Here is a 115,343-nt window from a genome sequence, read left to right as displayed (position 1 = left end):
TGGTTCAACAGAGGTTGTTGCTGGCAAGATCAGAGAGGAGATCCAGTCCAAGGTTGAAGGTGCTGGTATCGAGATCGTTGACGCAAGGATCACATATCTAGCTTATGCTCCTGAGATCGCAGCAGCAATGCTTCAGAGGCAGCAGGCTTCAGCAGTAGTAGATGCAAGAAAGCTCATCGTTGATGGTGCTGTTGGAATGGTTGAGATGGCACTTGAGAGACTTAATGAAAAAGAAATTGTTCAGCTGGACGAGGAACGCAAGGCAGCGATGGTTTCAAACCTCCTCGTAGTTCTGTGTGGCAATCACGACGCACAGCCAATAGTTAACTCAGGAAGCCTCTACTGATATGGCAGATAAAAAACAGGTTCCGCTTCGATTAAACGCGAAGTTATACGATGCAATTGCTGCCTGGGCTGAGGATGACTTCAGATCGATAAACGGACAGATAGAATATCTTTTAACTGAATGTGTCAAGCAGCGCAAGAAGGACGGCAAATATGTCTCAAAGAACCTTGACGAGCCGCCAGAGCTTGATATCAAATGACAAAAACAGCCGGGTGAGAGATCGCCCGGCTGAACTTATATTCAAAGAAAATATCAGGATTTTGGAGACAGAATATTGGCTCTTGCAATACCCAGCATTCCCGTAGCTATGCTGTAATCTATTCCCTTACAGGAAGATGGTGACTGGTGGAAGTGTCTCTTAAAGGCCTTGGAAAAAGTAAATGTATCAGTGTAGCCCACAGCTTCTGCAATCTCGGCTACACTGAGTTTGTTTTCTGACAAAAGCTTTATTGCCATCTTCATCCTGTAGGTAAGAAGATATTCCTGAAGAGAGTATCCGGTGGCCTCTTTAAAGAGCCTTGTCAGGTAGCTTCTGTTAAGCCCCAGGGAAATGGCGATATTTTCAATCTTAACGTGCTCGGAGTACTTGAGCTGAATGTATGAGATCACGTTCTTAACGTACAGCAGGGAACTATCGTAGTCATCTTCCTGCTTCGCTTTAGAATTCTCGATCATGTAATCGCATATTTTATAAAGGGTTCCAACGCAGTAGTACTGGCGGGTGTAGTTATCCAGAATATCCTTAGCCAGGGCCTCGATCTTGTCTGCGCATGCCACGGGAGTATATACGGGATGAGATGGGGTAAGGCCTGCCTCCTTCAGGATAAGAGGGATCTTGGGGCCTCCTATGTGGAACCAGATATATTCCCATGGCTCCTCAGCATCTGCCTGGTAGAAGGTTCTGGTATCCTGAGGGATCAGGAATATCTGGTGAGGACCTACGTCATACTGCTTGCCATTTAACCGCAGTATCCCCTTTCCGTTTAAGACAAAGTGGATGATGATACGATTTTTAACAAGATGTTCGTATGAATACAATGGCTCGCACTTATTGGTGCCCATTTCATATAGGTAAAAATCGTCAGAATCCTCATAATTAACGAATTTACAAAAATCACATCCAAGAAGTTCCTGAGGCATAGAATTCCCTCCCATGTCAAAATGTTACTTTAGATTATAATGCAAATGTCAAATTTTGACATCAAAAAATCAAAAAAAGCCATTATTTTTGTAATGGGTGGGAGATAAACTTAAAATGTCTTTATCTGATTGCGAACAGAAACTATTAACTACTGATGAAAGGGTATACAAATGAATATAATTTGGAATAAAACATCCAGGCAGTTTCATTTGTATAACGACCAGATCAGCTATATCATTGCGGTTGCCCCATCCGGGGAGCTTAGCAATATCTATTTTGGCAAGCGCATCAGGGAGAGGGATGATTTCTCCTATGTGATCTTCAGAAACGGAATGCCAAACATAGCGGTAGATGCTGATACTGAGAGTTATTCAATGGAACTCAACCGTCAGGAATACCCTTCCTTCGGAACGACGGATTTTGGGGCATCTGCCTTCGAGGTGGAGCAGTCAAACGGATCCAGGGTTAGCTCTTTTGTATATAAGAGCCACAGCATATTCCCTGGGAAAAGAGCTATCACAGGCCTTCCAGCTACTTATGCAGCTGAAGATGAGGCCAAAACCTTAGAGGTTGAGCTTGTAGATGAACAGGCCCAGATGACTCTTTTGCTGTCCTACACCATTTTTGAAAAATACCCGGTAGTCGCAAGACACGCGGAGTTTAAGAACACTGGAAGCACAAAGGTTAAGCTCACAAAAGCGCTTTCCTGCTGCATAGATCTCCCGGATCAGGACTATGAGATGGTTCAGTTTGCAGGAGCATGGGCAAGGGAGAGGATCCCTGAAGTCAGAAAGCTCACAGGCGGAACCACATCCATAGAGTCAAAGCGCGGTGTTTCCAGTGCTAACTTCAATCCGTTCATGATCATCAAGAGACCAAACACTGATGATTTTGCTGGAGATGCCTTTGGATTCTCCTTTGTGTACAGTGGTAATTTCCTTGCTGCTGCTGAGGGCAATACCTACGGAAGGCTCAGGATCCTGATGGGTATCAATCCTGAGAGGTTCACCTGGGTATTAAAGGAAGGAGAGACCTTTGAAACACCAGAGGTTGTCATAGCCTACACAAGTACAGGCCTTAACAGCCTTAGCCAGACTTACCACAGGCTCTACAATAACAACCTGGTAAGAGGCAAATGGAAGAACAAGCCAAGGCCAATCCTTAACAACAACTGGGAAGCAACCTTTATGGACTTCACCGAGGACAGTATCCTTAAGATCGCTGCCAAGGCCAAGGAAGCAGGCGTTGAGCTCTTCGTTCTTGATGACGGATGGTTTGGCGAAAGAAATGATGACTTTGCAGGCCTGGGTGACTGGGTAGAGAACCCAGCCAAGCTCCCGCAGGGAATGGCTGGACTTGCCAGAAAGATCGAAGCCATGGGCCTTAAGTTTGGTTTCTGGATCGAGCCTGAAATGGTGAACCCAAACAGCAACCTCTTTAGAAGGCATCCTGAGTGGGTGCTGGCTGTTCCAGGAAGGAAATCTTCACTTGGAAGACATCAGCTGGTGCTTGATTTCTCCAGGGAAGAGGTAGTCGATTATATTTACAACATGCTTTATAAAGTAATAAATGGCGCATCCATCAGCTATATCAAGTGGGACATGAATCGTCCGCTTACTGAAGTTTTCAGTAATGGATGCCCGGCGCAGGAGCAGGGAATGGTATACCACAAGTACATACTTGGTGTGTACAGCCTCTACTCAAGGCTTATCGAAGCCTTTCCGGATATCCTGTTTGAATCCTGTTCATCAGGAGGAAACAGGTTTGATGCAGGAATGCTCTACTACGCGCCACAGGCATGGTGCTCAGATAACACTGACGCCATTGACAGACTGAGGATCCAGTATGGCTCATCCTACGGATATCCAATAGTATCCATCGGATCCCATGTATCTGCGGTACCAAACCAGCAGACAGGAAGGACCACTTCCATAGCGACAAGGGCCAATGTGGCATACTTTGGAACCTTTGGCTACGAGCTTGACCTCAACGAGATATCTGATAAGGAGTTCGATGAGGTTAAGAGCCAGATCGAGTTCATGAAGGAGCACAGAGAGCTTATCCAGTATGGCGATTTCTACAGGCTCAGATCCCCGTTTGAGACTGATCAGACCGCATGGATGGTGGTTTCAGAGGACAGGAAAAGAGCTATCGTTGGATTTTACTGCATGAGATCAAATGTCAATACGTTACCTGGATTTTTAAAACTTGCAGGTCTTGACCCGGATACCCTTTACCGGATGGAAGGCAAAGAGTATTATGGCGATGAGCTCATGAATATGGGCATTACGCTATCAGAGTTCTATAAAAAAGGATTCACAATTTCGGAAGATTTCGCATCATTTGTAACAGTTATTGACGCAATTTAATCTATGTCATATCACAAAATGACATCAAAACGACACAAACTAACATACACATTACATGCCTGATTGTTTATGATTAAACTGCAATCAGGGGAAGGCTATCAAAATAACGTATAGTCAGAGAACAGTATTGTATCAGGAGGGAAAAAGATGAAAAAGAAAGTACTTGCGATCTTATTAAGCGCACTTACCGCAGCTTCAGTTATTGGTTGTGGCGGATCAGCTCCTGCAGAGACACCTGCAGCTGAGACTCCAGCAGCCGAGGCTCCAGCAGCAGAAGCTCCAGCAGCAGAGGAAGCTGCACCAGAGAGCATCGGAAGCAGTGTTGAGGGTGAACTTTCAGTAACAATATGGGATGAGGGCCAGAGACCCGGACTTCAGCAGATAGTTGACGAGTGGAGCGCACAGTCAGGCGTTAAGGCTACTATTCAGGTAGTAGACTGGAACAACTACTGGACACTTCTTGAAGCAGGCGCAACAGGCGGCGAGCTTCCAGACGTATTCTGGATGCACTCAAACGTTGCACAGAAGTACATGGAGAACGATCAGCTCCTTGATCTTACAGACCTTATCGCAGCAAGCGACAAGATCGATCTTAATAACTACTACGAAGGCATCGTTAAGCTTTACCAGTCAAATGGCAAGCAGTACGCAGTACCAAAGGATATCGATACAATCGCTCTTTGGTACAACAAGACCATCTTCGATGAGATGGGCGTAGCTTACCCAGATGACACATGGACATGGAAAGACTTCGCAGAAAATGCTAAGAAGCTTACAAATGCTGATCACTGGGGATATGCAATTGCTCCAGGTAACAACCAGGAAGGTTACTACAACACAATCTATTCTTACGGCGGATACGTAATCAGCGACGACAAGAAGACATCTGGTATGGATGATCCTAAGACCATCGAAGCAGTTAAGCTCTTCACAGATATGATCGCTGAGGGTTCCTGCCCAGATCTTGCAACTGTTTCTGAGACAGCTCCTAACGAGCTCCTTCAGGCAGGCAAGGTTGCTATGTCAATCAACGGTTCATGGATGCTCGCTGGTTATCGTGACAACGAGTACACAGCAGCAAACTGTGACGTAGCAGTTCTTCCATACACAAATGATCCTTCAGACCGTGTATCTATCTACAACGGACTTGGATGGGCAGCAGCAGCTAACACCAAGAACCCAGAAGCAGCATGGTCACTTATCGAGTACCTTACATCCAAGGAAGGCCAGCTTAAGCAGGCAGAGCTTGGTGTAACAATGTCAGCTTACATGGGAACATCAGATGCATGGGTTAACTCAGTTCCTGCATTCGACCTCAATGGTCACATGAAGATGCTTGATGCTAAGCTCGTATTCAGACCTTACTCAAGAGACACAACAGTTTGGGAAGACATGATGATCGAGAAGCTTCAGGATGCTTGGACAGGTGAGAAGCCTGTAGACGAAGTCTGCAAGGATATTGCAGCAGAGATGAACGCAGATCTTGCTGAAGAGTAATGATGAGTCCTACTACTTAAAATGGTAGAATAGAAGGGGTGCGCTCAGGGAAATGCTCCCTGGGCGCATTTTTAAAGTAACAGATTACAAACTTTTTAAGGAGATACCCGTGAATAAGAAGTTAACATCAAGACAGAAAAGTGAATTTATCTGGGGATGGCTGTTCATTCTTCCAACAATGCTCGGACTATTTGTGCTTAATATCTATCCGATGATCGATACGATCAAACAGAGCTTCTATAAGACGGGAGATTTTGGCAAGGGCAATAAATTCGTTGGTCTTGCAAATTACCAGAAGGTCCTTGGAGATGGTGAGATCTGGCAGACACTTTGGAACACAGCCAAGTATGCCATTGTTGAGGTTCCACTTTCGATTGTGATAGCTCTTTTGCTGGCAGTCCTGCTCAACAAAAAGCTCAAAGGAAGAGACGTTTTCAGAACCATCTTCTTCCTGCCAATGGTAGTTGCACCTGCAGCTATAGCCATGGTTTGGAAGTGGCTGTACAACTCAAATTTTGGTCTTATCAACAACGTGTTCCACATCAAGGTCAACTGGATATCTGATCCAAAGATAGCCATCTATTCCATAGCTGCCATCGGTATCTGGTCAGTTATTGGTTACAACATGGTTCTGTTCCTTGCGGGCCTTCAGGAGGTTCCCGGAGACTACTACGAGGCAGCCTCACTTGACGGCGCCAACGGATGGCATCAGCTGATAAACATAACCATTCCACTTATATCACCTACTATCTTCTTTGTGCTTGTCACAAGGATCATCGGAGCCATGCAGGTATTCGACCTTATCTACATGATGATCGACCTTAACAATCCCGCATGGAAAAAGACACAGTCCCTGGTATTTCTGTTCTACAAGTATTCCTTTGAACAGAGTAAGAAGGGATACGGTGCAACTGTTGTTGTAGTTCTTTTGGCTGTTATATTGCTGCTTACAATTGTGCAGCTCATAGGTCAGAAGAAATGGGTTCATTACGAGTAAGAAAGGAGGCAGTCATGAAAAGATCAGTAGCAAATATTTGCATCTATGTAGTTCTGATACTTGTATCTATCACAATGCTGGTACCTTTCCTATGGATGTTCCTTACGGCCTTTAAGACCACTGCAGAGACAATGCAGGTTGATCCATTCGTAATCGTGCCAAGAGTGTGGCAGACCCAGAATTTTGGAAATGTAGTCAAGGCCATGGATTTCGTAAGGCTTTATATAAACACACTTTTAATGGTGGCCCTCAGGATCCTCTTTGCGGTTCTTACCGCCACCCTCAGCGGATATGCATTTGCAAGACTTCAGTTTAATGGAAAGAACCTTATGTTTGCTGTAGTTCTTTTGCAGATGATGATCCCTGTTCAGATCTTCATCATTCCTCAGTACGTTATGGTCAGCAAGCTCCATCTCACAAACACTGTTTGGGGCCTTGTTTTCCCGGGTATCGTTTCAGCCTTTGGAACATTCCTTCTTCGTCAGGCTTATATGCAGCTTCCAAAGGACCTTGAGGAGGCAGCAAGACTGGATGGCTGCAACATTCCACAGACCTTTGTGTATATCATGTCACCCTTAACCAAGTCATCAATGGTGGCCCTTGGTATCTTCACAGCAGTGTTCGCATACAAGGATCTGATGTGGCCAATGATCGTCTGCCCTGACAACAGAGCAACTACACTGGCCAGTGCTCTTGCCAAGATGAACGGTCAGTACCAGCAAAAATACCCAGAGCTTATGATGGCAGCGCTTATTTCCTGCGTGCCAATGATCATTATCTACATCTTCTTCCAGAAGCAGTTCATCGAAGGCATCGCAACCTCTGGAGGAAAACTGTAATACATTTTTCGGGGAGCTTAGTAAATGAGTGACAAACAGGTGAAGATCATATCTCTTGGGGATATGAATGCGATATACGTAATATCTCCGGAGGGACTGGTTTCTTTTTCCATGGTTCCAGGAAATGCTGACGGGGCCAGGTGGGAAAAAGGAAGACCGGATCCCATGGTTCAGATATCCTGCCTTGGAGATTCTTCCTGCATTGGCTTCGCTGCAGGAATGACCAGGCACAACAGCGGTATGACCATGTCCTTTACCTATGTCTCTCAGGACGTTACTGAGACAGATCAGAGAAAAGAGATTACGACCACCCTTAAGTCTCCTGATGGAATGAGACTGGAGCACGTTGTCATCTACAAAAAAGGTTCCAGAGCTCTCCGTATTTTTACAAAAGTTTATAACGATTCAGATACAGATATCACTATTGAAGCCCTTTCTTCCATGAGCCTTTCTGGCATCACGCCCTTTGCCGGGGACGAAGCCACTGGAAGGCTCGTGCTTCACAGATTCAGAAGTCGCTGGAGCGCAGAGGGAAGGCATGCTCAGGACTCCATAGAAGACCTGATGCTTGAGCCCTCCTGGGCAAGATTTGGTGTTCGCTGCGAGAAGTTTGGAACTACAGGTTCTATGCCTATCCGCGGATACTTCCCATTTGCAGCAGTGGAAGATAAAGAGGCTGGTGTTATCTGGGCTATGACTTTGGCAGCATCCTCCTCATGGCAGATAGAGGCTGTCCGCATGGATGAGAATCTTTCAATCACCTGCGGAATAGCGGACTATGAGTTTGGTCACTGGAGAAAGGTTATCGAAGCCGGCAGTTCTTTTGCCACTCCGGAATGCTATGTGACAGTGGCAGCAGAGGACTTTGAGATGGTATGCGACAGACTCCTTGATGTTCAGAAAGATAAGCTTCTGGATAACCAGAGGGTAAAAGATCTTCCGCTTTTCTTTAACGAATACTGCACCACCTGGGGCGAACCCAGTGAGGAGAACATAGATAAGATCCTTGCTGTGATCAAGGGCAGGGGATACGACTACTTTGTCATTGATGCTGGCTGGTACGCTGATTCCGTCAAGGGCTGGCAGGACAACATGGGCGACTGGAGAGTTGCTTCTGACCTGTTCCCAAATGGATTAAAGAGCGTAGTTAAGAAGATAAACGACGCCGGCATGAAGGCGGGTATCTGGTTTGAGCTCGAAGTTGTGGGCAAGGATGCAGATGCAGTTACAGATACACCGCACCTTCTTACAAGGGATGGCAAGGTCATCATCTCAGGAACCAGAAGATTCTGGGACATGAGACAGAAGTGGGTTGAAGACTACCTTACTAAGAAGGTTATAGATTTCCTCAACGACAACGGATTTAAGTACATCAAGATAGATTACAACGACACCATTGGAATTGGATGTGACGGGGCTGAGAGCTACGGCGAAGGACTTCGCCAGTGTGTGGAAGCCACCAGGAAGTTCTATGAAAAGATAAGGCGAGAGGTTCCAGGAATTGCCATCGAAGTCTGCTCTTCAGGCGGACACAGGCTTGAACCAGGGTTCATGGAGCTGGCAGACTTCCTGTCATTTTCAGATGCCCACGAGGAAAAAGAGATCCCGGTTATCGCAGCAGATCTCCAGAGCTTGATTCTTCCGCAAAAGAGTCAGATCTGGTCAGTGCTTAGGGCATCAGACCCTCTAAAGAGGATTGCCTATTCCATAAGCGCCGGAATGTACGGAGCGCTGTGTATTTCTGGAGATGTGTTCGATCTTTCCAAGGAGCAGTGGGAAGTTACCGATGAGGGAACAGCGTTCTACAAGAAGGTATCTCCCATCATCGCAAATGGCGTGACCAGAATGTATGGACCATTCCAGACATCAAACAGAGCCCTTAAGGATTATCAGGCGTCCGTAAGATACGGAGATAATGGCAAGGCCCTTGCTATAGTTCATACCTTTGAGCATGAAGGTCCTCAGGAAATAGAGATACCTCTTGAAGAGGGATATGTGGTTGAAGACGTCTTCGAGGCGGAAGGGCACGATATCAGGATATCTGATTCCTGTTTGAAAATAGGATTTGACCAGGCTTTTGATGCTGTGGCAGTATTGTTAAGTAGATAGAAATTTGAGAGGAATACTTAGATGCCAGCCACAATTATTGATATCAAAGAGCGAACAGGATTATCCCTTGCTACTATTTCCAAGTACCTTAACGGCGGAAATGTTCTACCGGAAAACAGAGTAAAGATAGAAGCTGCCATAAAGGAGTTAAACTACGAGGTCAACGAGATCGCAAGAGGTCTTGTTACCAAAAAGACCAGGACCATTGGGATCATGGTTCACAGTGTGGACAGTCCATTCTGCGGACAGCTCCTGCATTTCCTTAGTGAGATTTTAAGGCGCCATGGATATGGGATACTTATCTGCGATTCCAACAACGACGAGGAGCAGGAGGAGCAGAATGTTAAACACCTTCTTGGCAGAAAGGTAGATGGCATCATCGTAATTCCTGTTTCAGAAACTGCTGCTTTTCTTGACTGTACCAGAAAGCGAAACGTTCCGGTCGTGCTTCTGGACAGAGCTCTCACCGATGGCTCTTTTGACTGCGTAAAGATCGATAACCGCGCGGCAGTGATAAATGCCATGGATGTCCTTCTTAGGAACAACCACAAAAAGATCGCCATAATAGCCTCCAAGAAGGAATACACAGGAAGAGAGCGCTACGAGGGATTTAAGCAGGCTATGAAGAAGGCCGGGGTCAAGGTAAATAAACAGTACGTTTGCCTTGGAAGTCATTCCCTTGCCTGGGGATACGAGAACATGAAAAAGCTTCTGGCACTTAGGGAGCGCCCAACAGCGGTGTTTACAGACAACTACGAGATAACCCTCGGAGCCATGATGGCAGTTAATGAATCAGGACTTAAGTGTCCTGAGGATATATCGATTCTGGGCTTTGATGACCAGATAATTTTCCACCTCATTAATCCACCGGTTTACATGGTGGAACAGCCACTTCAGGAGATGAGCGAAAAGGCAGTTGAAATGCTGCTTGGCCGCATAGACAGCGGGTCTTTAGATCAGCCAAAAGAGATATCTCTTGATACCAGGCTTATAGAGGGCAGCTCAGTTAAGAGCCTGCCCTGAGCATTAGCTCATATTTTTTTAGGGGAGAGCGAAACGTTTCGCTCTATCAAAAAAGTGAATTGGTGACTGGATTTCTTTTCCCGCCACAGAAAGGAGAAAGCAGATGTTAAAAGGAATTCCACCTATCCTGTCTCCGCAGCTTCTTAAGGTTTTGTGCGAGATGGGACACACAGATGAGATCACAATCGCAGACGGAAATTTCCCGGGACACTCCTTTGGAAAGCCGGTGATAAGGCTTGACGGACACGGAGTGCCGGAGATCCTGGATGCAATATTACAGGTATTTCCGCTGGATACGTACCCTGACAGAAACGAAGAGATGCATGCGCCCTGCGTACTTATGAGCCTTGAGCCAGGAGACGTAGGTAAGCTCGATACCCCCATCTGGGATGAGTACAAAAAAATAGTTGCAAAGTATGACGAGCGCGGAGCGGGAGCTTTTGAAGAGATCAACAAATGGAAGTTCTATGACCAGACCAGGGAGAAATCCTGCTGCGTCATCATGACCTCTGAAAAAGCACTGTACGCCAACATCATCCTGCGCAAGGGAGTTGTTTAAGAAGGAAACTGAAAAAGTATTGTAGGAAGGAGCAAAATTATGGCAGTAAAAATGAGAATGAAGGGAGCCATCCTGCCAGGTAATTCAACAGTAGAACTGAAGGAGTTTGAGGTTCCAACACCTGGATATGGACAGGTAGTAATTAAGACAAAGGCAACAACCATCTGCGGAAGTGACATCCGCTGTATTTACAGAGAGCACACAGGAAAAGGTGCAGAGGGCTACATTCCTGGAATGATCGCAGGTCACGAGCCCTGCGGACTTATCGTCGAGGAAGGCGAGGGCCTTAAGCGATTTAAGAAGGGTGACAGAGTCATCGTCTATCACATCTCCGGATGCGGCGTTTGTAATGACTGCCGCAGGGGCTACTATATTTCCTGCACCAGCAAGTTCCGCGCAGCTTACGGTTGGCAGAGAAACGGCGGTATGGGTGAGTACATCCTTGCTGATGAAAAAGACCTTATCGCACTTCCAGATGAGCTTACATACAAGGATGGAGCTCAGGTAGCATGCGGATTTGGAACTGTTTATGAAGCAATTGAAAAGATCGGTATCAGCGGAAATGACGCTGTTCTCGTTACAGGCCTTGGCCCTGTTGGTCTGGCTACACTTATGCTGTGCAAGGCTCTTGGTGCCAACCAGTTAATCGGCGTTGAGATGAACGACTACCGTATCGAGCTTGCCAAAAAGCTTGGCCTTGTGGACAACGTATTTAAGCCAGGAGATGACACCTTGGATAAGATCATGGAAGCAACCAAGGGAAGAGGAGTAGAAAAAGCTATCGACTGCTCAGCTTCAGACCCTGGAAGGCAGCTTGCAATAAGGGCTACACATTCCTATGGAAAGATCGCATTTGTAGGTGAAGGCGGAACCTGCAACTTTAACCCAAGTCCTGATATCATCCACGGCCAGAAGACCATCTATGGCTCATGGGTAACATCACTGTGGAGAATGGAAGAGCTGGTTGACAGACTGGTTCGCTGGGGCATTCATCCAGATGAGCTTATCACCCACGAGTTCTCAATCGATGAGGCAGGAGAAGCATACGCACTTATGGCTTCGGGCCAGTGCGGAAAGGTTGCAGTTGTATTTGGCGACCAGGAGGAAAAGTGAGATGAGTGAAACTATAGATATAACAAAAGTTCCGGTTCGGAAGCTCCACACCGGCGCTGTGATGCCTGCCATGGGACTTGGAACCTTCGGGTCTGACAAGTACTCCCCTGACCAGATATCAGAGGCAGTTTATGGCGCTGTAAAATCCGGCTACCGCATGCTGGACTGTGCATCAGTATATCAGAACGAGCACCAGATTGGAGAGGTGCTGGGACGCCTCTTTTCTGAGAATGTGGTATCAAGGGAAGAGCTCTTTATCACCTCCAAGGTATGGAACGACCAGCACCGCGAGGTTAGGAAGGCCTGCGAAAAGAGCCTTTCAGATCTTGGACTTTCCTACATAGACCTGTACTTTGTACACTGGCCTTTCCCAAATTACCACGCACCAGGCTGTGACGGCGATTCAAGAAATCCTGACTCAAAGCCCTTCTCAGTGGATGAGTTCATGGACACCTGGAAGCAGTGCGAGGAGCTTGTGGATGCAGGCCTTGTAAAGGCAATTGGAATGTCCAACATGACGATCTCAAAGCTTGAAGCTGTCCTTCCTCTTTGCAGGATTAAACCCGCTGCTCTTGAGATGGAGTGTCATCCCTCATTCCAGCAGCAGGACCTTTTCGACTACGCAGTAGCCCACGATATCGTTCCTATAGGCTTTTGCCCAATCGGCTCTCCGAGCCGCCCTGAGCGAGACAGAACCGCGGAGGATGTGGCAGATACAGAGCTTCCAGAGGTTGTGACCGTTGCCAAGAACCATGGCATCCACCCTGCAGTTGTATGCCTTAAGTGGGCAGTACAAAGGGGCATGTGTCCAATTCCATTTTCGGTGAAGGAGCCTCAGTACATCTCAAATCTTAAGTGCACCACTGTGGATCCTCTCACTGATGATGAGATGGAGCTCCTTAAAAAGGCAGAGAGAAACTGCCGCCTTGTTAAGGGCCAGGTATTCTTGTGGCCAGGAGCAGAGGACTGGCAGGAGCTGTGGCAGTGATAAAAGGGAATAATTAGCCGAAATTTGCTATACTTATCATGTTAAATAGTGGTAAGTATAGCATTCTTTTTTGTGGGAGATAAGGTGCAGAATGGGTAAGGTATTAGTAATTCCGGATGTACATTTAAAGCCCTGGATATTTGAACAGGCCGATGAAATAATGGTCAACACTGATTGCGAGAGGGCAGTATGCGTTGGTGATCTTGTGGATGACTGGAAGTGCCAGGGGGATGTGGATCTTTATGAGGAAACATTAGAGAGCGCCATTCGCTTTGCTAAAAAATATCCATCGACACTCTGGTGCTATGGAAACCATGACCTGGCTTATTTGTGGGATCAGTACGATCACCCTGGATATTCAATCATGGCGGCGGATATGGTCTGTGATATGTTCGAGGAACTGCGAGATTCTTTGGAATCTCCGGATAACCTTGCTATCATCCATAAACTTGATAATACGTTGTTCAGCCATGCAGGTCTTTCTTACGAGTTTGTGGAGAACCAGCTATACAATGAAATGGATGATCTTGAGGAAGTAATTGAGAGCGTTAATGGATATGGCGTCGATGTTCTGTGGGAGGTAAATTCACCAATTTGGGTAAGACCACAGTATGGAAATCTTGCAAAAGGAATGTATCCAAAGGATCTGTTTCAGGTGGTTGGTCATACTCCTGTAAGCGAGGTGCTTGAACAGGATAATATAATCACAGTGGATACATTTTCTACGTCTTCAGACGGCAGATATATTGGAAACAGAGAGTTCTGCTGGGTAGATACCGTGACAAAGGAATGGGGATACATATAATTTGAGAAGATATATTTGGGGTAAATAAATATACATTTTTATAAAAAGAAAATCTTTGACCATGTTGTGTTGTGCCTCATTAGTATAGTAAAATGAGGATTGGAGCACTGTTTTTAGTGCACAACTTCACAATTATTCATTCAAAGGAGGTTCGCTCATGTTTTTCAAGAAGGAAACAAGTAATGCTTCCCTGCTGGCCGCTATCGAAGGTGGCGACTTAGAAAACGTCCTTAAGGGCGGGAACCTGATAAGTGATGTGGAAGCTGTTTCAGAAAGCGAAAAAGAAGTGATCGATCTTATCAATGCTAAGGCTGCCCAGATAATGGAATATGCCAAAGGCGAGACCGACAAGCTTAACATGGTCAACGAAATAATCTGTTCCGGTATGTGGGAGATGTATTTCGACTCATCAAGCGGCGAGATCAACAAGGTTGTTTGGAGCGACGAATTCCGTAGAATGATTGGATACAGGGACAAGTCAGATTTCCCTAATACATTGGAAGCTTGGACTGACAAGCTGCATCCCGATGATAAAGAGATGGTTCTGTCAGAGTTTGGTGCAACTCTGCAGGACAGGACCAATACCAAGAAGTACGATGTCAATTACAGATTAAAGACAAGGTCTGGAGCGTACAGATGGTATCGCGCGGCTGGTAATCTTTCCAGAGATAAAAAGGGTGTTCCTGTGATCTTCATAGGAATCTTCATTGATATTACTGAGCAGATGGAGCAGGCGAGAAAGCTTGAGATCGAGACTCAGCGTCACGATGCTATTGATGGCACACTGTCAGAAGGTAGCTGGAGCATGAACGTTGTTGGAAGAGATCCTTCCAATCCAAATAATGCTTTCTGGTGGAGTCAGCAGTTTAGACGTCTCCTTGGATACAGGGATGAGAGCGACTTCCCTAACGTGCTCAATTCATGGAGTGACAGCCTCCATCCTGAAGACAAGCAGGCAGCTCTTGATGCTTTCAATAAGCATGTTAACGATTATTCTGGTCAGACACCATTTGATCTGGAATACAGGCTCAGACGAAAAGACGGAACTTACAGATGGTTTAGGGCCAATGGCGATACTGTAAGAGAGAGTGATGGAACACCTATAGTTGTTGCCGGATCCATTCTGGACATTACAGATGCCAAGAAGAATCAGGCAATTGAGAGCGAGATGAGGACCAGTGTAAACAACCTCACACAGGCTCTGTCAGAGATGACCAAGACCGTTGATCAGGCTACAAAAGACATGACTGAAGTAGCAAGTAAGCAGGCTGAGATCGTTCAGTCAACTGAGATAATCAATCAGTCTGTAGAAGCTTCTCTTAAGATCATCGACATCATCCAGGACATCGCTTCCCAGACAAACCTCCTGTCCCTGAATGCTTCTATTGAGGCTGCAAGAGCAGGTGACGCAGGTAAGGGATTTGCAGTTGTTGCTGAAGAAGTTGGAAGACTTGCACTTACCTCAACTAACACCAGTGAGGAGATCGCTACAACCCTTAACCACATGTCAGAGACTATAGGAATCATGGTTGAGAAGACAGTTGGTATCAACGAGAACATCACCTCACAGGGCGCAGCTATGGAAGAGATCAACGCTAACATCGAGGAACTCAGTGCTATGTCTGAGACCATCAACCAGATTTCTCAGGGAATTATTTCTGAGGAATAAATAGCCAAATATGTGGCCAAAATAGAACAATTGTTCGAAAAATGATATACTTTTTTAAATGAATCTGCTATACTTATCACGTTAACTAGTGGTAAGTATAGCTTTTTTATTTTGGAAAAGAGATATGGATAAATTTATACTTCACTCAGAATATAAGCCAACCGGCGATCAGCCACAGGCCATAGAAGCTCTGGTCAAGGGCTTTAAAGAGGGCAACCAGTTTGAGACCCTGCTTGGCGTAACAGGTTCTGGTAAGACATTCACCATGGCGAATGTCATAGCAGCTCTTAATAAGCCAACCCTGATCATCTCCCATAACAAGACGCTGGCAGGACAGCTCTATGGAGAGATGAAGGAGTTCTTCCCGGAGAACGCGGTTGAATATTTCGTATCATACTACGATTATTACCAGCCTGAGGCCTATGTGCCACAGACTGATACTTATATTGCCAAGGATTCATCTATCAACGATGAGATCGACAAGCTCAGACTCTCAGCTACTGCATCTCTTGCTGAGAGAAACGATGTCATCGTTGTAGCAAGTGTATCCTGCATTTATGGACTTGGTAGCCCTGAGGAGTTCAAGGGAATGTCTATCTCCCTTCGCCCGGGTATGCAAAAGGACAGAGATGAACTCATTAAGGACCTTATCGCAATTCAGTACGACCGCAATGACATGGAGCTTGGAAGATGTAACTTCAGAGTCCGTGGTGATACTGTAGAGATCTTCCCTGCAAACTGGGACGATTTCCTTATAAGGGTAGAGTTCTTTGGAGACGAGATCGACAGGATCACTCAAATCGAGCCTGTTACTGCAAGGATCCACTCTGAGCTTTCCCACGTCATGATCTATCCTGCATCCCACTACGTTGTTCCTCAGGACAAGATCAACAAGGCCTGTGACAACATTGAAAAAGAGCTGGAGGAACAGGTTAAGTTTTTCAAAGGAGAGGACAGGCTTATCGAGGCCCAGAGGATCTCTGAGAGAACCAACTTCGATGTTGAGATGATGAGGGAGACAGGCTTTTGCTCAGGTATCGAGAACTACTCAAGGCATCTTAACTTTGCAGCCCCGGGAGAGCCACCACTTACTCTCCTTGACTTCTTTGACAGAGATTTCCTCATCATTGTTGATGAGTCACATATGACAATACCTCAGGTTGGAGCTATGTATCACGGCGACAGGAGCAGGAAGCTTACCCTTGTGGACTACGGCTTCAGACTTCCATCAGCCTTGGATAACAGACCTCTTAACTTTGAGGAGTTTGAGGGACACATCGACCAGATGCTGTTCTGCTCTGCAACCCCTGGTAAATACGAGGAAGAACACGAACTGCTTCGTGCAGAGCAGGTAATAAGACCTACAGGACTTCTTGACCCTGAGGTTGACGTAAGGCCTGTTGAGGGTCAGATTGATGACCTCATTTCAGAAATCAGGAAGGTAGTGGATTCAGGCAACAAGGTTCTTGTCACAACCCTTACCAAGAGAATGGCGGAGGATCTAACCCAGTATCTGGCAGAGTCAGGCATCAGGGTCAAGTACCTTCACTCAGATATAGATACCCTTGAGAGATCAGAGATCATCAGGGATATGAGACTTGATGTCTTTGATGTACTGGTTGGAATCAACCTCCTTAGAGAGGGTCTGGACATTCCGGAGATATCCCTGGTTGCCATCATCGACGCTGATAAAGAGGGATTTCTTCGTTCAGAGACCTCCCTTATTCAGACCATCGGACGAGCTGCCCGTAACTCTGAGGGCCATGTTATAATGTACGCCGACAACATGACAGACTCCATGACTAAGGCCATCGAGGAGACCAAGCGCAGACGTGCCATCCAGCAGAAATATAACGATGAACATGGCATTACTCCTCAGACCATCAAGAAGGCAGTACGTGACCTTATCGCAGTAACTAAGGCCGTTGCCAAGGAAGAAGTCAAGTTCGAAAAGGATCCTGAATCCATGAGTGCAGATGAACTTGAGAAGCTCATCGGACAGGTTCAGAAGAAGATGAAGAGAGCAGCGACAGAGCTGGATTTCGAGAACGCTGCTATGCTTAGAGATCAGCTTATTGAACTTAAGAAGATATACAATGACTTAACGTCAGGAAAGTGAAATTATGACAGAAAACAGAAACATGACCAAGAAGAACACCACCACCAAGAGGATATTACCCTCTGATATTCATGACTATATCAGGGTTCGTGGTGCCAGCGAGCATAATTTAAAGCACGTAAACGTCAAGATTCCAAGGGGCACCCTTACAGTATTTACTGGAGTTTCAGGTTCTGGTAAGTCCTCCCTTGCTTTCGAGACCATTTTTGCAGAGGGACAGCGCAGATACATGGAGTCCCTTTCATCCTATGCCAGGATGTTCCTTGGTCAGATGGACAAGCCAAACGTAGAGGCTATAGAGGGACTGTCACCAACTATCTCAATCGATCAGAAGTCAACCAACAAGAACCCAAGATCAACCGTAGGAACAGTGACTGAGATCTACGACCACTTCAGACTTCTCTATGCCAGGATCGGTGTTCCCCACTGCCCTAACTGTGGCAGAGAGATTCGCAGACAGACTGTGGATGAGATGTGCGACCAGATCATGGCTCTCGGAGATGGAACCAAGCTTCAGATCCTTGCTCCAGTAGTTCGTGGCAAGAAGGGTGAACACCAGAAGACCCTGGACCGCGCCAAGAGAGCGGGATACGTCCGCGCAAGGATTGATGGAAGCCAGTACGAGATCACAGAGGAAGAGATCAAGCTGGACAAGAATATCAAGCACAGCATTGAGATCATTGTGGACAGAATCGTGGTCCGTGACGACAACGAGAACCTGAGAAGACGACTTACAGACTCTGTAGAGAGCGCACTGCAGCTTGCAGATGGCCTCCTTTTAGTAGATGTAATAGATGGAAAAGAGCTGAGCTTCTCCCAGAACTTTGCGTGCCCTGATTGTGGTATCAGCATCCCTGAGATCGAGCCAAGAAGCTTTTCCTTCAACAACCCATTTGGTGCCTGTCCGGATTGCCTTGGACTTGGCTACAAGATGGAGTTTGATGAGGACCTCATGATCCCTGATAAGAGCCTTTCCATCAACGACGGATGTATTGTTGTTATGGGTTGGCAGTCAGCCAACAAGGACTCAAGCTTTAGTAATGCGACACTGAAGGCCCTTGCCAAGGCTTACAAGTTCAGCCTTGATACACCATTCCAGGATCTTCCTGACAAGGCAAAAGAGGTACTGATCCACGGAGCTGACAAGACAGTAAATGTACATTACAAAGGCCAGCGCGGAGAGGGTGACTATCCTATCCTCTTTGATGGTCTTATTAAGAACGTAGAACAGAGATACAGAGAGACCTTCTCAGAGGCCATGAAGGCTGAGTATGAGGAGTACATGAGGATCACTCCATGTGCTCTCTGCGGCGGACAGAGACTTAAGAAGGAGTCTCTTGCTGTGACCATAGATGACAAGAATATCTACGAGATCACTTCCATGTCCATAGATGAGCTCAAGAACTATCTGGACAACATGAAGCTCACATCACAGCAGGAGATGATCGGTGCCCAGGTACTTAAAGAGATCAAAAACCGCGTAGGATTCCTTGTGGACGTAGGTCTTGATTACCTGTCTCTTTCAAGAGCAACAGGAACATTATCCGGAGGTGAGGCACAGCGTATAAGGCTTGCTACCCAGATCGGATCAGGACTTTGCGGAGTGTGCTACATCCTTGATGAGCCAAGTATCGGTCTTCATCAGAGGGACAATGACAAGCTCCTTAACACCCTTAAGAACCTCCGTGACCTTGGCAACACCCTCATAGTAGTTGAGCACGACGAAGATACCATGAGAGCAGCTGACTATATTGTTGACGTTGGTCCTGGAGCTGGTTCCCATGGTGGTAAGATCGTAGCCTGCGGAACTGCGGATGAGATCATGCAGGTAAAAGAGTCTGTCACAGGCCAGTACCTTGCGGGCAAACTCAAGATCCCGGTACCTGAGACAAGACGCGAGCCCAGAGGCTGGCTTAAGATAGTTGGTGCTCAGGAGAATAACTTAAAGAATATCGACATAGAAGTTCCGGTTGGAGTAATGACCATTGTTACCGGAGTATCAGGCTCTGGCAAGAGCTCTTTTGTCAACGAGATCCTGTACAAGCACCTTGCAAGAGACTTAAACCGCGCAAGATGTATCCCTGGTAAGCACAAAGCTTTAGAGGGTATCGAGCAGGTGGACAAGGTCATCGCCATCGACCAGTCACCTATTGGACGTACACCTCGTTCAAACCCTGCTACCTACACTGGAGTATTTGATCTTATAAGAGATCTGTTTGCAGGAACCCCGGATGCCAAGGCAAGAGGCTACAAGAAGGGACGTTTCTCCTTCAATGTCAAGGGCGGAAGATGTGAAGCCTGCGGAGGTGACGGAATCATCAAGATAGAGATGCACTTCCTTCCAGACGTATACGTTCCATGTGAAGTCTGCGGTGGTAAGCGTTACAACCACGAGACACTGGAAGTTAAGTACAAGGGTAAGAATATATACGATGTCCTTGATATGACAGTTGAGGAGGCTCTTAAGTTCTTTGAGAACGTTAAGACCATCAAGCGCAAGATTCAGACTCTTTACGATGTAGGTCTTGGATACGTTAAACTTGGTCAGCCAAGTACTGAGCTCTCAGGTGGTGAGGCTCAGAGGATCAAGCTTGCAACTGAGCTCTCTAAGGTTGGAACGGGTAAGACAGTTTACATCCTTGATGAGCCCACAACAGGTCTTCACTTTGCAGATGTACAAAAGCTCGTTAAGATCATGCAGCAGCTGGTTGATCAGGGCAACACCGTGGTTGTCATCGAGCACAATCTGGATGTCATCAAGACCGGTGATTACATCATCGATATGGGACCAGAGGGCGGTTCAAAGGGCGGAACAGTAGTTGTTTCCGGAACCCCAGAAGAGGTTGCCAAGTGCAAGAAGTCCTATACGGGAGCATATATCAAAAAGATGCTGTGATATAATGGTCAGAGAATACTAAATCATTGGGGGAGGGTACCATGCCCGAACAAAACAAATACAACAGAAGCTTAGACCTTAAGAGGTTCTGGCGTCAGTTTAAAAAGAGATTCTGGATGGTCATTGCTGCAACAGTCATTGGGGCAATAGTAGGACTGGTAGTTTATATCATCTACAGCAATGTTGTTGGCGGCGACACTGTATACCGCGTCAGGAATGACTATTTTGTAACCTTCGATTATGATGAGTTTCCTAATGGTCCGGACTATTTTAACGCCTATACCTGGGATGGGATCTTAAGAGATAATCCGGTAGTTGATAAGGCGCTTGAAGTGGCTCCCGATGTGACCAAACAGGATGTCCTTGACGCTGTAACCGGAGAGATCCTTGGAGATTACAGGGTTCTTACAGTCATAGTTACAGGCACTGATAAAGAGCTGGTAAAGAAGATCTCAGATGCTTACATGACAGCGCTTCCTGCCTTTGCAGATTCTCTTGAACAGATCGAAGCTATTGACTGCTGGACTGACGCAGAGATAGAGATATATGACGAGTATACAAGAGAGCCCAACGCCGCATTCCTTGGCGGTCTCATTGGACTTCTTGTAAGCATTTTTGCTGTACTTTTATATGGCATTTTCGACGACGGAATTTACTCAGAGAGAGACTGGGCTATGAATTACCCTGATATTCCTTATCTTGGCAAAAGAGATACTGACGAATACAGGGCAAACAGGTCCCATCTTCTTAGATATGACGGCAATTATATAGAGCTTTCATCTGATCAGATGAGATATGACCTTGATGAGTTTGACAGAATGAGAGCAGCTGACGGCGTTATCATCCTGCTTAGAGCAGGCAAGGATACAGCTGACAAGATGGACAAGGTTGTCTATACACTTAAGAAACAGAATGTAAATGTTGTGGGAGTGATGGAGTAAATGATCCTTTATTCGCTGATCGCTGTCATAACTATTCTTATGGCATGCCAGTACAGGACAACTGAAGATCTGGACAGAGTGGTTTACCCAGCAGGTAAGTACTCCCCAAGGGGAAATGTGGGTTATACCACAAGAGGTAAGGCTCTTAACACCCTTATGATGGTGTCCATTTTTGTGGTGCTCACACTTCTTGCAGCTCTGCGCCTTGAGGTTGGCAATGACTACGGAACCTATGTGGTTACCTGTCACGAGATATTCCAGAAGGGCTATGTTGTTACAGAGCCAGGCTATAACTTCGTTGTAAGAGTTCTCTACACCTTATCTGGAAAAGAAGATTATCTTCTTATGTTTGGTGTATTTGCTGCAGCGATTGTGGCGGTGTTTTTGAAAGTCCTTAAGGAACAGGCAGACAGCTTCTCATGGGCATTTTTCATGTTTATGACCATGGGGCTTTATTACAAGAGTTTTAATACTGTAAGATATTATTTCGCTCTTGCTGTTGTCACCTTTGCTATCAGATATCTGGTGGATATAAACAGGGAGAATCTGTTTAAATTCTTTGCTTTGATCTTCTTTGCAGCACTGTTCCACAAGAGCGTGCTTATTGTTATACCAATGTATTTCATCGCCAGGATCCCATGGAAGAGATGGGCACTTATAGTTCTGGCAGCGTTCGGACTTGTGGCAGCTCTTTTACATGAGCAGATAATGGCAATAGCTTTAAAGCTTTATCCATCTTACAAAAACACGATCTACATTGAAGAGAGTCACACCTTACTTGAGAATGCTGCTCCAATCATGGGCTGTATCTTCATGATAGTGATCTGCATCATATGTTATAAAGAGGCGATTGGGAACAGAAATGATAACCGCATGTATTTCAACATGAATATCATGGCAGTTGCACTGTATCTGTCATGCTTCTGGATCCCGCTGGTAACGAGATTTGCTTACTATCTGACTACAGTGCAGATACTGCTTATCCCCAATGTTATCTGCAGCATCAAAAATCCCAGGAAAAAGAAATGGGTGTCCATTGCTGTTATCGCATTCTGTATCCTGTACTTCCTGTACTTCTTAAGACAGGCTGATCAGGAGGGATTTAAGGTGCTTCCTTATAAGAGCTGGCTCTTCTATGAAACCAGGTTCCTCGATCAGACAGATCTTGCCAGATAAAAAATAATCCCCTTGAGGCAGTGCCTCAAGGGGTATTTAATTGATCATATTTACAGGCTATAAACATAGATAGTATATGGACTTGATGGATCGCTGTAACTTCCTACAAGCTTAAGTCCGATCTCTGAAGCATTTGATATCTCAAATCTTGCAAAGATATACTTGCAGTCGAGGTTCTTTAGCTCATCCATGTCGCATACAAGTCTCTTATCTGCTGGATCCATAACTCGCAGCGGTGCATAGGTGTTCTCGTCATCAGCGGAGATAAGATTAACTCTTGCGCCCCATCCAACGAAGTAATCAGCAAGGGAAGGAGATCTTTCAAAGGCAGGTTCTATAACCTTCTGCCACGTATCCTTATAGTCCTGAGCGTACATTCCAAGATATCCGTCTACAGAAGAAATTCCGTTGTAGTTAAGGATCGCAGGATGCATTCCAAATGTTGCGGACCACTCCCCATTATAATCTATTTCATCTTTTATCTTCTCAAATAACTTCTCTGAATAGAATTCGTTGTAATTAACTGTGCTGGTCTCTTTGTGCTTGAGAATCTTGAAAGCCTGATTGTAGCAGGTGTAGTAGAAATCGTTGTAGACCTGCGGAACAAACATCACCACAAGAACAGAAAGGGTTGCGATAACATTTGCAAGGAGCTTTAAGTTCTTTTTACTGTAATCGTACATTCTCATGCACACAAGCAGAAGCTCTGCGTACCAAAGGAATGTGTTGAAGTAAGCGGTTCTTGCAAACTCAAAACCTGTAAGCTTTGGAACGATCACCTCAAGGAGATGTCTGAATGGTGCGAACTGATAAAGACCAAAGATAAGGACGTTGAAGATGATCCATATCATCAGGAGATTTACAGGATCCTTACAGATCTCTTTTGCCCTGCCAGCTCTTATGTATCCGGCATTGATAAGGACTATTGCCACAAGAACTACTCCAAGAACAATGTAGGTGTGGGAATCCTCAGAATGGAATGAGGCATTAACGAACTCGTCAAAGGCTGTCTTCATGGCCTGACCAAAGGTGAGATCTCCGTGGTCCATAGTGGTTCTGATAGTCACGGTGTCAGTTCCAAGCATGGCGCCAAAGAGTCTGTACTCAAACAGGATGTAGCCAATGGACAGAATAACTATCGACAGGAAGGTGCTAAGCGGAAAGCGCCTGTCCCTGATCCACAGGATTATAACTGCCACAACCATGTAGCACAGGATGAAGAATCCGTGGTAGGAGAAGTAAGAAATAAATGGATAGCAGAATACTAAAGCGTACCAGGGAAGCCTCTCCTTAAGAGACTCTGAGCGGTATATCTTAATCAGAAACAAAACGATAAATGGAACTGATGTAAAGGCTATTCCATAGGTTGGGAAAACCGGGATCATTCCAAAAGCAGCAGCGATGACAACAACCAGTGGTTTGTAAGATTCGTAGCGGTCTGCCAGTAGCTCTTTTGCCAGAAGGATAAAAGAGATGATTCCGATGGCGATCTTGGCTGCGTAGCCTGCAATGTAAGCCCAGTACCCGGGAAAAAGGATGTAGAACAGGTTGTAGAGATTAAACTCGCTTCCAAAAAGGTCTCTTGAAACCCCATGAAGGATAGGAGCATTGACACCATGGGCAAACCAGAGTCCTCCCTTTTTGAGCATCTCATAGTGAGCCATGAACAGATCTAAGTTGTCATGGATCTGAAAGTAACTTTCTCCACGAAATACAAGGAACACTGCCGCTTGTATAAGAAGCAGTGTTCCTGTCAGGTACATATACCATTTCTTTTTGATGTTATGATTCATAGTCCTCACCAACAGTAAATTTTGGTACCCACTTGCCATCTTTCTTTTCGAAGAGGTCTTTGTTTACGTAGCGGTCAACTACCTCCCAGAACTCTTCCTTGGTGATGGAGAGGTACTTGCAAGCCTTCTCGATGTATTGCTCGCCGCACTTGCCGTCGTACTCGTTAACATACCACTTGCCGTTTTCACGGTCGAATCTGCTTTCTCTTATGTCGTAGCAGATTTCGTCTGTAGCGTAGCCAAAGCCGAACTTGAGGTACTTGATCATCTGGTTAGGGATCTGAAGATCTGAGTCGAGGGCTGTGTATCTTCTGTATCTTCCAAGGTCGTAGAGGCTGTCACTTCTGCCTGTGAGGCCTCTTGCAACAGCGAAGTCAGCGTTGTGAACCTGTGACCACTCCTTGGTGTAGTACTGAAGGAAGATAGCCTTGATGCCCTTAGCCTGCATCTCCTCAACAGTAGGTATCTTATACAGGAAAAGATCTTTTTCCGTAATGTTATTTGAAAGATCAACGAAGCTCTCTACGCTGGCGCCACGGATAGTCTCAAGCTGCATAACTGAAAAAGCATTGCCGGTAGCTTCCTGGTTCTTGGCAGCTCCAAGTGTAAGAGCAGCGTTCTCACCCTGGATGATAAGTGGGATGTTGAACTTAACAGCCATGATGTATGAAGATGCCCACAGGCAATACTCTGAAGCGGCGATGATGTTGCCTCTCTCAAAGAATGATTTCCTTGCAAGCTTCTTGGCTACGATAGGGTTTGGACGGATAGAGATGATATCAAAGCCCAGGTTGTTGAGGTTGTCGATATTCTTCTGACCGATCTCAGTGATCTCATCTGGCATGCAGTTTATGAGAAGTGGATTAAGTCCAAGCTTCTCCTTGGCATAAACTGCCTGAAAAGTAGAATCCTTACCGCCGGATACACCGATAATGCAGTCGTAGGTGTTACCTCTCTTTTTAGCCTCTGCCTTGGCTTCCTCGGCGAAGGCATGAAGCTCAGCTTCTCTAGCAGCCCAATCAATTGTTGCCTTGGACTCTTCGTATCTGCAGGCAAAGCATACCTGCTCATCATCAAAGACGATACCTGGCCTTGTGTCTGGCTGAAGGCATCTCTTGCAATATTTCATTTTCATGAAAAAATTCCTCCGGAAATTTCTTATATATATATACTCGACTAAAAGTATACTACCTATGGCAAAATGGGGGCAAGAAATTTCGCTATAGTTTGCCCTTTTGGGACAGCCATCATATAATTAAAGGCATGAAGAGGGATATGAAAAAAGACAGAGTTTACATATGTCACACTTACTATCACGCGTACATTGCAGTGGTCAAGGAGCTTGTAGCAAGGCAGGAAGGAAAGGGGAGCGCAGACATCATCCTCAGCACCATGTCCAACAACTTTGAACAGCTCCCGGAGAGACTTCGTAGGGCAGGCGTCTTTGACAACGTATTTATGTACGACGAAAAAGAGGATGTTACCTCCGAAGAAGTAATGAGCTATCACCAGGATAAGGGAAACATTGTTGCGAACCTTATCCAGAGGATCACATACACAAGGCTTCTTGGAAAACTCCAGGAAGACTACATTCCAACTGACCTTGCGGCCTACAGGGATGTATACGTGTTCTGCGATTCAGATCCGATCGGATACTATCTCAATTATAAAAAGATATACTACCACGCTGTGGAGGATGGCCTTAATTCAGGTAAGCTCGATGATCAGGCAAGGAACTCCAACCGCGGTGCGTGGCCTCTTAAGAAGTTCATGGCATCCCTTGGACTTATCTTTATTGAGAGCGGCTATAGCAAGTACTGCATTGATTTTGAAGTCAATGATATAAGCGTCAATCACAAGCCTCCCAAGAACATCGTGGAGGTTTCAAGAGAAGAGCTAAGGAGTAAACTGACTTCAGATGACCACAGGCTTCTGGTGGACATCTTCCTGCCAAATAAGGAGAAGGTTGTAAGCCAGCTCCTTGGAACAGGTGAATATGCTGAGGCAGAAAAAAGGCCACAGGTCATGATCCTTACTGAGCCCCTTTGCGAGCTGGATGTAAGGGAAAAGATATTTGGAGACATCGTAAAAGATTACATAGATACAAACAGAGTGATCATCAAGCCTCACCCAAGGGATCTTCTGGATTACGAGAAGGCTTTCCCGGGAGTGGTTGTAGTAAGGGACAGATTCCCCATGGAGGTTCTTGGGGACATCGAGGGCTTTGCTGTAGATAAGGTAATATCAGTCATCACCCAGATGGACAATGTTTATTTTGCAAAAGAGATCGTCTATCTTGGCCTGGATTTTCTTGATAAGTACGAGGATCCCAGTATCCACAGGATGAATGAGAGTCTGGACTAATAAGATTTGGCAGATGTTTTTTCATGGAGGCAGATTTGGAAGAAAAGAAGGAAAACAGAATATTCTTAAGAAGAGCCACCATGGAGGATGCTGAAGATCTTTTGCGGTGGAGAAATGATGAGACCACAAGAGCCAACTCTTTTACCAAGGACGTTATTGACCTTGATTCCCACAAGAAGTGGCTTTCAAAGAAGCTGTCGCAATCTGACTGCCATCTGTTTGTCATGATGGATGGGGATGAAAAGGTTGGAAACATAAGGGTCGACGTTGAAGGTGACGTTGGCGAGATCAGCTACATGATAGCTCCCAAGAAGCGTGGCAGGGGCTACGGAAAAAAGATAATCGCCCTGGTGGAAAAAGAGATGCCGGCGGAAGTTAAGACACTGATCGGACTTACCCTTAAGGACAACAAGGTCTCAGGAAGATGTTTTCTTGCTAACGGATATACAGCTTCAGATGCAGAAGACGCCCTGTGCTATTCAAAGGGTATAAATTAAGATTTAGGAGCAGATATGTTTAATAAGAGTTTTAAGATTGGAAACAGAATGGTTGGAGAGGATCAGCCCTGCATGATAGTTGCTGAGATCTCAGGTAATCACAACGGCGATTACAACAGAGCTGTTGAGATAATCCACGCAGCCCACGAGGCGGGAGCAGACGCGATCAAGCTTCAGACCTACACTGCAGACACCATAACAATAGACTGTGATAAGCCATGGTTCATGACTCCGGGGGATGGACTCTGGGCAGGAAGGACTCTTCATAACCTGTATGAGGAGGCCTACACTCCATGGGAGTGGCACGAGGGTCTAATGAATGAAGCGAGAAACCTTGGTATGGAGGCTTTTTCTTCTCCTTTTGATCCAACTTCTGTGGACTATTTAGAGAACCTGAATGTACCAGCTTACAAGATAGCAAGCTTTGAGATAAACGACATTCCTCTTATCAGGAAGATCGCGGCGCTTCACAAGCCCATTATCTTTGCTACAGGAATCGCCTACGAGGAGGACATTAAGCTTGCTCTTGATACCTGCAGACAGGAAGGCAATAACGACGTTATCCTTCTTAAGTGCGTAAGCGCATATCCTACGCCTTATAACCTTGTGAACCTCAGGATGATACCTACTCTTGCAAAAGAGTATGACTGTCTTGTGGGACTTTCAGATCACACTCCGGGAAGCGTCATTCCTACAGGAAGCGTTCCCTTTGGCGTTAAGATGATCGAGAAGCACCTGACTCTGGACCGTTCTGCAGGCGGTGTTGACGATGCCTTTTCAATGGAGCCATCAGAGTTTGCTGAGATGGTCAAGAACGTAAGGATTATGGAAGAGGCTCTTGGAGACTCAGAATACAAGCTCACTGACAAGCAGGTTAAAGAGCGGAGCCTTTCAAGATCTCTTTTCATCGTCAAGGATGTTAAGGCAGGAGAAGAGCTGACTCCTGATAATGTCAGATCCATCAGGCCTGGAATTGGCATGCACACCAAACACTACGAAGAGGTTCTTGGCCGCAAAGCCAAGACTGACCTTGAAAAAGGAACCCCACTTAGCTGGGACATCATTGAATAAACCGTAAGGAATTTAGGCATTATGATAGGAATCAGAGCAGATGCCAACAAAATAATTGCGACAGGCCACGTGATGCGTTGCATAACCATCGCCAGAGAGATCATTGCCCTTGGTGAAGCTGTGACATTTTTCGTGGCGGACGAGGAGTCCAGAGACCTTATCGCTGGCTACGCTGGCGACCTGGAAGCCTGTGAGGTTGTTGTTCTTGGAAGCAGCTACGACCACATGGAAGATGAACTTCCTGCTTTGGGAAAAGAGCTAATGGCCAGAAACGTAGATGTTCTCCTTGTGGATTCCTATTTTGTTACACACAGATATTTCGAAGAGATAGGTAAGATCTGCCAGGTAGTCTACATGGACGACCTGGGAAAAGAGCCTTATCCGGTTGATATACTTATCAACTACAGCGGCTACTACAAAGCCTTGGGATATGAAGCGCTATATCAGGACATGAAGGGACATAAAGGCTCTCCAACGAGACTCCTTCTTGGCCTTGAGTATGCGCCTCTTAGAAGACAGTTCTATGAAAGTACTGCAAAGGGCGAAGCTTCAGAAGCTGATGACAGGCTCCATGTTCTTCTAACAGCTGGAGGTGCTGATATGCATGGGATGCTCCTTGCTACTTTGAAGGCTGCAGAAAACGCTGGGTTATTAGCTGCCCAATTCACATGGGAAGTTGTAGTTGGAAGTCTGGTTGGCGACGCTGATGCCATTGACGCTTTAGCAGGAAACTACAGCAACATCCGCATCCACCGCTCTGTCACCAATATGGCAGATCTTATGCGAAGCTGTGATATAGCCATCGCGGCAGCAGGTACCATGCTCACCGAGTGCGCTGCAATTCATCTCCCAGCGATCTTTTATCAGGTCGCTGACAATCAGAAATTCAACGTGGAATTCTGGCAGACCAATGGCGGAATGATCTTTGCGGGGGATGTGACTTCTGCAAACCAGGACGGATCAGGCAAAGAGACCACACTAGAGAATATCTGTGCATTTTTGAATGACATAAAAGTCAATATATCCAGGCTCGATGATATGAAATCCGCCCTGTCAGGTTTAACCGATGGCCGCGGTGCTATAAAAATCGCCAAGGAACTTATTTCTATGGAGGAAGAGGCAAAATGAAAACTCTTGCCATGATAACTGCCAGAGGAGGCAGTAAGAGAATACCAAGGAAGAATATAAAAGACTTTAATGGAAAGCCTATCATGGCTTACTCTATTGAGGCTGCGCTTAAGTCTGGTGTGTTCGATGAAGTTATGGTCTCAACAGATGACCAGGAGATTGCAGATATCGCAAGGAAGTACGGTGCAGTAGTACCTTTCTTTAGAAGTGAGGAGACCTCCAACGATTATGCAACAACGGTGGATGTTATTGATGAAGTTATCAGGGAATACCACGATCGTGGGAAGGACTTTGATGTGTTTGCCTGCATTTATCCAACAGCTCCTTTTATCACAGCAGATAAGCTCAAGGAAGCAGTTGAGAAGCTGTCAGCATCAGATGCTGACTCTCTTATCCCGGTGGTGAGATTTTCCTATCCGCCTCAGAGAGCAATGGAGATTCACGATGGTTCTCTGGTATTCAGACATCCTGAACACTTAAGAACAAGATCCCAGGACCTTGAGCCGCATTACCACGACGCAGGTCAGTTCTATGTTGCAAAGACCGAGAGCTTTCTGAAAAACAAGGGAATCATGGTGGGTAAGATCCTTCCTATTGAGCTTTCAGAGCTTGAGGTTCAGGATATCGACAGCGAAGTTGACTGGAAGCTTGCAGAGATGAAATATAAACTCTTGCAGAATGAGGGTTAACATTTAGTAAGGTCCTGCCGATATACTATAGTAGTGAATAGCCTCTTTTAAATCTCCTTTCTTTGAGGTATAATGTGGAATGAAATCTTAGACTTAATTGTTAATATCCGCATCTATGCGGTTTTGCATATGCTTTGAAAGGGGTAATCACAAATTATGCAGTACGCAGATATTGGAATCGATTTAGGAACAGCATCTGTCCTTGTTTACATTAAGGGCAAGGGCGTTGTATTAAAAGAGCCATCAGTTGTGGCTTATGACAGAGATACAGAAGAGATCAAGGCTATTGGAGAGGATGCAAGACTTATGCTTGGTCGTACACCAGGCAACATCGTTGCAGTAAGACCTCTTCGTCAGGGCGTTATCTCTAACTACAAGATCACAGAGCAGATGATGAGATACTTCATCAAGAAGGCCATCGGACGCAGGATCCACAGGAAGCCATTCATCGCAGTATGTGTTCCTTCAGGAGCTACAGAAGTTGAGAAGAAGGCTGTAGAGGATGCAACAAGACTCTGTGGTGCAAGAGATGTTAAGACAATCGAGGAGCCTATTGCAGCAGCTATCGGCGCTGGTATCGATATTACCAAGCCATGCGGCAATATGATCGTTGATATAGGCGGTGGTACATCAGATATCGCAGTTATCTCACTTGGCGGTACAGTTGTCAGCACATCAGTTAAGGTTGCCGGTGATGACTTTGATGAGGCCATTGTCCGTTACATGCGTAAGAAGCACAATCTTCTTATCGGTGACAGAACAGCTGAGGATATCAAGATCAAGATCGGATCTGCTTATCCAAGAGCTGAGAATGACTTTATGGATGTTAGAGGCAGAAACCTTGTAACTGGTCTTCCTAAGACAGTCAAGGTATCTTCCGAGGAGACAGAAGAGGCTCTCAGAGAGACCACTTCACAGATCATCGACGCTATCCACAGCGTCCTTGAGAATACACCACCTGAGCTTGCAGCTGATATTGCTGACAGAGGAATCGTCCTTACTGGTGGCGGTGCTCTTCTTAGAGGCCTCGAGGATCTTATTTATTCAAAAACAGGAATCAACACCATGACAGCTGAGGATCCAATGACAGCAGTAGCTATTGGAACAGGCCGTTATGTTGAATTTATCGCTGGTTACCGCGAAGACTAAAATTGCTCTGCTTATGGATTAAGCGGAAGTAGAGCCAGGAGGGCAAAGGGTTTTTGTATGGTTAAGGGTCTTTATACTGCTTACACAGGAATGATCAACGAGCAGCACAGAATGGATGTGCTCACCAACAATCTTGCCAATGCCAATACCAACGGTTACAAAAAAGAAGGCGCAACTGCACAGTCTTTTTCTGATCAGCTTGCGCTCAAAATCAAGGACTATACTGATGCCCCGTTCACTGCCCGTGGACTGGGCATTATTAATCCCGGTGTCAAGATTGGTGAGGGCTATGTAGACTGGACAGAAGGTCCAATGAGAGAAACGGGCAACACCTTTGACATGGCTATCGGAGGCTATGGTTTCTTTGGAATTGAATATGCGATAAAGCTTCCTGAAGAAACTGAAGAGGCCGGCGAAGGCGGCACAATTACTGAGACCTACATGGAGAAGTACTTAAGGCTCCAGAGACAGAAGAGAGAACTTGCAGCATATCAGGCAGGCAAGCTTTCACTGGATGAGATGCTTGACGATGGATTCCAGCAGGAGATCATGTACACCAGAGATGGTAACTTCACACTCACTTCTGAGGGTGTTCTCGTTACACAGGATGGAGACTTTGTTCTTAATGCTGAGGGCGGACATATCCAGCTTGACCCCAATCTTCCTGTACAGATCAGCATGACAGGTGAGATCATGCAGGACGGAGAGGTTGTAGCCAATATCGGAGTGTTTGATTTTGAGAAACAGATATATCCGGATGGCAGATACAGCTATGATACCTTGGAGCATTACGGCGAAAATGCCTACAGAGCAACAGCTGATGCAGTAGCTATCAACGGAACTGGCTCTGTATATGCAGGATTCCTTGAGCAGTCCAATGTGTCTGTTGTAGATGAGATGGTTCAGATGATCGCAGTTCAGAGAAACTACGACACCAACCAGAAGATGATCACTACAATTGATGATACTTTAGACCTGGCAGTTAACCAGGTAGGACGTCTCTCTTAAAAAGTTTATAAAATTTTAATAATTTCAATGGCACTAATAGACGATAAATAAACAGAGAACTATATTGAAGTCACGGATGACGAATTATTCATTAGGAGCCATGGATGGTAAAAGCTTCTGATGGGTTGGAGGGTGACTAAATATGGTAAGAAGTTTATGGACAGCAGCAACAGGAATGAACGCGCAGCAGGTTAATGTGGATACTATTTCCAACAACCTTGCCAACGTTAATACAACAGGATATAAGGCACAGGGTGCGCAGTTCAAATCTCTTTTATATCAGGAGTTACAGACAGTAACTACCACCGCAAATGGTGCTCCTAAGCCAACCAATTCGCAGGTTGGTCTTGGTGTGCGCACATCAACTATCAATCAGTTCTTTTCCCAGGGATCATTTCAGGATAGTGACAACCCAGCGGCACTTGCTATAAGTGGCGATGGTTTCTTTAGTTATCTTGCAGCAGATGGTGAGACACAGCTCTACACCAGAAACGGTAACTTCACCTGGGCTCTTGCAGAAGTAGATGGAACAGATCTTGTTCTTACAACAGCTGAAGGAAACAAAGTTCTTGATATAAATGGTGAAGAGATCGTAGTTGATGGTAACAGGATTGCAAGCCGTATCACAATCGGCGGCGATGGCAAGATTTATTATCCTGACGATCAGGGTGTTCCTCAGCAGATCAATGGTCTTCAGATCGGACTGTGGCAGTTCCCTAACAGAGAAGGTCTTGAGAGAGTAGGAAGCGTAGCATGGCAGCAGACAGCAGCCAGCGGCGAACCTATCAACGAGAATGAAGCTAACGGCGAGATCAAGAAGAGTGAGATCGTTCAGGGTTACCTTGAGGGATCAAACGTAAATGTAGCAACAGAGATGGTTAACCTGATTGTTGCACAGCGTGCATACGAGATGAACTCAACAGCTATTCAGACAACAGACCAGATGATGCAGACAGCTAACCAGCTGAAGAGATAATTTAGAGGTGTATAATGGCAGGCCTTGATATCAAAGGAATCAACGCTTCGGCGATAACTGAATATGCCATGCAGGAGAGCAAAAATGCCAGCACCATCGCTCTTCAGAAAAAGCTTGAGAACACTGCAAGGTCTCAGCATGCTTCTGATGATGAGCTTTGGCAGGCCTGCAAGAGCTTTGAGTCTTATTTCCTTGAGCAGGTATTCAAGGAGATGCAGAAGTCTGTAGATGCTCTTAAATCCGATGAGGGAGATAAGTCTACACAGACTCTTGTGGACTACTTCAAGGATCAGACTCTTCAGGAGATATGTTCAACTTCTGTTGATACACAGAGTAATGGATTCGCCCAGATGCTCTATGAGAACCTCAGAAGAACCTACAACATCCCTGAGGCTCCAGTGGAAGAGGCAGCTGCTTCAGAGGGTCCGGCACAGGTTTAATTCTTAATAAATCTTAATAATTTAGCCGTCTTAATCTTAAGAATATCTTAAAGATTAGACGGCTTTTATTATGCTATACTGATACCTATGGAAAAAATCAAAGGTTATATTGAACACTTCATATATAGAAACACAGAAAATGGCTACGGGGTTCTGAACCTGGTGGCTTCTGATGATGAGATCATCTGTACCGGCGTGTTTCGTGATGTTGATATAGGAGACACCATAGAGGCTGAGGGTGAGTACATAAGTCACCCTGTCTACGGTGATCAGTTTAAGGTGGCTGGCTACGAGGTTTCTGTTCCTGACGATGCTGCATCTATGCAGAGGTACCTTGGCTCCGGCGCCATCAGGGGCATAGGAGAAGCCTTAGCCAAGAGGATTGTAAGCACCTTTAAGGATGACACCTTCAGGATCATCGAGGAAGAGCCTGAGAGACTGGCTGAGATCAAGGGTATCAGCGAGAAAAAAGCTATGGACATCGCCATGCAGATGGCTGAAAAGAGAGAGATGAGAAATGCCATGATCTTTCTTCAGCAGTATGGCATCTCGGACAATCTTGCGGTCAAGATCTACAACACTTACGGCGAGCGAATTTACAAGGTCATTAAGGAAAACCCATACCAGCTTTCAGATGACATCGCAGGTGTGGGATTTAAGACCGCTGATGAGATCGCTGGTAAAGTAGGCATTCAGATAGATTCTGACTACAGGATAAAGAGTGGAATTCTCTATGCTCTGCTTCAGGCTTCTCTTGATGGCAATACCTATCTTCCAATGGATGAGCTCACAAGGCGTACCATCGACGTTCTTTCCACAAGACCGGACTACGACATAGATGAGCAGACAGTAAGGACACAGATAGCTAACCTCACAGTAGACAAAAAGCTCATCATTAAAAATGACAGCGATGTTTATGCTGCCACTTACTACTACGAGGAGCAGGGCTGCGCAGCCATGCTCTACAACCTCAATATTACTGAGAGAGTATCTGAGGCTGACAGGGAACATTACAGACAGCAGATAATAGATATGGAGGCCGCAAGGAACATAGAGCTTGACGACCTTCAGCTGGATGCTGTCGTTCAGAGTATCACTAATGGAATCGTGATAATTACTGGTGGTCCTGGAACAGGTAAGACCACCACTATCAATACCATTATCAATTACTACGCCAGGATGGGGCTTGATATCATGCTGGCTGCACCAACAGGCCGCGCAGCCAAGAGGATGACTGAGGCGACGGGGTATGAGGCCAAGACCATCCACAGGCTTCTTGAAGTTTCAGGACAGGTGGATGATGACGAGAAGGGGAGATCTTCCGGAGTACATTTTGAGAGAAACCGTGATAACCCTCTTGAGACAGACGCAATAATCATCGACGAGATGTCCATGGTGGATATTCATCTCTTTTACGCCCTGCTAAAGGCCCTTATTCCAGGAGTTCACCTGATCCTTGTGGGAGACAGCTCACAGCTTCCAAGTGTAGGACCTGGACAGGTTCTTAAGGACCTTATCGACAGCGGAAGGTTCTCAACGATATTCCTAAAAAAGATATTCCGCCAGGCTGAAGAGAGCGACATTGTCATGAATGCCCACAGGATCCACGATGGTCAGGCTCCGGTACTGGATAACAAGAGCAAGGATTTCTTTTTCCTTGAAAGAAATGACCCTAACGTCATCTACAAGCACATGGTGCAGCTAATAAGGGACAAACTGCCATCCTATGTGGATGCAGGCCCCTTTGATATTCAGGTTCTTACACCTATGAAAAAGGGAGCTCTTGGCGCACAGCAGCTTAACCTCATTCTCCAGGAGTACTTAAATCCTCCTGAGGATGGTAAAAAAGAGCACGCCTACGGGGACCATGTATTTCGCGAAGGCGACAAGGTCATGCAGATAAGGAACAACTATCAGGCCACCTGGGAGATCGTGGGCAAATACAACATTGCTATAGATTCCGGAATGGGAGTATTTAACGGCGACATGGGCGTGATCAGGGAGATCAACGAGTACTCTCAGGACATGATCGTAGAGTTCGATGAGAAAAAGAGAGTTCGTTACCCCTTTGCTGACCTGGATGAGCTGGAGCTTTCCTACGCTATCACTATTCATAAGTCCCAGGGAAGTGAGTATCCTGCAGTTATCATGCCACTTCTTGGAGGACCTAAGATGCTGCTTAACAGGAATCTTCTGTACACAGCTGTCACCAGGGCAAAGAGTACGGTCTGCATCCTTGGCAGTAGCCAGACGGTTATGACCATGGTGTCTAACGAACAGCAGCTTAAGAGATACACAGGATTAGAGGACAGGATAAAAGAGATATTTGAAGAATAGACAGTTTGAAAGGGCATTGGATATTATCTATCCAAGGCGCTGCGCCATCTGTGATGAGGTGGTTCCCGCCTTCACCTTTAAGAATGGGAGGATAAATAGAGGCGAAGTAGTACACAGAGAGTGCCTTAAGAAAATAGAATTTGTCGGAGGTAATACCTGTTTTAAGTGCGGGAAGCCTCTAGGCATGGACTCTGATGAAGAATACTGCCAGGACTGCAGGGAGAGGAGACATCTCTTTTCCCGTGGATACTCAGTGTTTGCATACAGGAGCATTTCCGGGTCCATCTACAAGTTCAAGTATATGGGAAGACAGGAATACGCCAGGTTTTATGGCATTGCAACCAGAAAACGTCTTGGAAAGACCTTGCAGAGTCTTGGCATAGATGCCATAGTACCGGTTCCGATGTATGGGCCCAAGCAGCAAAAACGAGGCTACAATCAGGCGGAAAGGTATGCCAGAGCAGTTTCCGAGGAACTTTCGATACCTATTTACACTGACGTCATAAAGAGGGTCAGAAATACGCTCCCAATGAAGGAACTGGACGCTTTGGGGCGGCGCAATAATTTGAAAAAAGCTTTTATTATAGCGAAAAATGATGTAAAATTTAAGTGCGTACTTATAATCGATGACATCTACACAACTGGAAGTACTATTGATGAGATCGCCCATGAGTTTCAGATGGCGGGCGTTAAAAAGATATACTTTTTGACTCTTGCTATCGGGCAAACTACTTAAATATATGGAGGTCAGCTTATGAACTTACGGAACTGTTCAAGATGCGGCAAGATGTTTAACTACGTAGCAGGTCCAACAATCTGTGAACCTTGTAAGAAGGCAGCAGAGGAGGATTTTCAAAAGGTCAAGCAGTACATTGCAGAGAATCCACATGCGAGCCTGAAACAAATTTCTGAAGACAACGAGGTCACAACCAAGCAGATTCAGCAGTGGATCCGTGAAGAGAGACTGATGTTCTCCAAAGATTCACCTATACAGCTCCTTTGCGAGAACTGTGGTGAGCCTATTACAACAGGAAGATTTTGTGCTAAATGTAAGACCAATATGGCCAACACACTTAATAACTCTTTCGCAAGGCCTCAGCAGGCACTGCAGAAGCCTGAAAAGAAAGAGCCAAAGGCAGGTATGCGCTTCCTGGATACTTAAGGAGCAGCGATGGTAAACGAAGAAAAAGTCATTTTGATGACCAAAATGGCTGCGTTCATAGACCGCGAGGGAAAAAAGAACGACGCTATCAACTCATATTTCAAAAGTGATTATGTGGGATTTAATGTTATTAAATCAGTGATCAGCGCCACCATAGTCTTTGCAATCCTTATTGCGACCTATGTACTTTGTAATTTCGAGAAGGTTTTATCTGATCTATACAACACTAATAATTTACTGGCTATTGGCAGGAGGTATCTGGTATTTTACCTCCTGCTTGTTGGCGTGTATTCTCTTGTATCATATGTCGTTTATTCCTTAAGGTACACCAAGATGCGTAAGAGTATGAAGGCATATTATGGGGATTTAAAAAAGCTGGCTAGAATTTACGAAAAGGAACAATGATATGACTTCATTATTGGAATTCAAACAGTATGTAAAGAGGTTTTACATCAAATTCGAGACTTATATCACTTACGTGTGGAAATTCATCCTCGCGTTTATTTCAATCTCACTTATTAACAGTAAGCTTGGATACATGGATGCCCTTACCAATATCGCTATTGTGATGATGGCATCTCTTCTTTGCGCGATCCTTCCACCAAACTTTATTGTATTTATTTCTGCGATATTTATTGTGGGACATCTCTATTCTCTGGCAATTGAGTGCGCTCTTATTACAGCAATTGTCTTTCTTTTGATGTTCCTGTTATACTTCAGGTTTTCACCCAAGGATACTCTGGCAGTACTTTTGACACCGGTGTTCTTCTTTATGCATATCCCATACGTGATGCCACTGGCAATGGGACTTTTAGGAGCACCTACTTCAGTTGTTTCAGTATCTTTTGGACTTATTATTTCCTATATGCTCTCCTATTTCTCAACCAACGCAGCAAGCTTTGGTAGTGACGGAGTAGAAGAGGCAGCCAATGAGTTTTCAAATATCATTGCCGGAATGCTTGGCAATAAGGCAATGGTTGTAATGATAGTTGCATTTGCGGTGTCTCTGGTTCTGGTTTATATCATCAGAAGGACATCTTTGGATCACTCTTGGAAGATAGCCATTGCAGTTGGCGCTGTCAGCCTTATCATATGCATACTTGTAGGAGATATGATGAATGACACTCAGCTTTCAATCGGCGGAGTTATCTTCGGAACTATCGTATCAGCAGCACTTATGCTGGTATTGGAATTCTTTGCATTTAATCTGGACTACTCAAGAACAGAGAAGGTTCAGTTTGAAGATGATGAATACTACTATTATGTAAAGGCAGTGCCAAAGGTTACAGTGTCAACTCCTGAGAGAAAGGTTAAAAAGATCAACCGTGCAAGGGAGCAGCACTGAAACTAAGGGAAGGTCATGGATCAGATAGATTTTATTTTTGACTTCAACAGAACAAGCCTGCATATGCCAACGATAAGGTTCTCTGATATTCTGGAGATCTTTATCATCGCATTTCTGGTCTACCATATTCTGGTATGGGCTAGGAATACAAGGTTATGGTCACTCCTTAAGGGTGTAATCGTTATCCTTGTATTTATTTTGGTGTGCGCACTTTTCAACATGTCCACCATTTTGTGGATTGTTGAGAGAGTGTTTAGTATTGCCATCATTGCTATCGTGGTCATTTTGCAGCCAGAGCTCCGAAAAGCCCTGGAAGAACTGGGCAGGAAGAATTTCTTTTCCAATGTTCTGGCCCTTGGTGACAACAAGTCTGAAGGAAGATTTTCAGATAAGACTTTAAATGAGATCGTAAGAGCCTGTGTTGAGATGTCCAAGGTAAGGACTGGAGCTCTTATTGTTATTGAGCAGAATCATCCTCTTACAGAGTATGAGAGAACAGGAATTGATGTGGACGCCATTGTTACCAGTCAGCTCCTTATCAATATTTTTGAGCACAATACTCCTCTCCATGACGGTGCAGTTATCGTCAGGGGCGACAGAGTTACTTCCGCTACATGTTATCTTCCGCTTTCCGACAATATGGGAATTGGAAAAGAGCTTGGAACAAGACACCGCGCTGGTATCGGTGCATCAGAGGCAACAGATGCCTTTGTTATCATTGTTTCAGAGGAGACAGGTAAGATAAGCGTAGCCTACGAGGGCGAGCTTGAAAGAGCTCTCGACAGCGACAGATTAAGAGAGAGGCTTCGCGTACTTCAGGACAAGCACGAGGAGGAAGCACCTATCAGGTACTTCGCCAGAAAGGCCAAGGTGAAGAAATGAAGAGACTGACGGCCAACTGGGGACTTAAACTTGCTTCCCTCATATTTGCGATTGTAGTCTGGTTTCTTATTACCAACATCAATGACCCGATTACATCAGTAAGGTACACCAACGTACCGGTAACACTCAAGAATACAAACCTTATCACCGACCAGGGTCAGGTTTACACAATACTTGATAACACTGATACTATCAGTTCAGTTACACTCTATGCTCCAAGATCCATCATCGATTCTCTTAGCCAGAACAACCTGGTAGCTACTGCGGATATCCAGGCTCTTTCAAGCCTTAACACAGTCAGCATCGATGTTGTGACCAACAAGTATTACGACAAGATAGAGAAGATTGTAACCAGCTCGGATGTGGTCAAGCTGAACGTAGAGAGAAAGGCATCCAAATCCCTTGCTCTTAACGCTACAACATCAGGTTCTCTTGCGGACGGTTATGTGATCGGCGATGTTACCACAGAGCAGAACATGGTCAGAATAAGTGGTCCGGAATCTGTAGTATCAAGGATCACTTCTGCGGCAGTTGACGTAGACGTTACAGGATTTACGTCCAATATCGGAACCGATGCGGATATCGTTCTTCTTGATTCCGAAGGTGAAGTAGTGGATTCCTCTCAGGTTACAATGAATATCAAGACCGTGAGAGTTAATGTAGTGATATTTGAGACCAAGTACGTGCCTATTACTTACGTTGTAAGTGGCGAGCCTGCCAGTGGATATATGTGGACTGGTCAGATTGAGTCAACACCTGACAGCGTTCTCATAGCAGGCAGGAGCAGTGCGATCTCATCTATCTCCGAGATCAAGGTAGAGGATGAGAACATTGATCTTACAGGCATGACAGGAAACCTTAATTACACCTTTGATCTTAGGGAATTCCTTCCATCTGGAATTACCTTTGGTGACAAGGACTTTAACGGAACGGTTTCTGTTGTTGTAGATGTAGACAGCGTTTCTACTGAGACCTTTGACGTGGATGTTTCCAATATCACTGTAGAGGGTCTTGCAGAAGGCTATAAGGTCTTTGTTGATGACAGTGAATACAAGACAGTTTCTGTAACACTTCAGGGACTGGCAAGTGCCATCAGACAGATTTCTGAGAATGATATTACCGGAACGGTTAAGGTTCAGGATATTATTGATGGCAATAATCTTCAGGAGCTTGCTCCAGGAACATACAGTGCAGATGTAGACTTTAACCTTCCAGATCTTGTTAAGGTCAAGGGAACAGTCAGCGTATATGTTACCGTTGAAGAAGACAATTAAAGTGGTTTAGTTATGGAGGTTATACATAAATCATGGTAACAAAGAAAGTAGTAATAACAAATCCTACGGGACTTCATTTGCGCCCTGCAGGAAACCTTTGCAAGGTGGCCATGAATTACAAATCTCACATCACATTTAATTATGGCGACAATACAGCCAACGCCAAGAGTGTACTTAGTGTTCTTGGTGCATGTATAAAATGTGGTGATGAGCTTGAGTTTAAATGTGACGGACCAGATGAAGAAGAGGCCCTAACGGCCATAGTTTCAGCCATCGAATCCGGACTTGGCGAGTGAGAAATCTTGTGTTAAAATCACATGAGTTAAAAAATCTAGAGAGGAAGTTAAGAAATGAGAAAGTTTAAAGCTGCATTAGTTGCAACTTTAGTTGCGACAATGCTTTTTGGCTGCGGAAAAGCAAGTGACGAAGCTGTTGTGGGAATCAGCGTTGAGAAACTTGAGGATGTTCCTGAAGTTACACCAGCTGCTACTGAAGAAGTATCTGAGGAAGAAGTAGTTGACGAAGACGCTCCTCCAGCAGAAGGAATGGTTAGAAGTTACTTTACTAATAAATGGGTAGACGAAGAAGTTAACAAGAACAGACCTCTTGCAGTTATGTATCCTATCAACAAGGAAGCACAGCCACAGTACGGACTTAGCAATGTTGCAGTATTCTATGAGATCATGGAAGAGGGTAGCATGAGCCGTCAGATGGGTATCCTTGAGGACTGGGCAGACCTTGAGAGAATCGGTAACATTCGTAGTATCCGTGACTACTTTGTATATGCAGCTCTTGAGTACGATCCAATCATCGTTCACTTCGGTGGCCCAGAGCTTTATGTTAGCAAGATTCTTACTCGTGATGATGTAGATAACTTAAACGGTGTTGGCGGATCAGCCATGGGACCATCTTATGATGCATTCTTCAGAGTTCCTGAAGGAAGTACATCAGAGCACACAGCTTTCACAGATGGCAAGCATGTTACATCTGCTATTGATAAGGCTAAGTTCTCACTTGAGCACAGGGACAAGTTCGAGGGAGATTCACACTTTACGTTCACAGGTTACAGCAACCCTAACACTCTTGAGGATTATTCAGACGCTGTAGAGGCAACTGAGATCGATATGGCTGGATGCTATCCTGTTACCAAGTCAGCTCTTAAGTATGACGAGGAGAAGGGTGAGTACCTTAAGACTCTTTATGGATCACCACAGAAGGATGCTCTTACAGGTGAGCAGCTTTCATTTGCAAACATTGTTATCCAGAGAACATACCATGAGACAAGAGATGACAATGGATACCTCGCATACCAGATGCATGATACAACCAATGATGGTTACTTCATCACTAAGGGTAAGATGATTCCTATTACATGGGAAAAGACAGAGGACTACGGCCCTACAACTTACTACGATGAGAATGGTGACGAGGTTGTATTCAATACAGGTAGAACAATGATCTTTGTTGTTCAGCTCAAGGGCAAGTCATTCTCAACATTCAAGGTTAATGGCACAGAGTACGCAGACTGATCTTTGCTTTTGATACAGAATTAAAATATAAGCGGACGGCAGTAATTGTCGTCCGCTAAGTGTTTCGTTAGAAGAAATCACACATAGGAGCAGACATGGAAAAAATAATTGTTACTGGATGTAATGGTCAGCTGGGAAGAGCGATCAATAAAGAGCTTGCTGGTTGCGGCTTTGAACTCATCAATACCGATGTATTTCAGGGAGAAGGCATTACTCCTCTTGATATTACTAACGTAGATGCAGTTGTAGATCTTGCAAGAACTACCAAGGCTTCAGCAATTATCAACTGCGCTGCCTACACAGCAGTAGACAAGCAGGAGAGCGATGTTGATCTTTCCTACAAGATAAACGCAATTGGACCAAGAAACCTTGCTATTGCAGCAACTGAGGTTGGCGCCAAGCTTGTTCATGTATCTACAGACTATGTGTTTGATGGCAATGGAACAAAACCATATATCGAGTTTGATAAGACAGGCCCTGTAAGCGTATATGGTAAGACCAAGCTTGCTGGTGAAGAGATGGTAAAACAGTTCGCTAAGGACTTTTTCATCGTAAGAACAGCATGGCTTTATGGCGATGGTAAGAACTTCGTAAAGACAATGCTCAGTCTCTCAGAGACTCATGACGAATTAAACGTTGTTGATGATCAGCTTGGAACACCAACCAGCACAAAAGAGCTGGCTAAGGCAATCCACTTCCTTCTTGGAACTGAGAACTATGGTACCTTCCACGGAACCTGCGAGGGAGATACAAACTGGGCAAGCTTTACTGAGGAGATATTCAGGATCGCTGGTAAGAACACCAAGGTCAACCATGTTACAACAGCCCAGTATCAGGCCATGAACCCACAGGCTGCACCAAGACCAGCTTACAGTATCTTAGAGAACTACATGTTTAAGCTCACTTCTGACTTTATGTTTGCTGACTGGCATTATGCCATCGAGGAGTATTTAAAGGAGCTCATTTAATGAATTTTATTACAGGTGTATTACATAATGATATTCTTCTTGCTGCGTTCTGGGCATGGCTTATTGCGCAGATCTTAAAGACTATCATTTACGTTATCATGAATAAGGACTTTAACCCCGAGAGACTTGTTGGGGATGGCGGTATGCCAAGTTCCCATTCTGCAACCGTTATGGCCCTGGTTACAGCTACAGCATATTATTTTGGTGCTGATACCTTTCAGTTTGCTATAGCTGCGGTTCTGGCCCTTATCACAATGCATGACGCCATGGGTGTCAGAAGAGAAACTGGCAAGCAGGCCAAGGTCATCAACAACATGATGGACTGGCTCTCTGAGTTTTCCAGCGATATTCCTCCAGAGGAGAAGCTCAAGGAATTCGTAGGACATTCACCTACACAGGTATTTTTTGGCGCACTTCTTGGCATTATAGTGGGAATTGTTGTCTGCAATATGTAAAAATCGAGGCTTAAATATACTATGCTTACTGTTGTGCTGATTTGGACATATGTACTTATTACTACGTATCTTGTGGGATACGGTTTTTTGATGTCTCTCGTTAGCCTTCCTGGGATGGAAGGGGCAAGGCACAGCAGGACAGGTAAGGGTAAAAGAAAATATGACTTTAAGTTCAAAGAGTCATTTATCATCACAGGAGTGGTGCTTCTTACAGTTTATGCCCAGATAATCAGTTTATTTTCCAAGGTGGGACTTGGTGCCAACATAGGCATCATTATCATCTCACTTCTAATTGCGGTCTATTACAGAGAAGATATCTATTATGACGCTTGTAACAGACTCAGTACTCTAAAGGTCAGAGGAGATATTTTTGTATATCTCTTCGTCTTTCTTTTGATGGCGTATGGAACGTCTCACGGAATCATGCACTATGATTCTGATCTATACCACGCCCAGGCAATCAGATGGATAGAAGAATATGGAATAGTAAAGGGGCTTGGCAATCTTCATTTAAGACTTGCCTACAACAGTGCTGCTTTTCCGCTGTCTGCTCTTTTTAGCATGAGCTTTATAAATGGCCAGTCATATCATGTAATGGCAGGCTTTTTTGCGCTGCTTCTTGCATGGCAGTGTGTGGACATCATGAATGTACCCAGAAGAGGGCATCTCATTATTTCGGATTTTGCCAGGTTTGCAGCAATTTACTATCTGAGCACGATCTTTGACGAGATGATGGCTCCGGCTTCTGACTATTTCCTGTCGACGCTGGTATTCTATATCATAATCCATCTTCTTGATATGTACGTTAAGCACGAGAGATCCTATGTGCCTTACATTCTTCTTGCGCTTGTTGGAGTATTTGCCATAACGGTAAAGTTATCAGCTGCGCCAATGGTCCTTTTGTGTGTTATTCCTTTGGTTAAGCTACTAAGACACAGGACAAAAGAGAAGATGAACGCCCTGTGGATTTCAGTGGGGCTGGTACTTGTTATCACCTTGCCATTTCTTATCAGGAACGTTATTATTTCCGGCTGGCTCCTTTATCCTGTATCATTTCTTGATCTCTTTGGATTTTCCTGGAAGATTCCAAAGGGAACAGCGGCTTTTGATGCTCTGGAGATCAAGACCTTCGGAAGGGGCTACAATGATGTTGCAGCCTATGGCAATGTAACCTTTGGTGAGTGGGTACCTCACTGGTTTGAAAGTATTACCGGCCTTAACAAGATAATGCTCATACTGGCAATAGCATCAGTAATAGTGTATCTGTTTTACCTTTTATACTTCGTAGTTGCATTTGCCGGTAAGGACAGCGATAAGATCAGGGGCTTTGGAAAGGGCAAGGTCTTTGACCTTAGTAAGAGGAGTATGATGGATACCGCAGACTTCCTCACCATTGGAGCGACCCTCATTGGCTGTCTTTTCTTCTGGTTTATCAGTGCGCCTCTCATAAGATACGGCGTAGTATATGTATGGCTTACACCTCTTGTGATACTTGGAAGATTGTTTATAATTGTCCAGAATCGCATAGGAAAAGACCTGAAAACCTTAATCGTTAAAGTGATCTCAGTGGTATTTATACTATGGATAGCATATAAGGGAGTAAACCTGGTTTTGGAGGATATTCCAAGGTTTAACCCTGCATATCTTGTGAATCAGCAGGACTACGGAACTTACGATGCCAGAACTTTCGAGCTTGGCGGTACAACGTTCTATTACCCGGCGGAAGGAGATCAGATAGGATATTATCCATTCCCGTCTGCCACCCATGACATCTCAGGAGAGATCCAGCTCATGGGAGATACAATAGATAGTGGTTTTATCAGCATCAATTAATATATTTTGTGTTTCTGAATAATCTAAAGGATGAATAAACTCTAAAACGTTATAGTTAAAGTATTCTGAACAATAGTGACCATGGTCTTAACTTATACTGAAATGTCAATAAAACCAGTACAAGTTGGGGCTATCAGAGCCGAAATAAGAGTATCTTTGATAAGGAGATACTATTATGAAAAGAGCTTTGATCACACTGATCGTTATGATGATGGTTTTTACTATGGTTCATCCAATAAAGTCATATGCGGCTACAGAAGATGAGATCGTGGCCCAGATGAATGTTGCAAGAACAAATGCGGGACTTGGAACTGTGACACTGGATTCAAATCTATCAGCTGCGGCTCAGACGAGAGCTTTGGAGTGCGCAGAATATTTCTCCCACACCCGCCCGGATGGACAGGCCTGGAGCACGGTATCCTGCCTGACAAACGGTGAAAACCTTGCAAGAGCCAGAAATGCCAATCAGTCCAATCCTGAAAATGTTGTTTTAGCATGGCTCCTTAGCCCATCCCATAAGCGAAATGTTATGAGACAGACCTGCACCAGCGTTGGAGTTGGATATTACAAAGCAGACAATGGTATTACCTATATCGTATGTGAATTTAATTAAATACAATAAAAATGGCGGGCCTTTTCTGGTGAAAAGGCTCGCCTTTATTATGTCTGTATTATCTTTCTGCACGCATTGGATTGTTGAGGAAATCCTCGTATGCAAGTCTGATTCCGTCATCAAGCTCTGTAGTGTATGTCCAGCCAAGACCCTTTGCTTTGGATACATCGAGGAGCTTACGTGGTGTTCCGTTTGGCTTACTTGGATCCCATCTGATCTCTCCTGTGTAACCAACAACCTTGGCTACCTTTTCAGTCAGTTCCTTGATAGTCAGCTCTTTTCCGGTACCAGCATTGACTGTCTCATTGCCGCTGTAGTTGTTCATAAGGAATACGCACAGGTTGGCAAGATCATCAACATAGAGGAACTCTCTAAGTGGGCTTCCATCTCCCCAGCATGTAACGTATGGAAGATTCTGCTCCTTGGCTTCATGGAAGCGTCTGATAAGGGCAGGAAGTACATGTGAGTGTGTTGGATGATAGTTGTCGTTTGGTCCGTAAAGGTTAGTAGGCATTACGGAAATATAATCTGTGCCGTACTGCTTGTTGAGATACTCGCAGTACTTAAGGCCTGAAATCTTGGCAAGAGCGTATGCCTCGTTGGTCTTCTCAAGCTCTGAAGTAAGGAGGCATGTCTCCTTCATTGGCTGTGGAGCCATTCTTGGGTAGATGCAGGATGAACCAAGGAATTCAAGCTTCTTACAGCCGTTCTTCCATGCTGAATTGATAACGTTCATCTCCAGGATCATATTCTCATACATGAAATCTGCAAGGGCCTCAGAATTACCCATGATACCGCCAACCTTGGCAGCAGCAAGGAATACATATTCTGGTCTCTGCTCAGCAAAGAAGTTCTCAACCTGATCCTGTCTTGTGAGGTCAAGCTCCTTGTGAGTTCTTGTGATAATGTTGTTGTAGCCCTGCTTGTTGAGCTCTCTTACGATGGCTGAACCAACCATTCCCCTGTGGCCAGCTACATAAATTTTTGCGTTTTTTTCCATCATGATCTTATACCTTCGTAATTATTTATCGATGCCCTTCTCAAGGAACTCTGCGAGGTTAAACTCTACGTGTTCGTTGGCTCTTTCTACTGCTACCTTGGCCATGTCGTGCTCAACCATGATCCTTACAAGATCCTCAAAGGATGTTGTCTGTGGATTCCAGTGGAGCTTCTCTTTTGCCTTGGTAGGATCGCCCCAAAGGTTAACAACGTCTGTAGGTCTGTAGAAGTCAGGTGAAACCTCAACAAGAACCTTGCCTGTTGCCTTGTCATATCCCTTCTCATCGGCGCCTTCGCCCTTAAACTCAAGCTCGATGCCTGCATAGTGGAATGCAAGCTGAGCGAACTCTCTAACTGAGTGCTGAACACCTGTAGCGATTACGAAATCCTCAGGCTTGTCGTTCTGAAGGATGAGCCACATGCACTCTACATAATCCTTGGCGTAGCCCCAGTCACGCAGACTAGAGAGGTTACCAAGATAGAGTTTATCCTGCTTGCCCTGAGCAATTCTTGATGCTGCAAGAGTGATCTTACGTGTAACAAAGGTCTCTCCACGTCTCTCTGACTCGTGGTTGAAAAGAATACCTGAGCAGCAGAACATGTTGTAAGCTTCTCTGTACTCTTTCACGATCCAGTAACCATAGAGCTTGGCTACAGCGTATGGGCTGTATGGGTGGAAAGGAGTCTTCTCGTTCTGAGGAACTTCCTCAACCTTACCATAGAGCTCAGATGTAGAAGCCTGGTAGATTCGGCATGTATCAGTAAGTCCGCACTGACGAACTGCCTCAAGAACTCTAAGAACGCCAGTTGCATCAACGTCAGCTGTAAACTCAGGTGAATCGAAAGAAACCTGAACGTGTGACTGAGCAGCCAGGTTGTAGATCTCATCAGGGCGAACCTTGGAAACAACTCCGAGGATACTCATTGAATCACCAAGATCACCGTAGTGAAGGTGGAAATTGGGCTTACCTTCAAGGTGAGCGATTCTCTCTCTGTAGTCGACGGAGGATCTTCTGATGATTCCGTGGACATCATATCCCTTTTCTAAAAGGAACTCAGCAAGATATGATCCATCCTGTCCTGTAATTCCAGTAATAAGCGCTTTTTTAGCCATTTGTATCTCCTTATATGTAAATGTAATATATGCTCTTTTAGCAAGTTTTCATTCTATCATACTTTACTATATATTCATATATTAATGCAATTTTTTTGTTCGTTGAAAGACTTGGGCATTAAGTGTAAAATATTGAGTAGGAATGCGCATTTTTAGGAGTATGCCAAGGCGCATAATACTTGATTAGGGGATTCCTTTTATGGGACTTTTAAGTGTGATCGTTCCCTGCCTCAATGAGCAGGAGAATATCTTTGACTTTTATAATGAGCTTATGAAGAACGAACCATTCTTTAAGGGACAGGGCGTGGACTTTGAGCTTATTTTTGTAGATGATGGCTCAACTGACGATACTGCAGCCAGGGTAAAAGAGCTAAAGCAGAAAGATTCACGGGTTCGCCTGGTGAGCTTTTCAAGAAACTTTGGAAAAGAGGCAGCTATGTTTGCGGGCCTTCAGAGCTCCAAGGGCGACTATGTGGCTATCATGGACTGTGATCTTCAGGATCCACCTGCTCTTCTTCCAGAGATGTATAAGGCTATCACAGAGGAGGGGTATGACTCTGTTGCTACCAGAAGGGTAAACAGAAAGGGTGAGCCTCCTATCAGATCTTTCTTTGCAAGGAAGTTCTACAAACTCATCAATAAGATGACCAAGACAGAGATCGTGGACGGAGCAAGAGACTACAGACTCATGAACAGAAAGTTTGTGGACGCAATCCTGGCCATGGAGGAGTACAACAGATTCTCCAAGGGTATCTTTGGATGGGTTGGATTTAAGAATAAGTGGCTTGAATTTGAGAATATCGAGAGAAAGAAGGGAGAGACCAAGTGGTCCTTCTGGAAGCTCTTTGCATACGCTATTGATGGCATTCTTGCCTTTTCAACAGCGCCTCTTGCCATGGCATCATTCCTTGGAGTATTCTTTTGTCTCGTGGCTTTTATCTTCATAATAGCTATTATCATCAGACAGTGGACAGTGGGAGACCCTCATGGAGCAGTGGGCTGGGCTTCCATGGCATGTATTATTCTGTTTGTGAGCGGCGTTCAGCTTCTTTGCGTCGGTGTAGTAGGGCAGTACCTCTCCAAGACTTATCTTGAGGTCAAGAAACGCCCTCTGTACATTGTGAAAGAGGAATTGTGATGGTAAGTATTATTGTCCCTGTGTACAATGCTGCCAACTACATAGAGAACGCCATAAATATGGTCTGTGCCCAGACCTACAAGGACTGGGAGCTCATTTTGGTAGATGATGCCTCCACCGACAACAGCGTTCAGATAATAGAGGATGTCATTAAGAGCCAGAAAAAGAGAATCAGGCTCATCAAAAAAGATGTTAACGCCGGAGCTGCAGCTGCAAGAAATACTGGTATCGATGCTTCATCCGGAAGATTTATAGCTTTCCTTGATGCAGATGATGTATGGAAAGAGGACAAGCTTGAGAAACAGGTGGCATTCATGGAGAAAAATGGAGCAGCATTCTGTTTCCACTCCTATGAATTTGGCGATGAAAAGGCCAATCCTACAGGCAAGATCGTCCATGTGCCTAAGCAGCTTAAGTACAGGCAGGCCCTGTCAAGAACTATAATATTCACAACCACTGTGATGTTTGACACCAATATTATTGATATGGAGATCATCCATATGCCCCAGGTTCCCAGTGAGGATACAGCAACCTGGTGGCGCATTTTAAAGAGCGGATACGTGGCATATGGCCTTGATGAGAATCTGGCCATTTACAGACGTCCTGCCAAGTCTCTTTCTTCCAACAAGCTGGAGGCTGTTTACAGGATATGGTTCCTCTACAGGAACATTGCAGGGCTATCCGTTCTGGAATCACTATTTTATTTTGGAGGATGGGCAGTGAGAGCTACTCTTCGAAGGCTCTGATTACCCAAGGGAGTGTATGAAAAAAAGAGAATCAAAAAAGAGGGTGCTTGTACTGCTACTTGGCTTTATTGGGCTTTGTATGCAGACAGCAGTATACGCCTGGTTTTGGTTTAATGTATATTATCCGGTGGTTTCCAGCCCCCGTGTAAGTCAGGATGGATATGCGCTTGGTAACGGACTTAAGCTTTATTTCCGTGGACATTTGCTTATCCTGGCTATCTATTTCATTCTTTTGATGTTCTTTTCTAACACCTATGGCGGTCTGAAAATTGGATACTTAAGGCCAATGGATGTGTTCTTTTCGCAGATCTTTGCTCTTTTCCTGGCCAATTTTATCAGCTATTTTCAGATAGCTCTTTTAAATAACTGGCTGGTTCCTGTTCCACCAATGATCATGATCTTTGTGCTCCAGCTGGCAATAGCCTTTGTTTGGGCATACATAACAAATGGTATTTATATGAAGATCTTCCCGCCAAGGGAACTTCTTCTCATCAGCGGTAAATATCCTGTTGATGATATTGAGCGCAAGTTCAACACCAGAAAAGACAAGTACCACATCGCCAAAAAGATGAATATCACTGAAGGCATAGATGCCATATATCAGGAGTGCCTTGGCAAGTACGACGGTGTTGTTGTGTGGGATGTTCCAAGTGAGTTCAGGAACGGACTTGTTAAGTACTGTTATGGTCACAACATAAGAGTTTATGTTATGCCAAAGATAACGGATGTTTTGTTAAAGGGCTCTACACAGCTTCATCTTTTTGATACTCCTGTACTTCTTCTTAGAGGATACTCAATTAAGATCGAGGAGAGAGCCATCAAGAGACTTTTGGATATTGTGTTATCTCTTTTGCTCATAATACTCACTTCACCTATCATGCTGATAACTGCCATTGCCATCAAGACCTATGACGGAGGATCGATCCTCTACAAGCAGGTCAGATGCACCAGAGACAGGAAGCAGTTCAAGATAATGAAGTTCAGGAGCATGAGGGAAGACGCTGAGAAGGACGGAGTTGCGAGGCTTGCGTCCAAGAACGATGACAGGATCACTCCAATTGGTAAGTTCATCAGATCATGCAGGATCGACGAGCTTCCTCAGCTCTTTAATATCCTGGCAGGGGACATGTCCTTTATCGGACCAAGACCCGAGAGACCGGAGATCATCGAGCAGTACCTTCAGGAGATGCCAGAGTTTGCTTTCAGAATGAGGGTTAAGGCGGGACTTGCAGGTTACGCTCAGGTTTACGGCAAATACAACACAACTCCTTACGACAAGCTCAAGCTGGATCTTACATATATTGAGAACTATTCTTTCTGGCTTGATATCAAGCTGATGCTGCTTACAGTCAAGATTCTTTTCACCCCTGACAGCACAGAGGGTGTTGAGGAGAACCAGATCACAGCACAGAAGAAGGTAGATGAGAAGATCGATGGAGCAAAAGAGACTACAGATACTGATATCAGCGGTAAATAAGGATCCTGAAGAACTTATAGGCAATATGAATCTTGACTGCGACGCTGTCATAGTCAACCAGCTTATTGGTGATTATGAGGACAAGGTTGTAGAAGAGGGAAAGTACGACTATATCCAGGCCTTTAAGGACTATGAAGCCAGGATAATCCACAGGAAAGAGAAGGGTGTTGGGCTTTCCAGGAACACTGCCCTTGAGAACTCAGATCACGAGCTGATTCAGTTTGGCGATGATGATATTGTATATGACGATGGGTATGTTTCTAAGGTTTTAGCTGAGTTTGATGCCCATCCTGAAGCAGACATGCTTCTTTTTAACGTCAAGGCCCAGGAGGGAAGAGAAACCTACTGGAATGAGAACTTTGACAAGATCACCTGGCGTAACTACGGCAGATATCCAGCCTATGCTATCTGCGCAAGACGGGATAAGCTCATAGACAGCGGCGTTAAGTACTCCCTTTTATTTGGCGGGGGTGCGCCCTACATGAACGGAGAGGATTCACTCTTTTTACATGACTGCTTAAAGGCAGGGCTTAACATATTCAGAACCCCTGTAGCCATCGGCATGGAGAAAAAAGGAGAGTCCACCTGGTTTAAGGGATATACCGAGAAGTTCTTCTTTGACAGGGGAGTTTTGTATCATTTCCTGTATGGCAGGATGGCAGTGATACTGGGGCTTAGGTTTCTGTTAAAAAACAGGAATACCATGTGCATGGAAATGGGAGTAATGAAGTGCTGGAAGTTCCTGAGAGATGGAGTAAGGCACGGGAGTACTATTTCATGAAGAGACCATTTTTTACAATCATAGTAGTTTCATATAACGCAGGGGACAAGCTTCTTAAGACCGTGGAGAGCATAACCAGGCAGACCTTTACTGATTACCGCGTCCTTGTTAAGGATGGAATGTCTACCGACGGCTCCATTGAGAAACTAAAAAGAGCTTTCGATGTAGGAAGTGTGGACGCAGAGGCTGAAAGCAGGATCACGCTGCTTGAGAGCTGTGACAATGGTATCTACCACGCCATGAACATTGCAGCGTCTCATCTTGAGGGCAAGGTTAAGGCAGGAGAGTCTCCATCCTACGTGTTCTTCCTTAACTGCGGCGATTATTTTATGAATGAGAATGTGCTAAGAGATGTCCACAAGATCATTATTGACAGGAATCTCAAGGAAGGGACCACTCTTCCGGCAATTTTCTACGGAGATATATTTGACAGATCAGCAGGTGCCAAGGTGGCATCCAATCCCAAGATAGATGATCATGCCTGCTACAGGAACGTACCTTCTCATCAGGCGTGTTTTTATGACGAGAGGCTGATCTACAAAAATCCATTTGATCTAAGATACAAGGTCAGAGCGGACTACGAGCAGTTCCTTCGTTGCTTTTACAGGGAGAAGGCAGATACGGTGTATATGCCAGTTGTAATTGCAGACTACGAGGGCGGCGGATATTCTGCACAGAACCTTAAGATATCAGAGGAAGAGCGAAGAGACATCATCAAGATGTATCTTACAGGAGCCCAGATCAGGAAATACGATATTTTAAGGGTAGTAACACTCTCCGGAGTGAGGACAGCTCTTTCTTCTAACAAGTTTACAGCGGGACTTTATAATTCGGTAAAAGAGGCCATCTATTCAGCAAAAAGAGGCCGCTAACATGAGGGGTAACTGATATTGAGAGTTCTTTGGGTATGTAACATCATGCTTCCAGATTATGCTAAGGCCCACAACCTGGAATATTCCAGCAGGGAGGGATGGCTGTCTGGGACTTTGAGCAGAATAACAGAAGGCAAAAAAGATGATGAGACCTTCGAGCTTGGAATATGCTTTCCGGCAGATGGTGCTATCGCTACTTCCAGTGAAGTGATCGATGGGATCACATTTTATGGCTTCAGAGAGGATCTTGATCACCCTGAAGTCTATGACGGAACCATCGAGAACAGATTCCATGTGATCTTAGATGATTTTAAGCCTGATATTGTACATGTTTTTGGCACGGAATTTCCTCATACACTGGCTGTTATCAGGGCTTTTGGAAGACCTGAGAGAGTTCTTCTTGGAATTCAGGGTGTCTGCAGTTGTATAGCAAGGGAGTATATGGCTGGACTTCCTGAGGAGGTTCAGGCTCAGGTCACCTTCAGGGACAGATTGAAAGAGGATTCCTTAAGGCAGCAGCAGGAGAAGTTCAAGGTGAGATCTGAGTATGAGCGTGAGTCCATAATGCTGACCGGTAATATCACCGGAAGGACAGCTTTTGACAAGGAAGAGACCGCGGCCATCAATCCGGAAGCCAAGTATTTTGCCATGAACGAGACCATGCGCCAGAGCTTTTACATGGGCAAGTGGAGCGAGAAAAAGGCAGATCCTCACAGTATCTTTTTATCCCAGGGGGATTACCCTTTAAAGGGATTTCACTTTGTGCTTCAGGCAATGCCAAAGCTTTTGGAAAAATATCCCGATGCGCACCTGTATGTAGCTGGCAATAACATAATAGGTAAGGGCAAGAGCAAATACCCATATTTCCTTCGCGCCAGTGCCTATGGCAAGTATATAAAGAGCCTTATTGGCAAAAACAGGCTCAAGAAAAAGGTCACCATGGTGGGAATTCTTGATGAACAGGCCATGAAGGAGCAGTTCTTAAAGAGCAGTGTCTTTGTGTGCCCGTCTGTCGTAGAGAATTCACCAAACTCCCTTGGAGAGGCAATGCTTCTAGGAGTTCCTGTTGTGGCATCAAGGACTGGCGGAATCCCAAGTATGCTCACTGAGAATAAGGACGGACTTCTCTTTGAAACAGGAAATGTTGATGATCTTGTGAGCAAGATCCTTCAGATATGGGATGAACCTGTGATCGCAGCAGTTTACGGCGATAATTCAAGCAGTCACGCCAGGATCACCCACAATCCGGATACCAACTACAATCGGCTTTTGGAGATCTATAACACCATAATCAAGCAGTAAAGGGGCATAGACGTGCAGATTACCTTTGTGTCCAATTACATAAATCACCATCAGCTTCCCTTCTGTAGGGCCATGTGCCAGATGGGGGGAGATGTGGACTTTCACTTCGTCCAGACCATGCCCATGGAAGAAAAAAGAGTTAACATGGGATGGGCAGTGGATGAGAAGGCTCTTGATTTCCTTGTTTTGTACTATGAGGACAGGGAGAGAGCTGAAAAACTCATCCTGGACAGTGACGTAGTGCTCTTTGGATGGACAGAGGGCGAGATATCTCATCTTGAGGAAAAGAGATTATCCTCCGGAAGGCTATCCTTCAGAGTCAGCGAGAGGATCTACCGTGAGGGACAGTGGAAGTTTATTAGCCCCAAAGGACTTATAAACAAATACCACGAGCACTTTGTATATCGCAATAAGCCCGTATATCTTCTTTGCACCGGGGCCTATGTGGCTTCAGACTTTGAGCTTATTAAGAGCTATCCTGGCAAGAAGCTTAAATGGGGATACTTTCCTGATGTTGAGTGCGCTTCCAAGGTAAAAGAGATTACAGAGGAAGATAGCATTAAGATCCTGTGGGCAGGAAGACTTATAAATCTAAAACACCCGGAATATGCTCTTGAATTAGCCAGGAGCCTTAAGGCTAAGGGGATAAACTTTAATCTAGATATAATAGGCGATGGCCCCATGAAAAAAGAACTTGAGGATAAGGTGACAGCGCTTGGACTTACAGACTGTGTAACTCTCCTTGGAGGGAAGAAGCCTGCTGAAGTTCATGAAGCCATGGCGGGAGCTGATATCTTCTTATTCACCAGCAACTATCTTGAGGGCTGGGGAGCGGTTGTCAACGAGGCTATGCAGTGCGGATGCGCTGTTGTGGCATCATTGGAAGCAGGAGCGGTACCGTTCCTTATAGAGGATGGAGTAAATGGTCTTACCTACAAGGATGGAGACCTTGAAGAGTTTAAGAAAAAGGTAGCTGACCTTGCAGCTGATAAGGCAAAGGTTACACGTCTTGGAAGAGCTGCCCAGGAAACAATAAATAACAAATGGAATGCTAAAAACGCAGCGTCTGAGCTGATCAGATTCTGCAAAGAATACTATGAGAATGGAAATCCATCTCCTTCTTTGGAGGGACCAATGAGCATTGCCAGGGTCATAAAAGCCCCTGGCTTTTCAAGGACCCTTAAGGAGAAGAATCATCTGGAGTAAGATGCGCACTATTGATGATTTTTTTGACACTAAAATAACCATATTTGGAGTGAGCTTTCGAATGCTGGACCTGTTCTTTGGCATCGTGATGCTGGGACTGGGGATAGCAGTGAGATATTCTCTTTACGATTTTGAATCAGGAGATTACTCCTTTTTTCTTTCCACCTGGATGCAGGAGTGCCATGAGGCTGGGGGATTACCTTACCTTGGAATAACTCCCGGACTTTCAGATGCCAGCACCATTAACTATGGCTGCATGTACCAGTACGTAATAGTGATCCTTCACTATATTGGCGGTAATGACCTTCATCTTCTTAAATCTGTTTCAGTTATCTTCGACATGATCTGCGCTGCCACCATCTTTAGAATCACTTACCTCGTCACTGATGGAAGTGTTAAAAAGTCTCTGATGGCATTTGGTGCAGTGATGTTTCTTCCGACCTGTGTGCTTAACAGTGGAGCCTGGGCTCAGTGCGACTCTCTTTACACGGCGTTTGCGCTTCTTGCAATTTACCACCTGATGAAAGGAAATAACGCCAGGTTTTTTATTTATCTGGCGCTGTCATACAGCTTTAAACAACAGGCGATATTTATAATTCCTTTTGCGATAATATTATGGCTTAAGGGCAAAGTTAAGTTACGATATATTTTCTTGAGCCCGATAGTTTTCTTTATAACTCTTATCCCTGCCCTTATTATGGGAAGGGAACTTAATGAGCTTCTTAGCGTATATACAAAACAGGTTGTAAAATATTCAAGGCTTAGTATGAACTATCCGAATATCTACAGCTTTGTGGGGGAGGGTCTTTCCAAAGACTCAAGACTTCAGATCATCTCCTGCGGAACTGTGTGCTGCATCCTGCTTCTTGGAATGGTGGCATACTACATAAGAGACCAGAAATTTGAGCTTACAAATATCTACATGGTTACTCTTGCCATATTTACAGTGCTGCTGTGTCTTTATGCTCTGCCGGTAATGCACGAGAGATATGGCTTTATTGCTGAAATGCTGCTGGTTGTCTATGGCATCACATCCTACAGGAGGATGGGGATATGCGCTGTGGTTCAGGCGGTTTCAGTTATTACATACTCGAGATTTTTGTATGGTTCTACCGTGACTGTGTTATGGCCTCTGGCCCTGATAAACCTTGCTATCCTTCTGATGGTTGGATATGACCTGTTCTTACAAATGAAGAGAGTGGAGGCGGAAAATGGCTGATCAGATAAGATCGATCTCGGTTGTCATACCTGCTTACAACATAGAGGATCTTTTGGAAAAGTGCGTGGACTCTGTAGCAGCCCAGGACTATCCAAAAGCTCTTTTGCAGATAATAGTTGTTGATGACGGTTCAACTGATGGAACTGGTGCTAAGGCTGATGCCTTGGCGGAAAAATATGAGAATGTCCAGGTGATCCACAAGGAAAATGGTGGAAGCAGCAGCGCAAGAAATGCGGGAATCGCTGTGGCTACTGGGGATTACCTTGGGTTTGTGGACAGCGACGATTTTATTTCTCCTGACATGTACTCGAAGCTCATGGATGCAGCGCTTCGAAACGACGCTGACATGGTTCAGATATCAAGAGACGAGATCTCAGAGGATGGTTCAAGGCTTCCGGACGTTGTCATTCCTCCGGAAAAAGAGCTTTTGGTGACACCTTCAGAGCACCTTAGGACTCTGCTAATGCACACGGGAGATGCTTCCTTTTGCACGAAGCTTACCAAGAGGAGTCTCTTTACTGATGATATGAAGTTTCCGGAAGGGGAGCTCAACGAGGACTTCTACCTGATGATCCATATACTGGAGAAGGTCAATAAGCTGGTGATCCTTCCAGATCAGGGCTATCATGTTTTTTACAGAACTGGAAGTAACTCCAGGAAAAAGAAAGAGGACAAAGACTACTTCCCATCAGTGTTTACGGACATTGTAAGGAATTCAGATGTGGCCCTTGAGCTTGTTAATAAGAACCACCCGGAGCTTACGGAAGTGGCTGAGAGATTTGGCTTTGTTCAGAGGCTGGACTATCTCCTTCACATTCCAACATCAAAGATGAAAAGCGACAATCTCTTTTACATGGAGGTTGTAAGAAATATCAGAAAGAACCGGAGTAAGATCAGAAAAAATCAGTATCTTACAGGCAAACAGAAGAGCTATCTTATGATCTTGTCTGTAGCACCGGCTCTCGTCAGGAAGTGTCATGCCAAAGTTAAAGGATTATAATTCGATCAAAAAGTACATATTTTGCCTGATCTTTGCGCTGGCAATGGGACTGAGTATTTACTATGGATTTCAGAAGCAGGGCTTTCATGAGGATGAGTACTACACCTACTTTTCCAGTAACAGGAGCCTTGGCCTCTATCAGCCAGACAGGCAGTGGCAGGACAGACAGACCATCCTGGATGAATTTGCTGTAAAAAAGGGAGAGGGTTTTAACTACGGCCTTGTTAAGCTGGTTCAGTCCTGGGACGTACATCCGCCCTTTTACTATTTTATCTTCCACACACTGTGTTCCCTGGTTCCCGGGGTATTCACCAAGTGGACAGGCATAATTACAAATCTTATTGCCTTTGCCATCAGCTTTTTATTCCTGGCACTTATTATGGACAGACTCAGGGTTTCGCCGGCAGTAGAGGTTCTGACCCTTGTTTTTTGGAGCCTTAACCCACAGACAGTGTCAGCCAATATCTTTGTCAGAATGTATGCCTGGCTTGGAGCGCTGATCCTTGCCTGCGCCTACTTCCACATAAGGTTTATACAGGATTATGAAAAAGAGAAATCGGATCTAAAGGGCCTGTTTCTAAAGCTCCTTTTGCCAATAATGGTTACTTCATACATTGGCTTTCTGATTCAATATTTTTACATTTTCTTTTTTGTATTTATTGGCATTGCTACTGCAGCTATTATTGCTTTTGTAAAAAAGGATATTAAAAATGCTGCTATTTATGTAGGGTGCTGCGCAGTGTCCCTGATGCTGGCAGTTATCACTTATCCCGCGTGCCTTAGCCATCTCTTTGGGGGCTACAGAGGAAGCGGAGCAACCGGTAGCTTTTTTGACCTGGGAAACACAGGTATGAGGTTTGCGTTCTTTACAGGACTCCTCAATGACTTTGTGTTCGCCGGGGGACTTATCATCATCCTCATAGTGATCCTGATTGGCAGCATGCTCAAGATCGCATCCAGAAGTAAGAGGCAGTTTGTAGCAATTCCGGTAAAGAAAGAGACCAGGAAAGCAGCAGATACAAGGCTTGAGATAATAGCTCTTTTTGTAGCATCAATCGGATATTTCCTCATGGCGTCCAAGACAGCTCTCCTTGTGGGAAGCGCTTCAAACCGCTATGAAATGCCAATTTACTCACTTCTTATTCTGCTGATATTTATGGATGTTTTCTATGTCCTGGACAGTTTTGAAAACAGAGTCCTTATGGAAGTGTTTGCGGCAGTGATGCTGGCTCTTCTCATAAAGGGACATGTATCGGATGGGAAAGTCCTTTTCCTCTATCCGGAGGATACTGCTAAGATAGAGTATGCAAGGGATAATTCCAGCGAAGTAGCTGTAGTTATGTTTAATCCTGTAACAGCCCACAACGTGTGGCGCCTTACAGATGAAATATTGGAATATCCGGAAGTTTACTACATGGATGAGACCAATCTTGATAAGGTTACAGATGAAAGGGTAGTAAATGCTTCCAGGATCATCCTCTATGTGGCGGATGAGGACTGTCAAAGCAAAGCTATCGACAACCTGCTTGATAGCTGTGATAACCTTTCAGAGATAACCTGGATAAGTCTTGAGGATATGTGGACAACCTTTGAGATAGATTAATGAGAGATCTTTAGGAGTAGCTATGGATAACAATAGTGATAAGAATGTCGGACAAAAGATATACGAGCTCTGCGACAGCATTTTTCCAATATGCAGGAGTCTGACCGGAGAGGGTGTCAGAAAAACCATAAGTATCCTTAACCAGTACATTGAGGATACCGGAGTTCAGTTTGATGTTCATGAAGTGCCAAGTGGAACACAGGCTTTTGACTGGACTGTTCCCGATGAGTGGGTGATCAGAGACGCCTACATCGAGGATGAGAGTGGTAACAGGATCATAGATTTTCGCAAGAACAACCTCCACGTGATGGGATATTCTACAGCTGTCGATACCTGGTGCGACCTTGATGAGCTGCTGACTCACATATATACAGAGCCTGATCAGCCAGAGGTTATTCCATACGTTACATCCTACTACTCAGAACGCTACGGATTTTGCATGTCAGAGAATATGAAGAATTCTCTTACTTCCGGGCGATACCATATGTATATTGACAGCGAGCACAAGAAGGGAAGCTTAACCTATGCAGATCTTGTGATCAAGGGAGAAGAGGAAAAAGAGATCCTGATAACCTCTTATGTGTGTCACCCTTCCATGGCTGACAATGAGTGCTCTGGCCCTTCACTTCTTGCAGAGCTGGTAAGATATGTTATCTCCATGAAAAAGAGAAGATACTCTTACAGGTTTGTGCTTGAGCCCGAGAGCTTAGGGGCAATCACATACATTTCACAGCACCTTGAGGTGCTTAAGGCCAACGTGTTTGCTGCCTTTAACCTTACCTGTGTAGGAGATAACTACGCATACTCAGTAGTTGAGACCCCTGATGCTGACAGCATATCTGACAGGGTTATTAAGAATGCCCTCATAGGAAGGGAAAATACTAAATTCTATTCATTTCTTGTCAGAGGCTCCGATGAGAGACAGTACAATGCACCTGGCGTAGATATCCCAATGATATCCTTCTGCAGGTCTAAGTTTGGAACATTCCCGGAGTATCACACATCGGATGACAATATGAGCTTTGTTTCTCCTGAAGGCTTTATGGGAAGCTATGAAGTCATGACTAAGACCATCCTGGCCCTTGAGAATAACTACAGATTCAGGACCACAGTTCTGTGTGAACCACAGTTGTCTAAGCGAGGCCTCAGCAAAGCCATAAGCCAGAAGAGCAATTATGGCAATGAGATGTACTTCAGGCATTTCCTTGCTTTCAGCAATGGAAAGAACGACCTTATTGATATTGGCAATAAGATAAATGTACCTGCTGCTGATCTCCTGCCTTACGCAGAACGCCTGGCAGAAGAGGGACTGGTGGAAAGGATTTAAAACTTCAAATGTATAAAGAAATAGTTGATCAGTTTAATTTACAGGCTGGAGATATTATCTGGCTATCCTCAGACATTACGAGGACAGCGTTTTTCATAAGGAGCATGTTAAAAGAGAAGTTTGACCCGGTCAGGCTCATTTCTCAGTTTCAGGAAGCTGTGGGCGAAGCTGGAACTATCATGCTGCCTACTTTTAACTATGACTTTAGCAACAATGGTGTTTATGACTATGTCAATTCTAAGGGAATAACAGGAGCTCTTGGAAATATTGCTCTTGAGCAGTGTGGATTTAAGAGAACAACTCATCCACTCCACTCATTTGCTGTATGGGGCAAGGATGCGGATCTCCTTGTGGGGATGAATAACTGCCATTCATTTGGCAAGGATTCTCCCTTTGGATACTGCGATGAAAAGAACGTCACCCAGGTTATGCTTGGAACAGACTGGAGATCCATGACCTTTGTGCACTACGCAGAGACTATTTGCGAAGTGCCTTATCGTTTTCCTAAGACATTTACCGGAACATATATTGATGAAAATGGTAACCGGGAGCAGCGAAGCTACGACTATGCTGCAAGAGACCTGAATGTTGGAACTACTGAACGATTTGAGAGAATATGGGAGATCCTCAGAGACAAGGGTGTTGCAAAAGATTATATGTTCATGGACAAGATTGAAAGCCATGTGGTAAAACTGGGAGACAGTCTTCCAATTATCTGTGATGATATTTTGCATAACAAATGCAGGAATATCTATGATTTTAATGTGGATAGAGATTCTCTTTTTGAGAATTATGGAGAGAATAAATGATCACTACAGTACTTGATTATCTTGATGATATCAGCAGGCGTTTTCCGGATAAGGTGGCCTATGAGGATACAGCGGTTTCCTTTACCTTTAAAGCTCTCACGGAAAGAGCCAGGAAGATAGGAAGCGAAATAGCGCGCCAGTTACCACCCCAGAGTCCTGTAGTGGTATACATGAAAAAAGGCGCCCACAATATTCCGGCTTTCTTTGGAGCTGCCTACGCTGGATGCTTCTACGTTCCGATAGATAAGGATATGCCTGATGAGCGCATTAAGCTCATAGTTGATGTTTTAAAGCCTGGGGCAGTGGTGTGTGACAGCACTACGAAAGATCTGGTAAACAGTAATATTCCAGGGATCCCAGTGATATATGACGATGAAGCTGATTCTTTTGAAATAGATGAAGACAGACTTTGCAAGATCAGAAGCGAAGTTAAGACCACGGATCTTTTGTATGTTCTGTTTACAAGCGGATCCACAGGAGTTCCAAAGGGTGTTACCATCTCACATGCTGCTGTAATAGATTTTATGGAGTGGATATGCGATAAGTACAATCTTTCTGAGAGCACATCCCTTTGTAATCAGGCTCCTTTTTATTTTGATGCATCAGTTCCTGATCTTTATATTCCTCTTAAGACAGGAGCTTCTGTATATATTCCGCCAAAATCCTATTACACATTCCCAAAGAAGATTCTTGGCTTTATTAAGGAGAAGGGGATCAATACTCTGATATGGGTGCCTTCAGCTCTTTGCAACGTGGTAAACGCAAGAGCCTTTGAGGTGTGTGTTCCGGATACGGTCAGGCTTGTGATATTCTGCGGAGAGGTTATGCCCTGCAGACATTTAAATGTATGGAAAAAGTACATTCCGGACGCTTTATATGTTAATATGTATGGACCTACGGAAGCTACTTACGCCTGTATGTATTATGATATTACAAGGGATTTCGCTGATGATGAAGTTCTGCCCCTTGGAAAAGCCTGCGAAAACTCCAGTATCTACCTGATAACAGATGAAAACAAAGAGGCAGGTCCCGGAGAGCAGGGAGAGATCTGCATTGCAGGTATCTGCCTTTCTAACGGTTATTTCAACAACAAGGAAAAGTCTGATGCAGTCTTTACTCAGCATCCTTTAAATGAGAGATGGTTTGAGAGGGTGTATCATACAGGAGACCTGGCCATGCGCTGTGACAATGGAGACATTGTCTTTTGCGGCAGAAAAGATTTCCAGATCAAAAAGCTTGGTCACAGAATTGAGCTTGGAGAGATAGAAAATGCCATCTGCTCATTGGAGCAGATAAAAAATGCCTGCTGTATCTATGATGAAGAGTCAACTAATATAGTTGCTGTATTCTCAGGAGATATGGACAGTGATGAGTTATCAAAATGCCTGACAGCAAGGCTGATGCCATATATGATGCCATCTGTTTATGTTAAGATGAGCGCGATACCCATGAACCTGAATGGCAAGATCGACAGGCCCAGGATTAAGAAAATGTATCTTGAAGGAGAGTTATCATGAGAGAAGAAATACTTGGCTTTTTAAAAGAGCTGAATCCCAACGCAGATTTTGCTGGCAGCAGCAATTATGTGGAGGAAGGTCTTTTGGATTCGCTTCAGGTGCTGGAGCTTATCGACTTTTTGTGCGACAAGTGCGGAGTAACTATTGAACCTGAGGACATTGATCCCGACAATTTTGCAACTATCGATGCCATTATGGATTTTATTGGTAAAAAGAGCTGAACTATAGGGGGACTTTGTCGTGAAACTAAGCGTTGTAGTGCCGGTTTACAATATGGCAGATGGAGGAAGGCTGGAGTATTGTCTCGACAGCCTTGTTTCACAGAGCCTTGAACCAGGCTCCTACGAGATAATTGCAGTAGATGATTGTTCCACAGACAACTCCTACGAAATACTACAAAAATATCAGGAAAAATATCCCGACAGATTTATCGCACTTCATTCAAGCATCAATCTCCATCAGGGAGGAGCCAAGAATATTGGCCTTGCAATTGCAAAGGGCGAGTGGATTGGCTTTATAGATGCAGATGACTGGGTGGTTCCAGACTACTACGAGAAGCTCTTAAAGAAGGCAGCGGAAACCGGAGCAGACATGGTTGGATGCGACTACAACCTCACCTACGAGCACAGCTTTAAAGTGGGGGAAGTGGTACACAACAACAACTTTGAACAGACTGGGGTAATGGACAAGGACAAGTACAAAAAGCTCCTTATTGAAACCGGAAGCCTTGTGGTCAAGGTCTATAAGAGAGAGCTGATCCTTGGAGACTACCAGCCAGGTACCAAAGATAAGCTGTCAGTTTTCCCTGAGAACATTTTCTACGAAGATAACGCAGTAAGTAATACCTGGATGATCAGATCCAAACACTTTGAATACATTCAGGAACCTATGTACTATTACTATCAGCATAATGCCTCCACAGTCCACAGCATTTCCAAAAAGAATCTTGAGGACAGAATGGTAGCTGGCAGGATGATAGTAAGTGAGGCAAAAGAAAATGGCTACTACGAGGACTATCTTCCAGAGATAGAATTTAAATACACTGTGTTATTTTATATCAACACATTGTTCTCAGCCATGCCGAAAAGATTCAAAGTTAAAGATTGTTATAATTTTTCAAAAGCCCTTGGAAAAGAAATGAAAAACACTTTTCCAGATTTCCAGAGCAACCCATACTATATAGAGAAGATTCATCCTGAAGAAAAAAAGCTCATAGGTTTCCAGATGAAATCACACCTGTTTTTTTATGTTTACTACAGGCTCCTCTGGTTCTACAGGGATCTTCGCAGCGGAAAGAAGAGCTGAGAGATGCGCTTTTTGACCTTTAATGCGTCTTATTATATAATTGGTTAGTTAAAGACCTAGCGTAAGCGAATAATTAGATGGAGATATAAAATGGAAAAATCAATGCTAGACAACAAAACGATTCTCGTGACAGGAGGAACAGGCTCTTTTGGACACAGCTTTACCAAGTATGTTCTTGAGCACTACAATCCTAAGAAGCTTATCATCTATTCAAGAGATGAGTACAAGCAGTTCACCATGTCCAACGAGAAGATTTATAGAGATAATGCTGAGAAGATGCGTTTCTTTATCGGTGATGTAAGGGACGGCGCAAGACTTGAGAGAGCCTGTGAGAACGTTGATTATATCGTTCATGCTGCAGCTCTTAAGCAGGTTCCAGCCTGTGAATACAACCCTGATGAGGCCATCAAGACCAACATCACTGGTGCTCAGAGTGTTATCAATGCAGCCCTCAACACAGGAGTTAAGAGAGTAGTTGCTCTTTCAACTGATAAGGCTGTTAATCCGGTTAACCTTTACGGCGCAACCAAGATGGTTTCAGATAAGCTCTTTATTGCAGCTAATGCCTATGCTGGTTCCAAGGACATCAACTTCTCAATTGTACGTTATGGTAATGTTGCAGGCAGCCGCGGTTCTATCATTCCTTTCTTTAGAAGTCTTATTGAGAAGGGTGAAAAAGAGCTTCCTATTACCGATTATCGTATGACAAGATTCTGGATCTCTCTTCCAGAGGGAGTTGAGCTCGTGCTTAAGGCTCTCAGAGAGGCCAATGGTGGTGAAACCTTTATCAGCAAGATCCCTTCTTTCAATGTCAAGGATCTGGCAGAGGCTATGTGCCCTGGCATCAAGACTGTAGAAGTTGGAATCAGACCTGGTGAGAAGCTTGATGAGATCATGGTAACCACAGAGGATGCTCCTTTTACATATGAGTTCGACAAGCACTTTATCGTATATCCTCAGGTAATATTCAATGAGCGTCAGGCTCCAGACCCAGCTGGTAAGAAGGTTGCTGATGGATTCTACTACAGCTCAGGCAACAATACTGAGTGGATGAGCGTAGAGGAGATCAGAAACAGGCTTTCAGAAGCTGATATTCACTAAATACTGCTTGAAACAGGACAGAACAGAAGCATGGCTTTAGTGGCTGATGCTTCTTTTGTTATAAAGCGGAAGGAAAGAACTAATTAATGCGTAAGATTTACAGCAAGATAAAAGTGCTTCTGGACAGAAAACAGAAGACACAGATGGTTGGCATTGTAATATTGATGCTTATTGGAGGCGTGCTTGAGTCCCTCGGAATTGCAATGATAGCACCTGTTATGCAAGTCGTTGTCGATCCGGAGAAGGTACAGGAGAGCAAGATCCTTTCCGGGATCTACAATTTCTTTAACCTTAGCAGCACGACACAACTGGCAGCTCTCATTATGGTGTCCATTATCCTTGTGTTTATTATCAAAAATATATTCCTGTACTTCATGAATGTGGTTCAGCTGAGATTTGTTTATACCAATCAGTTTGCCACCTCCCGTCGCATGATGATCAACTTCATGCAAAGGCCTTATGAGTACTATTTAAATGCAGATACCACAGTTATTCAGAGAAATATCACCTCAGATGTAAATAACCTCTATGCACTTATCCTCAGCTGTCTGCAGCTTATCAGTGAGATCATTGTATTTGTGTGCCTTGTTGGAATCCTTCTTAGCCAGGATGCCAGGATGACACTCACCATTGCAACTCTTCTTGTTATAGTGCTTCTGGTTATCAAGTTTGTGATCAAGCCCGTAATGGTCAAGGCTGGTAAGGACAATCAGGATTACTACAGCGGACTTTACAAGTGGATCTACGAGTCTGTAACAGGTATTAAAGAGATCAAGGTTGCAGCAAAAGAGAACTACTTTATTAACGGATATGCTGACTGCGGAGCAGGTTATGTAAATGCGGTGCAGAAGTATAACCTGTATAACTCAACACCAAGACTTCTTATAGAGACAATTGCCATTGCTGGCATGATCGGATATATGCTCTTTGTTATGGCCCAGGGAACCAGCCTTACATCACTGCTTCCACAGCTCACTGTACTTGCAGCTGCAGCAGCAAGACTTCTTCCAAGTGCCAACAGGATCAACAACTACCTGACATCCATCGCTTACTTTGAACCATTCCTTGATAATGTCAGCGAGAATCTTCAGGATGAGATCCACGATAAGTCCATTTCTTACAACAGCGAAGACTATCGTGCAAAGAATGAAATTGAAAAGCTCCCGGTTAGCAACTCCATCAGGATGGAAGATATAACCTACAAGTATCCCAATACAGACAAGTACATTCTGGATTCTGCAGACATGGAGATCCCTGTAGGAAAGAGTGTTGGTATCGTAGGAACATCAGGCGCAGGCAAGACTACAATTGTTGACGTGCTTCTTGGCCTTCTTGAACCTGAAAAAGGAAGGATCCTGGCCGACGGAGTAGACGTTAAGACCAACTACAAGGGATGGCTTAAGAATATAGGATATATTCCACAGACCATCTTTATGACAGATTCAACCATTAGGAAGAATGTAGCCTTTGGAGTTCCAGAGGACGAGATAGACGATAATAAGGTATGGCAGGCTCTGTCTGAGGCTGCTCTTGATGAGTTTGTAAAAGAGCTGCCAGAGGGACTTGATACTGAGATTGGAGAGAGAGGTATCAGACTTTCAGGCGGACAGAGACAGAGAATCGGTATTGCGAGAGCTCTTTTTGAGGATCCTGAGGTACTGGTTCTGGATGAGGCCACATCTGCCCTGGATAACGACACAGAGGCAGCTATCATGGATTCAATTAACAGACTCCATGGCAAGAAGACCCTGGTGATCATTGCTCACAGACTTCAGACAATTGAAAAGTGCGACATGATCTACAGGATTGGAGATGGAAAAGCAGTCAGAGACAGGTAACTTTTAGCTGGAGGGTTTATGTCTGTTGGGGAAGGTTTAACAAAAAAGAGGGATGCGAATTTTGAACTGTTAAGGATCGTGGCAATGCTCATGATCCTGGTTTTGCATTACAATTCGTACACAGATTCTCTGCTTAAGCTGGGAGAACCAGCAACTAAGGTCCAGGTATTTGCAACTCTTCTTGAGAGCTTTGCTATAACTGGCGTTAATACCTATGTCCTGATAAGTGGCTACTTTATGTCCACATCTAAGACCAAAGTCAGCAGGATGTTAAGCCTGATCGCACAGGTGTATTTCTACACTATAATCATTTCCCTGGCCATGATCGTGGTAGGTTCTTTTGTGGTACACTCTGGCAATTCTGTGTTTAAGACTGTACAGTATCTGTTCCCGATTTCTTCTGAACACTACTGGTTTGTAACTGCCTATGTCATCATGTATGTCTTTTCTCCAATCATGAATGCGGCGGTTAACACTCTTTCAAGGAAACAGCTTAAATACTCGATCTTCGGACTTTTAATATGGTTCTGCTTCATTAAGAGTATTGTTCCGGTAATGTTTTCTACAGACCACTATGGATATGATTATGGCTGGTTTATCTGCCTGTACCTGATAGCAGCTTATATTAGAAAATACGACGTTACTCTGTTTTATAATGCCAGAAGAAGCGCACTGGTTTTTGTTGGATCTTCTCTTATGATCTTCGCAATTAGTCTTGCCACACATTTCTTTAATCTGCAAACTGGCAGGCTCAACTACTACGCAGGAGTTCCGACAGATTATAATTTCATTTTTACACTCACAGGATCCTTAGGGCTCTTCTCATGCTTTAGATTCCTTAAGATGAAAGAGGGTACAGGAGCAGATGTGGTGAGATTTGTTGCTCCTTTGACCTTTGGTGTTTACCTTGCACATATGCATCTTGAGGTAAGGGACAGATGGGTAGAGTGGATGGAGTCACTTATGGGTCCGGTTCCTACAGACAGCATCCTTTTGTTTGTATGGTATCTTCTAAGGTGCGTCGTAATATTGTTTTTTGCCGGAGTATTTGTGGACTGGATCAGGAAGACTATTTTTGATTTCCTGGGAAGAGTCCTTCATGAATCATGGCTGTTTAAGAAGATCAGACAGTGGGATGACAACTTATGTTAAAGACTATTAGAAGCTATTTTTACAACTTCAAAAAATACCAGGCCCCGCTGGAAAAGTATCTTTTCCCACTGATATTGCTGCTCTATCCACTTGTGGCTGTAAATCAGGGTCTGGATATCACTGATACGACTTATGGTCTGTCCAATTATGAGTATCTTCCACTTATTGATCCCATGTGGGGATTGTCAACGTTTTTGGCTAACGTGGTTGGAAGAGCCATAATGAAGCTTCCTTTTGCAGGAACTATGCTGGGTATGAATATCTACTGCAGCTTTATCATAAGCATAGCTGCGCTGGTAGCTTACTATGCCCTTCAGAGATGGATGCCAGGCTGGATGATCTTTATAGGAGAGTTCATCTGCGAGAGCCTTTGCTGGTGTCCAAGAGTTATTCTTTACAACAACCTGACTTACCTGTTTTTCACTCTTGCTCTTGTCTGCCTTTTGATAGGAATGTTTGAGTGGGAGATGCAGAATCTTTTCCTTATATTGGCGGGAGTATGTCTTGGACTCAATGTCATGGTGAGATTTCCAAATATTGTTGAGACCGGGCTGATACTGGTTTTGTGGTTTTATCAGGCCATAACCGGGGATAAGTTTATTGATACGGTGAAAAAGAGCCTTTCCTGTATTGCAGGTTTCCTTCTTGGAATCATTCTTCCTCTTTTAGCGATAATTGGAATGTATGGCCCATCTGCATATTTTGGAATGATATCGTCTCTTTTTGGTGCTACTGAAGGAGCTCAGGATTATACAGCCCTTGGCATGATAAGCTCAATTCTTTCAGCTTATGGAACTACTCTGAAGGAAATGCTGATGATGCTCCCCTGCGTGGCTGCTGGAATAATCATGTTCAACCTCCTGCCAAAGAGATATGTCCTTATTAAGAAGATACTCTATATTGCAGGACTTCTGGTTTTGGTAAAGTACTATTTTTCCAAAGGAATATTTACAAGGAACTATCAGTACTACGACTCCATGTTCCAGGTTGCAATGATGTTCATAATAATCGCCATTGTTCTTGCTGTTATTGGTTCCACTGGTGTTCTTAATGGAAGCAAACAGGAACAGACACTGGCATTTGCTTCACTGATGGTTATTCTGATAACACCCATTGGGACCAATAACTATACATTCCCGGTGGTGAATAACCTGTTCTTTGTTGCCCCAGTAACGCTCTGGCTTATGAGAAGACTTATGTTCAGGCTTGGAGATGCGGATTATCACTTCCCATGGCAGGCTATGGTTACCATGGTGATAGTAGTTCTGGTGATCCAGGGAGCTCTTTTCCATGCAAAGTTTGCATTTGCAGATGGAGATGATGGACAGATAAGGGACAGCCGCGTTCAGATCCCAAAGGCTGCAGCTATGGTCACAACTTCCTATAACGCTGATTCTCTTTCGGAGCTTTATCAGAAGTTAAGCGACGAGGACCTTCTTGATAAAAAAGCGATTTTCTACGGCGGAGTACCGGGGCTGGCATATTTGTTCGATATTGAGCCTGCCATCAATACTGTGTGGCCAGAGCTTGATACTTACAGTGTTTCCAAGTTCAGGGAGCAGCTTAATGCACTTCCTCTTTCGGAATCTGATTATCCTACAGTGATAATGGGCCCAAATGTCAATCAGTACGCCACTTTGGGAGAGAAGAATGATATTTTGATGGACTATCTGACTTCTAATGATTATAATAAGGTCTTTGAGAGTGAGCGCTTTGTGGTGTATACCCACGCTCAGTGAAAGTGAGGACTAAACATGGACAACTTCAATAACTCAGCCATAATGAAGTGGCTTGAGAAGCATAAGCTCTTATATCAGATTTTTAAATTTGGTGTTGTGGGCTTTGTGTGCTTTTTCATAGACTATATTGTCGGCCTTGTTGCCATGAACATAATCGTGGCTATCTTTGGCAAGGAGAGCTTTGAGGTCGCATCAGTAATCGGATCAGTTTGCGGCTTTATCGTATCTGTAGTTGCCAACTACATTCTTAGCTTTAAGTTTGTATTTGAGAGAAAAGAGGATCTTAACAGAAAGGCAGAGTTTGTTGCCTTTGTAATCCTTTCAATCATTGGTATGGGCATTAACAGTGCTATCATATGGCTTGGCGTCAGCTATTTCTACAAGAATATCGCATGGCTCCACGCAAATGTTGGAAACAGTCTGATGTATACCATTGCCAAAATAGTTGCTACAGCAGTAGTTATGGTTTATAACTTTGTTACAAGAAAGATTTTCCTGGAGAAAAAAGACTGAAAAGTAAGGAGTGATGAATATGCGTATAAATTTCAATGTTCCACCTTATACAGGTAAAGAGTTTGAATATATCAAAGAGTGTGTTGAGGCCCAGAAGATCTGTGGCGATGGTAAGTACACTGCATTAGACAATGAGTGGATCGAGAAAAAGACAGGATGCAGCAAGGCACTTCTTACAACATCCTGCACACATGCCACTGAGATGTCTGCTATTCTTGCAGGTATCAAGGAAGGGGATGAGGTTATCATGCCTTCCTATACATTCGTTTCAACTGCCAATGCTTTCGTTCTTCGCGGAGCTAAGGTCGTATTTGTAGATATCAGACCTGATACCATGAATATTGATGAAAACCTCATCGAGCAGGCTATCACACCTAAGACAAAGGCTATCGTTCCTGTTCACTACGCTGGCGTTGCATGTGAGATGGACACCATCATGGATATAGCCAAGAGACATAATCTCTTAGTTATAGAGGATGCAGCTCAGGGTGTTATGTCAACTTACAAGGGCAAAGCACTTGGCTCCATCGGCGATTTTGGTAACTACAGCTTCCACGAGACCAAGAACTACAGCATGGGTGAGGGCGGAGCACTTCTTCTTCGCGATGAGACCTATGTTGATGAGGCTATTATCATCAGAGAAAAGGGTACAAACAGAACCCTTTACAAGCTTGGCAAGGTTGATAAGTACAGCTGGATCCTTCCTGGTTCATCATATCTTCCAAGTGATATGAACGCAGCTTATCTCTATGCTCAGCTTCAGATGGCAGATGAGATCAACAAGGACAGAATGGATCACTACAACCGCTATATGGAGGCACTTAAGCCTCTTGAGGAGAAGGGACTCATTGAACTTCCTGTTGTTCCTAAGGAATGTGTTCATAATGCCCACATGTTCTACATTAAGTGTAAAGACCTCGAGGAGAGACAGGGACTTATCAAGTACCTTACAAGCAATGATATCCTTCCTGCTTCTCACTATGTACCTCTTCATTCATCAAAGGCTGGACTTAAGTACAGTGAGTTCAGAGGAGAGGACAGATATACCACAAAGGAGAGCGAGAGACTTCTTCGTCTTCCTATGTACTATAAGCTTACTAACGAAGACCTTGATGAGGTCGTTATGAGAGTTAAGGAGTACTACAAATTTAACTGATTCGGAGCCCTATAATGGAGAAAAAAACTAAAGCATTGAACTTCATAGCTTCAGCTGTTTTGACGCTGCTGGTTCTGGCTTTGGTGGCTTTCTTTGGGGACTTCTATTTTGACCTTAATGATGACGTACTTATGAAGGATATTCTCTCCGGAGCCTACACAGGAGTTCCGGAGGGACATAACATACAGATGCTGTACCCAATAAGTGCCTTTATTGCTCTATTTTACAGAGTATACAGGGGCCTTGACTGGTATGGCATTTTTTTGTGCCTCTGCCAGTTTGGCTGCGTGTTTATCATGCTCCAAAGGGTGCTTACAAGATGTGAGGATAAGATCGTAAGGATCGCAGGCGCTGCAGCAGTTTTTCTGTTTATGCTGGGTGGTATCCTGTCCCATTTTGCTTTTGTGCAGTACACCTTTACCTGTGGCTTTTTATCTGCTACTGCAGCATTTCTTATCATGACCCATGAGGGAGATGAAAAGGGTGACCATATCCTGGCCATCCTCCTTATTGTCATTGCTTATCTCCTAAGGTCAGAGATGCTTCTTTTAACTCTTCCAATTGTTGGGGTTGGCATACTTATCAGATTCTGTCTTTCAAGAATACCTTTAAGTAACTATTACAGCGATGGAATTCAGGTATCCAGATACGGGGAAAAGAAAAGTCTCTTTAAGAAATATGTGATCCTGTGCCTGGGAATTGTTCTGGGACTTGTAGTATCGACAGTTGCTCATAATATTGCCTACAGCCCTGCTGGCTGGAAGGAGTTCAATGCCCTGTTTGATGCAAGAACTGAGCTTTATGATTTCCAGTACATCCCTGACTACGATGAGAACGCAGAGTTTTATGAGACTATAGCGCTCTCTAAGCCAGAGCAGCAGCTTTTGATAAACTACAACTATGGAATTGATGATGAGGTCAATACCAGTATCTTAAGGCAGGTGGCCAGCTATGCTGATAAGCTCAAAACTGATGAGGTGCCTCTGCCAACAAGGCTTATCCAGAGCATTCCATTTTATCTTTACAGGTTAAGGCATATAGCTTATCAAAAGAGCTATGAATATCCCATGACTGATGCTCCTCTTAATCTGATAGCAGGGATTCTTTATTTGGGAACAGCTGTTATTTTTCTTTTTTCAAAGGATAAAAAAAAGAGACTTCCAGCCATTCTGCTTATTGCGCTGTTATTTGCCTGCAGGTCAAGCCTGTGGCTTTATATCATTGTAAGGGGCAGGGATCCAATCAGAATAACTCACCCTCTCTACATAATGGAGAGCGTGGTTTTACTGGGAATGATCCTTACTGAATATAAAAATAACAAGCGGTTTGCTATAGCGACGTTAATAGCCAGCGCCATAGCTGCAGCTGCTTTTGTTCCTAATCAGATAAATGTCATCACTGGTGAGATGGCAGAGCGCGATAAGATGAGAGCCCACTACGATGCTCTCTATGAATATTTTGATGAACATCCGGAATCTTTCTATTTTGTTGATGTCTATACCGGAGTATCTGCCACAGATGGAGATGAGAAGTCTTTCTCTGAGAAGATGTTTGTGAACGTGGACAATTCTTTATCCAATCATGATCTTATGGGAGGATGGGCATGCAAGAGCCCGCTCTACTACAAAAAGATCGCTGGGGCAGGATTTACATCAATGCATGATGCCATTATCCATGGGGATAATGTTTATGTGGTATCCAAGACGGTTAATGAGGTAAACTGGCTTAAGGACTATTATCTTGATAAGGGCCAGGAAGTTGAAATAGAAAAAACAGACCTTGTCAGTGATGTTTTTGTGATCTACAGGGTAAGACCCGTTTCGTAAGTTGGAGAGGATATGGAAAACAAAGCGTTTATGATCGAGGGAGAGAGGGTGTCTCTCAGGTTAATTGAAGAGAGCGATTTTCCCCTTATCGTGAAATGGCGCAACAACGACCGCGTCAAACAAAACTTCATATACAGAGAAAACTTCAGCCTTGAAGGCCAGAAAAAGTGGAAAGAAACCATGATTGACACTGGAAGGGTTATTCAGTTTATCATCTGTGAAAAGAGCAGGGACAACAGACCTGTAGGAAGTGTCTATCTAAGGGATATCAATAAAGACAACCTTTCTGCTGAATACGGCGTTTTTATTGGTGAAGACGATGCCAGTGGTAAGGGCTATGGCAACGAAGCTGCGCTTCTTATGACAGAATATGCAGGTAAAGAGCTTAAGCTTAAGGAACTGATCCTTAGAGTGTTTGTTTACAACATCAGTGCCATCAAGAGTTATGAGAATGCTGGATTTGAAAAAACAGAATATCTCCCGGATGTAGTGTGCAGCGATGGGCACAAAGGTGATATGATAATGATGAAAAAGACATTTAGCTAGAGAGGAGCAAAATGGCTAATAAACTCATAAGTTTTGTAATTCCCTGCTACAGATCAGAAATGACTATTGAAGCGGTTGTTGATGAGATTCAGGAGACAATGTCAGGGGTAAATGAATATGATCATGAGATAATCCTTGTCAATGATGGATCTCCCGATAATACCTGGGGAGCCATCAGAGAGGTTGCAGCTAAGCATGCTGAAACTGTTACAGGGATCAATCTTGCCAGAAATTTCGGACAGCACAGTGCTCTTATGGCGGGACTTAATGCCAGTAAGGGAGATATTGTGATCTGCCTTGATGATGATGGACAGACTCCAGCCAATGAGTCAGTGAAACTCGTTGCAGCTATAGAGAACGGAGCAGATGTGGCATATGCAAGGTACAGCCACAAACAGCATAATATCTTCAGGAACTTTGGCACAGCCATGAATGAGTGGATGGCCAGTGTGATGATCGGTAAGCCAAGAGATCTTTATGTATCCAGCTACTTTGCTGCAAGACGCTTTGTTGTGGATGAAATGGTCAAGTATGATGGTTCATATCCTTACATCATAGGCCTTGTTCTTCGTACTACCAGAAATATAGTAAATGTCGACGTAGACCACAGAAAAAGAGAAGTGGGACAGAGCGGATACAACATCAGTAAGCTTTTTGGCCTTTGGTTAAATGGCTTTACAGCTTTTAGTATCAAGCCTCTTAGAATTGCCACTGTTTCAGGAATGACCTTCGCCGTTATAGGCTTTATCTATGGGATTTATACCATAATCAAGAAGTTTGTTAATCCAATTGTACCTGTTGGCTTTTCTGCCCTTATGAGCGCTTTAATGTTCATAGGCGGAATGCTGATGCTCATGCTTGGTATGATCGGAGAGTATCTTGGAAGGCTTTATATTTCGCAAAACAGGAATCCTCAGTACGTGATCCGGGAGACAACACGTGATGAAATCAAATAAAGAAAATCAACTGGCCTGGCTTATGTCAGGCTTGTTTGGCATTTTAGCTGGAGTTTTCTTAACCTTTGGATACCAGCTGGAAACCTATGATCATATCGATATTTTTGACAAGAACGCAATGATGGTGATGCTGGCTCTTATGATCATCATTACCGTTGACACCAGGTATGTCTGGAGGAACTACGACCTGGCAAGCACAGGGGAGAAGAAGCTTTTTGGTATCATCAGGCTCCCCAAAAAAGAGGATGAAAAAGAGTTTTCAAAGAGGGACTATCTGATAAACTTTGTGTCTTTGACAGTTCTTTGTATCCCTGTTTTTCTTGCAGAATTCCCAGGCTTTTTCGTATATGACGCTCAGGAGGAGCTCAATGAGGTCCTTACCAGATCTTTTTCAACCCATCATCCGCTTCTCCATGTGCTTCTTCTTGGGGGAACCATAGCTCTTTTCCATAAGCTTAGTGGTTCCTGGAACCTGGGTATAGCAGCTTATATGATACTGCAGATGCTGGTGATATCAGCTGTTTACGCTTATGTTGTGTCCTTCCTTCAAAAGAAGGGAATAGGAAAAAAGGCCAGAGTATTTTGGCTTGCTTTCTATGGCCTGTTTCCAACAATAGTGATGTACACGCTCTGTTCCTGCAAGGACGGGCTGTTTACAGCATTCCTTTTGATTATTACAGTGCTTCTTCTGCAACTGTTTGAGAATCCGGATGAATTTCTTAAGGATAAAAAGAAAGTGGCGCTCTTTATGGTATCTGCCGTTCTTATGCCACTTTTCAGGCACAATGGCTTTTATGCATACCTTGTGTTTATCCCGTTTGCCCTTATCTATTTCAGGAAAAAGCTAAAGCCATTTCTGGTAACAGTCTTAGTTGCTCCTGTGGTTTTATATCTGATCGTGTCAAATGTCCTCGCACTGGCCTGTGGAACAGAAGGAACACATCACCAGGAGATGCTGACAGTACCCATCATGCAGCTTGCAAGGGTTTATTCCTACGAGGGAGATACGCTTTCCAAAGAGGATAAAGAGGTTATAGAGAGCTACATTACAAAGCAGGGGCTTGATAAGTACACACCAAGAGTGTCTGACCTTGTAAAGGTAGATTTTAACAACGAGCTCTATGAAAAGAACAGCGGTGATTTCTGGAATGCCTGGTTTAAGGTATTTAAAGAGCATCCCATTGCTTATGTAAATGCATGGATGCTTACAAGCTATGGATATTACTATCCGCCTGCAGTGATAAATGTGTACAAGGGAAATACTGTATATACCTTTACTTACGATGAGAGCTCATATTTTGGATACGAGGTTGAGCCTCCGGGAGAGAGAAAGAGCCTTATCCCTGCCATAGACAGTCTCTATAAGTATATTTCAATTGGCAGTTTCCAGAAGGACGCTACGATCCTGCACCTTTTTTTTTCACCTGGACTATACCTGTTTATATACATGTTTGTTTTTGCATACAGGTTGTCCAAAAAGAGGGCGAGGGGGATTCTTCCATTCCTCCCTATGATCCTGACTTTTTGCACAGTGCTTTTAGGTCCTACATACCTTATCAGATATGTCCTGTATCTGTGGACATGTCTGCCACTTTTAATGGTGTCAGACGGGACTGAGACAGGCGCCGGGGCTGTTTGATAAAGGCCTGAAGGTGTGTTATCATACTATGATGCACTTACTATGCATAGGTATATAGAAACAAAGGATTTTATATGAGAAAAGTAATAAACAAAAGCACAGCTATCAGAGCTGTTGTGCTTATTTTTGCATTAATAGGAATACTGACAATTTTCCCTGCAAGACTGTATTCAAGCATCTGGCAGGCCCAGGGCGGCGGGGAATTAACTGCTGATACCAAGCTCGTAAATTATGAGCATGATACCACCATGCAGGAGTTTGTAGCTCAGTACGAGCGTTTAAGTTCTATTGATGTTTATATTCAGAACGTTGAAAAGGGCAGATATATTGGACTGATGCTCATAGATGAGTATGGAGTATCAGCTCTTAAGACTTACATTGACACAGAAGGGCTTGCGATTCCAGGATTTGTTAATGTTCCAATGGAAGTGAATCTGGAAGTTGGAAAGAGCTATGCAGTAAAAATGATTCCTGTAAGATCCAAGTATTTTATTGGCACAGAAGATGTCAGAAGTGCAGAGTCTTATCTTGGCAATCTGACAGAGGAATATCAGCCGGTAGAGGGAAGACATCTTGCAGCAAGATACAACTATCGTATTCCAATGTCCAAGGCTAAGTCTCTTATATGGATTGTTGGAATTGCAGCTCTGGCAGTAATAATCTGCACTCTGGTCAAGCTCTTTTACAAAAAGAATCCTGACAGAAACAGCATTCTTACAGTAGAGTCAGTACTTCGATATGTGGCTAATCCGGTAGCAGCTATTGTGTTCCTTGCGCTTATGCTGATGGTATTCCCGTTTAAGGTCTTTGACTCAAGACCAGCAGACATTATCTTCTATGAGATTGGACTTATCATTACAGCAGCCATCACTTTCTATGCCATAAACCACAGGGTTGTGACCCACAACATAGGAGTGTCCTTCTGGCAGAGCTTAAAGAACGAGGACAGACTTCAGTACGTGCTTATCATGTTCTCCATTGCAATGGGACTTTGGTATGCATCTGAATACATGAATGGCCTCTATGATATTTATCACAGCATTTCTGAGAAGCATATGACCATATGGATTCTCATAGCAATAATACTGACCTTCAAGATCAGTGAGGCACTTAATCTGTACAACCTCATCTGGGCCTTGGGTTCAGGAATTTATGGAATCTATTACTACAACCTGCATAAGATCGCTGAGACAGAAAAAGAGGCAGACCTTCAGAACCTGGTACTTAGATGCAGTATCATCATCTCAATATTGGGAGGACTGCTGATCCTTAACTTTGTAAGACTTATTGTTCTTGCCATCAAGAAGAAAAAGCTTTCTGCAAGACCAAGTGTCTTTGGAGTTATTCTTGCTGTATTCTTTGTGACCATAATCGTCCTTAGAAACACAAGGGTATGGGGCATTTACCTTGCGCTTCTGTTTACCTGCCTGTTTATCAGGCTTGCAGTGTGGGACAAGAAAAAAGATTATTACAAGATCCTGGCTGGCGGACTTATGATGAACTTTGGTATTTCACTGGTGTTTAGTCTGCTTCACAGGTACTTTGCAGGATATACCCTGGGAAGATTTGCATTTATCTTCCACACAGTTACAGTAACAGCTGAGTATTTTACCTTTATGGGAGCAGTAGCCACTGTGCTTCTGGTGGTTAAGATAGTATCCCTTCCAAAGGGGTGCAGCCTTAAGGATATGATCGTCATCGCATGGAAAGAGCTGGTCCTCTTCGGATTCATTATGTCCTATGCGATATTTACAGTTTCAAGGACAGGTTATCTTGCGATCATAGCATCAACCTTCCTGGTGCTGTGTGTTGTTGCGACATATTACGTAAAGCACCTGCCAAGGATAATTGGAGTGTTTGCTTTATCGCTGATACTGTGCTTCCCTGCTGCGTTTACTCTTCAGAGGATCATTCCAACAATGGTTGCAGATCCTGTTATCTATCCTATAGATGAAACTGATGAGTTTGTAAAAGGCGGCGCGGATTGGGATAGCACCAACTTTATGTGTGTTGAGAGATTTGCCAATCTCTTCGAGGCCAAGATCCTTGGAATGGATGTTGGATCCTATGAGTTTCCGATAGATAAAAACAACTACGAAAAAGACGGAACTCCTGTTTTTGATAATTATGGTTTCCCTTTTGAGGATACTATAGAAGAGCAATATGAAGAAGGTGAGGGCAGTGAGGACTACGGCCTTATCGACGAGGCTGATGCAGATAACCTTCTTGCAGCGTCCACTTTCACCAGAGCTGAGTACCATATGCTCCTTGAAGAGATGGTGGAATACATCGATGACGACAACATTCTTGATGTTATATCCAACGGACGTATCACAATCTTTAAGGCTTACATTCAGGAGCTCAATATGTGGGGACATGAAGATATGGGAGCAATGCTTCCAAATGGTGAGATAGCAGTTCATGCCCACAACACATTTATCCAGGTGGCTTATGACCACGGAATGGTGGGAGGAGCATGCTTTATCATCATGATGGCAGCAGCTCTTATCTCATCACTAATCTATGTTAAGAACAACAGGGAAAAAGAGATGCTCTCTCTTATTACCTGTGCAATGATAATCGGATTTGCTGTAGCTGGTCTTACCGAGTGGGTATTCCATTACTGCAATCCAATGACAGTTGCTCTTATGCTGGCAATTGCTCCACTAACCTTTAAGGCACAAGAAAATGAATAAGAAAAAAGAACCCTTTAACTTTGCAAAACTTTATAGAAGAACAGCTCTCATAATCTATGACATCATCAGCATTGTCATGGCCAGCTACGTGGCTATCCTTATGAGATTTGAGTTTAGTCTGGACACCATACCTGACTACTACTTGGAGCCAATAACTACATTTTTGCCTATCAATATCATCATCACGATAGGGGTCTTTTTCCTGTTCAGGCTCTATGACAGCCTCTGGGCTTTTGCTGGCGAGCGTGAGATGCAAAACCTTGTTATGGCCTGCGTTATCTCAGGTGTTGTAAATGCTATTGGACTTCAGTTCTTTAAGTCCTACGAGCAGGCTGTTCCTCAGAGCTATTATTTCCTGTACACCTTCCTTCTGATCACAGCTATTTTTGTCAGCAGGTTCTCCTACAGATTCTTCAGGGGTAAAAAGCACCTGGCAGTCAACAAAGAAAACAGCAAGGCTGTTATGGTGATCGGTGCTGGCGAAGCAGCAAATATCATCATCAAGGACATTATCACCAGCAATTACTCCACCATGTCAGTTAAGTGCATCATCGATGATGACACCAACAAGTGGGGCAAATATATCCAGGGAATCCGTGTTGTAGGCGGAAGAGATAAGATCGTTGAGTGCGCAGATCTCTACGATATCGACGAGATCATCGTAGCTATTCCTTCTGTATCCAGACAGGAGCTTAAAAAGATCCTGGATATCTGTAAGAATACAAACTGTAAGCTTCGTTCGCTTCCTGGAATGTACCAGCTTGTAAACGGAGAAGTTAATGTATCCCGTCTTCGTGACGTGGAGGTTGAGGACCTTCTTGGACGTGATCCTATAACAGTAGACCTTGATTCCATTGCAGGTTATGTAAGTGGCAAGACAATCATGGTAACTGGTGGAGGAGGATCCATTGGCTCAGAGCTTTGCAGACAGATCGCAAGCCACAATCCAAAGAGACTTATTATTCTTGACATATATGAGAACAATGCCTATGAGATACAGCAGGAGCTCAAATACAAATATCCTGATCTGGATCTTGTAGTCCTTATAGCATCAGTCAGAAACACAGTTCGTATCAACAATATCTTTGCAGAGTACAAGCCGGATATTGTTTACCATGCAGCAGCGCACAAGCACGTACCTCTTATGGAGGACAGTCCTAACGAGGCTATCAAGAACAACGTATTTGGTACCTGGAAAACTGCCATGGCAGCAGCAACCAACGGATGCAAAAAGTTCGTTATGATCTCCACTGATAAGGCTGTTAACCCTACCAATATCATGGGCGCCAGCAAGAGAATCTGTGAGATGATCGTACAGACCTTCAACAAGCACTATGACACTGAGTTTGTGGCGGTAAGATTTGGTAACGTTCTTGGATCCAATGGTTCAGTTATTCCGCTTTTCAAGAAGCAGATAGCAGCAGGTGGTCCTGTAACTGTTACTGACCCTAACATCATCAGATACTTCATGACTATTTCTGAAGCAGTATCTCTGGTACTTCAGGCCGGAGCCTTTGCAAAGGGCGGTGAGATCTTCGTTCTTGATATGGGTGAACCGGTTAAGATCCTTGACCTTGCAGAGAACCTTATCAAGCTCTCTGGCTACAAGGTTGGAGAGGATATAAGGATTGAGTTTACAGGACTTCGTCCGGGAGAGAAGCTCTACGAGGAGATGCTCATGGATGAAGAGGGACTTCATGATACAGCCAACAAGATGATCCACATAGGTAAGCCGATCGAGATGGACGAGATGAGATTCTTTTCACAGCTTGAGAAGCTCAACGAGGCTGCAAAAGAGGAATCACCTCAGATTCGTGACCTGGTAAAAGAGATCGTTGAGACCTATCATCCTGACGTCCACAGATACACAATGACAAGAGAGAGAAAAGAGGCCCTTCAGAAGACCGCGGAGGATATCAATGGAAATTAAACCTTTTGAGAAAAAGCTTTATCTGGCTTCACCAACAATGCATGGTGAGGAGATCAAATATATTCAGGAGGCCTACGACACCAACTGGTTGTCCACAGTAGGTGCCAATATCAACGAGTCAGAAAAACTCATCGCAGAAAAGATAGGATGTAAGTGTGCTGTAGCTCTTTCTTCAGGAACAGCGGCCCTTCACCTTGCAATAAAGCTTGCCGGTGAGAAGCTCTATGGACAGGCTAAAGTGGGCCACGGAGTTCTTGAAGGAAGAAAAGTGTTCTGCTCAGACGTGACCTTCGATGCTACAGTTAATCCTGTTGCCTACGAAGGTGGAGAAGCGGTATTTATCGACACAGAATATGACACCTGGAACATGAGCCCTAAGGCTCTTGAAAAGGCCTTTGAGATATACCCTGAAGTAAAGATGGTTGTGGTAGCACACCTCTATGGAACACCAGGAAAGGTCAGTGAGCTCAGGAAGGTCTGCGACAAGTATGGAGCACTTCTTGTTGAGGACGCTGCAGAATCTCTTGGCGCTACTTATGAAGGCAAACAGACAGGAACATTTGGTGATGTGAGCATTATTTCCTTTAACGGCAATAAGATCATCACTGGATCATCAGGTGGAATGTTCCTTACAGATTCATTAGAAGATGCTGACAAGATCAGGAAGTGGTCAACTCAGAGCAGAGAGGATGCTCCCTGGTATCAGCACGAAGAGCTTGGTTACAACTACCGTATGAGTAATGTTATCGCTGGTGTTGTAAGGGGACAGATTCCTCATCTTGAGGAGCACATCGCCCAGAAGAAAGCCATCTACGACAGATACAAGGAAGGATTTAAGGATCTTCCAGTTAAGATGAATCCTTTTGATGCTGAGAAATCTAAGCCAAACTACTGGCTTTCATGTCTTCTCATTGATGAGGATGCCATGTGCAAGCAGGTAAGAGGAGAGAAGGAAGTTCTCTACGTTTCAGAGCCTGGAAAGAGCTGCCCAACTGAGATCCTTGAGGCAATTGTAAGTATCAATGCTGAGGGAAGACCAATCTGGAAGCCTATGCATATGCAGCCAATCTACCGCTCACATGCATTTATCACAGAGCAGGGAAATGGAAGAGCAAGAAGTAACGCCTACATCGACGAAGGCACTGTCCTTGATGTTGGCATGGATATCTTTAACAGAGGCCTTTGCCTTCCAAGTGATAACAAGATGACACCTGAGCAGCAGGACGTTGTTATAGAGGTTGTTAAGCGCTGCTTTCAGTAAAAGAGAAAGTTACCTGGTATGAAGAATACTTTTTATTCCAAGTACATAAAAAGACTTTTGGACATTCTTTTGTCCCTGTTTGTCATAATCCTGTTTTCATGGCTTTATCTGATCCTGTTTATTCTGGTCAGAGTTAAGCTTGGAAGCCCTGTGCTGTTTAAGCAGCAGCGCCCAGGCAAGGATGAAAAGATATTTGGAATGTACAAATTCCGATCCATGACAGATGAGCGGGATGAAAATGGTGAGCTTCTTCCAGATGAAGTAAGGCTCACAGCCTTTGGCAAGAAGCTTCGTTCCACCAGCCTCGATGAGCTCCCTGAGTTTTTCAATATCCTTAAGGGTGACATGAGCTTTATCGGGCCAAGACCGCTTCTTGTTAAGTATCTGCCATATTACACCGACAGGGAGAGGCTTCGCCACAGCGTGCGCCCCGGACTTACCGGATATGCTCAGGCCCACGGCAGGAATGCCATCTCCTGGGAAAAGAAATTTGAATATGACATCTATTATGTCGAGCACCTTACCTTTATGACAGATATCAGGATTATAATAGATACAGTAAAGGCTGTATTTGTCCGCGAGGGAATACAGCTTAATGCCCTTCCTGATTTTGATGATTACAGAAAAGAGAACCCGGCTAAATAAAGAGGTTATATGAACGATAGGACTCCTGTTTATAAATTAAATAGCGACCTTTGCAGTAACCTTTATGTCAAAAGAGAGGACATGATCCCCTACTCCTTTGGGGGCAATAAGGCCAGAAAGGCCAGGCTATTTTTTGAGGAGATAGACGCAGGGGATTATGACTACGTGGTCACCTATGGAAGCAGTCACTCTAACCACTGCAGGGTTGTTGCCAACATGGCGGCCCAAAGGGGACTTAAGTGTCTTATCATAGGACCACAGGAAGTCAGCGACGAAACCTACAACAGCAGGATCATGGAGATCCTGGGAGCAGAGATCATCACGGTTCCTGTGGATCAGGTAAGTGAGACCATAGACCACAAGCTTCAGGAACTAAAAGATTCCGGTCACAAACCCTATTTCATCATGGGCGGTGGTCACGGAAACATTGGCACAAGAGCCTACGCCCAGTGCTACAGCGAGATAAAGAAATTCGAACAGGAAGAGGGAATCTTTTTTGACTATATCTTCTTTGCATCAGGAACCGGTACTACCCAGGCAGGACTGGTGTGCGGCCAGCTTCTTGAAGGGGATGACAGAAAGATAGTAGGCATCAGTATCGCTAGAAAGAACCCAAGGGGAAGAGATGTGGTTGTTGACAGCATCAGAGATTACCTAAAGGGTGAGGGTGGATCTGCTGCGGGAACCATTACTGAAGAAGATATTCAAAGTGCCACCATTTTTATAGATGATTACACCGGAGATGGATATGGCGCTGACAGCAGTGAAATATCTGCGGTCATCGAGGACGCCCTTGTCAGATACGGAATGCCTCTTGATGGCACCTATACGGGCAAAGCTTTCTTTGGAATGGAAGATTACATCAAAAAGAACAAGCTTTCCGACAAGACTATCCTGTTTATTCATACAGGTGGAACACCACTGTTTTTTGATGAGCTAAACAAAAAGAGGGGAAAATAAATGGCAACTAATATTCTTATCTTGAGTGCAGGAACAAGAAACAAGGTTGTACAGGCTTTCAAAAGAGAACTTGCCAACAATGGCAAGGTGTTTGCTACAGACTGCTCCAACATCGGACCAGCTATTTATGATGCAGACGAGGCCATAATAGTTCCAGTTATCAAGGACCCTTTCTATATCGACGAGATCCTTAGGGTCTGCAAAAAGAATGATATCAAGGGTGTATTCAGTCTTATAGATCCTGAGCTTTCTCTGATCGCTGAGAACGCAGACAGATTTACTGAGATCGGAGTAACACCTATAGTTTCTTCATACGAGCTGTGCGAGACCAGTCTTGATAAGTACAGGATGTATGAGATGCTTGTTAAGCTGGGAATTCCAACAGCCAAGTGCTATCTGTCCATTGAGGACTTTGAGACAGCAATGTCTGAGGGAGAGATTGATTTCCCTGTATTTGTTAAGCCAAGAAAGGGAAGCGCTTCCCTTAACATAAATGCGGTTGAGTCTAAAGAGATGCTGATAGCTCTTTTCCATGACTATGACGACCTTATCATCCAGGAATATATGAGAGGTCAGGAGTACGGAGCAGATGTGTACATCGACCTTATCACAGGTAAGTGCACTGATATCTTCCTTAAGGAGAAGCTCAAGATGAGAGCCGGAGAGACAGATAAGTCTGTTTCTGTTAAGGATCCAAAGCTCTTTGAGCAGATCGTATCTTTTGTTGAGACTGTGGGCTACAGGGGAATGATCGACATTGACCTGTTCTATGACAATGCCACAGATACATGGTACCTTTCAGAGGTTAACCCAAGGTTTGGCGGTGGATATCCTCATGCCTATGCCTGCGGAGTTAATTTCCCAAGAAGGATAATCGACAACTTAAACGGCAGAGAGAATCCTGTCAGCATCGGGGATTACCAGGAAGGTATCTACATGATGAAATACAATGAGCTTCTCATCATGAGCGAGGACAAGCTGAAAAAGAGAAGCGGACAGGACTAAAGGTGGTTAAAATGCCAAAAGCACTGATACTTGCCAACTCATCCAGCGGCCTTTACGATTTCAGAAATGAGATCCTTACGGGGCTCATGGATGAAGGCTTTGAAGTTACCGTGAGCCTTCCTGATGATCTTAAGGCAAAAGAGCTTCAGGATGAAGGCTGCAAGGTAATACATACGGATATCAATAGGCGCGGAGTCAATCCTGTTCAGGATATGGCTCTTTTTGGCGCTTATAGAAGGCTTTTAAAAAGTGAGAAGCCTGATATAGTCATAACCTATACCATTAAGCCAAATATCTACGGCGGATTTGCCTGCAGACTGGCAAGGATCCCTTATGTTTCAACTATCACGGGCCTTGGTTCAACATTCGAAAGAGGCGGAACACTTCTAAAGCTCATAGTTGCCATGTACAAGACGGCACTTAAGGGCTGCAGCTGTCTCTTTTTCCAGAATGAATATAATCATCAGATATTTGAACAGCATGGCATCAGGGGTAAAAAGACCGTTGTTGTAAATGGCTCTGGCGTAAACCTTGATAAGCACAAGTTTGAAGAGTATCCGGGACATAAAGACGATGTTACAAGATTCCTTTATATTGGTCGTCTTATGAAGGAGAAGGGAACTGAGGAGCTTTTGTATGCGGCAAGGAAGGCCCATGAGAAATATGGGGATAAGGTTTCCTTTGCGGCGGTTGGTTATTCCGAGGAGGACTTTGAGGAGCCGGTAAAAGAGGCTACTCTTGCGGGATACTTTAAGAGCATCCCCTATCAGAAGGACATTCATCCATTCATAAAGGAGGCGGATGCCATAGTTCATCCTTCCTATCACGAGGGCATGAGCAACGTTCTCATGGAGGCAGCAGCCACCGGGCGCCCTGTAATAACAACTGATATCAATGGTTGTAAAGAGGTGGTCAATAAGGATGTATCCGGGCTTTTATGCAGACCAAGGGATAAAGAATCCCTCTATGAAGCCATTGACAGGTTCATGGAGCTTCCCATGGAAAAGCGCATAGAGATGGGAAAAGCAGCCAGGGACCACGTGGAGCAGAAATTTGACAGGCGTAGTATAATATTGACGTATATTAATGAGATAAAACAGATAGTTTAAATATGATTTTTTGGAGGAAATAAAAATGGATCTTTATGAGAAGCTTCTTGCCGGAGAAGAGAAACTGTCACTGGTGGGACTTGGATATGTAGGTATGCCTATCGCAGTAGCATACGCCAAGAAGATCAAGGTAGTAGGATATGACTTCAATGCTCAGAAGGTTGAGCTTTACAAAAAGGGAATCGACCCTACAAGAGAAGTTGGAAATGATGCTATCAAGGAGACAACTGTAGAATTTACAGCTGACCCTGAGAAGCTCCGTGAGTGTAAATTCCACGTAGTAGCAGTTCCAACACCTGTTAATGACGATCACACACCAGACCTTTCACCTGTTGAGGGTGCGAGCCACACTCTTGGTAAGTACCTCACAAAGGGATCTATCGTAGTATACGAATCAACAGTATATCCTGGTGTTACAGAAGATATCTGCGTACCTATCCTTGAGCAGGAGTCAGGCCTTAAGTGTGGCGTAGACTTCAAGGTTGGTTATTCACCAGAGCGTATCAACCCAGGTGACAAGGTTCACAGACTTGATACAATCACCAAGATCGTATCCGGAATGGATGAGGAGACACTGGACCAGGTTGCCAAGGTTTACAGCCTTGTTGCTCTTGCTGGTGTATATAAGGCTCAGTCAATCAAGGTTGCTGAGGCTGCCAAGGTTATCGAGAACTCACAGCGTGATATCAACATCGCTTTCATGAACGAGCTCTCTATGATCTTCCACAAGATGGACATCGATACAAAGAGCGTTCTTGAGGCAGCAGGTACTAAGTGGAACTTCCTTAAGTTCTTCCCAGGCCTTGTTGGCGGACACTGCATCGGTGTAGATCCATACTACCTCACATACAAGGCAGAGGAGCTTGGATATCACTCACAGATCATCCTCTCAGGACGTCGCATCAACGATGACATGGGCAAGTATATTGCAGAGTCACTTGTTAAGCGTCTTATCGCTAACGACATCGCAGTTAAAAATGCCAGAGTTGCTATTCTTGGATTCACATTCAAGGAGAACTGCCCAGATACAAGAAATACTAAGGTTATCGACATCTACAATGAGCTCAAAGAGTACGGCATCACACCAGTAGTTGTAGATCCTCAGGCTGACGCTGATGAGGCTAAGCACCTCTATGGTATCGAGTTTGATTCCATGGATTCAGTTAAGGACATGGATGCAGTTATCGTGGCTGTAGCTCACACAGACTTTGAGTCATACAAGCCAGCTGATATCGCTAAGTTCTTCAACCCAGCCCACAAGACAAAAGTCTTCATGGACCTCAAGGGTATTTACAGCCTTAACGACTACACAGCACCAGAGTTCGACTACTGGAGATTATAATTTTCGGAGAAGTAAAATGGGATTTAGAGATTTAAAATTTCCGGAGGGAAGCGTTTTCCTGGTAACAGGTGGCGCAGGATTTATCGGTTCAAACATCTGTGAGGCCCTTCTTGATATGGGTTACACTGTCAGATGTATGGATAATCTCTCTACCGGACACATTGAAAATATTCAGCCTTTCATGGAGAATCCAAGGTTTACCTTCCTTGAGAAGGATATTAGAGATTTGGATGCCTGCATGGAAGCCACAAAGGGCGTGGACTATGTCCTCAACGAGGCAGCTTGGGGTTCAGTTCCAAGAAGTATCGAGATGCCTCTTTTATATGAGGAGATAAACATCAGAGGAACTCTCAACATGATGGAAGCTTCAAGACAGAACGGCGTCAAGAAGTTCGTCTATGCTTCAAGTTCATCAGTTTATGGTGATTCAACAGTTCTTCCTAAGAAGGAAGGCCAGGAGGGCAACGTACTTTCTCCTTACGCTCTTACCAAGAGGACTGATGAGGAATACGGCAAACTCTACAAGAATCTGTACGGCCTTGATACTTACGGCCTTAGATATTTCAACGTATTTGGAAGACGTCAGGATCCTAACGGCGCATACGCTGCTGTTATTCCAAAGTTCCTTCGCCAACTCATTAATGGCGAGACACCAACCATCAATGGCGATGGTAAGCAGTCAAGAGACTTTACATACGTTGACAACGTAATCGAAGGAAATCTTCGTGCATGCCTTGCTTCTTCAGATGTTGCAGGGGAAGCTTACAACATCGGCGCAGGCGGAAGAGAGTACCTTATTGATGTATATCACCACCTTACAGATGCCCTTGGGGTAGATGTGGAGCCAATCTTTGGGCCTCCAAGAGCTGGTGACATCAGAGATTCAAATGCTGACATTACTAAGGCAAGAACAAACCTTGGATACGATCCTTCCTATGACTTCAAGGCAGGAATTGAGCTGGCTATCGAGTGGTACAGGAATAACTTATGAAGATAACAATTCGTATGGATGACATCACACCAGATATGGACTGGAATAAGTTCAAGAAGTTCAAGAACCTCCTGGACGAGCATGACATCAAGCCACTTATCGGTGTGGTTCCGGAAAACAGAGACAGGAACCTTTCTAAGACTGAGCCCAGAGAGGGCTTCTGGAACTATGTAAAAGAGCTTCAGGAGCACGGCTGGATAGTTGCCATGCATGGATATAACCATGTGTACACTACTAAAAAAGCCGGGATGTTTCCTGTGGGTGATAAATCTGAATTTGCCGGATTATCCTACGACAGACAGTACGAAATGATAAAAGAGGGTAAGCAGACTCTTAAAGCCAGAGGAATTGTCACAGATATCTTCATGGCGCCTTCCCACTCTTTTGACAAAAATACACTCAGAGCTCTTAAGGAGAATGGATTTTATATCGTTACTGACGGCTTTGGAATAGCTCCATTCAGGCAGCATGGTCTGGTATTTTATCCTATCTCCGTTAACAAGAGAAAGAGCTTTGAGGATACTAGGGACGGTATCGTCACCTTTGTTTATCACGCCAACACCATGAATGACAAAGACTTTGACAAGCTGGAAAAGCTCCTTCTTAGCGGCAAGGTTGTTTCCTACACTGAGTACAAACGCCTTGAGATACAGGACAGGAACATCTATGAAAGCTTAGGGCAGTATCTAACAGCCAGGGCTAAGTATACTTTCCTTCATCTTAGAAAAATCAGAGGATAATGGTATGGAAGAAGGCTACGGTCAGATCCGTGTGCTCCACGTTCTTGGGGGATTAGGACTTGGTGGAGCAGAGTGCAGAATAATCGATCTATATAGGAATATGGACAGGGATAGGATACAGTTTGATTTCCTTGTCCACTATTCACCTGAAAAAACAGGAAAGAAGAGTCCGACTTCTGATGAACTGATGGCAGTTCGAGAGCCGGACTATTTTGATAATAGCGTACAGAAACTTGGTGGCAGGATATTCTGCCTTCCCAAGTTTACAGGAACCAATCTTATGGACTATAAGGCTGCCATAAAGAGGTTCTTTGACGCCCATCCCCATGAGTGGAAGGTGGTGCAGGGTCATATGACCAGCACTGCATCTATCTACCTTCCAATCGCCAAAAAGGCAGGAATCCCCATCTGCATTGCCCACTCAAGAAGTGCAGGCGTTGACAATGGTATAAAGGGCTTTGCCACAAAGATATTCAGAACGCCGCTTCACAAGGAAGGCATTACTGACTATAACTTTGCATGCTCAAGCGAGGCGGGAGTTTCTGTGTTTGGTCAGGAACTCATGGACGCTGGAAGAGTTAAGATAATTCCAAATGCCATTGACCTTAGGCGCTTTGCCTACAATGAGGAAAAGAGAAACGCCATCAGGCAGGAGCTTGATGTTTCTAACGCCATCGTGATCGGACATGTGGGAAGTTTCAGATACGCTAAAAACCATGAGTTTTTACTAAATGTTTTTGCGCAGGTCTGCAGGCTTCTTGATAATGACGACCTCAATCAGTACAGCATGATGCACGGAATGAGAGTTAAGCTTCTTATGCTGGGTAAAGGCCCGCTTATGGAAGATATGATAAAGCTTGCTGACAAGCTCCATATCAGGGAGAGATGTATCTTTGCAGGCAATAAATCCAACGCCAGCGATTACTATCAGGCTATGGATTACTTCTGCTTCCCTTCAAGATATGAGGGACTTCCTGGAAGCGTTGTGGAGGCTCAGGCAGCAGGACTCCAGTGTCTTGTATCTGACACCATAACAAAAGAGGTCTGCGTAACAGAGCTTGTATCTGTTCGCAGCATTACATCTCAGCCAAGAGACTGGGCGAGAAAGATTCTTGATGATCTGATGCTCAGAGAAGATTATCATCCAGATGCTCTCATGGAGGAGATCAGGGTTAACCAGACCTTCACCAAGATCGCAGGGGAGAGACGCGAGAGCGTATTTGAAACCTATGACACCCCTGACATAGACATGCTTGATGAGGGAACAGGATTTGAAACACTAAACGTTCCGGATAAGGCTCCAAGCTCCCACCACAGAGCCATAGAGTATTCAATTGGTGACAGAGCCCAGAGCTGCGAGTACATCCAGGGCAAGCTCAAGGCCGCAGGCTTTGACGTTAAGTCCCAGGCTAAGATGATGGCCTACTTTTACGAGAGAGGACATTTTTAATGGATTCTTCCAACAAGAAAAATCTGATGCTGATGGTGCCAATGCTCCATCAGGGCGGCTTCGAGAGAGTGTGCGTCAAGACAGCAAGATTACTTCAGGACATATACAATGTCCATATCCTTATCTTTACATCCAGGGATATGCATTATGATGTGTCCGGCATTGACGTTATCGATATTGATGTTCCGGCAAAAGACGGTAAGCTCAACAAAGTGATCAACATCTTTAAGAGAGTTAACAGGGTGCGCAAGGTCAAAAGAGATCTTGGCATCGATTATTCCTACAGCTTCGGATCATCAGCTAACTACGTCAATTCACTTTCCGGAGTTGGAGAATGTCTTTTGACAGGACTGCGTGGTCAGATCGATCTTGAGAATCCTTCTCAGATAAAACTCTTTACCCAAAAGTCCACCAGGGTTCTATCCTGCTCCAAGGACATTGTAAGACAGCTTTCTGAAAACTATGGATATGACAAGAGTCTTTGCATCTACAACCCTGTTGATGTGGAGGATCTTACAGCCAGGGCGGCAGAACCTATAAGCGACTTCCCTTTTAAGGGACAGGACGTTAAGGTGATCTCCTGCATGGGAAGAGACGACTACCAGAAGGGCACATGGCACCTTGTTAAGGCATTTTATCTTGCCCAGAAAGAAAACGATAAACTAAGACTGATGATCCTTGGTGATGGAACATGGGAGAATTACAGATCTCTTGTAGATGGCCTTGGAATAGCTGACAAGGTGGCCTTTATGGGAGCTAAAAAGAATCCTTTCCCATATCTTAAGGCATCAGACCTTTACGTATGTCCAAGTAACCACGAGGGATTTCCAAACGCAGTCCTTGAGGCGATGGCACTTGGTAAGCCGGTTATCTCAACAGATTGTAAGACCGGACCAAGAGAGATCCTTCTTAGTGATGAAGCCTACCAGAACTTAGGCGACAGCATTGGCTTAAAGACCATAGATAAGCCTGTGTGCGGTGATTATGGTATACTAGTTCCAAATGTAGATGAGGTTGAAAATTTCGATCCGACCTACATTACACCTGAGGAAGAGATGATGGGATCTCAGATAGGATCACTTATCTCAGACCAGGAACTTCTTTCAAAATACGCTGAAAGATCCTTTGAAAGAGCAAAGGACTTTTCACCGGAAAAGTACAAAGAGAATTTTATCAGGATTTTAAACAGCCTATGAAGAAAATAGCATTTCATGTAAGCAGCCTGGCCCAGGGCGGTGCAGAGCGAGTGGTGGCAAATCTTGCCAACAGATTTGCACAGGACGGCTTTGAGGTTTACGTGGCAACAGAAGAGTATGGGAATAACGAATTTGAGCTGGTCCCTGAAGTAAAAAGAGTCCATGTGGGACTTAAGGAAGAGGACGAGAAGAAAAACAGGATAGTTAAGTTCCTCTTAAGGGTCAAGTACTTAAAGCACTTTGTTAAAGAGTATAAGCCCGATGTCCTTGTGGCCTTTGCCCACAGGTGCAACTACAGAGCTCTTATGGCAGCAGGAAACAGCAATATCCCTGTTGTTATTTCCATAAGGATCAATCCGATAGGATACTACGATGCATTCTCTGATGATATTCAGATCAGGTGGCTGTTCCCTAAGGCTGCAGGATGCGTTTATCAGACCCAGGAGCAGAAGGACTTCTTTAAGCCCTATCTTCAGGACAACTCTCGCATCATCATGAATCCAATAAATCCCAAGTACTTTGGAAATCCTCTTCCAGAGGTCAGGGAAAAGGCTGTAATGCACCACGCAAGGCTGGTTGATTTTAAGAATCAGCCCATGCTTGTAAGGGCATTTTTAAAGGTTCATGAAAAACATCCTGATTACGTCCTTAAGATATTTGGTCCTGATTCAGGAGATGGAACAAAACAGATCCTTGAAAAGCTGATTCATGACAACAACGCCGAGAGCTTTGTTTTCCTTATGGGCAGCAGCAGCGAACTTGAAAAAGAGATCCCCAAGGGAGAGATCTATGCATATTCCTCTGACTATGAGGGAATGCCCAATTCTCTTTTAGAGGCCATGGCCATGGGAATGCCTGTAGTATCTACAGACTGTCCCTGTGGAGGCCCTAAGGCTGTCATCAGAGATGGAGAGAATGGATTCCTTATCCCTGTTGGAGATGAGGATGCCCTTGCTGACAGGATGCTAAGACTCATCGAAGATAAAGAGCTTCAGAAGCGCTTTTCTGAAAACGCCAGAAAGATCGAAGATGTAGGCAGCATCGAAGCAATATACAAACAGTGGAAAGAATACCTTGAAGAGGTTACCAGTAAATAATTTATGTGCGGAATAAGCGGCTTTATTTCAAAACGGAATATATCATCAGAAGACCTTCGTATTATGAATGATACCATGTATCACAGAGGTCCTGATGACAGCGGTGTTGAGATCTATGAGGGCACTGACGGTTACAGCATAGGATTCGCCCAGAGGCGTCTTTCTATCCTTGACCTTTCACCCCTTGGTCATCAGCCAATGCACTCTGCAAATGGCAGGATCTCAATCGTATACAACGGCGAGATCTACAACTTCCTTGAACTCAAGGAAGAACTTAGTGACTATACCTTTAAATCAACCTGTGATACAGAGGTTATCATCGCAGCGTACCTTAAGTGGGGAATCGACATGGTGGACCACATCAACGGTATGTTTGCCATGGCCATTTATGACAGGGATACTAACGACGTATATCTTATCAGGGACAGGATTGGCAAGAAGCCTTTGTTCTACTGGCTTGATGGAGAGAACATTGTCTTTGCGTCAGAGCTTAAGCCAATCATGAAGTGCCCTGGATTTAAGGGTGATATAAGACGTCAGATAATCCCCAGGTATCTGTTTAACCAGTATATTACTGCTCCGGAGACGATCTTTACTGACGTGTACAAGCTTGAAGCCGGCGGAATACTTAAGTTCAACAACGGCAATATCAAGAAATGGAAGTACTGGGACATCAAGAAGGTATACAAAGAGATGTCCGGGGATATGGTCGGAAGCTACGAGGAAGCCAAGGAAGGACTTAAGGCAAGGCTTCAGAAGGCAGTTGTTTCCAGAATGATCGCAGATGTACCTCTTGGAACATTCCTTTCCGGTGGATACGATTCATCCCTTGTTACAGCTATGGCCCAGGAGTTTTCAAACGACCCTGTTAAGACCTTCAGCATCGGTTTTGACGTTCCTCAGTATAACGAGGCTGAGTATGCCAAGAAGGTTTCTGAGCACCTTGGCACAGACCATACTGAGATCTATATCTCTGAAAAAGAGATGTTTGACCTTGTAAACAGCATCCCTCAGTTCTACGATGAGCCCTTTGCCGACAGCTCCCAGATTCCATCGATGCTTGTCAGCAAACTTGCCAAGCAGGATGTAACTGTAGCTCTCTCAGGAGATGGCGGAGATGAGTTCTTCTGTGGCTACAATGTCTATGAGAATGTGGCCCAGGCCCAGATGCTGGATATCCCAGGAGCCATAGTTCACGCAGTAGGACAGATCCCTATTGGTGGTGGCAAGCTCCTTGATAAGATGCCATTCAGGGTAAAGGTTGTTGCTAATAACAGAAACCCTGAGACCAAGACACAGATTGTTTCAGAAGGATATGTAAAGAGCTCCCGCGCATTTATATCAGGCATAGAAGATATGGACGTTCCTATGTCTGCAATCACATATATTGGAACGGACTATAACCTTGCTGTAAATGAGGCACCTATTCTTTACCCTGTAGAATCTCTCTACGGCGTAAGGAACTACCAGATAAGGAGAATGCTCCTTGATATGGATACCTACCTTCCTGATGACATCATGGTCAAGATGGACAGGGCATCCATGAAGTATTCACTTGAGAGCAGATGCCCGATCCTTGATAAAGAGGTAATGGAGTACTCCTTCAGAATTCCTCACAAGTACAAGTATTTCCGAGGCGACAAGAAACACATCCTTAAGGATATCGCCTATGACTATATTCCAAGAGACCTTTTGGACAGACCAAAGACCGGCTTTGGAGTTCCTCTTGATAACTGGATGAGAGGACCTTTAAAGGAGGCCCTTTTGGATTACTCCGAGAGCTCATACTTAAGGAAACAGGGAATATTCAATGCAGACTATGTCAGCAGATTCATTAACGACTATGTTGTAAAGGGAGATGGCGGTCCTGCAACAGGCAAAAATTACAGTAAGGTTGCCTGGTCTTTCTTTGCATTCCAGCAATGGTACAACTACTACATGGAGTGAGGATCAGGGTAAATGCAGTTTAATTCCTTTATCTTTATACTGTGCTTTCTTCCCCTGACCCTTGCTGGCTACTTCGGGCTTAACAGTCTGGGGAAAAAGAAACTGTCGCAGGCTTTTTTGTTAATAATGTCCCTGTGGTTTTACGGCTACTTTAATGCAAGCTACCTTCTTGTGATCTGTGGAAGTATCATAGTAAACTTCCTGATCTCAAGAGCTTTTAAGAAAGTGGCAGAGACCCAAAAGAAGGGGCTTTTGATATTAGGGATAGTGTTTAACGTATCCCTTATTTTCTATTTCAAATATTTTGACTTTTTCATCTCCAATATAAACACTGCATTTGGAAGCAGCTTTGCTCTTAGGAACATCGTGCTTCCACTTGGAATAAGCTTTTTTACCTTCCAGCAGATATCCTTTATTGTGGATTCTTACAGGGGAGAGACAGGGGATTATTCATTCCTTGAGTATGCACTTTTTGTATCCTATTTCCCTCAGCTGGTGGCTGGTCCCATTGTTCTTCACTCAGAGCTCATTCCACAGTTTAGAGATGACAGTAAAAGAAAAGTCGACTTCGATAATCTGTCGAAGGGCATAATGCTCTTTTCAAGGGGCCTTGCAAAAAAAGTCCTTATTGCTGACACCTTTGGAACAGCAGTTACCTGGGGATTTTCACATGCAAACGTATTTCATGGTGAGGAGGCCCTTGGAGTTTACGAGATCATTATCGTAATGCTCTCCTACACCTTCCAGATATACTTTGACTTTAGCGGATACAGCGACATGGCAACGGGCCTTGGCAGTATGTTCAACTTCAGTATCCCAATGAACTTTAATTCGCCATACAAAGCCTTGTCAGTAGCGGATTTCTGGAAGAGATGGCACATGACTCTCACCAGGTTCCTGACTCAGTACATCTACATTCCTCTTGGAGGAAACAGAAAGGGCAAGGTCAGAACCTATATAAATATAATGATCGTCTTTCTGGTGAGTGGTATCTGGCACGGCGCCAACTGGACCTTTATCCTGTGGGGAATCATCCACGGACTGGGACAGTGTTTTAACAGGGTAACTTCCGGGTTCTATAAAAAGTTTATGGATGTAGCTGGCAGAGGGAAGGCAGGATTTCTTTTTACCAGAGTGATACATGCTCTTCAGTGGGCAGTAACCTTTGCCTTTGTAAATGTGGCATGGCTGTTATTCAGAGCGGACTCAGTAACACAGTGGTGGAGCCTTTTAAAGAGGATGACAGTTCCTTACTATGAGGTTAGATCTGAGCTTCTTGACTCTTTCAGGATACCAAAGCTTTCAAGCATTTTTGAAGTGATGGGCGTCGCAAATGCTGACAGGATCGCCCTTAAGATCAGCCTGTATGCAGCTATGGCAGTGGCATTTGTTCTCTGCCTTTGCTTTAAGAATAACTATGAGAGACAGTACAAAAAAAGCACATTGTCCCTGGTGTTTACCTTGGGGATTTTTGTTGTGAGCGTTCTGTCACTTAGCAGGATCTCTACATTCCTGTACTTTAATTTCTGATAAAAGAGATGACTATGACCGGAAAAAAATGGGTTTCAACATTTTTAATATTGTTTCTGTGTGTCATGATCTTTGTTGGCGGAGTAGTGGCCTTCGTGGATCCTTTTTTCCATTACAGGGCCCCAAGAGATTATTTCTATTACAAGCTCTACGACCAGAGATCCCAGAATGATGGCATAACAAAGCGCTTTGACTACGATGCAATGCTGACTGGTACTTCCATGGCTGAGAACTTTAAAGCATCTCGGTTCGATGAGCTCTTTGGAACAAACTCAGTTAAGATAGTTTATGCAGGTGCTACCTATAAAGAGATCAACGACAACTTAAAGGTGTCCTATGACACAGGACATGCCCTTAAGTACGTGTTCAGGCCCATTGACTACTCCCTTCTTCTTCGTGACAAGGACGAGATGAGAATGGATATGGGTGAGTACCCTGTGTGGATCACCAACAAAAATCTCTTTGATGACGTTAAGTACCTGTTTAACCGCGATGTTATCCTCCACTATGTACTTCCTACTCTGGTAAGATACTTCAAGGGGCAGGAGCCGGGAGTCACTCCCTTTGATGAGTACAGCTACACAGGGGATGAGAATGAGTATTCCGGGGATGTGGTATTAAATGTCAGAACCAGTTTTGATGATCCTAAAGAGACTTTCCATGCTACCGATGATGAGATTTTGATGGTGGCAGCCAACGTTGATCAGAACATTGTATCTCTGGCAAAAGAGCATCCGGAGACAACCTTCCTTTATTTCTTCCCGCCTTATTCCATGGCTTATTGGGGCGAAGAGAGAGAAGAGGGTGATCTGCAAAAAAATCTTGAGCTTATAAAGGTGGCAGCATCTCTTATGCTTGAGTGCGACAACATTCACCTTTACAGCTTTGCATATCAGTTCGATGTTACAGGCAACCTTGATAACTACAAGGATGTAGCCCACTACAGCCCTGAGATCAATGATCTTATAGAGGCTGAGATCGCTGATGTTGAAAAGAACGGAATTGAATCCGACAAACTAAGCATCCGGATCACTGAGGATAACGTAGACAGCTTTTTTGATGAGCTTTCAGAAATATTGGAGAACTATGACTACAACTCACTCTGCAGGTAAAAAGCATATTGCCATGTATATAGGCTCCCTTCAAAAGGGCGGCGCTGAGAGGGTTATGTGTAACCTGGCGGACTACTTTTTTGAAGAGGGCTACAAGGTTACCCTTGTGACAACGTACCTGGCTTCAGAAGAGCACGACGTTAAGCACGCTGCCTGGAAAAGAGTTCCTGCGGGAGCTCCAGGGGCTGAGCTTGTTATGGACATGGATGAAAATCCTGCCTGGGTTGATCCAAATGGAGGAGAAGCCGGGGGCATAGAAAGAGTCTTTTCCGCCCTGCTTAAATCCGAGCAGAAGGACAGACTTACAAACTTCAGGCTCCGCCACAAGAAGCTCAGGGATGTGTGGAAGAAGATAAACCCTGATCTTATCCTTAGCTTTAGCGGTAAGAACAATATCATGGCACTGTCCACAGCTACAAGGGATGGATATAAGGTTATCGTATCCTGCAGAGCTGACCCGGATATCGAGTACGGATCAAAGAGCATGAGAGCCAGCATGCTGGCAACCTTTGGAAGGGCAGCTGGAATCGTTGTCCAGTCAAATGGCGCCAGGGACAGGTTCCCGGCCTTTGTTCAAAAGAAATGTACCATTCTTCCAAATTCAATCAACCCTTCTTTCATGAGAAAGCGCTATATAGGGGAGAGAGAAAAGGCTGTGGTAATGGTGGCAAGACTCCACTCCAACAAGAACCACGCCATGGTAATGGAGGCGTTTAAAGAAGCCACAGAAAAAGATCACAAGGACTATAAGCTGGTATTTTACGGAGATGGCCCTGAGAGAGCTAAGCTCCAGAGACTTGCAGTTTCCCTGGGAGTTGAGGACAGAGTGATCTTTAAGGGAAATGTTACCCACGTAGCTGAACATATAGAAAAGGCCATGATTTTTATTCTGGCTTCGGACCATGAGGGAATGCCCAATTCACTTATAGAAGCCATGTCGCTGGGACTTGCCTGCATCTCAACAGACTGCCCCTGCGGAGGACCAAGGGACCTTATTAAGAATGGCGAGAATGGAATCCTTGTCCCTGTTGGTGACAGGAAGGCCATAGCAGATGCTATAAAGCGTCTTATTGAAGATGCTGAATATAGAGAAAAGCTTGGAACAAATGCAACCGTGCTTCAGGAGAGATTATCTCCTGATGTAGTTAATGCGAAGTGGAAGGAATACTTCGAGAGAGTAATAGGATAGAAACATGTGTGGAATAGCTGGACTTATAGGCTATAAAGGTGATCAGCACACTGTCATTAAAAAGATGAATGACAGGATGTTTCACCGTGGCCCTGACGATGGCGGAAGCTATATAGACGAAGGAAGAAAAGTGGCACTGGGACACAGGCGACTTGCTATTGTGGACCTTTCTAAAAATGGTGCACAGCCCTTTGTTTCTGCCAGCAAAAAGTCAGTAATGGTCTACAACGGAGAGATATATAACGCTGGAGAGATAAAAGAAAAGCTCATGGCTGATGCAGGGGAGAGCCTTGTATTTCGCTCAACTTCTGATACAGAGATCCTTCTTGAAGCCATAGAGAGATATGGTGCCAAGGAAGCTCTTTCCATGTGCAAGGGAATGTTTGGTCTTGCTGTCTATGACAAAGAGGCAGGAACGGTTACTCTTGCAAGGGACAGAGTTGGCGAGAAGCCATTGTACTACGGAACTGTCGCAGGCTCTTTTGCCTTCGCATCTGACATCGGATGCCTTAGACAGATCGACGGCTTTGATAATGCCATAAATGAAGACGTTCTTGATATCTACTTTGAGGAGGGTTATATCCCAGCTCCTTATTCGATCTACGAGAACATATACAAGCTTGACCCTGGCAAGATCCTGACGGTTGATGTGAAAACGCTTAAGACAACAGAGATCACATACTGGTCCATGAAGGACGCAGCCAAGAAGGGTCAGAAGAACCTCTTTACTGGATCATTTGAAGAGGCTTCTATGGAGCTTGAAAGGCTCCTTAAAGAGTCAATAAAGGGACAGATGATAGCAGACGTTCCCCTTGGAGCATTTTTGTCTGCGGGAATCGACAGCTCCACAGTTGTATCCCTTATGCAGGCCATATCACCTGGTAAGGTCAGGACCTTCACCATAGGTATGGAGGATGAGAAATATAACGAGGCTGTCTATGCAAAAGAGATAGCAGCCCATCTTGGCACAGAGCATACAGAAAAGTACATAACAGAAAAGGATGCCAAGGAAGTTATTCCAAAGCTTTCCTTTATGTTTGGAGAACCCTTTGCTGATTCGTCACAGATCCCGACATTTCTTGTAAGCCAGATGACAAGGGAGCACGTTACGGTTTCTCTATCTGGTGACGGCGGAGATGAGCTCTTTTGCGGATACAGATCCTATCAGTCTTTAAGCCGTGTATGGAATAAGGTCAAAAAGATCCCATATCCGGTAAGGAAGCTTGCGTCAGGTATCATGCTGGCATCACCAATGACCAAAGATGAAGTGTCATACACAAAGAGTGTGTACCTTGGAGCAAAGAGCCCCTACGAGCTTCACAGGATGGAGCGCGAGCAGGACGACCTCACAAAGAGAATCGCAAAAAAGAAGGGGCGTGCAAAATATAAGGGCATGGAACTTCCCGCACATTTCCTTGGAGAAGTTAATCACGAGGCAATGCTCCTTGATATGATCCACTATCATCCGGATGACATTCTTGTTAAGGTGGACAGGACAGCCATGGCGGTATCACTTGAGACCAGAGTTCCAATGCTTGATAGGGACGTTATGGAATTTGCATGGAGCCTTCCTATTGAGTACTTAAGGGAAGGTGATACAGGAAAGAGGATCCTTAGGGACGTGCTCTACAGATATGTTCCAAAGGAGATGATGGAAAGACCAAAGAAGGGCTTTTCAATCCCTATTTCAAAGTGGCTTCTTGATGATGACCTTAGGGACTGGGCAGAGGAACTACTTGATAAAAAGAAGATCGAGGAGGCAGGAATCCTCGACGCAGACGTAGTTGAAAAGATATGGCGTGACTTCACCGAAAGAGGCAAATACAGGATCCAGATATGGTATATCCTGATGTTCCAGATGTGGTACGAAACAGAGGGGCCAGGTGCAAAATTAGGATAAATTTGTGCTAGGTACGGAACTAAGGTATAATATATGGGGATTTTTTCGGAGGAATTATGATTATTATTCAGCTCAAGGGCGGGCTGGGAAACCAGATGTTCCAGTACGCTCTTTACAGAGAACTACTTCAGAGAGGTAAAGAGGTCAAGATTGACGACGTCACGGGTTTTGAGCATGACAAGCTCAGGATCCCTGTTTTGGACCGCTTTGGAATCGAATATGAGAAGGCAACTCCTGCAGAAGTTGTAGCCATCACAGATTCCAGGATGGACATCTTTAGCCGCATAAGGAGAAAACTTACTGGCCGCAAGACCAAGGAGATAATCGAGATGGAGGGAATATTTGATCCCAAGATCTTAGAGCTTGATGAGGCATATCTTGTTGGTTACTGGCAGTCAGATAAATACTTTACTTCACCTGAAGTAATAGACCATCTCCAGGATACATTTGCCAAGAGACCTCAGGAGATCATGCACGATTCAGTCAGCTGGACAACTCTTCAGCAGATCGAGTGCAGCGAATCCGTGAGCATTCACGTAAGACGAACAGACTATCTGGATGCAGAGCACATCAAGGTTCACAACCTCTGCTCAGAGCAGTATTACAAGAATGCAATCAGCATGGTGAGAGCTAAACACCCTAATGCAGTGTTCTTCATCTTCACTGATGACAAGGAGTGGTGCAAGGAACACTTCAAGGGTCATAACTTCATAAATGTAGAACTCCAGGAGGGCGAGTTCACTGATGTGGCAGACATGCTCCTTATGAGCAGATGCAAACACCACATCATAGCCAACAGCTCCTTTAGCTGGTGGTCAGCGTGGATCAACGACGCTCCGGAGAAAATGGTCATCGCTCCTGAAAAGTGGATCAACAACAAAAAGATGGACGACATCTATACCGAGCGTATGACAAAGGTGGCTATTTAAATGGATCTTCTTAAAAAGATAAATTATATATTCGACAAAAAACAAAAAGGACAGCTTGTACTTTTAGCTGTCCTTATACTCATTGGTGGTGTTTTTGAGACACTGGGTGTTTCCATGATCATTCCGGTTATCTCAGTTATCTTAAACCCACAGTCACTTCATAGAAATATCGCCAAATACCCGGTAGCGCAAAATGTCGTAGATGCTCTTGGCCTTGACAGCGATATTAAGCTTGCAACTTTCCTGCTTGTGATGATGATCCTTTTGTTTGTGGTTAAGAACGCGTACCTTCTGTTTCTTATCTACAAGCAGAACACATTTATTTCCCGTTCAAGAAATGACATGATCAGCCGTGTCATGAGGGAGTTTTTGAACAGACCATACGAGGATTATCTTGGAGCAGATATTCCTACAGTATTTCGAATAACAGACAGTGATATACCTAAGACCTTTACTCTTATGTTGTCACTTCTTTCTCTTGCAACAGAGCTTGTCGTTTCCCTTTGCCTTGGAGCAGTTCTTCTTGTGGTTAACTGGCAGATGACAGTGCTCATTATTGCAGTTCTTTTGATTCTTACTATCCTCAGCACCAAGGTGTTAAAGCCAAAGCTCAACACCATTGGAAGAAAGAACCAGAATACTCAGTCAAGAATTGCCAAGTGGCGCCTTCAGGCTATCTATGGTCTTAAGGATGTCAAGGTTTTAAACAGACAGGATTTCTTTATCCGCAACTACTACGAGCAGGGCAGGATCGGAGCCGACATCGACAGAGATTATGCTGTTCTTAACAGCATTCCAAGGCTCATGATCGAGACTGTGTTTATGGCAGTTGTGCTTCTTTATGTTTTGATATTTGTTCGCGGCGGTGGTGATGCAACATCACTTCTTCCTCAGATCACAGCTTTTGGTGTTGCGGCCATGAGGATCATGCCATCTGCAAACCGCATCAACACATACATTACAACCATCGCCTACAATCAGGTCAGCCTTGACTATGTCTACGAGAACCTTACAGAGTCCATGAAGACTGACAAGGCTATGCGCGCAGAGAGAGCAGCTATTGCAGGTCCAGCTCTCCATTTGGAAAAAGAGATCCAGATGAAGGATATTGTATTTGCTTATCCCGACTCTGATGTGAACATATTCAGCGGTGCAAACATGACCATCAAGAAGGGCCAGTCCGTGGGACTTATGGGACCTTCCGGTGCTGGCAAGTCTACTATCGTAGATATCCTCCTTGGACTTTTACATGTTAAGTCAGGAGATATCCTTTGCGATGGCAACAACATCTTTAGTAACTACGAATCCTGGCTTGCCCAGATCGGATACATTCCTCAGTCAATCTACCTTGTTGATGAATCCATAAGAGAGAACATCGCCTTTGGTATCGACGCTGAAGAGATCAACGACGACAGGATCTGGGAAGTAATGGAAGAGGCTCAGCTTGCTGACTTTGTAAAGTCACTTCCTGAGGGACTTGATACCAAGATCGGAGACAGAGGCGTTAGGCTCTCCGGTGGTCAGAGACAGAGGATCGGTATCGCCAGAGCTCTTTATCACAATCCTGAGATACTGGTATTTGACGAGGCTACCAGCGCCCTTGATAACGAGACAGAGGCAGCAGTAATGGAGGCCATCAACAGCTTCCACGGCCGCAAGACCATGGTCATCATTGCCCACAGACTCAACACTATTGAGAACTGCGATGTGATCTATGAAGTCAAGGACGAGACCATAACACCTACAACCCTAGAGGGAAGGGCAGTTATACATTGAGGCGGATCGGGAAATGATAGGATCAGAGTTCATACCAGGGCAGGGCCTTGGTAATCAGTTGTTTGTATATATCACTACCAGATGCATAGCTATGGATAAGGGCACTTCCTTTGGCTTTGTTAATCCTGGGCAGATAGGTAATGTTTTTCATTCCAACAAGGGTATGTATTTCATGGACCCAATAGATCTGGGAAAAGAGATCTCCCGTGATGAAATGAAGGACTATCGTATTTACCAGGAGCAGGAGGACCGCCTTTATATGGGCAACTCCATTCACGACATGACTAATGGCTGCTATATTAGTGGCGCAGATAAAGCTCTTTTGGATGTTGAGGATGGAACCCTCATCTATGGTAATCTTCAGGCTCAGGCATATTTTGACAAGTACCGTGACAACATCAAAGAGTGGCTTCACGTCAAGGAAGAGGCCGACTCTCATGAGTATACTTCTGATGATCTTTGTATCATCAATATGCGAGGCGGTGAGTACACCAATCACCCCGAGTTGTATCTTGACAGGAAATACTATCTTAATGCCATCAGGAACATGAAGAAGGTCAACCCTGATATGCGATTCATGGTGGTAACAGAGGACGAGGAGTCTGCTAAAAAAGTGCTTCCTGAGTACGAGTGCCATCACTTTGACATGGGCAAGGATTACGTCACCATCAAGAATGCAAGATATCTCATCCTCAGTAATTCTTCCTTTGCTTTGGTCCCGGTTATGTCCAGCACTGAGCTCAAAAAAGCCATTGCACCCAAGTTCTGGGCAAGGCACAACGTATCAGATGGATACTGGTCTTCGGAACAGAATATTTACAGCTTCCTCACTTATCAGGACAGATATGGCAAGCTCTTTTCAGCTGATGAGTGCAGACAGGAACTTGAAGAGTATAAAAACAGATCATCTCTTTACAGGAGACGCGGAAAGCGACCGGGCAGCATAAGGCTCTTTTGCCAGGTGATCAGAAGAAAATGTATCTATGGAGCCTTCTACTGCAGGAAGATAGCAAGATCCGTAGAGAGGCGCCTTGGAATCATTAAGGTTTACGGCGCTTAAATTGGAGTTATATGAGTAAAAAGAAATTACAGCTGCCGAGAGTTACGCTGGTAGCTATGACAAGTGTAAATGTATATGAGACTGTCCGCGCCATGTGTTACAGCATGAAGGAAATTGACTTTGGTGATGCTGTGCTGGTGTCAGATAAAAAGCCATGGTACCTTCCAAAGAGTATCAGGTTCAGCTATACCAGCAAGCTCGATAGTATTGATAAGTTCAATTACAAGATGGTTTACGAGCTGACAGATCATATAAAGACAGATTTCTGTCTTGTGGTTCATGCAGACGGATTTGTTATACATCCAGAGCTCTGGGATGATGATTTTATGAACTATGATTATATCGGTTCACCCTGGCCAGAGCCAACCAATGACTATGCTTACAGGGACAGTAAGGGGCAGATCAGCAGGGTAGGAAACAGCGTATCCTTAAGATCCAAGAGGCTCCTTGATTATCCCAGGGAGCATGAGCTTAAATGGGAAAAGGTTTACGACGATGTTTACAACGAGGACGTTTTCCTGTGCTGCACCCACAAGAACGAGATGGAGGATGCAGGACTTAAGTGGGCTCCGCTTGACGTGGCAGTACATTTTGCCAGAGAGCACGCAATAACAGAGAATAAGGGAATAGAGCCATTTGCCTTCCACAAGTGGAGGGGAGAAAATGCAGATTACCCCAGGTTTATCAGTCCTGGCAAGCGCTTTATGAATGTTTTGAGGGCGCTCAGGTTCTGGAGGAGATAATAGATTGGTATACGATTGTTTTCCGTTTTTTAACGAAGTAGATATCCTTAAGCTAAGACTTCACATAATGAACCCCTATGTGGACAGGTTCGTTATCGAAGAGTCCACCGTGACTTTTTCAGGGGAGCCAAAAGAGCTTTTGTTTGAAAAGCACAAGGATCTGTTCAAGGAGTTCTTAGACAAGATCACATATATTGTTGTAGATGATACGCCTATTGAGGGCGCTGATACATACGAGAGAGATTATTACCAGAAGAACAATCTCATAAAGGGACTTAAGGATGCCACTCCTGATGACATTATCATCATGAGCGATGTGGATGAGATCCCCTGTCCTGAGACTCTTCAAAAGATAATCGCTGATTTTGACAAGACCAGGGTTTACCACCTGGCTCAGCGCAATTTCTACGTTTACATGAACAACGAGGAAAAGAGCGGAAAGCTCCTTTCCATAACCAAAGAATTTCCTGAGATCCCTGAGGAAAAGAGACTCTGGCTTGGATCCAAGATCTGCAACATAGAGAACATTCCTTCAGAAGGTATCGTAAGACTTAGGGACCTTGTTCCTGTGGACGACCCAAGAAGCATAAGGGTGCCTAATGGTGGATGGCACTTTGGCTACATGGGCGGTCTTTTAGAAAAGGATCCAATGAAGAGGATAGGCATCAAGACCAAGGCAGCAGCACATCAGAACTTCAATGAGAGAGAAGTTCTTGCTGAGACCATGGATCACCTGATCCTTGGAATGGATATCTTTGGAAGAGATGCTCACTTTGAGAGAGTTGAGATTGATGACACATATCCTCAGTACCTTCGTGATCACCTGGATGAATACCAGCACTTTGTGCTTCCAAAGATCACGGCCGGAATGAGGTTTGTCCACAAGATGGACATGACAGTGGGACGCTTTTTCAGAAAAGCGATCCACAAAGTATTTGGATGATTTTGGAGGTTTTAAATGTCTGTTTTAGGGAAGATCACAAAAAAGTTTCCATGGGTGAAAAAGGCTTATCTTGCCTGCCAGCAAGAGTTTGCTTACCTTTTTACCATGAGCCCTAAGGACAAAGCTCTTGTGAGATTCAGGAGAGCTGGCGGAGATAGTATCAGATTTAATTATGATATTAAGGACAGTGATGTTGTCTTTGACCTTGGAGGATATAAAGGAGACTGGGCAGCCAAGCTTCCTAATCAGAACTGTCAGGTGCATATCTTTGAGCCTGTTAAAATGTTTTCTGATGACTGCGCAGAGAGATTTAAGGATAAGGAGAATTTCCACTGCTACAGCTTTGGCCTTGATGCCACAACACACAAGGCAGATATTTCACATGAAGCTGATGGCTCATCACAGTATCACTCAAAGGGAGAGAGTGAAGTTGCTGAGTTTGTTTCAATTGAAGATTTCATGTCGGAGCATGGCATAGACAAGGTCAAGCTTGTTAAGATGAACATCGAAGGTGGAGAATATGACATCTTAGAGCAGCTTATCAGATCAGGCAAGATAAGATGCTTTGAGAATATACAGGTTCAGTTCCACGATATTCCAGAGATCAATTCTGAAGAGAGAATGAAGAACATCTGGAAGGAACTTGAAAAGACACACACACTTACATGGGCCTACAGGCCATATATACATGAGAATTGGGAGCTGAAAAAACAGGGGGTATAATGCTTTTTTCTATTATCATTCCTGTCTGCAACGGTGAAGATGTTCTCACGGAGAGCGTATCTTCTGCGCTTTCCCAGAGTGAGAGCTATGATGGGGGCGACTTCGAGATCCTTATTGTTGAAAACGGATCGAGAGATAAAACACCAGAAATTGCAGATGGACTTTCCCAAAAACATGAGAATATAAGATGCATCCACAGAGGAAGGATAGGTCTTTTTGCTGCGAGACAGGAGGGCATCCTTGAAGCTAAGGGAGACTATATTGTTTCTCTTGATGCGGATGACAAGCTTGCGCCATTTGCGTTAAAAGAGCTTGCTTCTTCCATCACTGAGCTTAAGCAAAAGGGATGCGATGTTGACATGCTTATCTATAGAGCCCGTGAACTTACCGATGATGGCCAGGGAGAGATGCTTCACAAAAAGCTTCTTGAAGATGGCAGAGTTTATGAAGGTGAGGGCATGGAGGAACTCTACAGGATTTTTGCCTATGGCGACAGCCTGAACTCCATGTGGACCAAGTGCGTAAAGCGCAGCATCGCAGCTGTTGGCCATGAGGGAATTTTTATCAACAACGGCGAAGACCTCTATCAGACTGCTGTTTACCTTGACAGGGCAGGAGAAGTTTTTTATATGGATAAGGCTCTTTATCTTTACAGAAGAGCCGGGGAGAGCATGACTTCATCCTACAACGCTTCATATCTTGCTGAAGAAAAGCAGGTGTGGACACAGATGGATGAATTTCTTGGAAAAAGAAATAACCCACAGTATGACAAATGGGTAGAAGAGAGAAAGTCTCTTACCTGTTCAATACAGGCTGGAAGCATTGTCTATTCAGGAATTGGACTTAAGGAAAAGGGTAGGGCTCTGGACCAGCTCTTTGAGGATGAGTTTTATAAAAAGTATGGGACAGGAAAGCTGCCTGAATGGGCGCCGGAGCAGCCCATGGCTATTCACGATATGCTTGTAAGTGCTGATGCCAAAAAGCTTCTTATGGCAACAGCCAGAAAACATGACTTCAAAGTAACTATTAAAAAGATAAGGAATAATATTTTTGGCAACTGAAAAACTTCAAAAACTTCAAAAAGCATTATTCTATATAGCCCTTACAATTGAGCTGGTCCTCATGATAGTTGAAAAGAGTGAGATCTCTTTTGGCTATGAGAGCCATGTATTCCGTGTGACTTTTCTTTTGACTCTTCTTTCCATGGTGCTTGTAAAGAGGGATAAAAAGGAATGGTTTACGATTGCGGCAGTTATAGTATTTACCTTTGTCTGCTATGAGATATCTGGCAAAAATGATCTCTTAAGGATAGCAGTATTTATGATGGCTGCAAGGGATATAGATCTTAAGAAGGCCATGAAGTACAGCTTTTTTGTCAGCCTGTGTGGCTTTTCTCTCATTGCGCTATTGGCCCTGTTTGGACTTTTGGGTGATATTTATCTGGTGACAGATTATGGCAGAGGAATTGCCAATGAGAGCCGGATGGTACTTGGCTTTGGGCACCCAAACACACTGTTTGGATGTGTTTATGTTCTTGTTCTTATGTGGCTGTGGCTGTATGGAGCAAAGGCTCCGCTATATGGCCATCTGGTCACTATACTTATATCATCAATGTTTGCATATCTTACAAGATCAAGGACTGCTATTGTAGTTCTTGTATTGACGCTTATACTGGCACTGCTTATCAGGCTTTTTCCAAAGCTTAAGAATGCAAAAATATTGTATTACCTGACAGCACTGGCGACTCCAATATTATGCACTGTACTGGCTTTTGCAGCAGCGCATCTGGCAGATGCGGTATATAACACTGGAACTAAGGAAGATCCTCGCTGGCATTGGTTCTGGCAGTTTGATGAAAAGATGAATGGCAGGATAAGTAATTTGTACTATGGCGTGCCAGAGCATGGAGGGATCCTTAGTAACCTTCGACTTATTGCCGGAAGGGATGTAGATGGTTATTTTGACCTGGGATGGAACAGGCTTATGTACTGGTATGGAATACTCCCGACAATCTTTATTGCGGCAGTTATTCTTTGTGTTATTTACGTATGCTATAAAAAGAAGGATATGTGGACACTGTTGATAATACTATCAGTTTCCGTATATACTATAATCGAGGCAACATTTGTTACCAGATATATTGGCAGATGCTTTTATCTGTTAATTGCCGGTGTTTATCTGGGATATCTGTTTAAGGGGAAATTCGATGACTGACAAACTTAGAAAAAAACTGTTCTATGCAGTTGTCATTGTCAATTACATAATGATCACCATATATCAGTTCCTGACTCCAAACATGTCGGATGATATTATGTACGCGGATGCTGTAGCAAAAGCTAATTCCTTTATGGATCTTTTTGTCCAGGAGTATGAGCATTACCTGGAGCATACAGGACGCAACATTGCACATATCATTCTTCGTATTTTTCTTTATATTGGAAACAAGGGTGTGTTTAACATTGTGGCGGGCATTGTGTTTATGCTGCTGTCACTTTTCGTGTATCAGTGTATCGACCATAAAATCAAGTATGACATCAGGTTATACATTGGCGTACTGATCCTTCTGTGGACCTTTGATCCTGCTATCAGCAACAACGTTTTATGGGAGACAGGTGCCTGCAATTATCTCTTTACAGCTACTATTATCTTTGGCTATATCACTTTGTTCAGGAAGGCATACAAAGAGGACAGAGCTGCGACACCTGGATTTATTGCAGGAATGTTTTTCCTTGGAGTTTTATCCGGATGGTGTAACGAGAATACGTCAGGGGGCGTTATCTTTTTTGTGCTCCTTCTTATGCTTCTTAAGTGGCTTCCTAAAAAGAACTTTTCCGGATTCAGAGCCTTTATGGTTTCAGGACTTATCGGAAACCTTATTGGCTATGGAATCCTCCTATCTTCACCTGGAAACAGTTCAAGAGCAGCTTCAGCAGAGGAGGCCCACACTGGAATGCTGGCACTTGCTGCAAGGTTCCTCAGGGTTACTCTTATCCTCAAGGAGCACTATCTTGTACTGATCCTGATATTTATTGTTATAGCCATCGCCATAGCTTACAGGGCAGGCTCTAAGGAGCGCTTTATAGAGGCTTCATCTTCAATGATGATCTTTGGCCTTGCGTTTCTTGCGACAAGCTACGCTCTTGTGGCTGTTCCTGACTCACAGCTTAGAACATATTACGGAGCAAGCTTATTCCTTATGACAGGAATTGCTAATGGCTTTGCGTGGATCGTAAATGATGGATTTAAAGAGGATCTTGTTCAGATTCTTGCGACAGCTCTTTTGACCGTATTATCTGTACTGTTCCTGTTCTCATATATCGAGAATGGAGCAAACCTTGCAAGGATCAAGAGAGAGTTTGATGAGAGAGATGCTTATCTTACCGAGATGGCAAAGGGCGAGGAGATGGTAATAGAAGCTCCTATGCTCAGACCTGATTGGGATAACAGATATACCATGGCCTATAAGTCAGATATCTGTGAGGATAAATTCAACTGGTTAAACCTTGGTTATGCAGAGCACTACGGCCTTTGGTACATCATTGGCGTGGACAGGGAAACCTGGATGGGATATTGATTTGTAATGACAGATAACAGAGAGAAGATAGTAAGCTTTATAATCCCTGTTTACCAGGCAAAAGACACACTAAAAACGTGTGTCTTATCTTGTTTAAACCAGAAGTTTGTTGAGGCAGATGAGATGGAAGTGATCCTTGTGGACGACGGATCTACTGACGGATCATCTGAGATCTGCGATGAGCTTCAGAGCCAGTATGATGGACGCATTCAGGTGATCCATGGCAGGAACCACGGAGTATCCCATGCCAGAAACATTGGAATAGAGAGGGCTACTGGCAGATTTCTGGTGTTCGTTGATGCTGACGATGAGGTAAAAGAGACCTTTATCGACAACATGACCAAGTACGCCGACGAGGGAACGGTTATTGTTGACGAGACCAAAAAGTACGTTGGCGCCCAGAAACTCAGCGGCTATCAGTATATTGAAAACTCTGTCCTTAATCAGAACACCCACGTATGGGGGAAGCTTTTTGACAGACAGACAATAGTTTCAGGAAATATCAGATTTAATGAGAACCTCACCATTGGCGAGGATCTGATCTTTTTAATTGATCTTGCTCTTTCTCAGGAGAGAAATCACACCATAAGATGCATCACTGAGGAAGATTACATATATAACGACAATCCAAACGGAGCCATGAAGAGCATCTTTAAAGAGAGCTACATGGATGAGTTTGTGTGCTGGAGAATGGCAGGAGAGCGTCTTGTGCCCCATAAGAGACAGTTGTCTGAGTACGCTTTCGTTAGCCTCTCCGCAAGTCAGATCATGACAGCGCTTTTGGTTGTTGGCAAGGTAGCAGTATGGGGCAAAGATGAGAGGGATGATGTGCTTGCAGATCTTGCAGTTTCAGAGGCCACAGAGCAGATAAGCAGGGCTCTTAAGACAAGGGGAGCTTTTGCCGGGCTGCCATTTGGCTACAAGATCAAGGTGATACTTTTTAGGATCAGTCCTAAGCTGTACCTTGATCTGTACTACAAACACAAGAAGGGATAATTTTTCAACATGAGTATTGATCTGGGAAGACCAATAATTCTATATATGCACGCAGGATCTGGCAATCATGGCTGTGAAGCCATAGCGGACAGCCTTATCAGGATCATAGATGCCATAAGGGCGTACCATGGTGCTGACACAAGGATGCCAATTGTTCTGGTGACCAACAGTGCAAAACAGGATCGCAAATACAAGCTTGGTGAGCTTGAAAAGAGCGGTCTTTGTACCATAGTAGAAGAAAACCACATAGACAGAAGATTTTTTGATCACGTTTTATACTACGGATACAGAAAGATCACAGGGGACAGAGAATCCTTCCTTAGATATAAATTCAGGGAAGCCTTCAGGGTATATGAGGATAAGTGCAGAGAACTGGATGTGCCTTCCTATGAACCGGCAGAGAGTGGCCTAAGGCCCCTTGCTGTTTCTATTGGTGGTGACAACTACTGCTATCCTGAGATGGTGGAAGACCTTATACTGGCCCACAACGTATTTAAGGAAAAGGGCTTTGATACCCTGCTGTGGGGATGTTCAATTGAGCCTGATTCTCTTAAGGATAACGCAAGGCTCGTTGAAGATCTTAAGAGCTACACCAATATCATTGCCAGAGAGTCCATAAGTTATGGCGCACTTTTAGAAGCTGGCATTGATAAAGATAAACTTGAGATCAGAAAAGATCCTGCTTTTGAGCTTTTAAAAGACCTTAAGCAGGTTCCGGAAAAAATAGTAAATGGCGGACCGGTCGGAATAAACTTAAGTCCCATGGTCCTTGACAGGGCTAAGTTCCCTGACCGAGTTAAGGAGAGCTATAGAAAGTTCATCCGCTTTATCCTTGATACCACGGATAAGGATATCCTTCTTGTGCCTCACGTAGTGTGGCCAACAAGCGATGACAGGAAGCCCCTTTCTGAATTCTTTGAAGAGTTCAAAGATACTGGAAGAGTTCAGATGATAGAGGACAACTCAGCGGAGGTTTTGAAGGGTTACATCTCCTGCTGCAGCTTCTTTGTAGGAGCCAGGACCCACAGTACCATTGCAGCGTACAGCACAGGGGTACCAACTCTTGTAATTGGCTATTCAGTAAAGAGCAGGGGAATCGCCACAGATCTCTTTGGCCAGACAGAAAACTACGTTCTTCCTGTTCAGGAGATCGAAGATACAGATTCGCTTATTAGGTCATATCAGTGGATCATGGAAAACAGGAAATAACCTATTGGGGGATTACATATGTTAATTGTTCGTATTGCAGGAGGTCTGGGGAACCAAATGCAGCAGTACGCCGTGTACTGCAAACTAAAGAACATGGGCAAGGACGTTAAGCTTGACCTTTCCTGGTTCGATGCATCAACACAAAAAAACATGCTGGCTCCAAGGGAATTTGAACTTGGCCTTTTTAAGAATGTGACCTTTGAGGAGTGCACTCAGGCAGAGCGGGATGCTTTTTTAAAAAGAACTGTCCTTCAAAAGGCAGTGGGAACAGGGCTTAGAAAACTTGGCATCTGGCAGCATGAAAATCCCAATATTTTTGTAGAGACCAAGATGTATCACGACGAGCTCTTTTCCCTGGATGACAAGTACATCACAGGGTACTTTGCATGTCAGAAGTACTACGGGGATATCATGGACGAACTCATAGATAAGTACGAGTTCCCGGCTCACTCAGATGAGATGCTCCACACCAGGAACATGGCCCTTGTAGACAAGATGGAGAATGAAAATTCTGTCAGCGTTCACATCAGAAGAGGCGATTATCTTGATCCGCCAAACTTCACTATCCTTGGCAACATAGCCACTGAGGAGTACTACGACAGCGCCATGAATTACTTCAGGGTAAAAGAGCCGAACACGCACTTTTACATTTTCACCAGCGACCACGAGTACGCCAGAGAGAAATTCTCGGATCCTTCTGTGTACACCATAGTTGACTGGAACACAGGCAAGAACTCAGTTCAGGACCTGATGCTCATGAGTCACTGCAAAGGAAATATCTGTGCCAACTCCACTTTCAGCTTCTGGGGAGCAAGGCTCAATAAGAGAGCGGACAAGACCGTTATCCGCACATATAAGATGAGAAATAACCAGCCGGTTCAGCCAGATATCATGCACGATTACTGGAAGGGCTGGATACTTATGGATGAGAAGGGAAGTATTATCTAAATTCCATGGGAAGAGTTAAATCAGCAACAAGGAATATCGCATTTGGTTATGTAGGGCAGGTGGCAACTGCTCTTATTTCCTTTGTCCTTAGAACTGTATTTCTCTTCCACTTAAGCAAGGAACTTCTTGGAATCAACTCAACCTATGCCAACGTTTTAGCTGTCCTTAACATGGCGGAGCTTGGTATCGGAACAGCCCTTAACTTCAGTCTCTATGGCCCTGTGGCAAGGGGAGAGACAGAGAAGATCAAGTCCTACATGAGGCTGTACAGGAAGGCGTACTATATAATCGCCCTGGTTGTGGCAGGCGTAGGCCTTGCCCTTGCGCCATTCCTTAAGTTCCTTGTTAAGAACCCGGGAGATGTATCCCTTAGGGATCTGACCCTGTATTACTTCATCTTCCTGTTTAATACCGTAAGCAGCTATTTTGTTGCCTACAAGTACTCCCTAATAAATGCGGAGCAAAAGAACTACATCCAGACTAACATAAACACCATTACCAAGGTGATCACCTCTCTTATCCAGATCGTGATCATTGTGGTATTTAAGAACTTCTATCTGTTCCTTTTGACAGATGCTGCGGTTCAGCTTATCCAGAAGATCTTCGTATCCAGGTTCCTTGATAAGATGTACCCATATCTTAAGGACAAGGATGCACAGCCCCTTTCCAAAGAAGAGAGCGACGAAGTCTGGAAAAAGACCAAGGCTCTTGTATTCCACAAGGTCGGAGACGTGGCAAGACTTCAGACTGATGCCCTTATCATTTCGAGCTTTATTGAAGTATCCATGTCTGGATTTGTAGATAACTACAACCTTGTGATCAACTCAGTGTCAAACTTTGTAAACATCATTTTCAATTCTGTAATTTCCAGTTTTGGAAACCTGATCGCTACAGAGTCCAAAGAAAGACAGTTCTCCATGTTCAGGGTTTATCGCTTCTTTGCATCATGGATCTATGGATTTAGCTGCGTTGGGTTCATGATTCTTTTAACCCCTCTTATCAGCCTTATCTGGGGACAGCAGTGGGTTATTCCTTCAGCGGCAGTTTACTGCATCCTTACGGATTATTATTTTAAGGGTGACAGGATAGTTCTTAGTAACTACAAGACGGCAGCAGGCGTCTTTGAGCCGGACAAGTATCTGGCCCTTATTCAGGGCGCAGTGAACCTGGTTCTGTCCATTGCTCTTGTTCAGACACCGCTTGGTATTACTGGTATTTACATAGGAACCATCGTATCAGGTCTTATCGCCAACGTGACCAAGCCCATCATCATCTACGGTACCTGCTTTGGGAAAAAAGCTACCGGCTACTTTGTAGATACACTTAAGTACCTGGTGAGCATGGTTTTTGTACTTCTGGTT

At 44.3% G+C, this 115,343-nt stretch carries 100 protein-coding genes (2 of these 100 cut by a window edge); 95 read left to right on the top strand and 5 right to left on the bottom strand.

What is annotated here, in order from left to right; translation table 11 throughout:
* On the top strand, positions 1-346 hold the 3' portion of the coding sequence (locus tag D6855_RS08845; RefSeq protein ID WP_120740402.1) for an SPFH domain-containing protein. 698 nt of this gene lie to the left of the window's left edge; only the last 346 of its 1,044 coding nucleotides appear in the window; the start codon falls outside the window, past its left edge; its stop codon occupies positions 344-346.
* Position 347: 1 nt separating this feature from the next.
* Positions 348-545, top strand: coding sequence for a PTS ascorbate transporter subunit IIC (locus tag D6855_RS08840; RefSeq protein WP_120740139.1), 198 nt, complete (start codon positions 348-350; stop codon positions 543-545).
* A 53-nt stretch (positions 546-598) separates the two neighbouring features.
* Here the strand turns inward: D6855_RS08840 and D6855_RS08835 are convergent, their stop codons facing one another.
* The gene (locus tag D6855_RS08835; protein WP_158589496.1) at positions 599-1,486 is read right to left on the bottom strand and encodes an AraC family transcriptional regulator; all 888 of its coding nucleotides are present in this window, start codon (positions 1,484-1,486) and stop codon (positions 599-601) included.
* 171 nt (positions 1,487-1,657) lie between these two features.
* On the opposite strand from D6855_RS08835, the gene D6855_RS08830 reads away from it, so the two are divergent.
* From D6855_RS08830 to D6855_RS08760, 15 genes are all read left to right on the top strand, one after another.
* On the top strand, positions 1,658-3,856 hold the full coding sequence (locus D6855_RS08830; protein ID WP_120740135.1) for an alpha-galactosidase: 2,199 nt from the start codon (positions 1,658-1,660) through the stop codon (positions 3,854-3,856).
* A gap of 147 nt (positions 3,857-4,003) precedes the next feature.
* Positions 4,004-5,353 carry an ABC transporter substrate-binding protein gene (locus D6855_RS08825; RefSeq protein WP_120740134.1) on the top strand — a complete coding sequence of 450 codons (1,350 nt, stop codon included), beginning with the start codon at positions 4,004-4,006 and terminating at the stop codon, positions 5,351-5,353.
* Between the two features lie 109 nt (positions 5,354-5,462).
* On the top strand, positions 5,463-6,350 hold the full coding sequence (locus tag D6855_RS08820; RefSeq protein ID WP_330546909.1) for a sugar ABC transporter permease: 888 nt from the start codon (positions 5,463-5,465) through the stop codon (positions 6,348-6,350).
* 14 nt (positions 6,351-6,364) lie between these two features.
* Positions 6,365-7,189, top strand: coding sequence for a carbohydrate ABC transporter permease (locus tag D6855_RS08815; protein ID WP_120740130.1), 825 nt, complete (start codon positions 6,365-6,367; stop codon positions 7,187-7,189).
* Positions 7,190-7,213: 24 nt separating this feature from the next.
* The gene (locus tag D6855_RS08810; protein ID WP_243111848.1) at positions 7,214-9,298 is read left to right on the top strand and encodes a glycoside hydrolase family 36 protein; all 2,085 of its coding nucleotides are present in this window, start codon (positions 7,214-7,216) and stop codon (positions 9,296-9,298) included.
* 21 nt (positions 9,299-9,319) lie between these two features.
* The gene (locus tag D6855_RS08805; protein ID WP_120740128.1) at positions 9,320-10,321 is read left to right on the top strand and encodes a LacI family DNA-binding transcriptional regulator; all 1,002 of its coding nucleotides are present in this window, start codon (positions 9,320-9,322) and stop codon (positions 10,319-10,321) included.
* Positions 10,322-10,424: 103 nt separating this feature from the next.
* Complete coding sequence (locus D6855_RS08800) at positions 10,425-10,880, top strand: RbsD/FucU family protein (RefSeq protein WP_120740126.1); 456 nt, start codon at positions 10,425-10,427, stop codon at positions 10,878-10,880.
* A 39-nt stretch (positions 10,881-10,919) separates the two neighbouring features.
* Complete coding sequence (locus D6855_RS08795) at positions 10,920-11,993, top strand: zinc-dependent alcohol dehydrogenase family protein (RefSeq protein WP_120740124.1); 1,074 nt, start codon at positions 10,920-10,922, stop codon at positions 11,991-11,993.
* A gap of 1 nt (position 11,994) precedes the next feature.
* Positions 11,995-12,981, top strand: a complete 987-nt coding sequence (locus D6855_RS08790; protein WP_120740122.1) for an aldo/keto reductase family protein — start codon at positions 11,995-11,997, stop codon at positions 12,979-12,981.
* Positions 12,982-13,072: 91 nt separating this feature from the next.
* Complete coding sequence (locus D6855_RS08785; protein WP_120740120.1) at positions 13,073-13,786, top strand: metallophosphoesterase; 714 nt, start codon at positions 13,073-13,075, stop codon at positions 13,784-13,786.
* A gap of 157 nt (positions 13,787-13,943) precedes the next feature.
* A complete protein-coding gene (locus tag D6855_RS17040; RefSeq protein WP_120740118.1) occupies positions 13,944-15,455 on the top strand; it encodes a methyl-accepting chemotaxis protein in 1,512 nt (503 codons plus the stop codon).
* Between the two features lie 124 nt (positions 15,456-15,579).
* Positions 15,580-17,574 (top strand): excinuclease ABC subunit UvrB, encoded by a 1,995-nt coding sequence (gene uvrB / locus D6855_RS08775; protein WP_120740116.1) that lies wholly within the window; start codon positions 15,580-15,582, stop codon positions 17,572-17,574.
* 22 nt (positions 17,575-17,596) lie between these two features.
* Positions 17,597-20,470: an excinuclease ABC subunit UvrA gene (gene uvrA, locus D6855_RS08770; protein ID WP_120740398.1), complete on the top strand. Its 2,874-nt coding sequence runs from the start codon at positions 17,597-17,599 to the stop codon at positions 20,468-20,470.
* Positions 20,471-20,511: 41 nt separating this feature from the next.
* The gene (locus tag D6855_RS08765; protein WP_120740114.1) at positions 20,512-21,411 is read left to right on the top strand and encodes a YveK family protein; all 900 of its coding nucleotides are present in this window, start codon (positions 20,512-20,514) and stop codon (positions 21,409-21,411) included.
* On the top strand, positions 21,412-22,587 hold the full coding sequence (locus tag D6855_RS08760; RefSeq protein ID WP_120740112.1) for an EpsG family protein: 1,176 nt from the start codon (positions 21,412-21,414) through the stop codon (positions 22,585-22,587).
* A gap of 50 nt (positions 22,588-22,637) precedes the next feature.
* On the opposite strand, the gene D6855_RS08755 is transcribed toward D6855_RS08760, so the two are convergent.
* The gene (locus tag D6855_RS08755; RefSeq protein WP_120740110.1) at positions 22,638-24,380 is read right to left on the bottom strand and encodes a DUF6044 family protein; all 1,743 of its coding nucleotides are present in this window, start codon (positions 24,378-24,380) and stop codon (positions 22,638-22,640) included.
* The gene (locus D6855_RS08750; RefSeq protein WP_120740108.1) at positions 24,370-25,515 is read right to left on the bottom strand and encodes an N-acetyl sugar amidotransferase; all 1,146 of its coding nucleotides are present in this window, start codon (positions 25,513-25,515) and stop codon (positions 24,370-24,372) included. Before D6855_RS08750 ends, D6855_RS08755 begins: the two co-directional genes overlap by 11 nt.
* 140 nt (positions 25,516-25,655) lie before the next feature.
* On the opposite strand from D6855_RS08750, the gene D6855_RS08745 reads away from it, so the two are divergent.
* From D6855_RS08745 to D6855_RS08640, 22 genes are all read left to right on the top strand, one after another.
* Positions 25,656-26,744, top strand: a complete 1,089-nt coding sequence (locus D6855_RS08745; RefSeq protein ID WP_243111847.1) for a glycosyltransferase family 52 — start codon at positions 25,656-25,658, stop codon at positions 26,742-26,744.
* 35 nt (positions 26,745-26,779) lie between these two features.
* Entirely contained in the window at positions 26,780-27,241 is a 462-nt protein-coding gene (locus tag D6855_RS08740; protein WP_158589495.1) for a GNAT family N-acetyltransferase, read from the top strand.
* A 15-nt stretch (positions 27,242-27,256) separates the two neighbouring features.
* Positions 27,257-28,312 (top strand): pseudaminic acid synthase, encoded by a 1,056-nt coding sequence (gene pseI, locus D6855_RS08735; RefSeq protein WP_120740099.1) that lies wholly within the window; start codon positions 27,257-27,259, stop codon positions 28,310-28,312.
* A gap of 21 nt (positions 28,313-28,333) precedes the next feature.
* A complete protein-coding gene (pseG, locus tag D6855_RS08730) occupies positions 28,334-29,440 on the top strand; it encodes a UDP-2,4-diacetamido-2,4,6-trideoxy-beta-L-altropyranose hydrolase (protein ID WP_120740097.1) in 1,107 nt (368 codons plus the stop codon).
* Positions 29,437-30,129: a pseudaminic acid cytidylyltransferase gene (gene pseF / locus D6855_RS08725; RefSeq protein WP_120740095.1), complete on the top strand. Its 693-nt coding sequence runs from the start codon at positions 29,437-29,439 to the stop codon at positions 30,127-30,129. Before pseG ends, pseF begins: the two co-directional genes overlap by 4 nt.
* Before the next feature lie 156 nt (positions 30,130-30,285).
* Entirely contained in the window at positions 30,286-31,278 is a 993-nt protein-coding gene (locus D6855_RS08720) for a rod shape-determining protein (RefSeq protein WP_120740093.1), read from the top strand.
* A 57-nt stretch (positions 31,279-31,335) separates the two neighbouring features.
* Positions 31,336-32,286: a flagellar hook-basal body protein gene (locus D6855_RS08715; RefSeq protein WP_120740090.1), complete on the top strand. Its 951-nt coding sequence runs from the start codon at positions 31,336-31,338 to the stop codon at positions 32,284-32,286.
* A gap of 142 nt (positions 32,287-32,428) precedes the next feature.
* Positions 32,429-33,262 (top strand): flagellar hook-basal body protein, encoded by an 834-nt coding sequence (locus D6855_RS08710; protein ID WP_120740089.1) that lies wholly within the window; start codon positions 32,429-32,431, stop codon positions 33,260-33,262.
* Positions 33,263-33,276: 14 nt separating this feature from the next.
* Entirely contained in the window at positions 33,277-33,702 is a 426-nt protein-coding gene (locus D6855_RS08705; RefSeq protein WP_120740087.1) for a hypothetical protein, read from the top strand.
* Positions 33,703-33,789: 87 nt separating this feature from the next.
* Positions 33,790-36,039, top strand: coding sequence for an SF1B family DNA helicase RecD2 (gene recD2, locus D6855_RS08700; RefSeq protein WP_120740085.1), 2,250 nt, complete (start codon positions 33,790-33,792; stop codon positions 36,037-36,039).
* Complete coding sequence (locus D6855_RS08695) at positions 36,029-36,775, top strand: ComF family protein (protein ID WP_120740083.1); 747 nt, start codon at positions 36,029-36,031, stop codon at positions 36,773-36,775. The genes recD2 and D6855_RS08695 overlap by 11 nt, the downstream gene beginning before the upstream one ends.
* 18 nt (positions 36,776-36,793) lie before the next feature.
* Positions 36,794-37,201, top strand: coding sequence for a flagellar protein (locus tag D6855_RS08690; protein ID WP_120740081.1), 408 nt, complete (start codon positions 36,794-36,796; stop codon positions 37,199-37,201).
* 9 nt (positions 37,202-37,210) lie between these two features.
* Positions 37,211-37,606 (top strand): hypothetical protein, encoded by a 396-nt coding sequence (locus D6855_RS08685; RefSeq protein WP_120740078.1) that lies wholly within the window; start codon positions 37,211-37,213, stop codon positions 37,604-37,606.
* A 1-nt stretch (position 37,607) separates the two neighbouring features.
* A complete protein-coding gene (locus D6855_RS08680; RefSeq protein WP_120740076.1) occupies positions 37,608-38,546 on the top strand; it encodes a hypothetical protein in 939 nt (312 codons plus the stop codon).
* A 15-nt stretch (positions 38,547-38,561) separates the two neighbouring features.
* Complete coding sequence (cdaA, locus tag D6855_RS08675) at positions 38,562-39,428, top strand: diadenylate cyclase CdaA (RefSeq protein WP_199712423.1); 867 nt, start codon at positions 38,562-38,564, stop codon at positions 39,426-39,428.
* Positions 39,425-40,702, top strand: coding sequence for a CdaR family protein (locus D6855_RS08670; RefSeq protein ID WP_120740074.1), 1,278 nt, complete (start codon positions 39,425-39,427; stop codon positions 40,700-40,702). The genes cdaA and D6855_RS08670 overlap by 4 nt, the downstream gene beginning before the upstream one ends.
* A gap of 32 nt (positions 40,703-40,734) precedes the next feature.
* Positions 40,735-40,998, top strand: coding sequence for an HPr family phosphocarrier protein (locus D6855_RS08665; RefSeq protein WP_120740072.1), 264 nt, complete (start codon positions 40,735-40,737; stop codon positions 40,996-40,998).
* A 54-nt stretch (positions 40,999-41,052) separates the two neighbouring features.
* Positions 41,053-42,231, top strand: a complete 1,179-nt coding sequence (locus tag D6855_RS08660) for a DUF3048 domain-containing protein (RefSeq protein WP_120740070.1) — start codon at positions 41,053-41,055, stop codon at positions 42,229-42,231.
* 95 nt (positions 42,232-42,326) lie between these two features.
* Complete coding sequence (gene rfbD, locus D6855_RS08655) at positions 42,327-43,199, top strand: dTDP-4-dehydrorhamnose reductase (RefSeq protein ID WP_120740068.1); 873 nt, start codon at positions 42,327-42,329, stop codon at positions 43,197-43,199.
* The gene (locus tag D6855_RS08650; protein WP_120740066.1) at positions 43,199-43,654 is read left to right on the top strand and encodes a divergent PAP2 family protein; all 456 of its coding nucleotides are present in this window, start codon (positions 43,199-43,201) and stop codon (positions 43,652-43,654) included. Before rfbD ends, D6855_RS08650 begins: the two co-directional genes overlap by 1 nt.
* A 21-nt stretch (positions 43,655-43,675) precedes the next feature.
* Positions 43,676-45,487: an LIC_10190 family membrane protein gene (locus D6855_RS08645; protein ID WP_120740064.1), complete on the top strand. Its 1,812-nt coding sequence runs from the start codon at positions 43,676-43,678 to the stop codon at positions 45,485-45,487.
* 175 nt (positions 45,488-45,662) lie between these two features.
* Positions 45,663-46,100: a CAP domain-containing protein gene (locus D6855_RS08640; RefSeq protein WP_120740062.1), complete on the top strand. Its 438-nt coding sequence runs from the start codon at positions 45,663-45,665 to the stop codon at positions 46,098-46,100.
* Positions 46,101-46,158: 58 nt separating this feature from the next.
* On the opposite strand, the gene D6855_RS08635 is transcribed toward D6855_RS08640, so the two are convergent.
* On the bottom strand, positions 46,159-47,100 hold the full coding sequence (locus D6855_RS08635; protein WP_334295390.1) for a GDP-L-fucose synthase family protein: 942 nt from the start codon (positions 47,098-47,100) through the stop codon (positions 46,159-46,161).
* A gap of 21 nt (positions 47,101-47,121) precedes the next feature.
* Entirely contained in the window at positions 47,122-48,213 is a 1,092-nt protein-coding gene (gene gmd, locus D6855_RS08630) for a GDP-mannose 4,6-dehydratase (protein ID WP_120740058.1), read from the bottom strand.
* Between the two features lie 199 nt (positions 48,214-48,412).
* Between gmd and D6855_RS08625 the strand changes: the two genes are divergently transcribed.
* The 56 genes from D6855_RS08625 to D6855_RS08350 form a co-directional block, all read left to right on the top strand.
* A complete protein-coding gene (locus D6855_RS08625; RefSeq protein ID WP_120740056.1) occupies positions 48,413-49,351 on the top strand; it encodes a glycosyltransferase family 2 protein in 939 nt (312 codons plus the stop codon).
* Complete coding sequence (locus D6855_RS08620) at positions 49,351-50,097, top strand: glycosyltransferase family 2 protein (protein ID WP_120740054.1); 747 nt, start codon at positions 49,351-49,353, stop codon at positions 50,095-50,097. Before D6855_RS08625 ends, D6855_RS08620 begins: the two co-directional genes overlap by 1 nt.
* 16 nt (positions 50,098-50,113) lie before the next feature.
* Entirely contained in the window at positions 50,114-51,574 is a 1,461-nt protein-coding gene (locus D6855_RS08615; RefSeq protein ID WP_120740052.1) for an exopolysaccharide biosynthesis polyprenyl glycosylphosphotransferase, read from the top strand.
* Positions 51,519-52,355 (top strand): glycosyltransferase, encoded by an 837-nt coding sequence (locus tag D6855_RS08610; RefSeq protein ID WP_120740050.1) that lies wholly within the window; start codon positions 51,519-51,521, stop codon positions 52,353-52,355. Before D6855_RS08615 ends, D6855_RS08610 begins: the two co-directional genes overlap by 56 nt.
* Positions 52,352-53,227 (top strand): glycosyltransferase, encoded by an 876-nt coding sequence (locus D6855_RS08605; protein WP_120740048.1) that lies wholly within the window; start codon positions 52,352-52,354, stop codon positions 53,225-53,227. The genes D6855_RS08610 and D6855_RS08605 overlap by 4 nt, the downstream gene beginning before the upstream one ends.
* A gap of 18 nt (positions 53,228-53,245) precedes the next feature.
* Positions 53,246-54,529 carry a glycosyltransferase family 4 protein gene (locus D6855_RS08600; RefSeq protein ID WP_120740046.1) on the top strand — a complete coding sequence of 428 codons (1,284 nt, stop codon included), beginning with the start codon at positions 53,246-53,248 and terminating at the stop codon, positions 54,527-54,529.
* Positions 54,530-54,622: 93 nt separating this feature from the next.
* Complete coding sequence (locus tag D6855_RS08595) at positions 54,623-55,735, top strand: glycosyltransferase family 4 protein (protein WP_243111846.1); 1,113 nt, start codon at positions 54,623-54,625, stop codon at positions 55,733-55,735.
* Between the two features lies 1 nt (position 55,736).
* Entirely contained in the window at positions 55,737-56,954 is a 1,218-nt protein-coding gene (locus D6855_RS08590) for a hypothetical protein (protein ID WP_120740042.1), read from the top strand.
* Positions 56,947-57,954, top strand: coding sequence for a glycosyltransferase family 2 protein (locus tag D6855_RS08585; protein ID WP_120740040.1), 1,008 nt, complete (start codon positions 56,947-56,949; stop codon positions 57,952-57,954). Before D6855_RS08590 ends, D6855_RS08585 begins: the two co-directional genes overlap by 8 nt.
* Positions 57,932-59,557: a hypothetical protein gene (locus D6855_RS08580; RefSeq protein ID WP_120740038.1), complete on the top strand. Its 1,626-nt coding sequence runs from the start codon at positions 57,932-57,934 to the stop codon at positions 59,555-59,557. Before D6855_RS08585 ends, D6855_RS08580 begins: the two co-directional genes overlap by 23 nt.
* A 22-nt stretch (positions 59,558-59,579) precedes the next feature.
* A complete protein-coding gene (locus D6855_RS08575; RefSeq protein WP_120740036.1) occupies positions 59,580-60,884 on the top strand; it encodes a DUF4910 domain-containing protein in 1,305 nt (434 codons plus the stop codon).
* A gap of 8 nt (positions 60,885-60,892) precedes the next feature.
* Positions 60,893-61,693: an AAC(3) family N-acetyltransferase gene (locus D6855_RS08570; RefSeq protein ID WP_120740034.1), complete on the top strand. Its 801-nt coding sequence runs from the start codon at positions 60,893-60,895 to the stop codon at positions 61,691-61,693.
* Entirely contained in the window at positions 61,690-63,210 is a 1,521-nt protein-coding gene (locus D6855_RS08565; protein WP_120740032.1) for an amino acid adenylation domain-containing protein, read from the top strand. The genes D6855_RS08570 and D6855_RS08565 overlap by 4 nt, the downstream gene beginning before the upstream one ends.
* A complete protein-coding gene (locus D6855_RS08560; protein ID WP_120740030.1) occupies positions 63,207-63,431 on the top strand; it encodes an acyl carrier protein in 225 nt (74 codons plus the stop codon). Before D6855_RS08565 ends, D6855_RS08560 begins: the two co-directional genes overlap by 4 nt.
* A gap of 19 nt (positions 63,432-63,450) precedes the next feature.
* On the top strand, positions 63,451-64,515 hold the full coding sequence (locus D6855_RS08555; RefSeq protein WP_120740028.1) for a glycosyltransferase family 2 protein: 1,065 nt from the start codon (positions 63,451-63,453) through the stop codon (positions 64,513-64,515).
* Positions 64,516-64,617: 102 nt separating this feature from the next.
* Positions 64,618-65,616 (top strand): UDP-N-acetylglucosamine 4,6-dehydratase (inverting), encoded by a 999-nt coding sequence (pseB, locus tag D6855_RS08550; RefSeq protein ID WP_120740394.1) that lies wholly within the window; start codon positions 64,618-64,620, stop codon positions 65,614-65,616.
* 86 nt (positions 65,617-65,702) lie between these two features.
* The gene (locus D6855_RS08545) at positions 65,703-67,454 is read left to right on the top strand and encodes an ABC transporter ATP-binding protein (RefSeq protein WP_120740026.1); all 1,752 of its coding nucleotides are present in this window, start codon (positions 65,703-65,705) and stop codon (positions 67,452-67,454) included.
* A gap of 18 nt (positions 67,455-67,472) precedes the next feature.
* Positions 67,473-68,606: an acyltransferase gene (locus D6855_RS08540; protein ID WP_120740024.1), complete on the top strand. Its 1,134-nt coding sequence runs from the start codon at positions 67,473-67,475 to the stop codon at positions 68,604-68,606.
* Positions 68,600-70,345, top strand: coding sequence for a hypothetical protein (locus D6855_RS08535; protein ID WP_120740022.1), 1,746 nt, complete (start codon positions 68,600-68,602; stop codon positions 70,343-70,345). Before D6855_RS08540 ends, D6855_RS08535 begins: the two co-directional genes overlap by 7 nt.
* Positions 70,346-70,360: 15 nt before the next feature.
* Complete coding sequence (locus tag D6855_RS08530) at positions 70,361-70,858, top strand: GtrA family protein (protein WP_243111845.1); 498 nt, start codon at positions 70,361-70,363, stop codon at positions 70,856-70,858.
* A gap of 19 nt (positions 70,859-70,877) precedes the next feature.
* Positions 70,878-72,014, top strand: a complete 1,137-nt coding sequence (gene rffA, locus D6855_RS08525) for a dTDP-4-amino-4,6-dideoxygalactose transaminase (RefSeq protein WP_120740019.1) — start codon at positions 70,878-70,880, stop codon at positions 72,012-72,014.
* 14 nt (positions 72,015-72,028) lie between these two features.
* Positions 72,029-73,840, top strand: coding sequence for a hypothetical protein (locus D6855_RS08520; protein WP_120740018.1), 1,812 nt, complete (start codon positions 72,029-72,031; stop codon positions 73,838-73,840).
* 12 nt (positions 73,841-73,852) lie between these two features.
* Positions 73,853-74,386: a GNAT family N-acetyltransferase gene (locus D6855_RS08515; protein ID WP_120740015.1), complete on the top strand. Its 534-nt coding sequence runs from the start codon at positions 73,853-73,855 to the stop codon at positions 74,384-74,386.
* Positions 74,387-74,397: 11 nt separating this feature from the next.
* Complete coding sequence (locus D6855_RS08510; protein ID WP_120740013.1) at positions 74,398-75,342, top strand: glycosyltransferase family 2 protein; 945 nt, start codon at positions 74,398-74,400, stop codon at positions 75,340-75,342.
* Positions 75,329-76,981, top strand: coding sequence for a DUF6020 family protein (locus tag D6855_RS08505; RefSeq protein ID WP_120740011.1), 1,653 nt, complete (start codon positions 75,329-75,331; stop codon positions 76,979-76,981). Before D6855_RS08510 ends, D6855_RS08505 begins: the two co-directional genes overlap by 14 nt.
* Before the next feature lie 74 nt (positions 76,982-77,055).
* Complete coding sequence (locus D6855_RS08500) at positions 77,056-79,677, top strand: O-antigen ligase family protein (protein ID WP_120740009.1); 2,622 nt, start codon at positions 77,056-77,058, stop codon at positions 79,675-79,677.
* Complete coding sequence (locus tag D6855_RS08495) at positions 79,670-81,607, top strand: nucleoside-diphosphate sugar epimerase/dehydratase (protein ID WP_120740007.1); 1,938 nt, start codon at positions 79,670-79,672, stop codon at positions 81,605-81,607. Before D6855_RS08500 ends, D6855_RS08495 begins: the two co-directional genes overlap by 8 nt.
* Complete coding sequence (locus D6855_RS08490; protein ID WP_199712422.1) at positions 81,597-82,868, top strand: DegT/DnrJ/EryC1/StrS family aminotransferase; 1,272 nt, start codon at positions 81,597-81,599, stop codon at positions 82,866-82,868. Before D6855_RS08495 ends, D6855_RS08490 begins: the two co-directional genes overlap by 11 nt.
* Before the next feature lie 18 nt (positions 82,869-82,886).
* Positions 82,887-83,513: a sugar transferase gene (locus D6855_RS08485; RefSeq protein ID WP_120740005.1), complete on the top strand. Its 627-nt coding sequence runs from the start codon at positions 82,887-82,889 to the stop codon at positions 83,511-83,513.
* Between the two features lie 9 nt (positions 83,514-83,522).
* Complete coding sequence (locus D6855_RS08480; RefSeq protein WP_120740003.1) at positions 83,523-84,473, top strand: 1-aminocyclopropane-1-carboxylate deaminase/D-cysteine desulfhydrase; 951 nt, start codon at positions 83,523-83,525, stop codon at positions 84,471-84,473.
* Complete coding sequence (locus tag D6855_RS08475) at positions 84,474-85,478, top strand: ATP-grasp domain-containing protein (protein ID WP_120740001.1); 1,005 nt, start codon at positions 84,474-84,476, stop codon at positions 85,476-85,478. It begins immediately after the preceding gene.
* Between the two features lie 11 nt (positions 85,479-85,489).
* Positions 85,490-86,587 (top strand): glycosyltransferase family 4 protein, encoded by a 1,098-nt coding sequence (locus D6855_RS08470; protein WP_120739999.1) that lies wholly within the window; start codon positions 85,490-85,492, stop codon positions 86,585-86,587.
* A 25-nt stretch (positions 86,588-86,612) separates the two neighbouring features.
* Positions 86,613-87,929, top strand: coding sequence for a nucleotide sugar dehydrogenase (locus D6855_RS08465; RefSeq protein ID WP_120739998.1), 1,317 nt, complete (start codon positions 86,613-86,615; stop codon positions 87,927-87,929).
* Between the two features lie 16 nt (positions 87,930-87,945).
* Positions 87,946-88,920 carry an SDR family oxidoreductase gene (locus D6855_RS08460; RefSeq protein WP_120739996.1) on the top strand — a complete coding sequence of 325 codons (975 nt, stop codon included), beginning with the start codon at positions 87,946-87,948 and terminating at the stop codon, positions 88,918-88,920.
* A complete protein-coding gene (locus tag D6855_RS08455; protein ID WP_120739994.1) occupies positions 88,917-89,660 on the top strand; it encodes a DUF2334 domain-containing protein in 744 nt (247 codons plus the stop codon). Before D6855_RS08460 ends, D6855_RS08455 begins: the two co-directional genes overlap by 4 nt.
* A gap of 4 nt (positions 89,661-89,664) precedes the next feature.
* Positions 89,665-91,110: a glycosyltransferase gene (locus tag D6855_RS08450; RefSeq protein ID WP_120739991.1), complete on the top strand. Its 1,446-nt coding sequence runs from the start codon at positions 89,665-89,667 to the stop codon at positions 91,108-91,110.
* On the top strand, positions 91,110-92,306 hold the full coding sequence (locus D6855_RS08445) for a glycosyltransferase (RefSeq protein WP_120739990.1): 1,197 nt from the start codon (positions 91,110-91,112) through the stop codon (positions 92,304-92,306). The genes D6855_RS08450 and D6855_RS08445 overlap by 1 nt, the downstream gene beginning before the upstream one ends.
* Positions 92,303-93,403, top strand: a complete 1,101-nt coding sequence (locus tag D6855_RS08440; protein ID WP_120739988.1) for a glycosyltransferase — start codon at positions 92,303-92,305, stop codon at positions 93,401-93,403. The genes D6855_RS08445 and D6855_RS08440 overlap by 4 nt, the downstream gene beginning before the upstream one ends.
* A 3-nt stretch (positions 93,404-93,406) precedes the next feature.
* Positions 93,407-95,350, top strand: a complete 1,944-nt coding sequence (gene asnB / locus D6855_RS08435; protein ID WP_120739986.1) for an asparagine synthase (glutamine-hydrolyzing) — start codon at positions 93,407-93,409, stop codon at positions 95,348-95,350.
* Positions 95,351-95,362: 12 nt separating this feature from the next.
* Positions 95,363-96,880 carry an MBOAT family O-acyltransferase gene (locus tag D6855_RS08430; RefSeq protein ID WP_120739984.1) on the top strand — a complete coding sequence of 506 codons (1,518 nt, stop codon included), beginning with the start codon at positions 95,363-95,365 and terminating at the stop codon, positions 96,878-96,880.
* A gap of 14 nt (positions 96,881-96,894) precedes the next feature.
* Positions 96,895-97,992 (top strand): hypothetical protein, encoded by a 1,098-nt coding sequence (locus tag D6855_RS08425; RefSeq protein WP_120739982.1) that lies wholly within the window; start codon positions 96,895-96,897, stop codon positions 97,990-97,992.
* On the top strand, positions 97,967-99,181 hold the full coding sequence (locus tag D6855_RS08420) for a glycosyltransferase (protein ID WP_199712421.1): 1,215 nt from the start codon (positions 97,967-97,969) through the stop codon (positions 99,179-99,181). Before D6855_RS08425 ends, D6855_RS08420 begins: the two co-directional genes overlap by 26 nt.
* Before the next feature lie 4 nt (positions 99,182-99,185).
* Positions 99,186-101,081: an asparagine synthase (glutamine-hydrolyzing) gene (gene asnB / locus D6855_RS08415; protein ID WP_120739978.1), complete on the top strand. Its 1,896-nt coding sequence runs from the start codon at positions 99,186-99,188 to the stop codon at positions 101,079-101,081.
* A gap of 56 nt (positions 101,082-101,137) precedes the next feature.
* Positions 101,138-102,010 (top strand): alpha-1,2-fucosyltransferase, encoded by an 873-nt coding sequence (locus tag D6855_RS08410; RefSeq protein ID WP_120739976.1) that lies wholly within the window; start codon positions 101,138-101,140, stop codon positions 102,008-102,010.
* Positions 102,011-103,786 carry an ABC transporter ATP-binding protein gene (locus D6855_RS08405; protein WP_120739974.1) on the top strand — a complete coding sequence of 592 codons (1,776 nt, stop codon included), beginning with the start codon at positions 102,011-102,013 and terminating at the stop codon, positions 103,784-103,786. It abuts the gene before it with no gap.
* 13 nt (positions 103,787-103,799) lie between these two features.
* On the top strand, positions 103,800-104,846 hold the full coding sequence (locus tag D6855_RS08400) for a glycosyl transferase (RefSeq protein WP_120739972.1): 1,047 nt from the start codon (positions 103,800-103,802) through the stop codon (positions 104,844-104,846).
* A gap of 11 nt (positions 104,847-104,857) precedes the next feature.
* Complete coding sequence (locus D6855_RS08395) at positions 104,858-105,589, top strand: DUF5672 family protein (RefSeq protein WP_243111843.1); 732 nt, start codon at positions 104,858-104,860, stop codon at positions 105,587-105,589.
* 4 nt (positions 105,590-105,593) lie between these two features.
* Positions 105,594-106,532 (top strand): glycosyl transferase GT17 family protein, encoded by a 939-nt coding sequence (locus D6855_RS08390; protein ID WP_120739970.1) that lies wholly within the window; start codon positions 105,594-105,596, stop codon positions 106,530-106,532.
* Positions 106,533-106,547: 15 nt separating this feature from the next.
* Complete coding sequence (locus tag D6855_RS08385) at positions 106,548-107,255, top strand: FkbM family methyltransferase (RefSeq protein ID WP_120739968.1); 708 nt, start codon at positions 106,548-106,550, stop codon at positions 107,253-107,255.
* A complete protein-coding gene (locus tag D6855_RS08380; protein ID WP_120739966.1) occupies positions 107,255-108,316 on the top strand; it encodes a glycosyltransferase family 2 protein in 1,062 nt (353 codons plus the stop codon). The genes D6855_RS08385 and D6855_RS08380 overlap by 1 nt, the downstream gene beginning before the upstream one ends.
* Positions 108,306-109,469, top strand: coding sequence for a hypothetical protein (locus D6855_RS08375; RefSeq protein ID WP_147368133.1), 1,164 nt, complete (start codon positions 108,306-108,308; stop codon positions 109,467-109,469). Before D6855_RS08380 ends, D6855_RS08375 begins: the two co-directional genes overlap by 11 nt.
* Positions 109,462-110,829, top strand: coding sequence for a DUF3329 domain-containing protein (locus D6855_RS08370; RefSeq protein ID WP_120739962.1), 1,368 nt, complete (start codon positions 109,462-109,464; stop codon positions 110,827-110,829). Before D6855_RS08375 ends, D6855_RS08370 begins: the two co-directional genes overlap by 8 nt.
* A gap of 6 nt (positions 110,830-110,835) precedes the next feature.
* The gene (locus tag D6855_RS08365; RefSeq protein WP_120739960.1) at positions 110,836-111,825 is read left to right on the top strand and encodes a glycosyltransferase family 2 protein; all 990 of its coding nucleotides are present in this window, start codon (positions 110,836-110,838) and stop codon (positions 111,823-111,825) included.
* Positions 111,826-111,834: 9 nt separating this feature from the next.
* On the top strand, positions 111,835-113,034 hold the full coding sequence (locus tag D6855_RS08360; protein WP_120739958.1) for a polysaccharide pyruvyl transferase family protein: 1,200 nt from the start codon (positions 111,835-111,837) through the stop codon (positions 113,032-113,034).
* Positions 113,035-113,091: 57 nt separating this feature from the next.
* Positions 113,092-113,982, top strand: a complete 891-nt coding sequence (locus tag D6855_RS08355) for an alpha-1,2-fucosyltransferase (protein WP_243111842.1) — start codon at positions 113,092-113,094, stop codon at positions 113,980-113,982.
* Positions 113,983-113,987: 5 nt separating this feature from the next.
* Positions 113,988-115,343, top strand: the 5' portion of a protein-coding gene (locus D6855_RS08350; RefSeq protein ID WP_120739954.1) for a lipopolysaccharide biosynthesis protein. 174 nt of this gene lie beyond the right edge of the window; the window shows 1,356 of its 1,530 coding nt (coding positions 1-1,356); the start codon lies at positions 113,988-113,990; the stop codon falls past the right edge of the window.

The sequence above is a fragment of the Butyrivibrio sp. CB08 genome (assembly GCF_003625485.1).
Lineage (GTDB): Bacteria > Bacillota > Clostridia > Lachnospirales > Lachnospiraceae > Butyrivibrio.
This window is presented reverse-complemented; position numbering and strand designations above follow the sequence as displayed.

Bases quoted from the DNA above. Each gene is read 5' to 3' on its own strand.
- D6855_RS08715 (WP_120740090.1), top strand. From the start codon at position 31,336: ATGGTTAAGGGTCTTTATACTGCTTACACAGGAATGATCAACGAGCAG.
- D6855_RS08560 (WP_120740030.1), top strand. From the start codon at position 63,207: ATGAGAGAAGAAATACTTGGCTTTTTAAAAGAGCTGAATCCCAACGCA.
- D6855_RS08505 (WP_120740011.1), top strand. From the start codon at position 75,329: ATGAAATCAAATAAAGAAAATCAACTGGCCTGGCTTATGTCAGGCTTG.
- gmd (WP_120740058.1), bottom strand. From the start codon at position 48,213: ATGGCTAAAAAAGCGCTTATTACTGGAATTACAGGACAGGATGGATCA.
- D6855_RS08490 (WP_199712422.1), top strand. From the start codon at position 81,597: ATGGAAATTAAACCTTTTGAGAAAAAGCTTTATCTGGCTTCACCAACA.
- D6855_RS08395 (WP_243111843.1), top strand. From the start codon at position 104,858: ATGAGTAAAAAGAAATTACAGCTGCCGAGAGTTACGCTGGTAGCTATG.
- D6855_RS08380 (WP_120739966.1), top strand. From the start codon at position 107,255: ATGCTTTTTTCTATTATCATTCCTGTCTGCAACGGTGAAGATGTTCTC.
- D6855_RS08400 (WP_120739972.1), top strand. From the start codon at position 103,800: ATGATAGGATCAGAGTTCATACCAGGGCAGGGCCTTGGTAATCAGTTG.
- D6855_RS08520 (WP_120740018.1), top strand. From the start codon at position 72,029: ATGGAGAAAAAAACTAAAGCATTGAACTTCATAGCTTCAGCTGTTTTG.
- D6855_RS08690 (WP_120740081.1), top strand. From the start codon at position 36,794: ATGAACTTACGGAACTGTTCAAGATGCGGCAAGATGTTTAACTACGTA.
- D6855_RS08650 (WP_120740066.1), top strand. From the start codon at position 43,199: ATGAATTTTATTACAGGTGTATTACATAATGATATTCTTCTTGCTGCG.
- D6855_RS08720 (WP_120740093.1), top strand. From the start codon at position 30,286: ATGCAGTACGCAGATATTGGAATCGATTTAGGAACAGCATCTGTCCTT.
- D6855_RS08485 (WP_120740005.1), top strand. From the start codon at position 82,887: ATGAAGAATACTTTTTATTCCAAGTACATAAAAAGACTTTTGGACATT.
- D6855_RS08455 (WP_120739994.1), top strand. From the start codon at position 88,917: ATGAAGATAACAATTCGTATGGATGACATCACACCAGATATGGACTGG.
- D6855_RS08540 (WP_120740024.1), top strand. From the start codon at position 67,473: ATGTCTGTTGGGGAAGGTTTAACAAAAAAGAGGGATGCGAATTTTGAA.
- D6855_RS08640 (WP_120740062.1), top strand. From the start codon at position 45,663: ATGAAAAGAGCTTTGATCACACTGATCGTTATGATGATGGTTTTTACT.
- D6855_RS08635 (WP_334295390.1), bottom strand. From the start codon at position 47,100: ATGGAAAAAAACGCAAAAATTTATGTAGCTGGCCACAGGGGAATGGTT.
- D6855_RS08460 (WP_120739996.1), top strand. From the start codon at position 87,946: ATGGGATTTAGAGATTTAAAATTTCCGGAGGGAAGCGTTTTCCTGGTA.
- rffA (WP_120740019.1), top strand. From the start codon at position 70,878: ATGCGTATAAATTTCAATGTTCCACCTTATACAGGTAAAGAGTTTGAA.
- D6855_RS08545 (WP_120740026.1), top strand. From the start codon at position 65,703: ATGCGTAAGATTTACAGCAAGATAAAAGTGCTTCTGGACAGAAAACAG.
- D6855_RS08755 (WP_120740110.1), bottom strand. From the start codon at position 24,380: ATGAATCATAACATCAAAAAGAAATGGTATATGTACCTGACAGGAACA.
- pseF (WP_120740095.1), top strand. From the start codon at position 29,437: ATGAAAACTCTTGCCATGATAACTGCCAGAGGAGGCAGTAAGAGAATA.
- D6855_RS08565 (WP_120740032.1), top strand. From the start codon at position 61,690: ATGATCACTACAGTACTTGATTATCTTGATGATATCAGCAGGCGTTTT.
- D6855_RS08610 (WP_120740050.1), top strand. From the start codon at position 51,519: ATGAGAAGATCGATGGAGCAAAAGAGACTACAGATACTGATATCAGCG.
- D6855_RS08510 (WP_120740013.1), top strand. From the start codon at position 74,398: ATGGCTAATAAACTCATAAGTTTTGTAATTCCCTGCTACAGATCAGAA.
- D6855_RS08480 (WP_120740003.1), top strand. From the start codon at position 83,523: ATGAACGATAGGACTCCTGTTTATAAATTAAATAGCGACCTTTGCAGT.
- pseI (WP_120740099.1), top strand. From the start codon at position 27,257: ATGTTTAATAAGAGTTTTAAGATTGGAAACAGAATGGTTGGAGAGGAT.
- asnB (WP_120739986.1), top strand. From the start codon at position 93,407: ATGTGCGGAATAAGCGGCTTTATTTCAAAACGGAATATATCATCAGAA.
- D6855_RS08385 (WP_120739968.1), top strand. From the start codon at position 106,548: ATGTCTGTTTTAGGGAAGATCACAAAAAAGTTTCCATGGGTGAAAAAG.
- D6855_RS08585 (WP_120740040.1), top strand. From the start codon at position 56,947: ATGGCTGATCAGATAAGATCGATCTCGGTTGTCATACCTGCTTACAAC.
- D6855_RS08670 (WP_120740074.1), top strand. From the start codon at position 39,425: ATGAAGAGACTGACGGCCAACTGGGGACTTAAACTTGCTTCCCTCATA.
- D6855_RS08425 (WP_120739982.1), top strand. From the start codon at position 96,895: ATGACCGGAAAAAAATGGGTTTCAACATTTTTAATATTGTTTCTGTGT.
- D6855_RS08615 (WP_120740052.1), top strand. From the start codon at position 50,114: ATGAAAAAAAGAGAATCAAAAAAGAGGGTGCTTGTACTGCTACTTGGC.
- D6855_RS08420 (WP_199712421.1), top strand. From the start codon at position 97,967: ATGACTACAACTCACTCTGCAGGTAAAAAGCATATTGCCATGTATATA.
- rfbD (WP_120740068.1), top strand. From the start codon at position 42,327: ATGGAAAAAATAATTGTTACTGGATGTAATGGTCAGCTGGGAAGAGCG.
- D6855_RS08810 (WP_243111848.1), top strand. From the start codon at position 7,214: ATGAGTGACAAACAGGTGAAGATCATATCTCTTGGGGATATGAATGCG.
- D6855_RS08450 (WP_120739991.1), top strand. From the start codon at position 89,665: ATGGAAGAAGGCTACGGTCAGATCCGTGTGCTCCACGTTCTTGGGGGA.
- D6855_RS08575 (WP_120740036.1), top strand. From the start codon at position 59,580: ATGGATAACAATAGTGATAAGAATGTCGGACAAAAGATATACGAGCTC.
- D6855_RS08515 (WP_120740015.1), top strand. From the start codon at position 73,853: ATGGAAAACAAAGCGTTTATGATCGAGGGAGAGAGGGTGTCTCTCAGG.
- D6855_RS08765 (WP_120740114.1), top strand. From the start codon at position 20,512: ATGCCCGAACAAAACAAATACAACAGAAGCTTAGACCTTAAGAGGTTC.
- D6855_RS08365 (WP_120739960.1), top strand. From the start codon at position 110,836: ATGACAGATAACAGAGAGAAGATAGTAAGCTTTATAATCCCTGTTTAC.
- D6855_RS08580 (WP_120740038.1), top strand. From the start codon at position 57,932: ATGCCAAAGTTAAAGGATTATAATTCGATCAAAAAGTACATATTTTGC.
- D6855_RS08665 (WP_120740072.1), top strand. From the start codon at position 40,735: ATGGTAACAAAGAAAGTAGTAATAACAAATCCTACGGGACTTCATTTG.
- pseB (WP_120740394.1), top strand. From the start codon at position 64,618: ATGCTAGACAACAAAACGATTCTCGTGACAGGAGGAACAGGCTCTTTT.
- uvrB (WP_120740116.1), top strand. From the start codon at position 15,580: ATGGATAAATTTATACTTCACTCAGAATATAAGCCAACCGGCGATCAG.
- D6855_RS08750 (WP_120740108.1), bottom strand. From the start codon at position 25,515: ATGAAAATGAAATATTGCAAGAGATGCCTTCAGCCAGACACAAGGCCA.
- D6855_RS08430 (WP_120739984.1), top strand. From the start codon at position 95,363: ATGCAGTTTAATTCCTTTATCTTTATACTGTGCTTTCTTCCCCTGACC.
- D6855_RS08465 (WP_120739998.1), top strand. From the start codon at position 86,613: ATGGATCTTTATGAGAAGCTTCTTGCCGGAGAAGAGAAACTGTCACTG.
- D6855_RS08795 (WP_120740124.1), top strand. From the start codon at position 10,920: ATGGCAGTAAAAATGAGAATGAAGGGAGCCATCCTGCCAGGTAATTCA.
- D6855_RS08625 (WP_120740056.1), top strand. From the start codon at position 48,413: ATGGGACTTTTAAGTGTGATCGTTCCCTGCCTCAATGAGCAGGAGAAT.
- recD2 (WP_120740085.1), top strand. From the start codon at position 33,790: ATGGAAAAAATCAAAGGTTATATTGAACACTTCATATATAGAAACACA.
- D6855_RS08590 (WP_120740042.1), top strand. From the start codon at position 55,737: ATGCGCACTATTGATGATTTTTTTGACACTAAAATAACCATATTTGGA.
- D6855_RS08530 (WP_243111845.1), top strand. From the start codon at position 70,361: ATGGACAACTTCAATAACTCAGCCATAATGAAGTGGCTTGAGAAGCAT.
- D6855_RS08710 (WP_120740089.1), top strand. From the start codon at position 32,429: ATGGTAAGAAGTTTATGGACAGCAGCAACAGGAATGAACGCGCAGCAG.
- D6855_RS08370 (WP_120739962.1), top strand. From the start codon at position 109,462: ATGACTGACAAACTTAGAAAAAAACTGTTCTATGCAGTTGTCATTGTC.
- D6855_RS08410 (WP_120739976.1), top strand. From the start codon at position 101,138: ATGATTATTATTCAGCTCAAGGGCGGGCTGGGAAACCAGATGTTCCAG.
- D6855_RS08825 (WP_120740134.1), top strand. From the start codon at position 4,004: ATGAAAAAGAAAGTACTTGCGATCTTATTAAGCGCACTTACCGCAGCT.
- asnB (WP_120739978.1), top strand. From the start codon at position 99,186: ATGTGTGGAATAGCTGGACTTATAGGCTATAAAGGTGATCAGCACACT.
- D6855_RS08440 (WP_120739988.1), top strand. From the start codon at position 92,303: ATGAAGAAAATAGCATTTCATGTAAGCAGCCTGGCCCAGGGCGGTGCA.
- D6855_RS08745 (WP_243111847.1), top strand. From the start codon at position 25,656: ATGAAAAAAGACAGAGTTTACATATGTCACACTTACTATCACGCGTAC.
- D6855_RS08535 (WP_120740022.1), top strand. From the start codon at position 68,600: ATGTTAAAGACTATTAGAAGCTATTTTTACAACTTCAAAAAATACCAG.
- D6855_RS08500 (WP_120740009.1), top strand. From the start codon at position 77,056: ATGAGAAAAGTAATAAACAAAAGCACAGCTATCAGAGCTGTTGTGCTT.
- D6855_RS08570 (WP_120740034.1), top strand. From the start codon at position 60,893: ATGTATAAAGAAATAGTTGATCAGTTTAATTTACAGGCTGGAGATATT.
- cdaA (WP_199712423.1), top strand. From the start codon at position 38,562: ATGGATCAGATAGATTTTATTTTTGACTTCAACAGAACAAGCCTGCAT.
- D6855_RS17040 (WP_120740118.1), top strand. From the start codon at position 13,944: ATGTTTTTCAAGAAGGAAACAAGTAATGCTTCCCTGCTGGCCGCTATC.
- D6855_RS08840 (WP_120740139.1), top strand. From the start codon at position 348: ATGGCAGATAAAAAACAGGTTCCGCTTCGATTAAACGCGAAGTTATAC.
- D6855_RS08705 (WP_120740087.1), top strand. From the start codon at position 33,277: ATGGCAGGCCTTGATATCAAAGGAATCAACGCTTCGGCGATAACTGAA.
- D6855_RS08470 (WP_120739999.1), top strand. From the start codon at position 85,490: ATGCCAAAAGCACTGATACTTGCCAACTCATCCAGCGGCCTTTACGAT.
- D6855_RS08800 (WP_120740126.1), top strand. From the start codon at position 10,425: ATGTTAAAAGGAATTCCACCTATCCTGTCTCCGCAGCTTCTTAAGGTT.
- D6855_RS08645 (WP_120740064.1), top strand. From the start codon at position 43,676: ATGCTTACTGTTGTGCTGATTTGGACATATGTACTTATTACTACGTAT.
- D6855_RS08605 (WP_120740048.1), top strand. From the start codon at position 52,352: ATGAAGAGACCATTTTTTACAATCATAGTAGTTTCATATAACGCAGGG.
- D6855_RS08805 (WP_120740128.1), top strand. From the start codon at position 9,320: ATGCCAGCCACAATTATTGATATCAAAGAGCGAACAGGATTATCCCTT.
- D6855_RS08830 (WP_120740135.1), top strand. From the start codon at position 1,658: ATGAATATAATTTGGAATAAAACATCCAGGCAGTTTCATTTGTATAAC.
- pseG (WP_120740097.1), top strand. From the start codon at position 28,334: ATGATAGGAATCAGAGCAGATGCCAACAAAATAATTGCGACAGGCCAC.
- D6855_RS08445 (WP_120739990.1), top strand. From the start codon at position 91,110: ATGGATTCTTCCAACAAGAAAAATCTGATGCTGATGGTGCCAATGCTC.
- D6855_RS08660 (WP_120740070.1), top strand. From the start codon at position 41,053: ATGAGAAAGTTTAAAGCTGCATTAGTTGCAACTTTAGTTGCGACAATG.
- D6855_RS08815 (WP_120740130.1), top strand. From the start codon at position 6,365: ATGAAAAGATCAGTAGCAAATATTTGCATCTATGTAGTTCTGATACTT.
- D6855_RS08405 (WP_120739974.1), top strand. From the start codon at position 102,011: ATGGATCTTCTTAAAAAGATAAATTATATATTCGACAAAAAACAAAAA.
- D6855_RS08620 (WP_120740054.1), top strand. From the start codon at position 49,351: ATGGTAAGTATTATTGTCCCTGTGTACAATGCTGCCAACTACATAGAG.
- D6855_RS08835 (WP_158589496.1), bottom strand. From the start codon at position 1,486: ATGCCTCAGGAACTTCTTGGATGTGATTTTTGTAAATTCGTTAATTAT.
- D6855_RS08355 (WP_243111842.1), top strand. From the start codon at position 113,092: ATGCAGCAGTACGCCGTGTACTGCAAACTAAAGAACATGGGCAAGGAC.
- D6855_RS08785 (WP_120740120.1), top strand. From the start codon at position 13,073: ATGGGTAAGGTATTAGTAATTCCGGATGTACATTTAAAGCCCTGGATA.
- D6855_RS08680 (WP_120740076.1), top strand. From the start codon at position 37,608: ATGACTTCATTATTGGAATTCAAACAGTATGTAAAGAGGTTTTACATC.
- D6855_RS08495 (WP_120740007.1), top strand. From the start codon at position 79,670: ATGAATAAGAAAAAAGAACCCTTTAACTTTGCAAAACTTTATAGAAGA.
- D6855_RS08360 (WP_120739958.1), top strand. From the start codon at position 111,835: ATGAGTATTGATCTGGGAAGACCAATAATTCTATATATGCACGCAGGA.
- D6855_RS08685 (WP_120740078.1), top strand. From the start codon at position 37,211: ATGGTAAACGAAGAAAAAGTCATTTTGATGACCAAAATGGCTGCGTTC.
- D6855_RS08760 (WP_120740112.1), top strand. From the start codon at position 21,412: ATGATCCTTTATTCGCTGATCGCTGTCATAACTATTCTTATGGCATGC.
- D6855_RS08475 (WP_120740001.1), top strand. From the start codon at position 84,474: ATGGCAACTAATATTCTTATCTTGAGTGCAGGAACAAGAAACAAGGTT.
- uvrA (WP_120740398.1), top strand. From the start codon at position 17,597: ATGACCAAGAAGAACACCACCACCAAGAGGATATTACCCTCTGATATT.
- D6855_RS08790 (WP_120740122.1), top strand. From the start codon at position 11,995: ATGAGTGAAACTATAGATATAACAAAAGTTCCGGTTCGGAAGCTCCAC.